This is a genomic window from Streptomyces sp. NBC_01261, assembly GCF_036226385.1.
GTDB lineage: Bacteria > Actinomycetota > Actinomycetes > Streptomycetales > Streptomycetaceae > Streptomyces.
Window position 1 is genome coordinate 8,666,007 of sequence record NZ_CP108463.1, and the last position, 115,343, is coordinate 8,781,349.

Consider the following 115,343-nt stretch of genomic DNA (forward strand, 5'->3'; position numbering starts at 1 on the left):
ACCGCCGTGGGCCCCGTCCTGGCGGCCCTCAAGGGCGCCCGGCTGCTCGTGCCCGTGGTGGCCGTCCTCGGCGAGGTCGAGGAGGACGAGAACGGACTGCGCCGCGAGAAGACCAGCGACATGGCCGTGCCCACCCTGAAGGCCGGCGGCCGGACCGCGCTGCCCGCCTTCACGTCCACCGACACGCTGGCCCGCTGGGACCCGGCGGCCCGACCCGTGGCCGTACCCCTGCACCAGGCCCTCCAGGCCGCCGTGCACGAGAAGGCGGACACGATCGTGCTGGACCTGGCCGGGCCCGTGCCGTACGAACTGAGCGGGTCCGCGCTGCTCGCCGTCGCGGAGGGGCGGACGACCGCCGACCCGCTCACCGACCCGGCGGTGGTGGACGCGGTACGGACCGCCGTCGCCGCCGAGCCCGCCGTACTCCGTGCGCACCTCGGGCCGGGGCAGGCCGACGGCACCCTCGCGCTCGTGCTCGACCCGGCCGCGCCCGCCGCCGAGGCCGCCCGCGCGGTGGCCCGGCGCCTCGCCGCCGACGAGACGCTGAGGGCCCGCCTGGTGCGCGGCCTCGACCTGGCACTGCTGCCGGCCGGGGCGACGCCTCCGGGCGAGCCCTTGTACGTACGTACGGGGTGAGCCGCTAGTGCTGGATTCCTCATTCCCTGGGTATAAGTCCTGGTGGCGGGGTGGTTCGGGTGCTCGGGGGCGGGTGCTGGACGGTGGTGTTACGGGCACGGCCAAGCCGTGATCAGGATGAGCGGGCAGTGGTGCGTCGGCTGTCGCGGGCCCGCAAGGCGCCGCGGGATGTGGTGATGCGGGCACGGATGGTGGAGTTGAGCTGGGCAGGGCTGCGGGTGCCGGCGATCGCGGGCGAGGTGGGCTGCGGCCAGAAGACGGTGCGGCGTTGGCTTCACCGCTTCAACCGCTTAGGGCTGGAGGGGCTGGAGGACCTGGGTGGGCAGGGCCGCAAGCGGCGGATCACCGAGGCCGAGCGGTCCCGGATCATCGCCCTGGTCAAACAGGTGCCGCCGGGCCGGCTGGAGGTGCAGCCCGGCGGGGATCTGTGGGCGGCCGACGAGTCAGGGCCGGCCGAGTGGACGCTGGACTCCCTGGCCGCCCAGGCCCGGCAGTTGGGTATCGAGGTCGGCCGTTCCCAGGTGCGCAGGATCCTGATCGCTGAGGGTGTGCGCTGGCGGCGTACCCGTTCCTGGACCCGCTCGAAGGACCCGGACTTCGCGGGAAAAGGACGCGGATCATCGGCCTCTACACCCAGCCGCCCGACGGCGCGACGGTCCTCTGCGCCGACGAACTGGGGCCAGTGATCCCGCGCACTTTCGCGCCCGCGCCGGGCTGGTCACCGGACGGGCACCGCATTAAGTCCGAGCTCGACTACAGCCGCGGGCCCGAGAAGACCTGGGTCTACGGGGCCTTACGCGTCCGGGACGGCCAGCAAATCACCATGGCCGCATCCTCCCGCAACAGCGTCTTCTACCAGCAGTTCCTGCAACTGGTAGAAGACGCCAACCCGACGGGTGAGATCTGGATCGTCACCGACAACCTCTCCTCCCACAACAGCCTGTCCACCCGGACCTGGCTGGAGGACCACCCCCGGATCCACCACGCGTTCATCCCGGTCGGTGCCTGCTGGCTGAACCTGCAGGAAGGCTGGTGGCGGATCTTCCGCAAGACCGCCCTGGCCGGACGGTCCTTCGCCAACCCCGACGACATCACCCAGGCCACCGCCGTGGCCACCCGGCAACTCAACGCCCGAGCCCGCCCCTGGATCTGGGGCCGGCCGACCCCGCCCACCCGCCAACTACGACGCCGATATGTGTACATCCAATGAGGAATCCAGCACTAGTAGTGCTTCGTTAGGTTCTTCTTCTGGTGAGGGGTCTGCCGCAGGTGGTGCAGGTGCCGTCCCAGCAGCGCAGCAAGTCCTGTAGCGCGTCGAGGACTTGGTAGAGGGTCAGGCCGGCGTGTGGGCTTTTGGGTTGAGCCGCCGGAGGGTGAGGAAGGCCTGTGCGGCGGTGACGAGGGTGACGTGGTGGTGCCAGCCGCGCCAGGTGCGGCCCTCGAAGTGGTCCAGGCCCAGGCCGTGTTTGAGTTCGCGGTAGTCGTGCTCGATGCGCCAGCGCATCTTGGCGAAGCGCACCAGGTCGGCCGTGGGGGTGGTGGCGGGCAGGTTGCTCATCCAGTAGCCGGTGGGCTCGTCGGCTCCTGCGGGCTGTTCGACCAGCAGGGTCCGCAGCGGCAGCACGCCGTCCCACCGGCTGCGCCCGCCGGCGTGTTCCTGCGCGGTGCGGGTGGCTTCCTTGCCCGAGGGCCGCACCTCCAGCACCGCAAGGCGTGAGGTCATTGAGCCCTTGCTGCCCTGGCGCCAGGTGACGGTTTCGAAGAGGGTGCCCGGATCGACCAGGTGTCGCAGGGGACGGGCCGGCTCGCGGTAGCGGGGCAGCGTGGGCGGGCCCAGGCCCCGGTAGGGCGGCAGATACGGCTCGACACGAGCCGGGCGGGCGATCTCCTTCGGGTCGACGGCCATGACGTAGGACCAGCCGTGTTCCTCCAGGGCCAGGCGGAAGGAGACACTGCGGCCATATCCGCAGTCGGCCACGATCACCGGCACCGTCCCCAGCCAGCCGGCCAGCCTCTCCAGCAGCCCCAGCGCCAGACGCGACTTGGTCACATGCCCGACCTCGGCGGGCACGCCCGCGGCCTGCCGCCGCCGCAGGTCGTGCGCCCACTCCTCGGGCAGGAACAGTTCCCACTCCAGCGGGCAGGACGCACGATCGGTGGCCGCGTGCACGCTGACGGCGACCTGGCAGTTGGCCCGCTTGCCCAGCGCCCCGCAGTACTGCCGGGCCACCCCCACCGAGGCCCGCCCGCACTTGGGAAACGACACATCGTCGATGACCCACACCTCGGGCCTGACCACCTCGACCAGCCTCTCGGCGATCCGCCGCCGCACCGGTGTCCACTGCCACGGCGACTGGTTGACGAACTGCTGCAGGGCCTGCATGTTCCCGTCCGGCAGTCGCTGGGCCATCGGCTGGATCGACTTGCGCCGGCCATCGAGCATCAGCCCGCGCAGATAGCACTCGCCCCTGGCCCGCTGGTCCCTGCGCGGCACCGAGGCGAACACATCGGCCACGAACAGCCCCAACGCGGCCCGTAGTCGGTTCACTTCATGCGTGTCCACACACCCAACATGCTCTTGATCAGCGACAACGCCTAGACCTAACGAAGCACTACTAGGACCTGTCCGGCGGATCATGCCGCAGACGCGGGGTCTGGCACGCCCTCCCCCACTGTCCTAAAGACGTGGGGGGACCCCCAGCGGCGTTGTCGTCGGTCGTCGACGTCCCCCAGCCTTCGGCCGGGAGGTGCCCCCACCGCGTCGACTCCCTCCTCCGCCTTGCAGCTGGACGCACCAGACCCCGCTCACCGGCGCTGATCAGGCACTGTCACTTTCCTGCGACCTGATCCGCCGGACAGGCCCTAGCCGTAGATCGGGCCCGTGTACTTCTCGCCCGGGCCCTGGCCCGGCTCGTCGCGGACGAGGGACGCCTCGCGGAAGGCCAGTTGGAGGGACTTCAGGCCGTCGCGCAGCGGGGCCGCGTGGAACGAGCTGATCTCGGTCGCGCTCGCGTCCAGCAGGCCGGCCAGGGCGGTGACCAGCTTGCGGGCCTCGTCCAGGTCCTTGTACTTGTCGCCCTCCTCGGTCAGCCCCAGCTTCACGGCGGCGGCGCTCATCAGATTCACGGCGACCGTCACGATCACCTCGACCGCCGGGACCTCCGCGATGTCGCGGGCCATGGCGTCGAAGTCGGGGACGTCAACATCGGGGGACTCGGGAGGCGTGTCACTCATGCCCCACACGATAGGGCCCGGTGTACGGCGGTTCGCACCACCCCCGGGGAGCTGCTAACCTTGTGTGATGACCGGCCAGGTACTGTGGTGCCCGGCCAACAAGTGGAGGCTCCGATCTCCCACCTGACTGTCCTCACGGACGGCGGGTCACCCCGGTCAGGCGGTCACCATCGTTCCGTACGGACGATGGAGTCGCCCGAAAGCGCGCCCCGCGATCATCGCGGCGGTGCTCCGGCAGTGTTTTGGAGCCCCGTCTTGTGATCGTCCGGGGCATTTTTTGTGTTCCGGCGCGGTTAGGTCTGTCTACCGAAGACAAACGCGGCCGTCCGCCAGATGGCCGTGTGGTGCTAACCGAGGAGGATCCATCAGCACCGAGCCCCGTATCAACGACCGGATTCGCGTTCCCGAAGTGCGACTTGTCGGTCCGAGCGGCGAGCAGGTCGGAATTGTTCCGCTTGCCAAGGCCCTTGAGCTTGCGCAGGAGTACGACCTGGACCTGGTCGAGGTTGCGGCGAGTGCACGTCCGCCGGTCTGCAAGCTCATGGACTACGGGAAGTTCAAGTACGAGTCGGCCATGAAGGCCCGTGAGGCGCGCAAGAACCAGGCGCACACGGTCATCAAGGAGATGAAGCTCCGGCCGAAGATCGACCCGCACGACTATGACACCAAGAAGGGTCACGTCGTCCGGTTCCTGAAGCAGGGCGACAAGGTCAAGATCACGATCATGTTCCGTGGTCGCGAGCAGTCCCGGCCGGAGCTCGGCTACCGACTGCTGCAGCGTCTCGCCACGGACGTCGAGGACCTCGGGTTCATCGAGTCGAACCCGAAGCAGGACGGCCGAAACATGATCATGGTTCTCGGCCCCCACAAGAAGAAGACCGAGGCGATGGCCGAGGCCCGTGAGGCCCAGGCGGTCCGCAAGGCGGAGGCGAAGGCCAACCCGGGCAAGTCGCAGAACGCCGCGGAGTCCGAGTTCGACGACGAGGACAGCGTCAACGAGGAGATCGTTGACGAGGGCGACGTCACCGAGGTCGAGACCGTCGAGGCCCCGGCCGAGGCTCGCGCCGACGCCTGATCCCCGGACGCCAGTCCAGGGATGTAACCGATACAAGAGCGACGCTCCACCTGTGCCCGGTTTCACGACCGGGCACCGGAGCGCCACCGACGAGGAGATACGGCGCTATGCCGAAGAACAAGTCGCACAGCGGTGCCAGCAAGCGCTTCAAGATCACGGGCTCCGGCAAGGTGCTCCGCGAGCGTGCCGGCAAGCGCCACCTGCTTGAGCACAAGTCGTCCCGCGTGACGCGCCGCCTCACCGGCAACGCCGAGATGGCCCCGGGCGACGCCAAGAAGATCAAGAAGCTTCTCGGCAAGTGACGTACGCGGCGCTCCGGTTGAGCGCCGTACGTCTGGACCGGGACCCCATCGATTCCGGGCTGTGTGAGTCCAACCACGGCCCCGCTGCAAGGAGTTAAACAAGTGGCACGCGTCAAGCGGGCAGTCAACGCCCACAAGAAGCGCCGGGCGATCCTCGAAGCCGCCTCCGGCTACCGCGGTCAGCGTTCGCGTCTGTACCGCAAGGCCAAGGAGCAGGTCACCCACTCGCTGGTCTACAACTACAACGACCGCAAGAAGCGCAAGGGCGACTTCCGTCGGCTGTGGATCCAGCGCATCAACGCCGCTGCCCGCGCCAACGGCATCACGTACAACCGCTTCATCCAGGGTCTGAACGCGGCGAACATCGAGGTCGACCGCAAGATCCTCGCGGAGCTGGCTGTCAACGACGCCGGTGCGTTCGCCGCGCTGGTCGAGGTTGCGCAGAAGGCTCTGCCGAGCGACGTCAACGCGCCCAAGGCTGCGTGACGCCGCGCCGGCTTGAGCGGTGACTTGAGGGACCCGCAGGTTTTTGCCTGCGGGTCCTTTGTTGCTGGCCGGACCCGGTTCGTTGTCGGGTGCGGGTTCGTTGTGGCTGGTCGCGCAGTTCCCCGCGCCCCTGAGGGGATTGCGGTTGGCCTGAGATTTGAAGGTGAAGCAGAGCATGTCCCCCGACCTCATCTCCCCTCGTTCCTCCCGCGTTTCCGCCGCCCGGCGGCTTGCCAAGCGGAACTTCCGGAGCAAGGAGCGGCTGTTTCTGGCCGAGGGGCCGCAGGCCGTGCGGGAGGCGGCGGGGTACAAGGACACGCTCGTCGAGTTGTTCGCGACTGTTGATGCCGCGGAGCGGTACGCCGACATCGTCGGCGAAGCCCGTGACGCCGGTGCCCGCGTGCACCTCGCGGATGAGCAGGTCATCGCCGACATCTCGACGACCGTGACCCCGCAGGGGCTGGTCGGGGTCTGTCGATTCCTCGACACTCCGTTCGAGGAGATCCTCCGTAGCCGCCCCAAGCTCGTCGCCGTGCTTGCCAATGTGCGGGATCCCGGGAACGCCGGCACCGTTCTGCGGTGCGCGGATGCCGCCGGGGCCGAGGCCGTCGTACTGACCGATGCTTCTGTGGATCTGTACAACCCCAAGGCCGTACGGGCCTCCGTGGGGTCTCTGTTCCATCTGCCCGTCGCTGTCGGGGTGCCCGTCGAGCAGGCCGTGGCCGGGCTCAAGGGGATCGGGGTGCGGATTCTCGCCGCCGACGGGGCCGGGACCGACGACCTCGACGACGAGCTGGACCAGGGGACCATGGGCGGGCCCACCGCCTGGGTGTTCGGGAACGAGGCGTGGGGGCTTCCGGAGGAGACCCGGGTGCTCGCGGACGCCGTTGTGCGGGTTCCGATCCACGGGAAGGCCGAGAGCCTGAACCTCGCCACCGCCGCCGCCGTATGTCTGTATGCGTCGGCGCGTGCACAGCGCGCCTCCGGAGGGTGCCGCTCTGTCACCGGCAGCTAGTAGGGTGACCAGCTCGGGGGCCACCTGCGCCGTATGAGAAGAGGTGGGGTACGGGGATGACTGTCGGCACGAGCAGCGCGCCGGGAGCACGGGGTGTGCCCCGGCCGTCCGAGGCCCGGCACGACGACCTCGGCATCGACCCCGACGAACTGGCCGACGGCCTGGTCATCGCCGACGAGCACGGTCATGTCGTCTGCTTCAACGCCGCCGCCGAGCGCATCACCTCCGTCGCCGCCTCCGACGCCCTCGGGCAACGGCTGGAGAAGGCCCTTCCGTTGGAGGATCTGGAGGGGCGCCGCTGGTGGCAACTGACCGATCCCTACGGCGGGTTGGCCATCCGGGTGCGGCAGCCCGAGCGGAACCTGTTGCTGCCGGGCGGGCATGAAGTCCTCGTCACGGCACGCTATGTCCGCGCGGAACCCCTCGGCCCGGTCCGCCGGGTCGTCGTCTCTCTCCGGGACACCGAGGCCCGGCGCCGTACCGAGCGCAGTCATGCCGAGCTGATCGCCACCGTCGCGCACGAGCTGCGTTCTCCGCTCACCTCCGTCAAGGGGTTCACCGCGACCCTGCTCGCCAAGTGGGAGCGTTTCACCGACGACCAGAAGCGGCTGATGCTGGAGACCGTCGACGCCGACGCCAACCGCGTCACCCGGCTCATCGCCGAGCTGCTCGACATCTCCCGCATCGACTCGGGGCGGCTGGAGCTGCGCCGCCAGCCCGTCGACATGGGAGCCGCCGTCGGCCGTCACATCCAGGCGTACGTCGCCGCCGGCCAGACCGCCGACCGGTTCCTGCTCCGCGTCGAGCAGCCGCTGCCCGACCTGTGGGCCGACCCCGACAAGGTCGACCAGGTGCTGAGCAACCTGCTGGAAAATGCGGTGCGGCACGGCGAGGGAACCGTCACTATCGACGTCACGGCCTCGGCCTCCCCCCGGGAAGGGGAGGAGACCGGCACATCGGTGACGGTGAGCGACGAGGGCCCAGGCATCCCGGAGGAGTCCATGAACCGCGTCTTCACCCGCTTCTGGCGGGGCAGCAAGCGCGGTGGCACCGGTCTCGGGCTGTACATCGTCAAGGGCATCGTCGAGGCCCACGGCGGCACCATCACGGTCGGCCGCGCCCCGGGCGGTGGCGCCGAGTTCCGATTTATGTTGCCCGTGGGCACCCCGGCGTATCTGCAGTAGCCCTGCCGCAGCCGCCGACGAGGCCCCACGGGCGATGTCACCTGCCTCACCCCCGTTAGACTCGGCCTTTGGCACCTTTGCGTCCCCGTTTCAGGGACGACGACGCGTCCCCCGAGTCGAGTCGGGACGGGGACCATCCGCCAGCCAACCGGAAGCACGGGAAGAGATGTCGGCACCGAATAAGTCGTACGACCCTGTAGAGGTCGAGGCCTTGAAACCGGAAGAGATCGAGCGCATGCGGGACGAGGCGCTCGCCGCCTTCGCCGCCGCCGGTGACCTCGACGCGCTCCAGGAGGCCAAGGTCGCCCATTCCGGCGGCACCTCCCCGCTCGCCCTCGCCAACCGCGAGATCGGCGCGCTGCCCCCGCAGGCCAAGGCCGCGGCCGGCAAGCTCGTCGGCCAGGCCCGGGGCGCGGTGAACAAGGCCCTCGCCGCCCGCCAGACCGAGCTGGAGGCCGACCGCGACGCCCGCGTCCTGGTCGAGGAGGCGGTGGACGTCACGCTGCCGTACGACCGCGTCCCGGCCGGCGCCCGGCACCCGCTCACCACGTTCATGGAGCGCGTCGCCGACGTCTTCGTGTCCATGGGGTACGAGGTCGCCGAGGGCCCCGAGGTCGAGGCGGAGTGGTTCAACTTCGACGCCCTGAACTTCACCCCGGACCACCCGGCCCGGCAGATGCAGGACACCTTCTTCGTCCAGGGCCCGAAGGGGACCGAAGGCGACGAGTCCGGTGTCGTGCTGCGCACGCACACGTCGCCCGTGCAGGCCCGCGCCATGCTGGACCGCGAGCCGCCGGTCTACATCGTGTGCCCCGGCCGCGTGTACCGCACGGACGAGCTGGACGCCACGCACACCCCGGTCTTCCACCAGATCGAACTCCTCGCCATCGACGAGGGCCTCACCATGGCCGACCTCAAGGGCACCCTCGACCACATGGTCCAGGCGCTCTTCGGCGCGGAGATGAAGACCCGGCTGCGCCCGAACTACTTCCCCTTCACCGAGCCGTCCGCCGAGATGGACATGCTCTGCTACGTCTGCAGGGGCGAGTCCGTCGGCAACCCCGACCGCCCCTGCCGCACCTGCTCCTCCGAGGGCTGGATCGAGCTGGGCGGCTGCGGCATGGTCAACCCGCGCGTCCTCGTGGCCTGCGGTGTGGACCCGGAGAAGTACAGCGGATTCGCCTTCGGGTTCGGCATCGAGCGGATGCTGATGTTCCGCCACAACGTCGAAGACATGCGAGACATCGTCGAGGGCGACGTCCGGTTCACCCGGCCGTTCGGGATGGAGATCTGATGCGCGTCCCGCTTTCTTGGCTGCGGGAGTACGTCGACCTGCCGGCGACGGAGACCGGCCGCGACGTCCAGGCCAAGCTCATTTCCGTCGGCCTTGAGGTAGAGACCGTCGAGCAGGTCGGCGACGGCATCAAGGGCCCGCTCGTCGTCGGCAAGGTCCTCACGATCGAGGAGCTGGAGGGCTTCAAGAAGCCCATCCGCTTCTGCACGGTCGACGTCGGCCGGGCTGGGGGCATCGGCTCTGGGGGAGGCACCGGTGAGCCCCAGGAGATCGTCTGCGGCGCCCGCAACTTCGCCGTCGGCGACAAGGTCGTCGTGGTCCTCCCGGGCGCGGTCCTGCCCGGCGACTTCGCGATCGCCGCGCGCAAGACGTACGGCAAGACCTCGCACGGCATGATCTGCTCCGGCGACGAGCTGGGCATGGGCGACGACGGCTCGCACGGCATCATCGTGCTGCCGCCCGAGCACGAGGTCGGCACCGACGCGATCGAGCTGCTCCAGCTCGTCGACGAGGTCCTCGACATCGCCGTCACCCCCGACCGCGGCTACGCCCTGTCGATCCGCGGTGTCGCCCGCGAGACCGCCACCGCCTACGGTCTCCCGCTGCGCGACCCGGCGCTGCTGGACGTCCCGCAGCCGAACGCCTTCGGCTACCCGGTCCAGGTCTCCGACCCGATGGGCTGCGACCGCTTCACCGCCCGCACGGTCACCGGCCTCGACCCCGAGGCCCGCTCCCCGCTCTGGCTCACGCGCCGCCTCCAGAAGGCGGGCATGCGCCCGATCTCGCTCGCCGTCGACATCACCAACTACGTGATGCTGGAACTGGGCCAGCCCCTGCACGCCTACGACCGCTCCCGCGTCCAGGGACCGATCGGCGTGCGCCGGGCCGAGCCGGGCGAGAAGCTCACCACCCTCGACGGCGCCAAGCGCACGCTGGACGCCGAGGACCTGGTGATCACCGACGACCGCGGCCCCATCGGCCTCGCGGGTGTCATGGGCGGTGCCAACACCGAGATCGACGACACCGAGGGCACCACCACCGAGGTCGTCGTCGAGGCCGCGCACTTCGACGCGCTCTCCATCTCGCGTACGGCCCGCCGCCACAAGCTGGCCTCCGAGGCGTCCAAGCGCTTCGAGCGCGGCGTCGACCCGCAGGCCGCGTCGGCGGCAGCCCAGCGCACGGTGGACCTCCTGGTCCTCCTCGCCGGCGGCACGGCGGACGCGGGCGTCACCGAGGTCATCGCGCCCTCGGCCCCGCACACCATCACGATCCCGGCGGACCATCCGGACAAGGTGGCGGGTGTCGCCTACGGCCGCGAGACCGTCGTACGGCGTCTCCAGCAGGTCGGCTGCGACGTGTACGGGCAGGACGAGCTGATCGTCACCGTCCCGTCCTGGCGCCCCGACCTCACGGACCCGAACGACCTGGCCGAAGAGGTCATCCGCCTGGAGGGCTACGAGAACCTGCCCTCCACGCTCCCCAAGCCCCCCGCGGGCCGGGGCCTCACCGACCGCCAGCGCCTCCACCGCCGCATCGGCCGCGCGCTGGCCGGTGCCGGTTACGTCGAGGCGCCGAACTACCCCTTCGTCGGCGAGCACGTCTTCGACCAGTTCGGCCTGGCCGCCGACGACCCGAACCGCAAGGTCGTCAAGCTGGTCAACCCGCTCTCGGACGAGGAGCCCGCGCTGCGCACGACGCTGCTGCCGGGCCTGCTCGGTGCGCTGCGCCGGAACGACGGTCGGGGCTCGCACGACCTCGCGCTGTTCGAGACCGGGCTGGTCTTCCACCCGCGCGAAGAGCTGAAGATCGCGGTACGGCTGCCTGTCGACCGGCGTCCCACCGACGAGGAGATCGCTTCTCTCACCGAGGCGCTGCCCGTTCAGCCCCGGCATGCCGCGGTCGTCCTCGCGGGCGCGCGTGAGCAGGCCGGGTGGTGGGGCAAGGGGCGTCCGTCCGACTGGGCCGACGCGGTCGAGGCGGCGCGGGTGCTGGCGCGGGAGGCCGGGACCGAACTCGTTGTGCGGGGTGGGCAGTACGGGCCCTGGCACCCTGGTCGCTGCGCGGAACTCGCGGTTGTCGTCGAGGGTGTTGAGCAAGTCATCGGTTACGCCGGGGAGTTGCACCCTGGTGTGCTGAAGACGCTGGGGCTTCCTGCGCGTACCAGTGCGATGGAACTCGACCTGGATGTCCTTGAGTTGGCGTCTTCGGGGGTTCCCAAGGGGCCGAAGATCTCCACGTTCCCTGTTGCCACGCAGGATGTCGCGCTCGTTGTCGATGTGGCTGTGCCGCATGCGGGTGTGGAGGCCGCGTTGCGGGAGGGTGCGGGTGAACTGCTGGAGTCGATCCGGTTGTTCGACGTCTATGAGAACGCGGCGCAGTTGGGTGAGGGGAAGAAGTCGCTCGCCTATGCGTTGCGGTTCCGGGCGGCTGATCGGACGTTGACTGTCGATGAGGCGTCGGCTGCTCGGGATGCGGCGGTGGCGTTGGCCGGGTCGCGGGTTGGAGCTGTGCTTCGCGGCTGAGACTCGGCCAAGGGGTGGGGAGCTGCTGTTGTTTGCCGGCTGCGGGCTCGTTGTGGCTGGTCGCGCAGTTCCCCGCGCCCCTTGAGGGCATCACTGTGGGCCTGTATTCGTCGCCTCACTCATTCGGGTGAGAAGTTCGGGTGATGTGGCCCGATCGGGGCATGTGGTCGACAGAATCGGACCGGCCTTTCGGGGCCGGTCCGATTGCGCTGTCGGGGCCTATTTGGGGGGCCACAGGCATGATCCGCATCAAGGCTGGGGTGCCCCGCAGGACGCGCCCGAGGAAGCGTGCCCGCCGTCCGCTGCGCCGGGCGCTCGCCCTGGGGCTGCCCACGGTCTGGGGCGCCATAGCGATCACCTACAAACTCACCTGCCCGCTCGCCCAGCAGAACAGCCTGGGCGCCCGCATCGTCACCAGCGCGGTGTTCTTCGCGGTCGGCACCGGTCTCATCGTCCAGGTCCGCCGTTCCCTGCTCCGCGAACTGCGGCAGATCCGCCAGATCGCCGGCGCCGCCCAGAACGCCCTGCTGCGCCCACTGCCACCCCGCCTCGACGGGCTGAACATCGCCGCCGCCCAACTCTCCGCGGAGCGCGGTGCGGTGGTCGGCGGTGACCTGTACGAGGTGATCGCCACCGAGCACGGCGTCCGGGTCGTGATGGGCGATGTACGCGGCCACGGCATCTCCGCGATCGGCACGGTCGCCGCCGTCCTCGGCAGTTTCCGCGAGGCCGCCCACGACGAGCCCGACCTGGAGGGCGTCCTGCGCCGCCTGGAGCGCGCCCTCGCCCGCCACCTGCGTGAACGCGCCCGCGCGGAACACCCCGCGTCCGGCGGCCTCGACCCCGACAGCCCGGTCGCCGAGGAGTTCGTCACCGTACTGCTGCTGGAGATCGACAGGGACGGCGAGGTGCGGGGGCTGAACTGCGGTCACCCGTGGCCGTATCTGCTGAGCGCGGAGAGTGTCGAGCCACTTGCCCGGGCCGATCCCCTTCCGCCCCTCGGTCCGTTCCCGTTGCCGACGGAGCTGCCGTTCGTCTGCTGCGGCCAACTCCTTCCGGGCGAGGCCCTGTTCCTCTACACGGACGGAGCGGAGGACGCCCGTGACACGAGGGGCCGCTTCTTCCCGTTGCGGGATGTCCTGACAGAGGTGACGGCTCAACACCCGCTCCCCGTACCGCAGTCCGTACTGGGCTCAGTCTTCACGGCCCTGCTTCGTCACACGGGCGGCACCCCGACGGACGACGTGGCGATACTCATCCTGCGCAACGATCGCAGGCCCACACCCACCCCCTCAGGGGCGCGGGGCTGTGACATCAGCGGCTCCGCCGCGGGGGCGCGACCAGCCGCAACGCACCCGCATCCGACGAACTACCCACAGCACAACGGCGTTTAGCCGCACCGTTCCGCCCCGCAAAGCCAGGCCGCCGCACTTACGAGGGGGAGCCGGCGGCCCGGCCGGCCTCTTGCGAGGCAATCCAGTCAACCGGTTGGAAACTCTCCGCGACAGTGTGCACACGCCGCGGATTCGCGTACTCCGTTCACACCCCGTGCGAACGGACCCGCACTACTCTGTCCGCACCGAGTCACCCGGGGGGCCATCCATGCAGCCCAACACACTCCTCGACGCGATCCTGGACGAGGCGGGAATCTCGCACGCGGGACTCGCCGCCCACGTGAACCAGGCGGGACGGGCCCGAGGGCTCGCGCTGCGCTACGAACACACCGCCGTGGCACGGTGGTTGAAGGGCCAGCGCCCCCGGGGCCAGGTCCCCGACCTGATCTGCGAGGTGCTCGCGACCCGCCTGCACAGACCCGTCACCCTCGACGACATCGGCCTCGGCGTACCGGGCGAACCGTCCACCCCGCACGGCACCTCCCTCTCCGGCTTCGTCGAGCGGGCCACCGCCCTGTGGCGCTCCGACGAACAGCAGCGCCCGCACATCCTCGGCGCCCCCGCGGTCACCGGAACGCCCGCGGTGATGCCCGTGTGGGAATGGGAGAACCCGCCCGAGGACGTCGACGTATCGCGTGGCGGCCGGCACGCGGTGAGCATGGCCGACATCGAGATGCTGCGCTCGGCCCGCGCCCACTACGAGCAGATGTACCGCAAGGCCGGCGGCGTCGCGACCCGCACCCGCATCGTCGGCTTCCTCAACTCCGAGACCGCCCCACTGCTGCGCGGCAGCTACACCGACGCCACCGGTCGCCAACTGCACCGCGCCACCGGCGGGTTGGTGGCCATCGCGGGCATCTGCGCCTACGACTCCGACGCGCACGGACTCGCCCAGCGCTACTTCCACCAGGCGCTGCGGCTCGCAAAGGCCAGCAATGACCGGGGACTTGGCGCGTACGTCATCGCGCTGCTCGTCAACCAGTCGCTTTTCATGCGGGAGTTCCGCCAGGCCGTCGCCTTCGCGGAGGCCGCGCTGCGCGCCGCAGGCCGGCAGATCACCCCGGCGCTCGCCTCCGACCTGTACGCGATGCAGGCGAAGGCGTACGCGCACCTCGGCGACGGCACGAGCGCCCTGTCCTGCATCCGGCGTGCCGAGCAGGCCGCCGAACGCATCCGACGCGGATACGAACCCGACGAGACCGGCTATGTCCAGCCGGGCCTGGTCAACGTCCAGGTGGCGGAGGCGCTTCTCAGCCTCGGCGATCTGACGGCGGCCGGGGAACACGCCCACGCGGCCGTGGACACTCCGGCGCACGACCGGGGCCGGGTGCACCGGTTGGCCATGCTCAGCCAGATCGAACTGCGCCAGGGGAACGCCGACAAAGCGGTGGCCACGGCGGTGCAGATGGCCGAGCAGGCACGGGGCATGGAGTCCCAGCGGCTGCGCGACAGACTCCGCGCGGTCCGTGAGTACCTGGTGCGCAGCGACTGCGCGGGTACCACCGAGGCGGCCGAACTCATCGACGGAGCACTGCGCGTACCGCTGTAGAACGCGCCCTGGAAAGCGCCGTAGACCACGACACAGTCCCTGCTGCGATATTGCCACTTACTCGACGGAAGGTGGCAGAACCGTGCAGTGGACGAAACAGAACGAACAAACTGTGTACTCAAATCGCTGGTTCAGCGTCAATCTCGCGGATGTCGAACTGCCCGACGGCCGGCACCTCGACCACTTCCTCATACGGCTTCGTCCGGTGGCCGTGGCGACGGTGGTCAACGAGGCGAACGAAGTGCTCCTGCTGTGGCGGCACCGTTTCATCACCGACAGTTGGGGGTGGGAGCTCGCGGCCGGCGTCGTGGAGGACGGCGAGGACATCGCGCGCGCGGCCGCCAGGGAACTGGAGGAAGAGACCGGCTGGCGGCCGGGGCCCCTGCACCACCTGATGAGCGTGGAGCCGTCCAACGGGCTCACGGACGCCCGGCACCACATCTACTGGGCCGACGAGGGCGAGTACACCGGACACCCCGTGGACGACTTCGAGTCGGACCGCCGGGAATGGGTGCCGCTCAAACTCGTACCCGACATGGTCGCCCGCGGGGAGGTCCCGGCCGCCAACATGGCAGCCGCGTTACTGCTGTTGCACCATCTGAGGCTGGGGCAGGATGGAGCGCCCCAAAGGGGCGCGGGGAACGGCGCGACCAGCCACGACGAACCCGCAGCCAACCGACCGCCCTTCGAACGCTAACGTCCCAGCGCCTGCCAGACAGTCACGACAAGGGCACCCACGGCGGTCATCGCGGCAATGGTCGGCAACGGCCACCGCGTGTGCTCCAGTGCAACGATTCGCGCGCTCAGATCGTCCAGTTCCTTGTCCGTCTCCTCGGTGCGATGGCTGAGCAGCGCCAGCCCTCCCTCGACACGCGCGTAGGCGACGTCGAGACGGCGGCGTAACTCTGCGAGTTCTCCATGGACCACGGGATGCTCGGGGTCGGCGGTCACGGGTCCGCTCCTTTCCGTAGTCGGAACATCCCTTGCATGCGCATGAAGAGTCAACTCCCCTGGTGGACACCGGGGGAGAGTGTGCGAGCGGCATATGCGGGCCCGGCGCGCACACGGTGTGTGAATGGCGCGGGCCCGGCACTCCGAAGAGTGCCGGGCCCGCAACCGCCAAAGTATTACGGTGAGTTGCCGCGAGGGAAGTGCTCAGGCGTAGGTGTAGAAGCCCGAGCCGGACTTACGGCCGAGGCGTCCCGCGTCGACCATGCGCTGGAGCAGCGGGGGAGCGGCGTACAGCGGCTCCTTGTACTCCTCGTACATCGAGAACGCGACCGAGGCGACCGTGTCCAGGCCGATCAGGTCGGCCAGCTTCAGCGGGCCCATCGGGTGGGCGCAGCCGAGCTCCATGCCGTTGTCGATGTCCTCGCGGCTGGCGATGCCCGACTCGAACATCCGGATCGCGGACAGGAGATAGGGGATCAGCAGCGCGTTCACCACGAAGCCGGAGCGGTCCTGCGCGCGGATCGCGTGCTTGCCGAGCGCCTTCTCGGCGAACAGCTGGGCGCGGCTGAGCGTGCCCTCGGAGGTGGTCAGCGCCGGGATCAGCTCGACCAGCTTCTGCACCGGGGCCGGGTTGAAGAAGTGGATGCCGATGACCTGGTCGGGGCGCGAGGTGGCGACCGCGAGCCGCACCAACGGGATCGAGGAGGTGTTGGAGGCCAGGATCGCGTCGGGGCGGGTCACGACCTGGTCGAGCACCTGGAAGATCTCGGTCTTCACCTGCTCGTTCTCGACGACGGCCTCGACCACGAGGTCACGGTCGGCGAACTCGCCGAGATCGGTGGTGAAGCTGAGCCGCGCCTGCGTCTCCGCCAGTTCCTCGGCGGTGATCTTGCCGCGCTCGGCGGCCTTGGTCAGCGAGTTGAACAGCCGGGTCCGGCCGATCTCCAGGGCCTCGCCGGTGGTCTCGGCGACCTTCACGTCCAGGCCGGAGCGGGCGCACACCTCGGCGATACCCGCGCCCATCTGGCCGCAGCCGACCACTCCGACGCGCGTAATATCTCCCGCTGGGATGCCCGTCACATCGTCCCCTTCACTGCTCTGTCACTGTGTCGCAGGATTCCGTAGTTCGGCGCCTGCTCCGATCGTGCACGTTACCCGTAAGTATCGATGATCGATCGCCGGGGTCGGGCATTCTGGGGCGCGGAGACGATCCGTGACGGCACGGATCCACAGCGTATGGGGGTGTGCAGATGGGGCGATTGTCACGTCGGGCGTTCGCGATGGCCGCGCTGTCGACGCTGGCCACGACGGGCAGCGCGGCGGCGGAACCCGGGCCCGTACCGAGGCCGGCGGGTCGTCCGCGCGGGGTCACCGAGATGCGGGGTGTGTGGCTGGCGACGGTGGCCAACCGCGACTGGCCCTCCCGCCCGGGCCTCACCGCGGCACAGCAGCGCACCGAACTGATCGCCCACCTCGACACGGCGGTCCGGGACCGCCTCAACACGGTGATGTTCCAAGTACGGCCCACCGCCGACGCGTTGTGGCCCTCGCCGTACGAGCCCTGGTCGCAGTACCTGACCGGCACCCAGGGCGTGGCCCCCGGCTGGGACCCGCTGAAGACGGCCGTGGAAGAGGCGCATGCGCGGGGGCTGGAACTGCACGCCTGGTTCAACCCGTACCGGATCGCCAACAACACCGACCTGACCAGGCTCGTCGCCTCGCACCCGGCGCGCAAGCACCCGGACTGGGTGGTGGCGTACGGCGGGAAGCTCTACTACAACCCCGGGTTGCCCCAGGTGCGCGCCTTCGTCGAGGACGCGATCCTCGACGCGGTGAAGAAGTACCCGGTCGACGGGGTCCACTTCGACGACTACTTCTACCCGTACCCGGTGGCCGGCCAGACCTTCGACGACGACGCGGCCTACGACAGGTACGGCGGCGGCTTCGCCGACCGGGCCGGCTGGCGCCGCGACAACATCGACAAGCTGATCCGCGAGACCGCGGCCCGCATCCAGCGGATCCGCCCGGGCACGAGCTTCGGGATCAGCCCCTTCGGCGTGTGGCGCAACATCGCGACCGACCCACGCGGCTCCGACACCCGGGCGGGGGTGCAGACGTACGACGACCTGTGCGCGGACACCCGCAAGTGGGTGCGCGAGAACTGGATCGACTACATCGTCCCGCAGCTGTACTGGAACATCGGCTTCGCCGCCGCCGACTACGCCAAGCTGCTGCCCTGGTGGGCGGAGGTGGCGCGCGGCACGAAGACGCGGCTCTACGCGGGTGAGGCGCTGTACAAGGCGGGCGACCCGGCACAGCCCGCGGCCTGGCAGGACCCGGCCGAACTCTCCCGCCACCTCACGCTCGCGGCCAAGTACCCCCAGTTCGGCGGGCATGTCTTCTTCGCGGCCAGGGATGTGGCGGTGGATCCTATCGGCGCGATGGCCCGGCTGGTGGCCGACCACTACCAGGAGCACGTGCGGGCTCCGCGCTGAACTCCCGTTCCGGAAGCGGGATCTGTACACCTCAACTCCGCGCCCGTTGCGTGACGGCGATGCACACCAGCACCGCCGCCGCGGTCAACGGGGCGGCCACAGGCAGGTGTTCGCCGAGCAGCAGGACCGACCAGACCAGTGTGAGCAGCGGTTGGGCCAGCTGTAGTTGGCTTGCCTTCGGGACGCCGATGGCGGCCATGCCCCGGTACCAGACGACGAGCCCGAAGAACTGCGAACCGGCGGCGACCCACAGCAGCCCGGCCACGCTGTGCGCGGTGAGGTGCGGGGTGTCGTACGACAGCGCGATCGCGGCGGCGGGCACGGTCAGCGGCAGGCACAGGACCAGCGCCCAGGCGATGACCTGCCAGCCGGGCATGACCCGGGCCAGTCGGCCGCCCTCGGTGTAACCGGCCGCGCAGACCAGCAGCGCGGCGAGGAGATACAGGTCGGCGGTGGTCACGGCGCCGCCGCTCTGCTGGACGGTGAAGGCGATCACCGCGCCGGCGCCCGCGAGCGCGGCCGTCCAGAAGGTGCGCGAGGGGCGGATGCCGGTGCGCAGCGCGGACAGCGCGGCGGTCGTCAGCGGCAGCAGGCCGACAACCACCGCCGCGTGCGCGGTGGTCGACGTCTCCAGCGCGAGCGTGGTGAGCAGCGGGAAACCGACGACCACCCCTGCCGCCACGACGGCCAGCCCGCCCCAGTGTCGACGGCCGGGCACGCGGACGCGCAGCGCCAGTAGACAGCCGCCCGCGATGACCGCCGCGAGGACGCTGCGCACGGCCACCAACGACCAGGCGCCGAAGCCTTCGAGCCCCCAGGCGGTGGCGGGGAAGGTGAGGGAGAAGGCGATCACACCGAGCGCGGCCTGGACGGTACCGGCGCGGACGCCGAGCACGGGGGCCGGTGCGGGGGCGGAAGCGGGGCCGGTACCGGTGCTGACCGCTATCGGGCTCGGGGCGGTAGCGCTATCGTGTGCTCTCATGCACGAGCGTAGCAGTGTCGGTGAACTGGCGAATCATCTGCGACAGGAACTCAACCGCTACTCACCCGGTGGAAAGCTGCCGTCGAGCCGGGCGCTCGTCGAACGGTTCAGGGTGAGCCCCGTGACCGTCTCGCGCGCCCTCGCGCAGCTGGCCGCCGAAGGACTGGTGGTCACCCGGCCCGGCGCGGGCGCGTTCCGGGCGACGCCCCGCCCCGCGACCGCCGCTACCTCGGGGGACACCTCCTGGCAGGAGGTCGCGCTCAGCGCGGACGGCACCGCCGACTTCGTCCCGCGCACGGTGGACGCGTCCGCGGTCCTGGCGACCCTGGCCGTCCCGCCGCCGGGCGTGATCGAGTTCAACGGCGGCTATCTACACCCGTCCCTGCAACCCGAGCGCGCGATGGCCGCAGCGCTGTCCCGGGCCGGCCGCCGCCCCGGCGCCTGGGGCCGCCCGCCGATGGAGGGCCTGCCGGAACTGCGCGAGTGGTTCGCGCGCAGCATCGGCGGAGCGGTGACGGCCGCCGACGTCCTGGTGAGCGCGGGCGGCCAGACCGCGCTCACCACCGCACTGCGCGCCCTCGCACCCCCGGGCGCACCGGTCCTCGTCGAATCCCCCACGTATCCAGGCATGTTGGCGATCGCGCGGGCGGCAGGCCTGCGTCCGGTCCCGGTGCCGGTGGACGCGGACGGCGTGAAACCGCCCCTGCTCGCCGAAGCGTTCCGCGCGACCGGCGCCCGGGTCTTCGTCTGCCAGCCCCTGTTCCAGAACCCGACCGGCGCGGTCCTCGCCCCCGCCCGCCGTTCGGAGGTCCTGGGCATCGCCCGCGACGCGGGCGCGTTCGTCATCGAGGACGACTTCGTACGACGGCTCGTGCACGACGACGCGGGTCCGCTGCCGAGCCCGCTCGTCGCCGACGACCCCGACGGAGTCGTCGTCCACGTCGGCTCGCTCACCAAGGCGACCTCGCCCAGCTTCCGGGTCAGCGCCCTCGCCGCGCACGGCCCGGTGCTGGAACGCCTGCGCGCCATCCAGGTCGTCGACACCTTCTTCGTCCCCCGCCCGCTCCAGGAGGCGGCCCTCGAACTCGTCGGCTCCCCGGCGTGGCCCCGCCATCTCCGCGCGATCTCAACCGAGTTGAAGACCCGCCTCACCACGATGACGACCGCTCTGCGCCTCGAACTCCCCACCTTCTCCCTCCCGCACATCCCCTCCGGTGGCTACCACCTCTGGCTCCGACTCCCCGACGGCATGGACGAACAGTCCCTGACGATCGCGGCCCTCCGCGCGGGCGTCTCCATCGCCCCCGGCCGCCCCTACTTCAGCGCCGAACCCCCGGCCGCCCACGTCCGGTTGAGCTTCGCCGCGGTCGCGGGGACGGGGGAGATCGTGGAGGGCGTACGACGGCTTCGGGCGGCCTGCGAGGAGGTGCTCTGACGCGGCGGTGCCCCAGCCCGGGGGTCTCGGTGAGCAGTTCGTAGCTCCGCTCCCCGTCCTCGAACCAGTGGTCCAAAGCCTGCCACCCGGCACTGACAACGCCCGGGCCGCCGGCCAAAACCGCTCGACACCTCGCCCCCTGACCTGCGAGCCTCCCGCCATGAACGACATCCCGAGCCTCCCCGACGGCTATGAGTTCTCCGCCGACTCCGCCCGCGTCGACATCGACCGCACTTACCGCTGGCTGTCCACCGACGCCTACTGGGCGATGGACCGGCCCCGCGAGAAGCACGAGCGGGCGGTCGCGTCCTCGCTGAACTTCGGGGTGTACGACACGACTTCGGGGGAGCAGGTGGCGTACGCGCGCGTGGTCACCGACCAGGCCGCGTTCGCGTGGCTGTGCGACGTGTACGTGGACCCGTCGGTGCGCGGCAAGGGCGTCGGCACGGCGTTCGTCGGCGCTGTGTGCGAGGAGCTGCGGCCGTTCGGACTGCGGCGGATCCTGCTCGCCACGCACGACGCCCACGGGGTGTACGAGAAGCTCGGATTCAAGCCATTGGAGCGGCCCGACCAGTGGATGGCCCTCATTTTCGAGTGAGTTGTCCGCCCTGGTCCCGACTTCGAAGTGAGGTTTCGCCCACCCTGGGTAACGCTCGTTCGGCACCCCTTGACCTGCGTACTTCGGCGGGATCACGATCGCCGCATGCTACTTCGGGTCACGTTCGTCGCCGCCGCGCGCAGCTCCCCGCTGCTCGCGGAGCGCTTCGAGGACGACCGCCCGCTGGACCAGGCGGGATGGGACGAGGTGCAGCGCGCCGCCCCGGTCCTGCTGCCGCTGGCGGCGGCGGAGCTGCGCTACTGTTCGCCGACCCCGCGCAGCCGGACCACCGGCGACGGCCTCGGGTACACCCCGTTGGTGCAACTCGCCCTGCGGGACTGTGACATGGGCCGCTGGCGCGGCCTGACCCTCGGCGAGGCGATGGCTCGCGAACCGGCCCTGGTGGACGCCTGGCTCGCCGACCCCCGCTCCACCCCGCACGGCGGCGAGTCCCTGCTGGCCTTCATCTCCCGGGTGGGCGGCTGGCTGGACACCCGCCCCGACGACGACGGCGGCCGCATCGTCGCCGTCGCCGAACCCTCCGTGATCCGCGCCGCGTTGGTCTACGCCCTCAAGGCACCCCCGTCGACCTACTGGAACCTCGACGTGCGCCCACTGTCGACCACCACGGTCACGGGGCATGCGGGGCGCTGGAACCTGCGGTTCGACGGGGCGGGGGTCCAGTCCAGGCGGGTGTAGGGCCGTGGGTGCAGCGGGAGAGGGCGCCGCTGCTCAACTCCCGCGCGTGTAATCCGTGTTGAGCAGTAGGTCCTTGGCCGGCCCGCCCACCTGCCACACCGTCCGCCAGTGGTCCGCGTCGAGCACCGTGAACTCGCCCCGGTACAGATCCGCCGAGCAGGGATGGTCGGCTACATGGTGCCCCGTGGCCAGATCCAGACCGTGGAAGGGCCGTCCGTCGCCGAAGCGCACGTCGGCCGTCCCCGGTGCCCCGCCCGGCAGGAACCGCAGGGTCCGCTCGGCGGGACGGGCCACGCCCAGCCAGGTGAAGGTGCCCGACTCCGTGTGCAGCAGGCCCCCTTCGGGCAGCGCGCTGAAGACGGTCGTACCCGCGAAGTCGCCCTCGTCCCCGCTCGACAGGTCCCGTACCGACCTCCGGACCCGCCAACTCCCGGACAGGTACGCCAACACGTCCGCCACCGGCCAGAACTCGCCCATCGTCATCCCTTCCGCATGACCTGGTGGGGCAACAGCGCATGCATGTCCTCGACCCTACGTCCCCGTCCGCACCGGCCCCATTGACGTGCTCACGCCCCTTCCCTATCTTGCCGTTCGAAGTGCTGACCAGTGTCTGATATCTCGAACAACCTTGAGGCGGCTTCCGGGCGGCTTCAGGGCAACTTCAAGAGCCGCGGAGTATCCATGTCACGCACCAGCCGCACCCGCCTGAGACTCGCCTTAGGGGCGAGCGCGTTCCTGCTGGCGACGGCCGTCGTCCCCGCACCCGCCCGCGCCGACGACGTCACGGACGTCACGGACTACGCGATCACCGTCGACCCGTCGACGCGGGGCGCCGCGATCGACAGGACGATGTACGGGGTCTTCTTCGAGGACATCAACCGCGCGGCCGACGGCGGCCTGTACGCCGAACTCGTGCAGAACCGGTCCTTCGAGTACTCCACCGACGACAACAAGTCGTACACCCCGCTGACCGGTTGGACGGTCGCGGGCACGGCCCAGGTGGTGAACGACGTCGGCCGTCTCAACGAGACCAACCGCAACTACCTCTCCCTGACGGCCGGTTCGTCCGTCACGAACGCCGGTTACAACACCGGCGTCGCCGTGGAGGACGGCAAGAAGTACGACTTCTCGGTGTGGGCCCGCGCCGATACCGGCACCACACTCACCGTGAGCCTCCAGGACACCGGCGGCACACTGGCGACGGCACACCAGGTGAAGGTGAGGAAGAACGGCTGGGCGCACTACCGGGCGCGGTTCACCGCGACCCGCACCAGCACCGCCGGCCGCCTCACCGTCGCCTCCTCCGACGCGACCGCCCTCGACATGGTGTCCCTCTTCCCCCGCGACACCTACAAGCACGAGCCGAACGGCCTGCGCAAGGACCTCGCCGAGAAGATCGCCGCCCTGCACCCGGGCTTCGTGCGCTTCCCCGGCGGCTGCCTGGTCAACACCGGTTCCATGGAGGACTACAGCGCAGCCTCCGGATACCAGCGCAAGCGCTCGTACCAGTGGAAGGACACCGTCGGCCCGGTCGAGACCCGTGCCACGAACTCCAACTTCTGGGGCTACAACCAGAGTTACGGCCTCGGCTACTACGAGTACTTCCGCCTCGCCGAGGACATCGGCGCGATGCCGCTGCCCGTCGTACCGGCCCTGGTGACCGGCTGCGGCCAGAACAAGGCCGTGGACGACCCGGCGTTGCTCAAGCGGCACATCCAGGACACCCTGGATCTCGTCGAGTTCGCCAACGGACCGGTGACGTCGAAGTGGGGCGGGCTGCGCGCCGAGATGGGCCACCCCAAGCCCTTCCACCTCACCCACATCGAGGTCGGCAACGAGGAGAACCTCCCCGCCGAGTTCTTCGCCCGCTTCACCCGGTTCCGTACGGCGATCGAGGCCAAGTACCCGTACATGACCGTGATCTCCAACGCGGGCCCGGACGACAGCGGTTCGACCTTCGACACGGCCTGGCAGCTCAACAAGGACGCCAAGGTCGACATGGTCGACGAGCACTACTACAACAGCCCGCAGTGGTTCCTGCAGAACAACGACCGCTACGACTCCTACGACCGCACCGGCCCGAAGGTCTTCCTCGGCGAATACGCCTCCGGCGGCAACGCGTTCAAGAACGGCCTCGCCGAAGCGGCGTACATGACCGGCCTGGAGCGCAACGCTGACGTCGTCGAACTCGCCTCCTACGCACCGCTGTTCGCCAACGAGGACTACGTCCAGTGGCGCCCGGACCTGGTGTGGTTCAACAACCACGCCTCCTGGGGCTCCGCCGACTACGAGGTCCAGAAGCTCTTCATGAACAACGTCGGTACCCGCGTGGTGCCGTCAACGGCCACCGGAACACCGTCACTTGCCGCCCCGATCTCCGGCGCGGTCGGCCTGTCGACCTGGGCGACGAGCGCGGCGTACGACGATGTGAAGGTGACGGCGGCGGACGGTTCGGCGCTGCTCTCCGACGACTTCTCCGGTGACACGGCAGGCCGGTGGACCCATACGGGAGGCGGGAGTTGGAGCCTTGAGGACGGGCAGTACGTCCAGACCGACACCGCCGCCGAGAACACCATGGTGTCGGCGGGCGACCCGGCCTGGCACGACTACGACCTGCACGTGAAGGCGACCAAGAGGTCCGGGAAAGAAGGCTTCCTGGTCGCGTTCGGCGTCAAGGACACCGGCAACTACTACTGGTGGAACCTGGGCGGCTGGAACAACACCCAGACCGCCGTCGAACAGGCCGTGGACGGCGGCAAGTCGACGCTGGTCGCCAAGCCGGGGACCATCGAGACGGGCCGCGCCTACGACGTCGACATCAAGGTGAGGGGCCGTCAGGTCACCCTGTACCTCGACGGCCAGAAGTGGGGCGGCTTCGCCGACGACAAGCCGGCCGAGCCGTTCCGTCAGGTCGTCACCAAGGACGCGAAGACCGGTGACCTGATCGTCAAGGTCGTCAACGACCAGTCCTCGGCGGCCCGTACGGCGATCGACCTGGGCGGCGCGAAGGTCGCCTCCAAGGCGAAGGTCACCACGCTCGCCGCCGCGCCCGACGCGGTGAACAGCGAGACGGCGACGGCGGTCGCGCCGGTCGAGTCCACCTTCAAGGGGGTTGCGGGCAGGTTCGGTTACACCTTCCCGGCGAACTCGGTCACGTTCCTGAGGATCAAGCAGAAGTAGCTTCCGCCTCCGGGGTGGGCTGCTGTCCCAGCGGCAGCAGCCCACGATCGGCGAAGACCTTCTTCGCGGCGAAGGTGGCGTTGAGCGCCTTGGGGATGCCGCAGTACACGGCGGAGTGCGTCAGGGCCTCGACGATCTCCTCCGGTGTGAGGCCCACGTTCAGCGCCGCGTTCACGTGCACATCGAGCTGCGCCTCGCAGCCGCCGAGCGCGGTGAGCATGCCCAGCGTCACCAACTGGCGGTCGCGCGGGGCGAGTCCGGGACGGTCGTAGATCTCGCCGAAGGCCCAGGCGACGACCTGGTGACCCAGTTCGGGGCTGATGTCGGCGAGCGAGTCGACGACCCGCTGCCCGGCCTCGCCGTCGACCCGCTTCAGGACCTCCAGGCCGTGGTCGAAACGTTCTTCACGGGTGGTGCTCGCGCTCATGTCGGTTCATCCGATCCCGGCCGCTCGTGCTCGACCTCGTCGAGGAGCAGCCGTTCGTAGTGGTTGATCTTGTGGTCCAGCGCGGACGCGTTGCGGCGCAACGCCCTGATCCGGTCGGCCAGTTCGGCCCGATGCCCGCGCAGCATCGCCAGCCGGTCGGCGACCGTGACGTCCCCCGCCGCCCGCAGCGCCGCGAACCGCTGCATGTCGGCGATCGACATACCCGTCCCGCGCAACCGCAGCAGAAACTCCAGCCAGGCCAGGTCCGCGGCCTGGTAACGCCGTTGGTTGCCGGTGGTCCTCCCGACCCGCTCGATCAGGCCGGCCTTCTCGTAGTAGCGCAACGTGTCGTGCGAGAGACCGGTGCGCTCGGCGACCTGGGCGATGGTGAGGGTGGGTTCCCGGTCCCGGGGGAGGGGATTCAGGGGCTGTCCGCTGCTCATGAACACAACCGTAGAACCTGGAGCGCGCTCCAGGTCAACCCCTGCTGGGGACCACTGCGGACGCGCGAGCGGGACCTGTGTCCGAACCGTTGGATCACGCTTGACCTGGGGATTACCCGCCCCGCACACTTGTCCTCCCCCTGGGGAGGGGGTTCACGAGGGGGGACGCCACATGAGCCGGACGACCACGATCGACGTGTACCAGGACCGCTGCGAGCAGTTGTTCCTGGCCGGGGGAGACGCGGCCGTCCGGCGCGCCGCGCAGGAGGGGCTGGACGAGCTCGGGCCGCGGGCCGATCTCTACTGCTGGCTGGCTCTCGGGCATGCCGTCGAGGACGACGACGACCACGACGATCGCGCGGAGGAGGCGTTCCGGGCGGGACTCGCGCTCGACGGCGACCATCTCGGGCTCCTGGCCGGGTACGCCGAACTCTGCCTGCGTGCCGACGCGTTCGAGTACCCCGGCCGTGCCGCGCGCGCATCCGTCCTCTCCCGGCGCCTGACGGAATCGGCACCGGAGTCCGCCGAGGCCGAACAGCCCGCCGCCGTCGAGCGCTGGGCCCGACGTGGTTACTGGGAGGACATCAGGATGAGGGCGGTGGTCGGTGCGCTCCAGGGCCGTGACACCGAGGCCCAGGCCCGCGCCCTGGCCGAGGACCTCCGGCAGCGGGACGGCGACGACGCGAGCACGCGGGGAGCCGAGCCCCTCGACCGGGCCGCCACCGTGCGCGCCACGACCCTGGAGGCGCTGTCCGGTCCCTGGAACGCGCCGGTGCGCCTCCTCGGCCGGTACCGGACGGCCGCGTGGGGGGTCAGCCTCATCCTGTGCTTCGCCACCAACACGACGCTGCGGCGGACCGGCGTCGTGGACCACTTCAGCCTGTGGGGCTACCTCTGGCTGATCCCCGTGCTGATCGTCGACCGCCGTTTCGCCGCGGTCCGCAAAGAGGCCGAGGCCCGCCACGTCGCCCACCTGGAAGCCGTGCTCGCCGAGCGATCCTGACCGAGCGGGCGGTGTCAGTCCTGCCCCGACCGGCGGCGGTAGTGGCCGAGGACCACATGGGCAGGGATGATCGTGATCCAGAACCACATCGCCGCGGCCGTGTTGACGTAGGCCAGGGGAATGGAGAGGACGAACACCAGGACGCTGGAGCCCAGTTGGACGGTGAAGCGGCGGCGGGCCCTGGCGGCGGGGGAGTCGGGCGAGGGGTGCACCTGGCGCTGCGTGAGCAGCAGGAGCGCCGCGTGCACCGCGTGGATCGCGGCCATGGCGCTCGCGTAGAGGGCGACGGCGTCGGGCTGTGAGGCGTACTCCGCCAGGAGGCTGGTGGGGAAGGGCAGCAGCGCGACCAGGCCGAGGCCGAGGAGGGTGAGGCGGGTGACCACGCCCGTCTCGACGGGCACCGCGGTGAGGATGCGGCGGTGGTCACGCCAGAACCCGGCGATGAGGGTGAAGCTCAGCGCGAAGGCGCCGAGGCTGGGCAGGGCGTCCCCCAGGGCCTTGTGGAAGGCGGCGGCCGGCAGATTCGCGGGGACCGCGACGTTGATGACGAGCAGCGTCATCGCGATGGCGAATATCCCGTCGGACAGAGCGATCAGGCGTGCCGTACCGGGGGAGTGCTCGGGTGTACGCGTCGCTGCCACGGGCTCCGTCATGCCGACGACAGTAGGGCGTCGCGGCCTTGAACAGTGGTGTCGAACCGTCGGGTCCGCTTACGGTCGGTCCGTGATGATCGGATGTGATGAGCCGCGCAGACTCGGAGTCCCGGACCGCGAGGCGCGGTTGCGCTTCGGGACGGAGCGGCGGGAGGACGGGGGCCGGCCGGGGCGCAGGGTGCTCATGGTCGACGGGGAGCCCGCCTTCGAGCTCAGCAACTGGTGCGGAACCTGCCCGTTGCTCTTCCGTCGGTTGGTGACCGGGAACAAGAAGTTGTCATTGGAGGTCCTGCGGGAGCGGCTCACCGGGACGCCGGCCGAGCCGGGTGACGGCGGGGTGATCGACGCGTTCGGCGCGTTGCTGCCGGAGGGCGAGTACCTTCCGGTGCTGCTGCGCGTGGAGCCCCGGCTGGTGATCCCGGGCCAGGAGGGCGACTACTTCAGCGGCGAGCAGGTGGACACGTGGGGGATCGACCAGTTCTGGGGCCTCCCGGAGTACCCGCACACGCCGTACTACCGGACCTTCGAGACCGCGGTCGACGCGTCCGCACACCTCTACGAGTTCGTCGTGCCCATGGTTCCCCCGACGTGGAACGAGCGGGAACGCGTCGAAGAATACGTCGAACTCATGCGCCGGGGCGCGGTCCCGACGGCCGTGGCGGTCTCGACGCTGGACGTGTGCGAACCCGCCAACGCCTTCGGGGACGACCAGTCCCAGCACTGGGGCCTGACGCACTTCCTCCTCGACGGCCACCACAAACTGGAGGCCGCGGCCACCGCCGGCTGCCCGGTGCGAGTCCTCTCGCTCCTCGCCCTGGGGGAGGGGCTGGCCGGAGCCGAAGAATGCGCTCGGCTGCCTGCCCTGCGCGCCCAGCCCCGCTCGGCCCGGACAGCCGGTGCCTGAAGTGACTCACCGAATCCGAAGCGACTGATCGCAGCTGTGACCGAGAACTTTAGTTGGCGAATCATGGACTGAGACGCGCAGGTCGGGAGCGGGTGGAGAATCCTTGTTGGCAAATCATGAGAAGGATAGTTGGCAAATCATGGTTGCCGTTGTTGACTCTCTGTGACTGTAGGTAGCTCTACCTGCGACGACACCAGCGAGAGGTTGAGTGTGCTGCACAAGGCTTGCGAGATGACCGAGTCGACTGGCTAGGCCACCACTCGGCCGCCCTGGTCGTGGACGGGCTGGGGAACTGGCTGCCCCTCGATGTCTGCGGCGTCAACCACTCTCGTTCTCCTGAGGAGTGGCGTTCCATGCCAGGCTGCCGAGGTCGAGTTGGTGGCGGGCGCGGGTGACGGCGACGTAGGCGAGACGGGCGTCCGTGCCGCTTACTTCCGGGGCCTGGTCGGCCGCGCTCGTGCCGGAGTTGGGGTCCTTCGGCTGGGAGAAGTCGTTGCCGATCCTGACGGTCGGCCATTCGCGGCCTTTGGCTTTGTGGGCGGTGGAGACGGTGACGTCGGCGTGTGCTTCCTCGGTGAGGTCGGACACGGCAGCGAGGATGGCGTCGGGACCGTGGGTGTCGACGATGTCGACGAAGGGCTGCAGGTCGCAGCCGGCCGGATCGTAGGTGGCGTAGTCCTGCAAGTCGCCCCAGGACGCGAACAGCACCAGCTCGGGGTGATGAGTGCGGCGCCCTTCCTTCAAGTCACGTGCGGCAGAGGCGAGTTGGGCCAGTTGCTGGCCTCCCCGGGTGAGGGCTACGCGGTGTCCTTCGCCGAGCAGACGCATGACCTCTGTCATGGCGCCGATGTTGGTGCGGCACAGCACGGCGTCGGGGTGGTCGACGCTGCTGACCTCTGCGGGAACGCTGGTGGTGCCCGTCAGCCGGATAGGGGCGTCGGCGAGCGCGAGCCACCGGTTGGCCTCGTTGGCGATCTGTGGCCCGAAGCGGAACGAGCGGGTGAGGGTCAGCTGTTCGGCGTCGAAGCCAGTCATCACGTCGGTTGCGCCCCGCCAGCCGTAGATGGCTTGGGCGGAGTCGCCGACCATGACGAGCTGGGCGTGGTCGCGCTGTGCGGTGAACACCTGCTCCAGCACCGGGTTGGTGTCCTGGGCCTCGTCGAGGAGAAGGAAGTCGGCCTCGATCTTCGGCCTGGTCAGCGCCCACATCTTGAGGTAGTGGTCGTGTTCGAAGCGGACGATGCCGTGGTCGGGACGCTGCAGGTCCGCCCATGCCTTGGCGGCGAAGGGGAGCACGAGTTCGGCGAACTGCCGATGGGCGGCGGGGGCGTCGAGGCCGCGTAGGCGCGGCACGTGGTGTTGGGCCAGTGCGCTGTCGGCGGAGTGACAGAAGCGGGTGACGGTGCGCAGCACGTTGTGGGACAGGGTTCTCTGGCTGATCTCGTGGTCGGCGATCCGTACGGCGCGGAGGATGCCGAGGGACTGTCCGGTCTTCCAGGCCGGCTGGCGGGGGCTGTTGAGTCGGTCGGCATAGCGGTGTCCGAGTGCGGCGAAGGCGGTGGCGTGGGCGGTCCGGCACTGCACCGTGGACGGGAAGCGGGCTGCGGCGTCCTGCGCGATGTCCTTGTTGAAGGCCAGGTAGCGTCCCCGGCGTTTGGTGCCGGCGGCGAGCATGCACAGGGTGCTGGTCTTCCCGGTTCCGGCTCCGGCCTGCAGTGCGAGGTGCCGTCCGGCGCGGAAAATGTCCGCCGCGTGGACCTGTTCGTGGGTGGGGGTGGGCAACGTGGGCTCCGTGGGATGGGAACGGCCGGAACGGGGCGCAGCGGGTGGCTGCGTCCGGCCGGGGAGGCGACGGCGGGCTCAGCGTGGCAGACGTACCTGGAGAAGGCGGCCTGCGGCGCAGGCCAGAACTTCTTCCAGGGCGCGGCCCGGGCTCTTGCCGCGCTGCACGGTCATCAGCCGGCTGCGGTCTGCGTTCGCGGCGTACGTCACCCGGTGGCGGGTCTGGTGAAGTTCCCGAACGGCGGCGGGCCGCGTCAGGACGATCTCGACGGCGTACTGGTGTGTCACGACCAGACCCGCCGGGGTGCGTGGCCGCCGGGGCGGCGCCCGTGCGTGGGCAGGCGGGTGCGGATGTGCTCGTGGTGGCGGAGCGGGTCGAAGGGTTCCCAGTCCGCGACGGCAATGTCACCGGCGGTCGACGCTGTGGCATGGTCCCGGCACCGTTGGGTGCGCCAGCGCAACTGTTCCTGGTACGGCAGTGCGGACAGGCTGTAGACGGCCATGACATCCGACGGCAGTGCGAGCTGACCGTGGTGCACGGTCGCGGGTACCAGGGTCCACACCCCGTGCAACCCGCCGGGGCCGAGGACCTCGGCCGTACAGCGGGTTCGGCGCCGGGTCTGGGCGACGCACTGGATCTCATCGACGGGGCGGGAGGCCAGGTAGCGGACGAACAGCAGCTGCACGACGGGCCGGGCCGGACGGCAGACGGCCTCGCCCGGCGGCGGGCCGCCTGCCAGTGTGGCAGGTGGAGCGAGGACTCCGGTGTCCAGCAGACGGCGGGTGCGCAGAGCGAGAGTCCGGCGCAGGCCGGACAGCTTCGGCGCGGCCGTCGGAGCCGGGCGGGCTGGGCACAGCAGGTCGTGTGCCAGCCGGCACCAGCTGCTCCCGTCGCCCGCGGGATGGGCGATGCCGCGGCTGACGTGCCAGCGGCAGGACTCCGGCACCCCGGCCACCGGCAGTTCGTGCGGATGCAGCCGCACCAGCCGGTCGTCGGCCCCCAGGTAGCACTCGACCGGATTGCCGCATTCGCGGCAGGACGTGGTCTGGCCGCATCGCAGCAACCGGCTGGCACTGTCGGGGGCGATACGCAGGGACCGCCGCTGGGGCGCGCTCGTGCGGCTGCCGTCCCAGCGCCGCGCGGAAGGAGAAGGAGAGGAGCACATGCGGGCGAACCTGCCAGTCGACACGCCCCGCCTGCGGTACACGACCCTGATGATCCCCCGGGCAGAGCAGAACGGGGCGACAACAGTGCGAACGCTTGCTCGCGCATTCGATAGGGCGTTGCCGGATCGAGTGAATCGCCGGCGGCGCTGGACGGCCCCGTATCAGCTGTCGGAGCTGTCGTCGGTGCCGGGGAGGCCGTGCTCGTGGCAGAGGGTGGCGAAGAGCTCGTCGAGCGGTGTGTCCAGGGCGTGTGCGAGGGCGTGCCATGTCTTGAGGGTGCCGACGGTGCGGCCCTGCTCGATCTCGATCACAGTGCGCCTGCCCAGGCCGCTGCGGGAGGCGAGCTCGTCGTAGCTCCACCCGCGTTCAGCCCGCAGACGCCCGAGCTCCAGTCGGAGCGCGTCGAGGTCCGGATCGGGCGGCAAGATCGTCACCTGACCATCCGACGGTGCAGACCCCTGCCCTGTCAGTGCAGACCTCTGCCCTATTTCTCCCGATGGCTCCACCGGCGGGAGGGCAGGGGTCTGCACTACGGTGTCGGCCGTCCCGCCGTACCGCACGGTGGGGCTGGCTCCGGACCGGGAAGGGAGGGACACGCGCCCATGAGGCTGCGCACCGTGTGTCCTCAGGCGGCGCGGACCTGGACGGTGGAACTGCGATGCCAGACCGGCGGGCTCGTTCTCGTTTGCCAGCATTGTCCCCAGGACGGCCGGCGGGTCACCGCGCAGTCCGCGCGCTCGGCGGCCCTTGCTCACCTCGCCCGGCATGCCCGCGGTGACCTGAGGGCTCCTCACCTGCGGATCTGTCAGTGTCATGAACGCGGCTGCCGTTGGCACCGCCGTCACCGCGGGTGCGCGGGGCCCATCCGCCTGCTCCTGGCTTGCGAACGCGGCGGCCGTGTCTGGCGCCTCGCCGACGCCTGCGGCGCCTGCGCCGCGGCAACCGCCCAGGCCGCCGTCGTGCCCGACACCGTGCTGGCCGCACCGTTCCACCCGCCTTCCGCGCGGCCGCGCGGTCCCCGGCCCAGCCGGGGGCCGGGGGAGCGTGTCCGCGTGAGCGAGATCCTCAGCTACCTGGCCGCGGCTCTGCCCGCGGACGTGTCCGCTGGGGCGAGGCTCCTCGCCCTGCAGTGCGCCCTGCGCATGAACGCGTACCTGCACGTCGAACTCCGTGCGGGCCTGCTGCGCAGCCTTCGTATCGATCCGGTGCAGGCCTGCCGCGAGTTGGAACAGGCGCGGTGGGCAAGCATGGTGAACGGTCCCGGAGCGGCCGGGGTGGCTGCGGAGCTTCGCGACGCCACGCTGCTCGCCCAGTCACCGGCCCGCCCCGACCGGCGGCGCGCGGCCGACTGGGCGTTGCGCACCGGGTGCCCTGCCCGGATCGGTGGGGCAGAGCCGCAGCTGCGACTGTCGGGCGTCTATCTCGCGGCGCGCAGCGATCCGTCCTCGGGGGAGGGACTGAGTGAGTGCGACCGGATCATCCGTGACTGTGGCCTGCGCGATCAAGGGTTCCACGGTGTGCTCAGCCATCTGACGGCGAACGGCGTTTTGGAAGGGTGGTGGATCTGCCCGGATTCAGGCGACGTGCACTGGACGCTAGCGCCGAGGCGGTGACCGGCAACCCCTTGCCGACCGTGAGATGTGGGAACGGCCGGCGGGGGTGACTTGGCTCGTCAGACGTGCTGTCGGGTAAGCGGTTGCAGGTTCGAACCCTGGAACGGGATGAGCGAGGGAAACGCCTGACCGCGCCGGCGGCGAGGGGACCGATGGCGACGTGACCGACGTCGCGGCCAGACCCGAACTGGTCACGGTCACCCCAGTGTTCCGCCTTCCTCCGCTGGACCGCGCACACGAGTAGAGAAGGGTGCATGCAGGGGCTGTCGGCGGTCTCTCAGAACACAGGTCCTGTGGATACCGGTGTCCTCCGTCGTCAGGGCACCGCGTAGGTGTCGATCCCGTCGTCAGTCGTGGGCAGTCTCGGCCTCGTCGTCCGGCGTCGTGGACAGTCCGGCCGCGTCGGCGAGATCTGGGTCCTCCATGCTCTGGTTTCCAGCAGGTGTGTCCGACTCCTCGTTCGAAGTCCGGTCGCCGTCGGCGAGTGTCGGGAGGACATATGCCTGGGCCAGCCCCGCGAGGTGGAGTGGGAGGGGGAGAGACAGGGCAGCAGCGTAGTCCGGGGCCTGGCGGAGCTGGTGCATGGCGAGGGCCAGCGCCTCGGGGTCGTCGGGCTTTTCCGGTACGGGGGCAGCCAGGTCGTTATCCTCGTGGCAGCCTAGTACCGCGATCTCCACCAGGGTCGGGTTCCAGGCGCTGGTGCCCGCCTGCGAGGTGAGGTTGCCTGCCGCGTTGACCCGGGTGGCGAGGCGGTCGAGTGCGGGGGAGATCGCATGGGTTCCGGGGCGTTCGGTGGTGCTGTAGAAGACCCGCTCGCGCGCTGAAGCCCTGTACTGCTGCTGGGGATCCTGTGCCCAGAAGCCAGCCGGCTGTCCGTGGGGCTTGCCCGGGTCGGCCAGCCCCCACCACTGGGCGCCCTCGCGACCGCCGCATCCGCGCACGCGTACGAGGCGCAGTTCGTCGTCCAGTCGTCCTGCCGGGGCGTGGCCGGTCTTGATCAGATCGCGTTCGGTCTGGCCGTCCTGGAGCCAGGGCCAGTGCAGTCGGCTGTTCTGAGCGTGGGTGATCAGTGCGGTGGGTTGCCCTCGGAGGGAGTGCAGCACGCGTTGGAGGAATGCCGCGGTCTCCCTGCGCTGTTGGGCGAGGTTGCTGCGCCACTGCTTGCCGGTGACCCTAGAGGCATCGGGACGTGCGTCATCGTCTGGAGTCCCGGGTTCCGTGAACGCTTCGGGGTCGAGCTCCGCCTGTTTCACCAGACCGAGGAGGAACTGCGGATAGGGCACCCATTCCCCCGCGGTGTCATCCCAGCCGCGTACGGCCGCGAGGCCTTCCCCGGCCGGGAGCGGGGTGACCAGGACGGCCACAGGCAGGTGCTTGGGCAACCGGGTCGGGCCGTCCTTGCGACGTTTCACCATCCAGACCGCCGCGTATTGCAGCGAGTCCGGAAGATCGTCACCGAGGGTGTGCTGGGGCAGGACGCGGACGCCGAGCTGGCGCAGTCCGTCGAGCCACGAGCTGCACGTGCGGTGGTCGAGGCTCTCCGCATTGTCGATCTGCCGGTCGATGGACGGGGTGACGACGAACTGAGTCAGCAGGCCCGCGTCGGCGCACCCGAGGCGGATGGCGAACTTGGGGTCCGCCGACGCAGGGCGGAACGTGCTGCGGTGTGCGACTTCCACGAGGGCGAGTTCGGGGCGGGAGGGGTCCGCGCCGTCCGCGCGGAGCCAGGCGCGCAGGGCGCGGCGCCGTTCGGCGACGGCCGCCGCGAGCGTCGCGCCTTTGCCCTTGACCGCCGGGTCGGGCACGAGCCGGTCGCCCAGTCCGTCGGCGAGGGGCAGGCAGCGCAGCCGGAGTGTGACCTCCGCCGTCCGCCACTCCAGGACGACCGGTGTTCCAGGCGTGGCCTCGTCGAAGTCCCGGTCCGTGACGTGGGCGGCACTGGCGCCGCCGTCGCCGTCGAGGCCCAGGGACTTGGCGAACTGTGCCACTGCCTCGGTGCGTACCTCGGGCGACTGCCACAGCAGCCGGGCCTCCACCACGGGCGGGCTGGCCTGTTCCGGGCGGTGGGAGGCGATCCGGGCCTGTGCCGCGAGTGCCACGCGCCGTGCCCGGGTCTCGCGCAGCAGCTCGGTCTTCTTGGCCTCGTCGGTCCTGGGCTTGGGCCGCCGGTTCTCCGGAGCGCCGATGCCCTTGCCGCGTCCGCGCGTGATGTCGGGTACCCGGGCCAGTGTTTCAGGGAGGGCCTGCTCGGCCCATTCGGTGAGCTGGGCCCGCTGGTTGGGCATGAAGCCGGTGCCGATCTCGTGCTTGCCCATTCTGGTGCTGTGGACCACGGCGGCGCGGACGCCGCGGCCCTCGCCGATCCAGGAGACCGGTTCGGTGAGGAGCTGTTCGGGGTCGGGGAAGTTGCCGGCGAGGCTGAGTCCGCGCAGGATGCCGGCGGTGTCGTTCTCCGACCAGACGAAGGTGTCAGCGGCCCGGTCGCGGCGCAGGCGTGCCAGTGCGTAGCGTGCGGTGGCCGGTGCGCCGGGCAGCCAGGGGATGGTGGGCCGCAGGTAGACGGTAGTGGCCTCCCGGTAGGGCAGGTTGAGGCGTTTGGTGGTGGTCCGAGGGTGGGTCGCCCAGCGGCGTACACCCCAGTGCAGGTGGAGGCGCGGCCTAGGGTCGAACGGCGTGGTGTGCAGGGAGATGTTCAGAAGGACGGAGAACCACCACTCCTTGCGTTTGACGGTCCGGCACAGGGGCTGCGACATGAGTTCCGCGCCCTGGTCGCGAGGTCCGCGGGGCAGCGCCCGGAACCGCAGCTCCCCGCCCTCGAACGGGAAGGGGTCGAGGGTCAGGATGCGGCGTGCCAGGGCGTCGGTGGCGAGTTGGAACTGGCGCGGTTCCGGGGCGGCAGTGCCGCCCCGGGTGGTCGGGGTGGTGAGGAGTTCGACGCCGCTGACCGGCTGCCACTCGGGCAGGTTCTGCTTCAGCTCGGTGCTGCTCGCGAGCAACAGCGAGCGGAACCGGGGATCCTGTGCGGAGTCCTTGGGACCGAGGGTACGCAGCCAGGCGTCGAGGAGTTGCTGCATGGAACGGCCCGGGAGGGGGTCGGGCGCCGAGGCCGGTACATACATCCAGAAGTCCTCGGCGGCCTGCGGCCCCGGTTCCACGGGGATCCGCGGCCGGGGGCGGACGATCACGTCGGGGGCGAGGGTCTGGAGCACGCCGTCGAGTCGGCGGGTGGGCAGCGTCGGCTGCCGCTTCTCCTCGTCCCGCCCGTGGTTGTGCAGTTCGAGGAGTCCGGCATGCCAGTGTTCGGGGAAGGGAAGTGCGTGGAAGTCCTCGGTCCAGGGGGTGCCCTCCTCGGCCAGGTGGTACGCGGATCGGCGGATGCTCTTGTACATGTCGGTTCTCCCTGGGATGTCCATACGTAGGCGGTGCGATTGCTCGCCAACAGTGCTGCTCAGGGCGGTGGTTGACGTATTTCAGTCGACCGGTCGCGGGCCGGGTGACATCCCCATGGCGCACAGTGCTTCGTACAGCGGGCGGTAGAGCAGCTTGACGAGTGCGGCGTCGGCGGGATCGGTGCGCGCGCCGTACTCGACGGTGCCGGTGTCCGTGTCGGTGTGCGTGAAGTACGGCGCCAGAACGTCCCGTAGCCTGACCAGCAGCCCGGGGTCGCCTGCGCGGCGTGGACGCCGGTTCTGGCCGGTGAAGGGCGCCTGTGCCGCGGCGAGTCGCGGTGCGAAGGCCGCGTCGACGAACACGACGCGGGCGGGTACGCCACCGCGGACGAGGCGCCCGATGACCTGCCAGATGGTGACGAGCTGGTCCCAGACGAACGACTTCTTCTCGTCATCGGAGAGCGAGGAGTAGATGTAGGGCCGTGACAGTACGTGCCGCCACACGCCGCGTGCGGTGGTCCTGAAAGCGCTGCCTGCCGCGTTGAGGTCCCCCGCCTGGGTGACCATGTCGCAGAACGTCCCTTCGTCCGGCAGCTTCAGTTGACCGCGTACGAACCGCGTCGCCCAGTCGTTGATGGCGAAGACCGCCAGGGAGAGGTCGTCGGGGCGGGGGTGCGGGCGGACAAGGAAGAACACCGTCCCGAACGCCGCCACCTTCTCCTCGCCGGGCCGTTGGGGGGCGGTGAGGATGTTGTGGCCTCGCTCCACGGCGAGGAGGGGCGCCACGAGCAGTTCGGCGTCCGGGTCGTCGGCGAAGGACGCGAGGTCCCCACGCCGGACCGCTCCCGCACCCGATCCCGTGCCCGGCGCCTGGCTCCGTGCCGGCGCCGTCCCGTCGACGGCGGCCTCCAGTTCGGCGTCGTCGGCGGCCAGGACGCGTACCCGGCCACGCCAGCGCGGGATCTCGTTCAGGGCGGTGGCGGCCACCTTGGCTTCCGCGTAGCTGCCCACCAGAAGCAGGGCACGCTTGCGGCGCTGGTCGGGGATCTGGGCGAGTTCGCTCTGGAGAGGGGAGGAGTTGCCGTCGCTCCGGGACCGGGCGAGCCGGTCGATCATCAGGCGCAGGACGTCCTCGCGCTGGTCGGGGTCCTGGCCGGAGAGCCGGATCGGCTGTCCTGCGGCGTCGTAGAGGAACTCGGTGCGGAACACAGTCTTCCGGATAGCATCGAGAGCCTTGTGCTGCGGTTTCAGTACGGCGCGGACGGGGGCGAGGACGTGGGCCCGGGTAGAGGTGCCGGCCCAACTGGTGCCCGACATCAGCAGCACGTGTGGGCCTGCCTTGCCGAGGCCTGGGTCGGCGCCGAGCTGGTGAAGACCCAGGAGCAGTTCCCGGCCCACGCCCGCGCAACGGAAGAAGCGCAGGGTGCCGGTGCGGTGCCCGTCCTTGTTGCGGGCGGCGGCCCGTTCGTCCACCAGGTACTGGAAGCCCAGGACGTTGCCCATGGGCGCTTCGGGCAGCAGTGGCGCGTAGTCGAGGGGCGGGCGGCGGGTCAGCTCGTGGGCCGCGGAGTCCAGCCGTAGCGCTGCCTCCACTTGAGGCCACAGGAACGTCACCCGGTCCAGGCGTTGGTGCAGGGCGGCGAGGACGAGTGTGAACTCCAGCCGCCGTGCGTTGAGTTCACGCCACTCCTCGGTGAGTGGTACGTCCTCGGGGGCAGACTCCTTGCCTCGCTCGGCGGCGGGCATGGGGCGCTGTTCCGGGCCCGGCGCTCCGACAAGGAGGGAGTCGAGGAGGGTGCGGACACGGCGCCGTGTCTGTTTCTCGTCGAGGGTGTGCAGCACGTCGTGGGCGAGGGCGGTGAGCTCGTCGGCGGGGGTTCCATAGGGGCCGCGTCCGCCGAGCGGATCGTCGCGGAACGTGTCGAAGAACCCGGTAATATCCGTGCGTCGCTGCGCCCAGGGAGCGTCGGGGACAGGGGAGTCGCCATCGGCCCCAAGCCCGTCTTCGTCCTCGTAGAGTGCGCTCTCGTCTTCGACGTCCCCTTCGCTCGTGCTGTCCGGTCGCCCGGCGGCCTGGCCTCGCGTCAGCGGGTACCAGGCGTGCAGCAGCTTCTCCTGGAGGGTCCACGCACTGAAGTAGTCGATCTGCGCCCAGTCCCGCAGCGCTCCGTCGTCGATGAGCATGGCGTACAGCCGGTCCGCGGCAGAACCAACGACGTCCAGGGCGGCGGACCACCGTTCCACGTCCTGGTCGGAGAGCTGGAGCCGTCCCTGCCGGGCGAGTTCGGCGATCTCGTGGGTCTGCAGCTGGTCGAGCCAGGAGTCGGAGACACCGGTGGTGACGAGCGTGGCCGACGGGGCGAACATCTGGTCGAGCTGCATCTGTACGCGGTCGGCCTCGTCGACGACGACGATGTCGCTGCGCAGGCAGGCCAGCTCCAGATAGCGCAGGCGCTCGGCGTTGAGCTGACGCGGAACCGCCGTCTGGACGAGACTGGCCGGGTTGGCCACCCAGATCAGCGCGTCCACGAGGTCACGCGCGGCGGAGTGTCGGGGGCAGACACTCCACAGCGGGCAGGCGTGCGGGGTGCCCAGGTCCTCCTCGTCGGTATCGTTGTCGTCCGTGGCGCCCTGCCTGTCGACGGCGCCTCGGGCTCGTTCGAGCTCGCGTACCGCGCGCTCGGCCGCGGGCTCCTCGGCGGTCTCCTGGCGCCGAGCGGGGTGAAGGGCACCGCACGGTGCGTCGGTGTAGCGCAGGGGCTCGGACGTGTCGAGTGCGCGCAGGGCGTCCAGCGGGCAGGCAGTGCTGAGGTGGGCGAAGACGGGTCCGGTGTGAGCCAGTAGGGAGTGTTCTCCCCGTGCGGCGAGTCTGCGGTGCAGCCGCTGGGTGTGCTGGAGCCGCGTCGTGCCCCCCTGCACCAGGGCGGCGCTCAGGCCGAGCGTGCGGAACAGCTCGGTCAGCGTCAGCTGTTCGGCCACGTCGCCGACGACGAGAGTGATGCGCAGGCCGTTGTGGTACGCCCAGACGGCGAGCAGGGTCATCAAGGTCGACTTACCGGCGCCGACCATGCCGACGAGGTGGGTGAGCCGGTCGAGCGGCAGCGCGGACGCCGCTTCGAAGTCTGTCCCGTCCGGGGTACGGGTGTCGAGGTCGAGTTGGGCGAGACGCTGCTCCCAGTCCCCCGCCTTGAGCCCGCGCCGCTGCTCCTCCGCGTCCATCCACCGTGCGACGTCGGCGAGTTCGTCGAGTGGCACGTCGAGGGGGCCTGCGGTGGCCGGGCGTTCGGCGGTGAGGGGGTGGCCGGGGAAGGGGTCCCGCACGAGATCGGCGGGGACCGTGACGGAAGTGCGCCGGTGGTGGCGGTCCATGAAGCGGTGTTCGCCCGCCTCCGCCGGGGGAAGCACCTTCGTGGCGAAGCCGGGGAGGTTCGCGAGCGCGTCGTCGTAGGTGGTGAAGCGGTCGGCCGCCACCTTGAGGGGGGCTCGGTGGGCGGGCTCCCCGGCCGCCGGGACGCGGTACGCGCGCAGTCGTTCGGGCAGTTCCAGGTAGGCGTCCAGGCTCTGCTGCCACATCCGGCCGCGGCGCATCGGCCAGAGCAGGTGCCGGGCCGCGGCCAGCGCGACCTGTTCGGTGGTGCCAGTGGGGAGCTTCGAGGCCCGCGCGAAGGCGAGGCCGTAGCCGCCGAGGAGCGTCCACGCCCCGTCGGCAGCGTGACCGGGCGCCACGGTCTCCATCAGCCGCAGGGCGAGCTCGACCTGGCAGAGCAGAGCGGGCCGGGTCCCGGCGTGTTCTTCGGGCCAAGGCCTCAGTGCGGCGACGACCGGCTGGTACCAGCTGCTGCGGTCACGCATGGTCTGGTCCCTTCTTCGCGGTGCGGTCGGTCGCCGCGGTCTGGTTTCCGGACCGGGACGACGCTGTGCGTGCCCCGCCGTGCTCCCTGGCCCGGGGCACGGTGTGCAGAGGCGCGATGGACGCGTCCGGCCCGCGTTCGCCGGACAGCCGTAGCCGCGCGGTCCGTTTCAGCTGGTCGTCCGTCAGCAGCCGCAGACCGCCCGCCCCCGCGCCCCGCTCCTTGGCGTACATGGCCAGGAAGTCACGGCGGGCGCGCACCCGGAATGCGGGCACCACCCAACAGGCTTCGTCGTACGGGGGCTCGGGGCGGACGGCAGTGGCGGCGCGTCCGAGGAAGGCGGGGTGTGCCCAGTCCTTGACGTCGACGGCCCACACGTGACCGTCGGGGAAAGAGATGCGAAGGTCGTACGCGTCGAAGCCCGGCCACATCTCGACGGTGAGGCCCAGGGCGCGTAGCTCGCCCTCCAGAAAGACCTCGGCGCGTCCGGGCCCGGTGACGAACTGCCGCAGGGGTTTCCGCAGTTGACGCAGCTCGCCCACCTCGGACGCGACGAGTTCCCGGCCGTGCGGTGGGGGACCTTGGTGCCGGCACTGGTCGCGCTCGCACCACCACTCGGTGTCGGACACCGGATGGAGCAGGGTCAGGCAGCGATGACAGCACAGGTACGCGCCGTCCCGGCGGAACCCGAGCGGGACGGGGGCATAGATCTCCTCGACGAGGAAGCGCACGGGGTCGAGGAAGAGGTCGGTGCTCACCTCAGCCCAGTCCGCCTCGGTGAGGACGGGCTGATTCACCAGGAGGCGACGGAAGGCCGTGTACGACTCGGGTGACGACACGGCCCGACAGGCGCGCAGGGCCTCGTGGATCACCAGGCGGTCGTACTGCCGTCCGGTGCTGTCGCCATACCCCTGCACGGCGAGCTCGTGGCAGAGCTGCGCGGGTTCTCCGGAATCCTCGTCGATCAGCCGGTCCGCGGTGTCGAACAGGTCGGTGGGCAGTCGGTCTAGGGGCCAGCTGCCCAAGGGGCGGGCGCGGGCCCAGCGCAGCATCTCGGGCACCCCGGACGGGGGCTTGGCGCCGTTGCGCAGGCACTGGAGTACCAGGGCATCCAGGGCCCGCTGCGCGCCGGCCGGGTAGGGCAGAGTGAAGGAGTCGAGGCGGTCGACGGCCGCCAGGTGCACTACGGCGGTGGCCACGTCCCGCAGGAGGACGACATCGGGGTTGGACAGCCAGTCCGGTACGAGCTGTTGGTCAGGCATGGGGCGTGGCGTCTCCTCGCGGCGAGGTCTGCGTGTCGGGGCTCGGCGGGCGCGGATGGTCGGTGACGTAGGCGGTGCCGGGCCGACACCAGGTCCGGGCCTGACAGCCGTGGCAGTGGCGTCCGGTCCTCGGTTCGTAGGTGGTGTCGTCCAGGAGCGGCTGGGCGAGTTCGGCGATGACGGCCCGGGCTTCGTCGACGTTCTCGGCGCGACCGGGGTCGATGGGTTCGAGCCGACTCTCACCGTGGCCTTCACGTAGGTGCTCCAGTTCGACCCAGGAGCGGCGCGGGTCGTCGCCGAGCGCGCCCGCGTGGAACAGCAGTACACCCAGGGCAAGTTGGGGATAGGTGTGGAGCAGGGAATCGCGTTCCCACAGCGGGCGGGCCGACGTCTTGGTCTCGCGCCAGATCCACCGGCCGCGGTGGGTGTACACCAGGTCGGGTACGGCGAGGACGACGATGTCGAGTTCGGGCACGTAGGCCGTGACCCGATGCTGCACGAGCACCTGCTCGTCGGCGTCAAGTCCGTTGAGGGGGCACAGGAGCCGGTGTTCCGCGAGCATCCCGGCAGCCTCGCGTGCGGAGGTGTCGTCGAGTCCGGCCCTGGCCCGCACCGCCGTCGGCTCGGGGATCTCGCGGTCCCGGCAGCCGCGCACCGGGCGTTCGGCGTGCTCTGCGTCGAGCCAGGCGTCGACGGCTCGGCCGCGCCGTGCCCCCCGGTCCTCGGCTGAGAGGTCGTTGAGGTGCAGCCGCCGCACCAGGTGGTACTGGGCGGGGCACTCGGCGTGCAGCCGCAGGTCCCAGACGGAGACGGAGCGGCGTTGGCGTGCGAGAGCCGGAGGGCGCCCGCCCCACAGCCGCGGGGTGCGTTTCAGATCCGTGCAGCCGGCGATGGCCTTGCAGTCGACACAGCTCTCCCCGGGCTGCACGCCGAGTTCGGTGGCAGCCGTGACGAAGGCAGGCACAGCGTCGTCCCTGAAACGCTGCCTCGCCTCGGCGGGGTCTTCGGAGAGCAGCTCCTCCACGGACCCGTCGGCGCACCCGACGTCGAAGACGCGGACCAATCGGGGCAGGCTGGTGCTCTCGGTCGCGGTGGGCGGAGGCTGGGCGCGTTGCTTGCGGCGAGGTGTGGGCGCGCCGAAGGCCATCACCTGCGCCACGGCCCCGAGCTCCGCGTCGGGGCGGCCGGTCTTGGCCCGGCCCATGGAAGGCAGCCACAGGTCGCGCACCTTTCCGTCGGAGGAGGCGTACATGCGGCCCCAGAGGGTGTGCTCGTACTGCCGGGCGCCACGGGCGTCGGGAGCGTCCGTGCGGGGAGTGCGCCACGTCCATGGCTGCTTCACCGGCTTGGTCTCAGGCAGCCCGGCCTCGACGGCGGCTGCCTGTTCGCGGGTACGGGCGGCCACGTAGCGCTCCAGGGCGTGGGCGGTCCAGGCCAGGTGGGCGGGGTGGACCGGGCCGCCCCATCCCCGGAAGGGACCGCGGGTGCCCCGGAGTTCCTCGCGTACCCGCTCCACCGACCATCCGTCGTGTTCCAGCAGGTCGAGGGCGGTGAACAGCGGGCCGAATGCGAACTCCTCGCGGGGTGGCCGCCGGAACGGCACGGCCGGGTCGGCGACGAGCAGGGGCCGCATCGTGGTGCGTCGGTGGGTGGGACAGGCCGCGTCGTCGGGCCGGGCCATCCGGGGGCTCGCCCTGATCAACCAGTCGTGGCCAGCGACGCCGGGTGGGTTCTGCATGGTGACCCCCGTGGCAGGCGGTATGGGCAGGAGGGTGCCCAGAGCAACGGGAGTCCGAGGACATCCGGGCACCACTAGAGCATGGCATAAATCTGTGAACTGAGTCCATGGACGGCTCATGTTTAGAATCTTTCACGCTACGCTGGTGGGTCTGATGCGCAGTGGTGCGAAGGGGCACAGTGGTGGACGCGGATACGTACAAGCCCGGCGTGGGTGATCTGGTCGACGGGCGCTACGAGTTGAAGGACTCTCTGGGCAAGGGCGGGATGGCCCAGGTCTGGCGGGCCCGAGAGGTGTCCGGGGGGCGGGAGGTGGCGGTGAAGTTCCTGCGCCACGACTCCGAGGCCCTGTACTGCCTCGACCCGTACGAGCGTGAGGCCGAACTCGCCGTCAGGAACGCCCGGTTCCGGCGCGAGGCCAACCTCCTGGGCACGCTCGATCATCCGGGAATCACCGAACTGTATGGGAGCGGATCGCACCGGGGTGTCCCCTACATCGCCATGCGCCTGGTGACCGGAGTGAGTCTGCGGACGTTCCTCGACGAGCACAACCCCCTGCCTCTGGCCACGGCGGTTGCCGTCGCCATCCAGGTGGCAGGGGCGTTGGCCTGCGCACACACGCTCCCGGTCGTACACCGGGACCTCAAGCCCGCAAACATCATGATCGATGAAGAGGGGTGGGTCGTCCTCATCGACTTCGGCATCGCCAAGCCGCTGCACGCCGACGCCACCCGTTACACGGCGCACGGTTCGACGCTTGGCACCCGCGGCTATCTGGCGCCGGAGCAGCTCCTGGAGCGCGAGCCCACCACGCGCACGGATGTCTACTGCTTCGGCTGCATCTTCTACGAACTCCTCACCGGACGGCCCCCGTTCCCGCTCGGCCCGGAGTCCGGCCTGACCGACAAGCACCTCAACGAGGTGCCGCTGCCACCGAGCGCGTACGCCGCGGGCATCCCGGAGCCGATCGACGATCTCGTACTGCGGATGCTCGCCAAGAAGCCCGAGCAGCGCCCGGCCGTTGACGAGGTCCTGGAGGTCCTCGACCCGTTCGCCCCGGGGGTCGGCGATCCCGAGCCCCGGCCCCGCACCCACCCCGACCCCACCGCCCCCATGCGTCGGCCGCCGGATCGGGCTGTTCGTCCGCGCCCGGTTGCTCTCACGCTGCCTGTCGCGTCCGCACCGGCCGATGAGTGGCTGGACGCCCGCGTGGTGGAACAGCTCTGCGCGCAGGCCGAGTCGGAGATCGCGTCCGGTGAGCCGGGCGACGCGATCGACCGGCTGCACGGTCTGACAGAACGGGTCCGCAAGGAGTGGGGTGAGCGGCGCCCTCTGGTGCGTCGCGTTTGGCAGGGGGCTGCGGACGGATTCCGTCTCTCCGGCAACTTCGGCGCTGCGGCCCGCCTCTACCAGGCTGTCGACAACGATCTCATTCACGGGGACGGCCCAGGCGAGCGGGCCGATCGCGCGCTGATCCGGCTGCGCCTGGCTGAGTGCCGGCTCACGTTCGGGGAACTGGAGGCGGCCATCGCGGCGGTTGACACGGCGGGCCGCACCGCCGCCGGACTGCCACCGGAACTCGCGGCTCGTGTCGAGGCTGTACGCCACGCGGTCGACGCCCAGCTCACGGCCCGCCTGGCCGAGCCCAGGCGCAGGGAGGCGTGACGCGCCGACTGGTGTGGGTGAGCCGGTGTGCTACGCCTGGTGGGCCAGGCGTCCGGCAGCCAGTTCGTCGCCCAGGTCGCGGACAAGGCTGGTGCCGAGGTCGGCTGCGCGGCGCAACAGCCTTTCGAAGGCGGTGAGTTCGCGGAACGCCTCTCCGTAGCGCCGCTGTTCTCCGAGGGGAACCTGGCGGATCTGAAGCCGGCGGACGTCGATGCGGGAGGAGTTCGTGGTGTGGGTGCCGGCCTGCCGGGCATTGGCGGGAGCCCGCAGTGAACCGGCGAGGAACCAGGCGTCGAGCTGTTCGGGCTGTACCCGCACGGCATGCAGTTGTGGGCCGAGGGCGGTCGGCGGCCCTTCGTGGACCCAGGCGGAGAAGGCACGGGCGACGCCCACCACCACGATGTCCCCGGGTTCGGCGATCACGGCCTCGCCGACCGCCGCGGTGCCGGGAGCGAGCCAGCTGCGGGGTTCGGCGTCCACCAGAAGATCGGGGACGGTGAGGAGGGGGATGCCGTCGTCGGACGGCGGGCCGGCGTGGATTGATTCCTCTGGCGGCTGCTGACCGCCGCGCAGGGTGAGCGCCCCGGCCCGGGCGAGCTCGGCGACTGTGGTTGCCGTCGGTGTGTCCGCCGCGGCCGTGGCGAGGTCGAGCGCCGCGAGCAGCCTGGCCGACTTGTTCACGTTCGCGGTGAGCCCGGTGAACTCCCGCCAGGATTCGGCCAGTCGGGGTGCCGTGTCCGCCGGGGACGGGGCAATGTGGCGTCCAGGGGTTAGGTCGACCTCGTCGTTGAGGAGTTCGATGACGGGCACCTGTCGTACGTAGGCAGATGCTTGTGGGGAGTCCGCCTCTTCGACGGCCTCGCGCACGAAAGCGCTGATCGCCGCCCAGTCGGGGGTCCACTTCTCCTCCGGGTCCCGGGGGAAGCGCGAGGCCGCGTCGGCGACCAGCAGCCGATCGCCCACCGGTGTGCCTTCCCCGTGGGCGGGCATCCGCAGCACCCACAGGTGCAGGGAGACGCTGTGCGGTGCGGCGCAGCCCGGCGGCAACGCGACGACGGCCCGCAGTTGCCCGGTGCGCAGCAGCGAGCCGCGGATGCGGCGTCCAGCCTTCCTGGCCGCGACGGCGGGCGGCAGCAGCAGTACTGCGGCGCCGCCGGGCCGCAGCTGGGCCAGGCAGTGCTGGACCCAGGCGAGTTCGGGCTCGGTGCGCGGGGGAAGGCCGTGGCTCCAGCGGGCGTCGGTGGCCAACTCCTCGTATCCCCAGTCCCGTTCGTTGAAGGGCGGGTTGCACAGGATGATGTCGGCGGGGGTGCCGGAGAACGGGTCGTCGCGTAGGGAGTCCGCAGCCCGTACGGAGACCTGCGCCCACTCCTTCTCCCTATGGCCGTCGTTCTCGGCGAGGGCCATGCGGGAGTCCGCCAGCGAGGCGAGGACGGCGTCCCGGTCACTGCCGAGCAGCGTGAGTGCCCCGGCGCCGGATGCCCTCGCGGCGTCGGCCGCGGCCAGGAGGAGATGCCCGGGGCCGCAAGCAGGGTCCATGACCGTGGTGCCGCCGGAGCCGCCCGGGCTGTCGTCTGCCAGGCCGTTGGCCGCCCTGAGGGCGAGTTGCGCCATGAGGGATGCCAGCGGTTCGGGAGTCGTGGCGATTTGGCGCACATGCACGTCGAGCCAGCGGCGCAGCAGAAACGCGAACGTTTCCGTGCCTCCCTCACGCTGGCCGAGATCCACGGCCCGTTCGATCAACTCCCGTGTGTCGGCACGGATCTCTTCGCCTTCGGCGCTCACCCGCCCCGAGAGGAGCTGTCCTACCTCGGCGATCGCGGCCCCGGTCTCGTCCCGCCCGCCGAGCGCCTCGAAACCGGGCCAGAGCCATTCCCTCTCGGCGGACTTCTTCAACTTCTTGTTGTCGCGCAGCCAGTCCTCGATGTCGGTCAAGGAGAACTGCGGGTTGGTGTCGGTGCCGGCGATCCGCTCGGGGAAGGACGGATGCCGCCGCCGCCAGTTGCTCACTGCGGCTCGTCCCACACCCGCAAGGCGGGCAATTTCGGCCAAGGTCACCGGTACGGCGCGCGACGTGGACATCTACACTCCCAGGGCATTTCTGGTGGAGGGAGGACTTTTCCCTCGGTCATGGGTGTGTGATCAAGCCACCCTTCCTCCGAACTGCATCGGTCAGCGTACATGACCATTGACTTTGTTCACAGATGTGTAGTGGCGGGTTTGGGGGCGTGTGTCGCGTTCCGGTCGGCGAGGCGCGCGGGTCAGTGTGACGGCCGGTCGTGCTGCCCGGGCGTCGCCCCCGTCCGCCCCGGTCGGCCGTTCCGTCCCGATGCCGCCCATGCCCGCACCGGCCGCGCTTCGGGTCCCATCGGGTGGGTGAAGGGCCGCAGCGGGTCAACCTCGGCCCACGGGGCGAGTGCCTGTTCGGGGGCGCGGCGCTCGGGCAGCCACGCGGCGAGGCGTCGCCACACCTCGCCGGCGTGGGCGGGGCGCTCGTCGGGGTCCTTGGCCAGCAACTGGAGCACCAGGTCCTCCAGTTCGGAGGGGATGCCCGCGCGGAGCCTTCCGGGCGGTACGGGGGGCTGCTCAAGGATCATGCCGGGCAGCATCAGTTCGGACTCGTGCGTGAAGACCGGCTCGCCCGTCAGCATCGCGTACAGCAGACAGCCCAGCGCGTACAGATCGGTGCGGGGGTCGACCGGCTTGCCCCGCACCTGTTCCGGCGCCATGCACTCCAGACTGCCGGGGCGCTCGCCGGTCGTGGTGAGGCCGGTGGTGTCCGGGTCGAGGAAGGCGGCGACGCCGAAGTCCAGGACCTTGACCACGCCGTCCGTGCGGATCACGACGTTGCTGCCCTTGAGGTCGCGGTGCACGACGTCGCGGGCGTGCACCGAGCCCAGGACGGAGGCGATCTGGACGCCGATCGACGCGGTCTCCTCGATGGAGAGCGGGCCCTCCTCGGCGATCCGGTCGTCGAGCGGGGGCCCGATCACGTACTGCATGACGAGAAAGCGGGTGCCGTTCTCCTCGCCGAGGTCGTAGACGGTGGCGAGGCCCGCGTGGTCGAGTCGCGCGACGGCTTGCGCCTCCCGGCGGAACCTTTCAGCGTCGCGGGCACGCTGCTCCTCGGTGAGTCCCGGATCGACGTTCATGGTCTTCAACGCCACGTCGCGGCCCAGGTTCTCGTCGTGGGCGAGCCAGACGACTCCCATGCCGCCCCGGCCGATGAGGCGCTTGATCCGGTAGCGACCTGCGATCAGTGTTCCGGTGTCCATTCGCGCTGCGGCCCGTCCCCTCCGTGCCCTGCCGCGCCCTGCCCGGGCTGGTGTCAGGGAGAGTGTGACACGGCGGTGCTTCGAATGCCGCCCGCGCGACGCTTTATTCGTTGACTGAGTTCACATACTCTTGCTCTAATGGGGTGAAGGCGGGGCGGTTCGTCCCGTGCGTCTCACCCACTACGGTGATGCGTGGATTACGTCGGGAGCAAGTGAGGATCACGTGGACGTCTTCGAGGTGCACCGTCGACTCATCCGGGACTACAAGGAGTACACGTCCGGATCGGTGGTGATCGACGACCCGCGGATCGGCGAGAAGGTGTCCAAGTCCCTTGCCGACGGCGACCAGTGGCCCGACCCCTGGCTCTCGCTCAACCCGAGCTTCGCTAGCGGCGGCACCGTCGACCACCTCGCCGACGACCTCGGCCTCCTCCACCCCGAGTGCAAGCGGATCTTCCGCACCGGCAAGGACAAGCGGGGTGCGACGATCCGTCCCATCCGCTTCCACCGGCACCAGCGCGACGCCATCGAGGCCGCCGACTCGAAGGACTCGTACGTCCTGACGACCGGCACCGGCTCCGGAAAGAGCCTCGGCTACATCGTGCCCATCGTCAGCCGGATCCTGAGCGAGAAGCGGCCCGGAGACCCTCCGAGCATCAAGGCGATCATCGTCTACCCGATGAACGCGCTGGCCAACAGCCAGCGGGGCGAGCTGAGAAAGTTCCTCACCGCCGGATACGGCGAGGGCAACGAGCCCGTCACATATGCCCGTTACACCGGCCAGGAGAAGCAGTCCGAGAAGGACGCGGTCCTCGACACCCCCCCGGACATCCTGCTCACCAACTACGTGATGCTGGAGCTGATGCTCACCCGCCCCGAGGAGCGCAAGCGGCTCATCGGCCGGGCCAAGGGCCTGCGCTTCCTCGTCCTGGACGAACTGCATACCTACCGCGGCCGTCAAGGCGCCGACGTCGCTCTGCTGGTCCGGCGTGTGCGCGAGGCGTGCGAGTCGCCCGCCCTGCAGTGCGTCGGCACCTCCGCCACCATGTCCACCAAGGGCACCCCCGCTGCCCGCCGCCGTGAGATCGCCGAGGTCGCCTCCACGTTGTTCGACACGGAGATCTCCCCGGATCGGGTGGTGGGCGAGACCCTGGTCCGCGCGACCGGCGACACGCCCCCCACGCGTGCCGAACTCGCTGCCCGCGTAAGGGAGAACAACCCGCCGCTGGAGTACGACGCACTCAAGGCCGACCCGCTGGCCCGCTGGGTCGAGACCGCCTTCGGTCTCACCGAGACCACCGACGAGGACGGCACCCGTCTGCTGGTGCGTGCCAAGCCCACCACCGTGGAGCTCGCCGCGCGCGCCCTGCGCGAGGACGCCTTCGACATCCCGCGCGACGCACCCGAGGACGAGCCGTACACCGCCTGCGCCAAGGCCATCCGGTCCACGCTCCGGGCCGGTACGCAGGTCCGCGACGCCGACGACCGCGCGCTGTTCGCGTTCCGCCTCCACCAGTTTCTCTCCAAGGGCGGCTCGGCGTACGTCTCTCTGGAGCCGGCGGACAGCCGCCACATCACCCGCACCTACCAGCAGCGGGTGCCCGGAGAGCCGGAGAAGCTCCTGCTGCCGCTGTCCTTCTGCCGCGAGTGCGGCCAGGAGTACCTCACCGTGGCCCGCGAGCAGAGCGACGACGGCACGGTCGCGTTCCGCACCCGTGAGGACGCGGACGACGAACAGGGCTACCTCTACCTCTCGGCCGCCAACCCGTGGCCCGAGCGTGTCACGGACGCGATCGACCAGCGCCGCTTCCCCGACAGCTGGCTCACCCTCGACCCGAAGAAGGGCACGCCCGTCCTCACCGCGAGCCGCAAGAAGCGCGCCCCGCAGCCCGTGTGGGTGAGGCCCGACGGCACGGCGGTGAACAAGGACGGGGACGGCCTGTACGCCGCCTACGTGCCCGCCCCGTTCCTGTTCTGCCTGGAGTGCGGGGTCAGCTACGAGCAGGTCAGGGAGCGCGACTTCGCCAAGCTGATGACGCTCGACCAGGAGGGCCGCTCCACCGCCACCTCCGTCGTCAGCGCCTCCATCGTCCGCCACCTCAAGAGCCTGCCCGCGAGCGAACTCGACGACGACGCACGCAAGTTGCTCACGTTCGTCGACAACCGGCAGGACGCCAGCCTGCAGTCGGGGCACTTCAACGACTTCGTCATGGTCACCCAGCTGCGCGGCGCCCTCTACCGCGCCATGCTGAAGGCGGGAGAGGCGGGCCTGCGCTGGAAGCGGCTGGGCGAAGAGGTCGTGGCCGCCATGGGGCTGGCCCGTCACGAGTACGCCAACAACCCCACCGAGGTGGAGGCGCTCGCCGAGGAGACGCTGAGCGCCCTGGCCCAGGTGGCCGAGTACCGGCTCTTCCTCGACCTGGAGCGCGGCTGGCGGATCACCATGCCCAACCTGGAGCAGACCGGTCTGCTGGGCCTGGAGTACGCGGGGCTCGACCAGATCGCCCAGGACGAGGAGCGCTGGCAGCGCGCCGCCGGGCCGCTGCGCACTGCGACCCCGGCGACGCGGCTCGACCTGGCCCGCGTCCTCATGGACGAGCTGCGCCGCCAGCGCGCCGTGGACACCCCGTACTTCACCGAGGCCAAGTTCAACGAACTGGGCAAGGAGTCCGCCAAGCTCAACGACGCTTGGGCCATCGCCGAGACCGAGTCAGCGCCTCCCGCGCCCGGCGTCGCGGTGGCCCGCTCCGGCCGGCCGGGCCGCTCCGGGCGTACCCGCAGCGAGCTGAACCTCACCGGCCGCACCGCCTTCGGCCGCCACGTCCGCAAGCCGGAGACCTTCCCGGGCTGGGGCCACGACCTCTCCCTCGACGACGCCCAGGACGTGATCCGCGACCTGCTCGAAATCCTGGCCGACGGCGGCGTACTGAGCCGGATCACCCAGGGCCGTGGCGAGGACCCCGGCTACCAGATCCACCACCCGGTGATCCGCTGGCACGCCCGCGACGACGAGCACGGCGCGGTGGACCGGCTGCGCCGCACCTACCGCACCGGCCGGGGCCCGCGCGTCAACGCCTTCTTCAAGGGTCTCTACAAGGAGGTCGCGTCCACCTTCGCCGGACTGCACGCCGCCGAGCACACCGCCCAGGTCCACCCCGACGTCCGCGAGGAGCGGGAGAAGCTGTTCAGTAAGGGGCTGCCGCTGCCCCTGCTGTACTGCTCGCCCACGATGGAGCTCGGCGTCGACATCGCCAGCCTCAACGCCGTCAACCTCCGCAACGTCCCGCCGACCCCCGCGAACTACGCCCAGCGCTCGGGCCGCGCTGGCCGCTCGGGCCAGCCCGCGCTGGTCACCACGTACTGCGCGACCGGCAACAGCCATGACCAGTACTACTTCACCCGCTCCGACCAGATGGTCGCGGGCACCGTCGCCGCGCCCCGCCTCGACTTGGCCAACGAGGACCTGCTCGCCTCCCACGTGCACGCCATCTGGCTCGCCGAGACCCGCCTGGAACTCGGCCGCACCATGACCAAGATCCTCGACACCGACGGGAAGACCCCCTCGCTGGAGCTGCTGCCCGAGGTGCGGGAGCAGATCGGCGGCCCGGCCGCCCAGCAGCGCGCCCTCGTGCGGGCCCGCACCGTCCTCGCCGGCTGCGTCGACGCCCTGCGCGAGACGTCCTGGTGGCACGAGCAGTGGCTGGAGGACACCGTCGCCAAGGCCCCCGGGCGTTTCGACGAGAAGTGCGGACGCTGGCGGAACCTCTACCGCAAGGCCCTGGAGGAGCGAGAGATCCAGCACGACAACATTCGCAACCGCACGGCGACCGGCCGCTCCCAGGCCCAGGCCGTCCGCCGCCGCGCCCAGGCGGAGAACCAGATCGCCCTCCTGGAGAACAGGCAGGGCGGCGAGCGCACGGTGCTGTCCGACTTCTACCCGTACCGCTACTTCGCCTCCGAGGGCTTCCTGCCCGGCTACTCTTTCCCCCGGCTACCGCTCGCCGCGTACATCCCCGGCACCGGCCGCACCAGCCGCGGCTACGACGGCGACTACCTCCAGCGGTCCCGGTTCATCGCGATCCGCGAGTTCGGGCCGGGCGCGCTGATCTACCACGAGGGCAGCCGGTTCAAGGTGGACCGGGTGCAGCTGCCGCCGGACACCAGCGGCGAACTGACCACCGAGAGCGCCAAGGTGTGCCAGGGCTGCGGCTATCTGTCCCCCGAGGAACGGCGCGAGGACACCTGCCTGGGCTGCGGCAGCTCGTACGGCGACCCCCGCACCGGGCTGCTGCACCTGCACACCGTCTTCACCCACCGCCGCGACCGGATCTCCTCCGACGAGGAGGAGCGCCAGCGCACGGGCTACGCGGTGGAGATCTCCTACCGTTTCAAGCAGCACGAGGGCGGCCGGGACGGTTCGCTGCGTGCCGAGGCGAAGGCCGCGGCCGGCCGCCTCCTCGCCGAACTGGTCTACGGCGACAGCGCCACCGTCCGGCTCACCAACCTGGGCTACCGCCGCTCCGTCGCCAAGGGCGATATCGGCTTCTGGCTCGACCCGGTCACCGGCCAGTGGCTGGCCGGCTCGACCGGCAGGTCGAGCACGAGCGCGCCCGGCCGGGAGACCCCGGTGGAGGACGAGGGCCTCGCCGACGCGGAGAAGGTCGTGCGCAAGATCCCCGTCATCCCGTACGTCCAGGACACCCGCAACATCCTCGTCCTTAAGCTCGCGGCCCCCGTCGACAAGGACACCGCGATCACCCTCCAGTACGCGCTGGAGCGGGGCATCGAGGCCGAGTTCCAGCTGGAGGACTCCGAGCTGGACACCGAGGAGCTGCCGCCGCACGACGGTCCCCGCGAGCGGCTGCTGTTCATCGAGAGCGCCGAGGGCGGCGCGGGCGTCCTGCGCCGTCTTCAGGCCGAGCCGGACGCGCTCGCCCGCGCCGCCCGCCGGGCCCTGGAGATCGCGCACTTCGACCAGGTCGGGCGCGACCGGGGAGCCGAGAAGCGCAAGGGCGACCCGTGCGAGAAGGGCTGCTACGACTGCCTGCTCTCCTTCGGCAACCAGCGCCACCACCGGATGATCGACCGCACCCTGGTGAAGCAGCTGCTGATGGACTTCGCGGGCGGCGAGGTCGGCTCCAGCCACGCGGGCCGCACCCGCGACGAGCAGGCCGACGCGCTCATCGAGGGCGCCGACTCCTCCCTGGAGGAGCGGTTCGTCGCCTACCTCAGGACCCACGGCCACCGCCTGCCCGACCACCAGCAGGTCAGGCTGAGCGCGGCCCTGTCCAAGCCGGACTTCGTCTACGACACCTCCTTCGGCCCCGTCGCGGTCTTCGTCGACGGCCCGCACCACGACCACGCCGAGGCGACGCTGCGCGACGAGGAGGCCGCCGAGCGGCTGAAGGAGATCGGCTGGGAGGTCGTCCGCATCCGCTACGACGACGACTGGTCGAAGGCCGTGGCCGACTACCCTTCGGTGTTCGGCGAGGCGCGCCGCTGATCTCCGGGTCCGGGGCGGACCCCTTCGGTCCGCCCCGGACCCACAGACCGCACGCGATCCGCCCGGCCACCACCCCGGCTGCCCCCCGAACGACCCCTACCGCCCCGACCCCGGAAGGCCCGCATGACCACCGCCGCCCAGCCGACCCGGCAGTACGCCGTCGGCTCCCTCGTCCACGCCCGGGGCCGCGAGTGGGTCGTGCTGCCCGACTCCACACCCGACCTGCTCGTCCTGCGCCCGCTCGGCGGCGCCGACGACGACATCGCGGGCGTACTGCCGGGCCTGGAGACCGTCGTCCCCGCCACCTTCGCCCCGCCCACCCCCTCCGACCTGGGCGACCAGCAGGCCGCCGGGCTGCTGCGCACCGCCCTGCGCATCGGCTTCCGCTCCGGCGCGGGCCCCTTCCGGTCGCTCGCCTCGATCGCCGTCGACCCCCGCCCCTACCAGCTGGTCCCGCTGCTGATGGCGCTGCGCCAGGACACCGTCCGGCTGCTGATCGCCGACGACGTGGGTATCGGCAAGACCGTGGAGGCCGGGCTGATCGCCGCGGAGCTGCTGGCGCAGGGTGACGCCCGAGGCCTGGTCGTGCTGTGCTCGGCCGCCCTGGCCGAGCAGTGGCGTGCCGAGCTGTACGGCAAGTTCGGCGTCGACGCCCGTCCCGTGCTGCCGTCCACGATCGGCCGCCTGGAGCGCGAGACGCCGTACGGCCAGTCGGTGTTCCGCCCCGACGGCGCTTACGTCGTCTCCACCGACTTCATCAAGTCCCCCCGTCACCGGGAGGACTTCCTGCGTAACTGCCCCGACCTGGTGATCGTCGACGAGGCGCACTCCTGTGTCTCCGACTCCACGGTCGGCGCGTCCGCCCGTTCCTCCCAGCAGCGGTACGCGCTGCTGCGCGCCCTCGCCGACCGGAGCGACCGCCACCTCCTGCTGGTCACGGCCACCCCGCACAGCGGTAAGGAGGAGCCCTTCCGCCGCCTGATCGGCTTGCTCGACGACCGTCTGGCCTCCGTCCCCTTCGACACCGACGCGGGCCGTAGGCTGCTCGCCGAGTTCTTCGTGCAGCGCCGCCGCGCCGACATCCGCGAGGACTTCCAGGACGGCGCGCACTTCCCGTCCTCCCGGGACACCGCCGAGACCGCCTACACCCTGCACCGCGACTACAAGAAGCTCCTCGACGAGGTCCTGTCGTACGCCCGCGAGACCGTACGCGCGGCCGACGGCGCCCTCCAGCAGCGCCAGCGCTGGTGGTCCACCCTCGCCCTGCTGCGCACCCTGTCCTCCTCCCCGGCCGCCGCCGTGCAGTCCCTGAACACCCGCGCCGGCGTCGAGGAGGCGGACACCCCCGCCGAGGCGGACCGCACCGGAGAGCGCACCGTCTCCGACCCGGCCGACAGCGAGACCCCCGAGTCCGCGGACGCGGTACCGGGCACTCGTCTCCCCAAGGCGACCGGCATCGAGGCCACCAGCACCGAGGTCGACGCCGAGGCCGACGACGAGGAGAAGGCCCGCCTGGTCGCGATGGCCGAATCGGCCAAGAAGCTCTACGGCCCCACCCGCGACGCCAAGCTGAAGAAGCTGATCACCACCGTCTCCGACCTCCTCGACGAGGGCTACCGCCCCATCGTCTTCTGCCGCTATATCGCGACCGCCGACTACGTGGCCGACCACCTCAAGAAGATCCTCAACAAGAAGGGCACCGAACACCCGGTCGCGGTCGCCTCCGTCACCGGCGAACTCTCGCCCGACCAGCGGGTCACCCGCATCGCCGAGCTGACCGGCACCGACAAGGAAGGCAACCCCGCGCCCGAGCGCCGTGTCCTGGTCGCCACCGACTGCCTCTCCGAGGGCGTCAACCTCCAGGAGTCCTTCGACGCGGTCCTCCACTACGACCTTGCGTGGAACCCGACCCGCCACGAGCAGCGCGAGGGCCGCGTGGACCGCTTCGGCCAGCGCACCGACGTCGTCAAGGCGCTCACCCTGTACGGCGCCGACAACCCCGTCGACGGCATCGTCCTCAACGTCCTGCTCCGCAAGCACGAGCGCATCCGCCGGGTCACCGGCATCTCCGTGCCCGTGCCGCAGGAGTCCGAGAGCGCCATGCAGGCCGTCTTCGAGGGCCTGATCCTGCGCGGCGAGCGGTCGGCGTACGAGCAGGAGGGGCTGTTCGCGCAGGAGGAGGTGGCCGAGCAGCTGGAGATCGCCTGGCAGTCCTCCGCCGACCGGGAGAAGCGCCACCGCTCCCGCTACGCCCAGCTCACCATCAAGAAGGACGAGGTGGCCGCCGAGGTCGACGAGATCCTTGCCGCGCTCGGCACCGGCGAGGAGGTACGGGACTTCACCCGCCGCGCCCTGGGCGCCCTGCGGGGCATGCCCGCTCCCACGAAGCAGGGCGGCTTCACCGCGCACACCGACGCCCTCCCGCAGGGCCTGCGCGACACCGTCTCGCACGCGCTCGGCCCCCGCCACCCCCGCCCGGTCGTCTTCCACGACGCCCCCAGTGCCCCGCGCGGCGAGGCCGCCCTCACCCGCACCGACCCGGTGGTCGCCGCCGTCGCCCGCTTCGTCCTCGACGCGGCCCTCGACGACGCCGGCAAGGTCCCCGAGTGGCAGCGCCCGGCCCGCCGTTGCGGAGTCGTCCGTACGAAGGCCGTGGAGCGGAACACCACGCTCCTGCTGGTGCGTCACCGCTTCCAGCTGAACCTGCCCGCCCGTGACGGCTCGGTGCGCGAGCAGCTCGCCGAGGACGCCCGCGTGGTCGCCTACCGCGGCAGGCCCGACGACCCCGAGTGGCTGCCGGAGGACGAGGCCGTGGCCCTCCTCGAAGCCCGCGCGACGCAGAACACCGACCCCAAGTTCGCCACCGAGCACATCGCCGAGATCCTGGCCGCCCTGCCCGCGATCATGCCCGAACTACGGTACCAGTCGGCCGAGTTGGGCCGCACCCTGGAGGCCTCGCACCGCCGGGTCCGCACCGCCTCCCGCGCCCGCCTCGCGGGCCTGAAGGTCGTCCCCCAGGGCGACCCGGACATCCTGGGCGTATACCACTACCGCCCGGCCCCGACGTTCCCCCAGGGAGTGGGCGCATGAGTACCGCCAGGACCCTCGTCACCGACACCGTCGCCACCGTCGGCGGCCTCCTGCCGTACGACCTCCTGGTCCGGATCAAGGAGGGCAAGGAGCAGACCGGCTCCAAGCCCGCCGACTACCGCCTGTACGCCAAGGGCGACTCGGTACGGGGCGCCGCCGAGCGCTCCTGGGGCTACCTGCGCGGCGTGTGGGCCGCCTACCAGGACGCCCTGGCCCGCGACGGCGCCGACGCCGATCCCGGCGTGCACGCGGTCGGCGTCACCACCGAACGCTGGCTGCTGCCCCTCTTCGAGCAGCTCGGCTTCGGCGCCCTCACCCCCGTCCCCGCCCCCGGCCTGCCCTCCCGCGATGGCGAGAAGGACTTCGAGGTCAGCCACCACTGGGCGCACGTCCCCGTCCACCTCACCGGCTGGAACGTCCCCCTCGACACGCGCACCACCGAACTGGCCAAGCAGGCCCCGCAGTCGATGGTGCAGGAGTACCTCAACCGCTCGGCGGACTCCACCCTCTGGGGCGTCCTCTCCAACGGCCGCCTGCTGCGTCTGCTGCGCGAGTCCGCGTCCCTCACCGGCGCCGCGTTCATCGAGTTCGACCTCCAGGCGATCTTCGACGGCGACCGCTCCGACGACTTCGTCCTCCTGTGGCGCCTGCTGCACCGCACCCGCTTCGAGCCTCGCGCCGAGGGAGAGCCGGCCGCGACCTGCCCGCTGGAGAAGTGGCGCACCGAGGCCATCGACAGCGGCACCCGCGCTCTGAAGGAACTCCGCAAGGGTGTGGAGAAGGCCCTGACGGTGATCGGCACGGGCCTGATCGCCCACCCCGACAACGCCGACCTGCGCGACGCCCTGCGCACCACCCGCGACAAGAACGTCCGCGACGACCTCCACCCGGCCCTGCTGCGCCTCGCCTACCGCCTGCTGTTCCTCTTCGTCACCGAGGACCGCGACCTGCTCCTGCACCCCGACGCCACCGAGCAGGCCCGCGAGACGTACGACAAGTACTTCTCCACGGCCCGCCTGCGCCGCGTCGCCCGCCGCACCGGCACCCTCCACGGCGACCAGTGGCAGGCGCTGCGGCTGGTCATCGAGGGGCTCGGCACGCCGGGCGGCCGTCCCGAACTCGGACTCCCGGCGCTGGGCGGCCTGTTCGAGCCCACCGCCACGGACGCGATCCTGGGCGGCCTCAGCCTGTCCAACAAGTCCCTGTACGAGGCCGTACGCGCCCTGTCCGAGGTGTACGACGCCAAGCTGGGCCGCCCCCGCAAGGTCGACTACCGCCACCTCGGCGCCGACGAGCTCGGCTCGGTCTACGAGTCACTGCTCGAACTGGAGCCGCGCCTCGGCGAGGGCAACGAGTACGTCCTGGCCAAGCTGGACGGCAACGACCGCAAGACGTCCGGCTCCTACTACACCCCGTCCCCCCTCATCGACTGCCTCCTCGACTCCACCCTCGACCCGGTCATCGACCAGGCCGTCAAGTCCGGTACGACGCAGAAGGAGCGCGAGGACGCGCTGCTCGCCCTGACGGTGTGCGACCCCGCCTGCGGCTCCGGCCACTTCCTGGTCGCCGCGGCCCGCCGCCTCGCCCGCCGCCTCGCCGAGATCCGCACCGACGACCCCGAGCCGAGCGCCGAGGACGTACGGCACGCGCTGCGGGACGTCATCGCGCGGTGCGTGTACGGCGTCGACCTCAACGAGATGGCCGTGGAGCTGGCCAAGGTGTCGCTGTGGATCGAGGCGATGAGGCCGGGCCGTCCGCTCACCTTCCTCGACGCCCACATCAAGCACGGCAACGGCCTCCTGGGCACCACGCCGAAGCTGCTGGCCGAGGGCCTGCCCGACGACGCGTTCAAGCCGCTGGAGGGCGACGAGTCCAAGCACGTCACCGACCTGAAGAAGCGCAACGCCGCAGAGCGGATGTCGTGGAAGGTCGCGCTGCGCCACGGGGCGAACCAGGACGCGCTGTTCGCAGAGGAGGAGGTGCTGGCCGAGTCCAACTCGGCGTTCGGCGAGACGGTCTCGGCGATCACGGAGACGGACTCGCAGGAGCTGGAGGACGTCCGGAACCAGGCCAAGGCATACCGTGAGCTGACCACCTCCCCGGACTACATCCGGGCGCTGGAGCTGGCCGACGCGTGGTGCGCGGCGTTCGTCTGGAAGAAGACGAAGACGGCGACGCCGCCCGCGCTGACCACGCAGTCCCTGCTCACCCTGCACTCCGAGGACGGCGGCGCGAGCCTGCCCGACGGTACGTTGAAGCACATCGAGGATCTGCGGGAGGAGTACCGGTTCTTCCACTGGCACCTGGAGTTCCCGGAGGTGTTCCGGGTTCCTGCGGATGCGGGGGCGCCGGGGGTGGACGAGAGGACCGGGTGGAAGGGCGGGTTCAGCTGTGTGCTGGGGAATCCGCCGTGGGAGACCCTTGAGTTCAAGACCGAGGAGTACTTCGCCACTGTCGCCCCGAAGATCGCCAAGGCAGCGAACCAGGCGGCACGTCAGGCCCTGATCGACGAGCTCGCGGAGAGCGAGGACGAGGCCGATCGGGAACTGCACGCCGAATACATCGCTGACAAGCGGCTGTCCGACGGCTTCTCACATCTCGCGCGCTGGTCGGCCCGGTTCCCGCTGGCCGCGCGCGGCAAGCTGAACACGTACCCGCTGTTCGCGGAGGCGGCGTCGCACGGGATCGCGCCGCGAGGGCGGTTCGGGCTGGTCCTGCAGACGGGCATCGCCACGGACGCGACGACGGCGCCGTTCTTCTCCGACTTGGTGCGCTCGAAGCGGCTGGTGTCGTTCCTGGACTTCAAGAACGAGGCGTGGGTGCTCAGCCGGGACGTGCACCATTCGACGCGCTTCTGTCTGCTCACGGTCACTGGCCGGGAGGAGCAGGTCCGGGAGGCTTCCTTCGCGTTCGGGACCTGGTACATGGAGGATCTGCCTGCCCGCCGGTTCACCATGCCGCTGGAGGAGATCCTGCTGGTCAACCCGAACACCGGGAACCTCCCGGTCTTCGAGTCCCGGCGCGACGCGGAGATCACCTTCGGCGTCTACAGCCGAGTCCCGGTTCTACTCAAGGAGCCGGACGAATACGGCAGGGGCGGCAGCAACCCGTGGGGGCTGACCTTCCGACAGGGCCTGTTCAACATGGCCTCCGACTCCCACCTGTTCCGCGGTAAGCAGGAACTGGCGGACGAGGGCTGGCAGTTGATCGGAAACGTTTTCACGCGCACCGACGAAGAGGGGAAGACGCGCCGCTACCTCCCGCTGTACGAGGCGAAGATGCTCCACCACTTCGACCACCGCCTCGGCACGTACGAGGGTCAGACCCAGGCCCAGGCCAACGTCGGCACCCTCCCGCGTGTGACGCCGGAGCAGCACGACGATCCCGACTTCGCGCCGCTGCCCCGGTACTGGGCGCCGGAGTTCGACGTGGACTCTGGTAAGCGGGATAAGAAGCTGAACCCGATCATGTGGCCGGGGGTTAAGACGCGACTGACGGACAAGGAGTGGTACGAGGACTGGCTGTTGGGGTGGCGTGACATCTGCCGGACCTCGGACCGTCGGACCATGATCAACACGGCTCTGCGTCGCACTGCCGTTCCTGACGGCACGTTGTTGATGTTGCCTTCCTTCGGCAATCCTGCGCTGCTCCAGGCGGCGCTGTCCTCGTACGTGCTCGACTTCGTGGCACGTCAGAAGTTCAGCGGTACACACCTGAAGTTCTTCACGGCCCACCAGCTTCCAGTGCCCGGCCCCGAGACAGGCGACCAGCCGTGTCCATGGAGCGGCGGCGAGACCGTGGCGGAGTGGATTGCCGCAAGAGTGGCTGAACTTGCCTACACCGCTAGTGACATGGAGGCCTTCGCCAGAGCGATCGGTGTGGCGGGACGCCCGTTCCGGTGGGATGAGGAACGGCGTAGATTGCTGCGTGCAGAGCTGGACGCTGCCTTTTTCCACCTCTACGGACTGGCTCGCGATGACGCGGAGTATGTCATGGACGCGTTCTCCCGTCTCAAGAGTGACGAGGAAGCCGCCCATGGCAGTTACCGCACCAAGAACCTCATCCTTGACCTCTACGACCGCATGGAAGAGGCCCGCGTGACCGGCGACGAGTACCGAACCGTGCTGGACCCGCCCCCGGGGAAGGGGCCGCGTCACGCGGCCTGAGTGCCGCAGCCTCGGGCGGGTGGGTCAGAGCCCGTCCCGCCCGAGGTCCGCGACGAACCCGGCCCACGCATCCTGCGTGAACGCGAGCTGCGGACCGGCGCCCCGTTCCTTGGAGTCCCGTACGCGGACGGCGGTCCCATCGGCGGCGACCTCGATGCACGCACCCCCTTCGCCGCTGCTGTAGCTGCTCTTGAACCAGTCCAGCCGTGTGGGCTGTTCGGCGTTCATCGGTCTCCCAGCATCTTCTCGATCAGGGTCAGTGACTCTTCTGGCGTGAGCGCCTGCGCCCTGATGCTGCCGTAGCGTGCGGCAAGGATACGGACCTCGTCCGGGTCGGTGATCAGCCGGCTGATGTGCTGCACCTCCAGATAGGCCACCTGTGGCTTGCCCTTCGGTGTGAGCATGATGAACGGCCCGCCCAGGCTGGGGTGTTCCTTGCGGTCTATCGGCAGCACCTGGAGTTCGACGCTGCGCAGTCTGCCGAACCTCAGCAGTGCTTCAAGTTGCTCGTAATGAACGTCCCACCCACCGAGCGGGCGGCGCAAGACTGATTCCTCGATGGTGAACGTTGTGAACGGCGGCGGCCAACGCTTGAAGATCTCCTGGCGGTCCAACCGTGCGGCCACGCGCTGTTCGACGGTCTCCTCGTCCAATCTGGGCGGAGTGCGCCCAGCGCAAACCCGCGCGCAAGGGGGGCGCGTGAACTCAACTGTGCTCCCGGCCAACGGAGTTGGGGATTGACGGTGGTTGTGAACGGCCTTCACGCTTAACGGGTAAGCGTGAAGGCCGTTCACGGGGAGATGTCATGGCAGGCACGCCCGAGGCGGAAGACCAACTCGTCGGACTGTTCGAAGTGGCGGAGATGGCGGGGGTCGGCCGGACGGTCGTAGCGAATTGGCGCGCTCGTGACAAACACTTCCCCGCTCCCGTCGCGGACCTGCGGAGCGGCCCGGTGTTCCGGGCGAGTCAGATTCAGCGCTACCTCAAACGGAGGAAGAAGCACATGGCACCCAAAGCCCATGTCATCTCGACCATCAATCTGAAGGGCGGCGTCGGGAAGACCACCACCACGGCCGGACTCGCGGAGTTCCTCTCCGCGGAGTTCCGTAAGCGGGTCCTGGTGGTCGATCTCGACCCGCAGACCAATCTGACCACGGTCCTGATCGGGGAGGAGAAGTGGGAGGAACTCAACGACGAGGGATACACCCTGGCGACCCTGTTCAAGGATGCCCTCCGGCCCGAAGACGAGCCTCTGGAGTTCGACCTGGAGAAGACTCTCCAGCGCAATGTCTCTTCCGTGGACGCGGTGACGAAGGTGGACCTCCTGCCTTCTTCGCTGGATCTCATCGACGTCCAGGACCGCCTGGCGTCCATGCCCAGGGGGCGTTTCCACGCCAACAACCCCACCGATCTCCTGCGCAAGGCGATCCGGAAGATCATTGATGACTATGACTACGTCCTCGTCGACTGCCCTCCCAACCTCGGCATCGTCACTTTGAACGGTCTGCGCATCTCCGAGGGATACATCATCCCGACCATTCCCGACGTCCTGTCCACCTACGGCATTCCTCAGATCCAGCGGCGGGTGCGGGCCTTCGCGGACGACCTGGGGGAGACCATCAAGGAGATCGGCATCGTCATCACGAAATACAAGGCCAACTCGACGGTCCACTGGAACACCGTCAGGGGACTTCAGGGCGACAAGAAGCTCCCCGCCGTGCTGCCGACCTTCATCCCAGAGAAGAACGACATCGCCGGTTCGGCGGAGTTCGTCGGTCGCGGTACCCTGCGGCAGAAGTACGGCTACCAGGGCGGTTTCGACGCTTTCCGTGGCATGACGCAGGAGTTCATCGAACTGGTCGAGGAGAAGGCGTGATCGAGCAGAGCGACAGTCGGCCCGACGACAGCGGTCTCCTGAATGCCCAGGTGCGAGAGGCCGAAGAAGCCCTGACCAAGCTCGGCGCCTCCGACCCGGAGCTCGCGGCGACGCTTGCACGTGTCCTCGGCGTGGTGGCGTCCGAAGCCGCACGCACGACACGCTTCGCCCGAGCACTGGCCAAGGCGCTGACGCCTCCCGATGCGCAGACCGCACCTCGGCCGGCAGAACGCCCGAGGCGTAGCCGACGAGCTCCGGGAGTGATCGACCCGTTCGCGGTGCTCGCCGAATCCGGCGAGACGGGACTCCGTTCGAGCCTGAGCGAGCTCGGCCTCGAACAATTGCGGGACATCGTCTCCGAACACGGGATGGACCACGACCGGCTGGCGCTGAAGTGGAAGGACCCTCAACGGGTTATCGACCGCATCGTGGAACGCGTCGAATCGCGGACAGCCAAGGGAGCCGCCTTCCGGGGACGGCCGGAACAGCCCGCTCTGCGGCACGATGAGGCCGTCGGCCCGGCGGCCGAGGACTCGTCGACGTGAGGTGAGCCGGGCGCGACGAGCCAAACGCCTCGCGGCTGCCGCCCATGCCAAGTCCATCCGCATCGAGCGCCGTGTCGAGGACCGCACCACCATCCTCCTCTTCGACGACCTGTTCACCACCGGCCGGCAGATGCCGGCCGTCGCCCGCCTGTTACGCGGGCGGGCGCGGCTGAGGTAAGGGGTCTCGTCCTTGCTCGCCCCCCTTGGCGAGGGGCGGACCGCCAGGGGGCACTGTTCGACTCGTGACGATCAACCTGGGCCCCTGAGTCCCTGCCTCAGTCCGTGCCCCGACTCTCCCAGCGGTCCCGGAACCACGTCAGAGTCTCGACGAGCAGCTCACGGTTGCGGTCCTTCTCCAGCACGGACAACTCGAACCTGGGGTCCGGCCCGGGCTTTCTCTCCTGGAGGTCGACACCTTCAAGTTCGTTGAGGCGCCTGAGGAATTCGGCGCGCAGGGCGTGGTCGGTGAAAGGCTCCTGTACGGCCAGAATCTGGAAGGCGACGTGCGCCGAGCCGGCCCACCCACTGCCCGGCATGAAGCTCATCGGCGAGATCCAGCGGCTCGGGGCGATCGTCTCACTCAGCGCGAGGAAGGCGTTGCTCATGGTGTCGTTTCCTACCCAGTGGATTGAGCCGCCGAGTTCCTCCCAGTGGGCGAAGAGCGCGCGCACCGCTTCCACGGTCTCGGGGGAGTCGTGCGTCGCGAGCCGCCGGAAGAACCGCCTCTCGTCGGAGTTCTCCGCCACGAGCTGAGCGTAGAACCGGTCGGCGCGCGTCTCCTCACCCTGACTCTCCGGGGCGCGCTGCGCAGCGTCCTCCTCGCCGTCGGCTTCCCCGACCAGCGAGGCAAGCTCGTCGGCGGAGAGACGCTGCGCCGGATCGGCTGCCCCGTTGGCCGTGAAGCGCACACCGTCGGCGCTCAGCCGGGCGCGGACGTCTCCTCCCACGTCCTGCGGCGTCCAGCGGAAGCCTTCGGAGACCTTGCCCTCGGAAGTGAGCACCCGGTACGCGTTGGCCACCCCCGGCGTATTGGCCAGATGGTTGCCCACGGCCTGGGCGCCGGAGCCGATGAACGCCGCGAGATCGCCGTACGACGTCCAGGTGCCGTGGGGGAGCGCCGCGAGCACCTGGTGGGCCAAGTTCCAGTCCCGGCTCCGCTCCGCTCGGCCGACTCCGCGCAGCGGGGCCGGCCACAGCGCGAACGCGCGGTCGGCGAGTTCGTCGGCACGGGCGCGGATCTCGTCCGCGCCCCACCGCTCTGTGGTGGCGATGCGGCGGTTCATCTCCAGGTGGCTGCCCTGGAGCAGGCCCTGCTTGCGCTCGAAGGGGTGATTGGACAACTCCGCGTTGACCGCGGTGAGCGTCAGGTTCCCGAGCGTGTGCTGGAGCCGGGAGTGCAGGTCCTTCGCGCTCTCGCCGTCGACCACGTCCTCGCTCAACATCCGGAGCCACTCGTCGCCCGGCGACTGCGGCATGACGTGCTCGATGGTGAGCTGCGCGGTGGCGAAGTCGACCGGTTCGGGATGCTCGTAACTCTCCTCCAACCGCTGGAGCACCATCTTGCGCTGGTGCCCGCGGCCGAACTTGTAGAAGGGCGCCGTCCGGACCTTCTCACGCAGCTCGTCGTCATCGGGCCAGAAGCGGTTCTCGGCGGAGAGGAGCTGGTGCAGCCCGTCAGCGACGGGCATGTCGAGCGGCAGCTGCCCGGGCACCGCCTGGAAGATCCTGTTGAGGTTGTTCGTCGGCACGCGGCACATCATCCGGCGTATCAGGAAGCTCTCGATGTACGACATCGCGCGGGCCGTGTCCGCGGAGTTGAGGTCCCTGCGTTCGCGTCGGTCGAGCAGCAGCATCAGAGCGGGGTAGGTGACCTGGGCCTGCCAGGTGTCCAAGCGGTGCAGATGGGCGCGGACGGCCGCGTTCGGCTCCACTTCGGGGTGCAGCAGCCGACGGAAGAGGGCGCCGCGCCGGTACAACTCCTTGATGTACGTCTCGATCTCCGCTTCGCTGACCTCACCGCGCTCGAAGCGCTGCTGCTGAGCCGCGTAAAGGTCCTGGCGGCGGACCCGGTCGTCTCCGTCGAGCACCAGCTGCAACCACATGAGCTGTTCCAGCTCGTCGTTGCTCAGACTGTCCTGCAGCGGAAGCCAGTAGGTCTCGTAAATGCGCTCACCGCGGGTGGGTAGCCGCATGAACAGGTAGTTGCGCAGCAGGTCGGCCTGGCTCAGCTTGAGGCCGGTGTTGTTGAGGGACTCGAAGATGCGGTGCACGTTGTCCGCGCGCTCGGCTGTCACCGCCACCAGTGTGAGCCGGGAGGTGATGGCCTCCTCGATGCGGAGCACGTCCTGCGGGGCGGCCGGATCGGCGGCCTCGACGAGCTTGCGGCGGAAGAAGCCGTAGGCGGCGGCGACGGCTCCGTCGGCGGCCTGCTCCGAGAGCGGCCCGCGAACGTATGCCGCGAACTGCGCCCGGTCAGCCTGGGTCGGCAGTAGCCGGAAGCGATCGCTGCCGTTCTTGCGCTTGTTGATGAGGTATTCCTCGTCGATGCGCTCGGCCTCGTCCGGCTCGCCGTCCGCTATGTGGTCGCGGATCGCGGCCAGGGCGAGCGACAGCGTGGTCAGCCGCTGCTGACCGTCGACGACGAGCCAGCGGGGGAACGTCGCCTCGTTCTGCGGCGACGGCGCGAGCACCACGGACCCCAGGAAGTGTGTGCTCGCCTTCTCCCCGGACTCCAGCAGCTCGGCCTGCTCCAGGATGTCGGTCCACAGCTGTCTGAGCTGCTTCTCCGTCCAGGAGTACGTCCGCTGATAGAGCGGCACCTGGAACTGCTGTGCCCTGCCCTGGACGAGATCGGCGAACAGCGTCTCCTTCGCCTGCACGGCGTCCCCCTCGGTGATCGGTCCGGTCGTAGCGCGTGGGAAGGACCCTAGGGCTTCCCGCTGACAGTCAGGGGCACTTCAGCCCTCGTCGAGGCACGCACACCACAGCGCGTAAGCCCGGTCCATCTCGTCAAGTGCCGCCCGCGTGAACCGGGCGTCGAGGAAGGCCCGGTCGACGATCCGCTCCGCGAGCGCGACCAGGTGCGCCGCGACGTGCTCCACCCGCTCCCCGCGCACCCGGTCCTGAACCCGCTCCAGGCGTTCCTGACGCTCCCACAGGTCGGCGAGGCTCGCGCCCGCCTCCTCCTCGTCGTCGTACACGGACGGCACGCGGGGCAGCAGGGCGGCGGTGAGGGCGGGGACGGGGGCCAGGGCGGCCGACTCGTCCGGTCCGCCGTTGCCGAGAACGCGGTTGGCGATCGTACGGACGGCCTCGGAGCGCTCGACACGCGCCGCCTGGGCCCGCAGGGCGCCGAGCAGTGCCGGGACCTCGGCCCGGACCCGGCGCCGCAGGGTCTCCGCGAGTGCGGTCGTCAGGTCCTCGCCCAGGTCCGAGGCGTCGTCCAGTACGTCGTTCGCCGCGCCGACCTCCTCGAAGGCGCGCTGCGCGGTGCGGGCCGCCTCGGTGAGCAGGGCGATGTCCTCGGCCGTCGGCTTCACGCCCGCCTTCAGCCGAGCCACGGCCGCGTCCAGAGGGTCACCGGCCAGATCGAAGAGGTCCACACAGTCGTCTTCCAGAGCGAGTTGGCCGTCCGTATCCGGTTCCAGCAGTGTCATCTCCCCAACAACCCCCGCGCTCGCGATGCCCCTGTGTCGTGCGGCAACTCCTGCGACGAATCATGGAGGTTTTCGTAAACTGAGTCAACAGATAATCTGTCGGTCGGTGTTGTCGGAGAGTGGGGAACATGCCGCAGATCGCGATCACCAACACGTTCTGGGAGGGCGTCGACCGGCTGGACAAACCGGCCCGCGCCCGCGTCCACAAGGCGATGGCCAAGTTCCAGCAGCTGACGGTGGCCCAACTCCACGCGGACAAGGGGCTGCACCTGGAGTCGGTGGTCAGCTCGCGTGACTCGCGGATGCGAACCATCCGCGTCGACGACGGGCTGCGGATCGTGCTGCTTGCGCCCGACGACGGCAGTGACCTCTTCGTCTTCGTCCACGTCGTTCCCCACGACAAGGCCTACTCCTGGGCCCGCCGACGGCTCTACACGGTCAACTCCGTGACCCGCTGCCTCGAAGTACGCGACCTGACCGCCATGGAGCAGATCACCCCGCTCTTCGCTCAGGAGGCCGCCGCGGCGCCCCAACTCCTGTTCGCCCCCTGGTCGGACACCGTCCTGCGGCGCCTCGGCGTCGACGACGTCACCCTGCGCGCCGCACGCACCGTCACCGGCAAGGCGCAGCTGGAGGCGTTCGGGTCGCTGATGCCGGAGGACCAGTATGAGGCGCTGTGGCTGCTCGCCGAGGGCCTCGACCCCAACGACATCTACCGGGACCTCGTCGCCGTACGCCAGAAGGCGACCGTCGCCGAGAGCGCGGCGGGGGAGGACACCGCCGGGGACGACCTGGCCGCCGCCGTCACCCGCACCCGCAGCCGCATCGCGCTCGTCACCGGCCCCGACGAACTCGCCGACATCCTGACCAAGCCCTTCGCCGCCTGGCGGATCTTCCTCCACCCCACCCAGCGGCGCATCGCCTACCGGCCCGGCTATGCCGGACCCGCCCAGATCACAGGCGGCCCCGGCACCGGAAAGACGGTCGTCGCCCTGCACCGGGTCAAGCACCTCCTGGACCGGGCACCCGACACGCGCGTCCTCCTCACCACCTACACCGGAGCCCTGGCCCGCTCCCTGCAGAGCAGCCTCGCCCTGCTGCTCGACCACGACCCGGCGCTGCTCGCCCGTGTCGACGTCACCACGGTCGACGCCGTCGCTCACCGCGTCGTACGGCAACTGCGCGGCAACCCGGGGACCGCGCTCGGCGACCGGGACGAGCGCACCCGCTGGCAGCGCGTGGCCCGCCGCCTCGAACTGCCCTGGAACGAGTCGTTCCTGTCCCAGGAGTACCGGCACGTGGTCCTCGCCCAGGACCTGCGGAGCGAGGAGGAGTACCTGGCGTGCGAACGGCGTGGACGCGGCAGCGCGCTCGGGCAGCCCCAGCGGCGGCGCGTCTGGCAGGCCGTGACCCTGTTCGAGGACGGCCTGACCCGTGACCGGGCGCACACCTGGCTCCAGGTCTGCGCCGAGGCCACCCGGCTGCTGCGCGACAAGCCGGGTGCGGGACCCTCGTACGACCATGTCGTCGTGGACGAGGCGCAGGACCTGCACCCGGCGCAATGGCGCCTGCTGCGCGTCCTGGTGGCCGAAGGCCCCGACGACCTGTTCGTCACCGGCGACCCGCACCAGCGGATCTACGATGCCCGGGTCTCGCTGCGCTCCCTCGGCATCTCCGTCGCGGGACGCAGCGGACGACTGCGCGTCAACTACCGCTCCACCGAGGAGATCCTGCGCTGGGCCCGCGGCCTGCTCGACAGCGAGCCCGTCGCCGACCTGACCGGCGACGCCCACGACACCCTCACCGGATACCGCTCGCTGCTGCACGGCGCACAGCCCGTGTGCGAGGGGCACGGGAGTGAGAACGAGGAGGCCGACGCCGTCCTGCGCCGAGTGCGCGACTGGATGGACGCCGGCGTCGCGCCCTCGGACATTGCCGTCTGCGCCCGCTTCAACACCCTGGCGGGCAAGCTCGGCGACCGGCTCGCCGCGGCCGGCATCCCCGTGGTGCGGGTGCGGGACGGCGAACCAGAGAGCGCGGTCGGGGTACGGGTGTCGACGCTGCACAGCATGAAGGGCCTGGAGTACCGGTGCGTCGCCGTCGCCGGAGTCACCCGCTCCGCCTTCCCGTTCGCGCCGGCCGTCACCCCGGCCGAGGTGGACCGCATCCAGCACACCACCGACCTGGCCGCCGAGCGATGCCTGCTCTTCGTCGCCTGCACGAGGGCGCGGGAGGCGCTGTATGTGTCGTACAGCGGGCGGACCAGTGAGTTCCTCGCGGCGTGATGCCGAGTGTGGGCTCCGGCACCACCTCAGTCCGGAGCCCCATGGATCTTGCCGACTCCCGTGCGTTGGCGACGGACAGTCGTGATCTCGCGCCCGTCGTGCACCACTCGGAACCACTCGTCCGCCACCAGGACGGTGACGGTTTTCGCGTGCCACTGCAGGCCCACGTGGATCGTCTGATGGCCGACCACGATGATCCCGGGCTGGTAGACCTTTCGACGCACACAGGGGGCGTCGGAAGCGAACTCGGTGGGAGGCACGGCCACGTCGCTGGGATGCCCGTTCACGTCGCTCGGTACGGCGCGCGACGGCTCGCGGACCGGACGGGCGGCGCGGATCCGGTTCTCGCCGATCTGCCCCCGCAGCTTCGACAGGGCCTTGGACTCGATCTGGCGGATCCGCTCCCGGGTGAGGCTCAGCTCCGCTCCGATTGCTTCGAGGGTGAGCTCGGGGCCGTCGTCGAGTCCGAGCCGGAGGGTTATCACCTGGCGCTCTCGTTCGGAGAGGCAGCTGAGCAGCTTACGCACTTCTGCCGGGGACAGGTCACCGTAGTAGAAGTCCGGTTCGGTCCAGTGTGGTCCCTGAATGCTCCGGTCCGATTCCTCGTGCAAGGCGTCGTCACCGATGGACTCGGTCAGGTCCTCCAGAGGGAGTACTCGGCGGACCCGGGCCAGTAGGACCTGCGCCTCGTCAACGGTGACACCCGCGCGGGCGGCCACCGTGGGGAGAGCGTCGGTGGGTGACTCGTGCCCCAACTCCCGTGCCGCCTTCCGTAGCGCGGCCAGGGTTTCGTACGCGTGGACGGGGATCCGTATCGTGCGGCCTTTGTCCGCCAGTGCCCGTGTGATCGCCTGCCGGATCCACGAGACGGCGTACGTCGAAAATTTGTTCCCCTTGAGGTGGTCGAACTTCTCGATGGCGCGCAGCAGACCGAGGTTGCCCTCCTGGATCAGATCCATGAGGTCCAGCCCGCGGCCCGTGTACCAGGTGGCCATGCTGACAACCAGCCGGAGGTTCGCCTGGGCGAAGTCCGTGAACGCCAGTTCCCCGAGCCGGACCAGCTGTTCCAGCTCACGCCGCGGCCTCGGGGCAATCTTCCGGCCGGCCTCGTCCAACCGCTCGCGAGCCAGCAGTCCCGCCTCGATGGCCTGGGCCAGCTCCGCCTCCTGTTGCCGGGAGAGCAGTGGGAACCTGTCGATCTCCTTGCGGTATTGCGTGAAAGAGTCGCCCACGGCCTGACGTGGGGACGCGTCCCCCTCCGGGGACTCGGCGACGGGCTCGGGGCGGGGGCGTGGCGAAGGCGGCACGGTGAGTGCGGTGCTAGGACCGACGAGCGTCTCGTACGGCTTCTCGGCCCGCAGGGGCGGCCGGGACGCGGAGGGAACGCCGGGACCGAGCGCTCGCACGGTCAACGCGGAAAGGTCCAGCCTGCTGTCCTGCTGCAGCTCAAGGGTGAAGCACGGTGGTCGGTGTGGTTCCGGCTCCGGCCCCGCCGGAACGCTGCGTTCACCTTGGGTGTCGCTCAACGGCTCGGCCGTCGCGGGAAGCTCTGGCGCGGCTCGGGCCGCCGAACCGCCTCCCAGGCCGAACGCGGCCACTGCGGCCGGAGGCAGTGCGACCCCCTCCGCCATCACCCGGCCCAGCACCTCGGCCACCACCGCGGTGTCCACGCCGGCCAGCAGTCCCCGCAGGGCCACCGGGGTCAGGGCTCGCTGTGGCCCCGCGGCAGTCACCAGCGCCTCATGCAGCACGGCCGGCGTCCCGGCCTCGGGTTCCGTCGTCATCAGCGTGCCCCCATGTGCCGTACTGCGGTGCGACGAGCCTCTCGCATTGCACCACCCACCACTGACAATCAGTCACGCCCCGGGTAGAACGCACCGTTCACCTGCGGATTCCCCATGCTCCTTATGTGAAGGAATGGTAGAACGTACAACGATGGTCGGTCCCGGGCGAGATCGGTACGTCCGAGACGGGGAGGGGCGGGGCATGCTGGTCGATCCCACGCAGTTGCTGGACGACTGCGAGCGGGCCTGGCGCGAGGCGGGGGAGCCGTCTGCCGGCGCGGTTGAGCCGGTCGCTGCCGTACGGACCGCGCTCGTCCTGGAAGCGCTGGTGGCGTACCGGCTGCTCGCGGACCACTCCGACCTCCCGCGCGACACGGTCTTCGCACGCTGGCCCGCCTGCGCGGTCCACACCGTGGCGCTGGCCGACGGTCCGGAACTCCCGCGCCTGGTAGCTAAAGCCCGCGCGCGCGTGCTCGCGGCGCGCCCTGACCTGGGGTCACACGGAGCCGCCCCGGAGAACGCCGACGAATGGAGTCGCGCCGCGCAGGAGGCCGCTCGCTCGCTGGGCTGGACATGGCGCGTGCCGACCGCGGCGGACGGTTCGGTCACCCCGCCCCGCGGCGCTACCTCCGCTCCCGAGGTCCGTCTCGGGCCCGGCGCGGGCAGCGTGCTCCTGACCCTGCCCGGCGAGCCGGACGCGGGGGACTGGCAACTGTCCGCCGACGGTGAGGTGTTTGCAGCCCTGCCGCCCTACTGGGTATTGCCGGGCCCCGTGCGCCGTGTCGAGGCGACAGACCCGACGGAAACCACTCATGTCTCGGCGATCGTGGACCCGGACCACGCCCTCCTGGCCTTCGGCGTCGACGGCCACCGCATCCCCCCGGACGAGCCCCTGCCCGCCGCCGAGATCTGCCTTCTCCACGCCGGCACCCTGCAGACCGAGGGCGCCGACCCCGGCATCGTGGAACTGCCCACCCCGTACGGCTGGAACGGCTGGACGCTGAGCAGGGTGTCACTGACCGGGGTGACGCGGGTGCGGGCCGCCGCCGCGGTTCCGGGAAACTGGCTGGACGTAGCCGCCGGACGGCCGCTCGGGTGGGAGGGCGGTGCGACGCTGCCCTGGATCACGGGCGACGACGGGGCACCTGTGTGGCATCGTCCGCCCGCTCTCCGGCTTCCGCGGCGCGCCGGTGAGCCGGACGCGCGACTCTGGCAGGCCGAAGTGCGCCGCCGCGGCCACGAGGAGCCTCTCGCCCGTCAGACCGGTGCTCCCGGGGAGCTCCTCGATCCCTGGAAGGACGTACCCCGCCCGCTTCTGGGACCGTATGAGATTCTCGTCCACCGCGTCGGCTCCCGGCGCAGGCGCCGACTGGCGGCCTTCCTCGCCGAGGGCATCACGGCCGAACCGACCGCTGAGTGGCGTCTGCTTGCCCCGCACGGAGGCCTGGCCCCCGCTCGGCTGACTCTCGGCACCGGCGGACCGGTCACCGCCTCCGAGCGCGTCGTCGCGTTCTCCCCGTACGAGATCACCAAGGGGCTGGTGCTGGGCGACGGGATCCGTCAGTTCACCGTCGAGATGTGCATTCCGCACTCCGAGGTCCGCCTCGAACTCGGCGGTCACCCCCTGACCTGGTCCATCCGGCCGCTCGACATCGACGCAGCTGACCTGGCCGGCGAGAGCGCCCTGACCGTCCGCCTGCCGGAACAGGCGGTGGCGTTGACACCTCTGCTGGCACTGGTCGTCGAAGGGACGAACCTGCTCACGCTGCGTCCAGAACGCCGCACTCGCACGCGCAGAGGAGACCTCCGGTACTCACTGGCGGCCCTGGCGGACACCGTGCGCGACTGCGTGAAAGCCGAGATACGGCTGCTGGTCGCGGGGGAGAGCGTCCATGTCGCGACCGTGCGCACCCAGCCCATCGCGGAAAACGTCGTACCCGACGGCGGCGGACTGCTGCTGCGGGGGCTGAGCCACCCGGGCGAACTGATCGCCCGCCTGTACGCCGTCTTCGCCCCGTGGGAACAGCCGTTGACGGCCACCGTCGACCAGAGCGGCCGTATCCCGCTGCCAGCGGCCTGGCGGTCGCTTGGCCCCCTGATCGTGCACCTGAAGGCGGGCGCCCTCACACCCACAGCTCCCGGATGGCCCCGCCTGCGTGATCGCGACACCCTCGTGCTGCGCCGCTCCCCGTGGACCTCCGCCGCCGGCCACGGATCCGGCGCCAGGGTCTCGGAGTACCTGGCTGGGTACGGCGCGCTACCGCGCGACACCGACGCGATCCCCTACCAGTGGATCGTGGCCGCCCGCGGACGCGACCTGCAGGCGTGCGGAGCCAGAGAGACGGCACCGGCGGAATGCCGCAGCGCCCTCGTGGACGCCGGGCCCACCGCCCTCACGGGAGCGGCCGACAGCGCACTGCGCTCCGGCGAACTCGCCTCCGTGCTCGCGGGCAGCGGTCTCGCCGCCCTGCGGATACGGGAGGTGGCGGACCCTGCCACCGTACGTCGCGTCTGGCGGCAGGCTCCTTTGTGTGCGCTGCTGCTCACGGCCCCGTTGCTGCCGTATCTCTCCGGTCACCCCGCTTATGACGTCGGCGAGCTCTACCCGGAGGAGGCGGAACTCCTCGGCGAGGTCGGCCAGTTTCTGGGCGACGCCAGCGCGGCGTTGCTGGCCGGGCAGGCGGATCCGAGCGGCGCGGTCGGCCGGTTCGACGCCCAGACCCGTGCCCTCGACCAGCTCCCTGAACTCCAGCAGCAGGCCGTGTGGCGCAGCGCCCGTGTCGTCCCTCGGGGCCTTCTGGACCCCGACACTCGTGCCGACGCCGCCTGGCAGGCGTTCCGTGCCCGCAAGGACCTCCATTACCACGCCACGCGTGAGGAGTTCTCCGAAGCACTCGACGCCGTATCGATCTTCCTGGACGACGGACACCCCGACCTGGACCAGGCCTTCCGCGGACGGGACCCAGGCCGGTTGCACGGGCCGGGCGAAGCCTGGATGCGGGTCCCTCACCTGTCTCTGGGATGCGCGCTGATCGCGAGGCTCGCCGCCGCCGGTGACGCCCGTGCCGCCGGTCTGGAACGGGGACTTCGCCACCTGTGGACGCCCATCGCGTCCCACGCACCGGATCTCACCGCCGTCGACATCGCCCTCGCGGAATGCCTGGTCACCGCGGAGGCCGTGCACAGCACCGGCTGACCACCGGTTCCCGTCCATCCCGTACCGCACCGGTACCGCCCCACCGCTCGTCCGAAGCCGACCGTCACATCGGAGCCTCCCGTGCACAGCCTCGACCCGCTCGCCACCTCCCGCATGATCAGCGACACCTACCGCCGCTACCTGCGTTCCCTGCTGCCCCTGCGCGAGCCCCGCCTGGCCGAGGCCCTTGCCCACGCCATCGACACCAGCCCGCTGCTCACCAAGGGGCCATTGCTGGAGGCCACCCCCGCCTACGCGCCGGGCGCCACCCTGAACGAGCTCGTCGCAGAGGGCGTACTCGACCCCGCGTTCCAGCAGCTGACCGGCCCCGCACTGCCCGCCGACCGTCCCCTGTACCGGCATCAGGAACAGGCGCTGCGCAAGGCCGTCGCCGGACACAACCTCGTCGTGGCCACCGGCACCGGCTCCGGCAAGACCGAGAGCTTCCTCCTGCCCGTCCTCAACGCCCTTGCCGCCGAACACGCCCGCGGCACCCTCGGACCCGGTGTCCGCGCCCTGCTGCTCTACCCGATGAACGCCCTGGCCAACGACCAGATGAAGCGACTGCGCCGACTTCTCGCCGACGCCCCCCACATCACCTTCGGCCGCTACACCGGCGACACCAAGGACGATCCGCAGCGCGCCGCCGACACCTTCGAGCAGCTCAACCCCGGCGAACCGCGCCTGCCCAACGAACTGCTCAGCCGACGCGAGATGCGCGCCACACCGCCCCACCTCCTGCTCACCAACTACGCCATGCTGGAGTACCTGCTGCTCCGCCCCCAGGACATGGACCTCTTCGAGGGAGAACAGGCGGGTTCCTGGCGGTTCGTCGTCGTCGACGAGGCCCACGTCTACGACGGAGCGCGCGGCGCGGAACTCGCCATGCTGCTGCGCCGTTTGAAGGACCGTGTGGGGCAGGGTCGGGAGATCCAGGCCATCGCCACCAGTGCCACCGTCGGCGCGGAGGAGAACCCGGCCGCCGTCACCGCCTTCGCCCAGGCCCTCTTCGACGTCCCCTTCCGGTGGGACGCGAGCGAACCCGCCGCCCAGGACCTGGTCACCGCCACCCGGGTCGGGACACCCGACGGCCCGCACTGGGGACCGCTGCCGACCACCGAGTACCTGCGCCTGGCCACGACCGCCGACCCCGGACCGGAGATCGTGTCGGCCGCCCGCATGCACGGCCTGCCCGCCGACACGACCGCGGCCACCGCCCTCGCCGCCGAGGCCGGCACCGTGGCTCTGCGCCGGGCCCTCGCCGACGGACCCCGGCCCGTGAACGAGATCGCCCGCGACGTCTTTCCCGGTGACCCCGTCGGACCCGCGGCGGTCACCGCGCTCATCCAACTCGCCAGCCAGGTGACCGACACCGACGGCGCTCCCGTGCTTTCCGCCCGCTACCACCTTTTCGCACGCGCCACGGAAGGCGCCTTCACCTGCCTCGACCCGGCAGGCCCCCACCTCGACCTGGCCCGCCACGAGACCTGCGCGCGGTGTGCCCGCCCCTCCTTCGAGGTGGGCGCCTGCCGCCGCTGCGGTGCCGTACACCTGCACGGCACCCTCACCGGCAAGGGGGCACAGGCCCGCCTCGCACACCGCAAGTCTCCCGACAGCCCCCACACTTGGCTGCTCCTCGACGGGGACGGCTCGGACACCGGTGCCGACGAGGACGACGAGACACTCGGCGACAACGCCAAGGGCGGCCTCAAGGAACGCCGACTGTGCACTCGCTGTGCGGCCGTGCACCCCGCGGCCACGGCATCCTGCACCGCTCCTGGATGCGGTGGCACCGAACTGCGCCGAGTCCACCAACTCGACACCCACGAGGGCACCCCGGCCGCATGCCTCGCCTGCGGAGCGCGTGGTCACGGCATGATCCGCCTGTTCGAGGCGGGCAACGAGGCTTCGGCCGCCGTCCTCAGCACCGCCCTTTACCAGGCGCTGCCTCCGGCGACCGACGGCCCGGCCGCCGCACTGCCCGGACAGGGCCGCAAGCTGCTGTTCTTCAGCGACAGCCGACAGGCCGCCGCGTACTTCGCGCCCTACCTGGAGGACTCCTACACCCGCATCCAGCACCGGCGCCTGATCACCCAGGCCGTCCGACAGGGCTGCCCCGACCCCGACGAGCCCCTGCACATTGACGACCTCGTCGCCCACACCATCCGCGCCGCCGACCGCGCCGGAGTCTTCCGCCGCAACGACTCCCGCCAGGCCAAGCAGCGCGAAGTGGCTCTGTGGGTGATGCAGGAAGTGCTCAGCCTCGACGACCGACAGTCACTCGAAGGCCTCGGCCTGCTCCGGATCGACATCGACCGCGAGCCGTTCTGGCAGCCGCCCGCCGCCCTCACCTCACTCGGCCTCACGGACGACGAGGCATGGCTGCTGCTGCAGGAACTCCTGCGTACCCTGCGCAACCAGGGTGCGCTCGCCATGCCCGAGGACGTCGACGCGGGCGACGAGGCGTTCGCCCCACGCAAGGGGCCCATCTGGGTCCGCTCCCAGGGCTCCGAGGCTAAGCGCAGAGTGATCAGCTGGCTGCCCAGCGCCGCGAGCGCCTCAAACCGACGCGTCGACTACCTCGTACGCGTGCTCGACGCCCTCGGCCACCAGGGCGAACGACGGGCCACCGCCCTCGATGTCTTGAACCGCCTGTGGACCGACCTCACGACAGGTCACCTCGCCGACTGGCTGCCGTCCGAAAGCCAACCGGGGATCGGCGTCGTCCGCCGACTCGACCACACCTGGCTGCGGTTGCGGCCGGTGACGGCGGACAGCGGTCCGCTGTACGTCTGTGACCGCTGCCGCCGTATCACCGCGCTGTCCGTGCGCGGTGTGTGCCCGACGCTGCGCTGCACAGGACGCCTGGAGGACTTCAAGCCGTCGCCCGAGACGGACGAGCACCTGCGGCGCCTCTACCTGACGTTCGACCCCGTTCCACTGCGCGCCCAGGAGCACACCGCGCAGTGGACCGGGGAGAAGGCCGCCGAGATCCAGGGGGAGTTCGTCCGAGGGCAGGTCAACGCCCTGTCCTGCTCCACCACCTTCGAACTCGGCGTCGACGTCGGTGAACTCCAGGCCGTCGTCCTGCGCAACATGCCGCCCTCCACCGCCAACTACGTCCAGCGCGCCGGCCGCGCCGGCCGCCGCGTCGACTCGGCCGCGCTGGTCCTCACCTACGCGCAGCGGCGGCCCCACGACCTCGCCCGGTTCGCGGAGCCCGAGCGGATGATCGCCGGGGAGGTACGGGCCCCGATCGTCCCCGTCGACAACGTCCGGATCGACCGCCGCCACGCCCACTCCATCGCGCTCGCCGCCTTCTTCCGTGCCATGAAGGACGAGCGGGGCCGGATCTGGCGCAAGGCGGGAGAGTTCTTCCTTCCCGACGACACCACCGGCGAGATCGCCGCCCACACGGTGCGCGACTGGCTGACCCCCGTTCCGGACAGCGTCATGGCCTCCCTGCGCCGGGTTCTCCCCAACCAGGTCCAGAAAGAGATCGGCATCGACTCCGGCGACTGGGTCGCCGAACTGGACCGGCTCCTGCGGGCCGCGCAGCAGATTCTCGACCAGGACGTCACCTCGTACAGCGAACGCCGCGACCAAGCGGCGGTCGCCCGCAAGTACCGGCAGGCGGAGATGTACGAGAAGGTCATCCGTAACCTCACCCAACGCGAACTGCTCGGCGTCCTCGCCAACCGCAACGTGCTGCCCAAGTACGGCTTCCCCGTGGACACCGTCGAACTGCGCATCCCCCAGGAGGGTGGCGCCGTCTCGGGGCAACTCGAACTCACCCGTGACCTGAGCGCCGCCGTCCACGAGTACGCCCCGGGGGCCGAGATCGTGGCGGGCGGCCACCTGTGGGCGTCCGCCGGCGTCTACCGGCTGCCGGACCGCGAACTGGTCAGCCGCCACTACGCCGTGTGCGCGGCCTGCGGCCGCTACCGGGAGGCCACCGAACCCGTGGACCCCGTCTGCGCCGCCTGCGGCACGCAGCCCGCGGCTGCGCAACGCCGGTACGTCGAACCGGTCTACGGTTTCGTCGCCGCGCGCGGACCACAGCGCCGCCCGGGGCAGACCCCGCCACGACGGTCCTGGTACGGCGACGTCCACATGTCCACCGACACCGCCGACCTCCAGGAAGGCGCGATCACCTTCGTCTCCGGCCACACCACGCTCTGGTCGGCGGGCACCCGGGGAGAGATGGTGGTTGTCTCTGAGGGACCGGCCGGTGCCGGATACCAGATCTGCGACTGGTGCGGCTGGGGCCGTCCGCACGCTCAGGCCGGGCCTTTGCGCGGCGGCCACCCGCACCTGCTGAAAGACACCCAGTGCACTGGTCCCCTCCGCGTCGTCTCCCTCGCTCACCGGTACCAGACCGACTTTCTCCAGATCCATCTGGACCCGCTCACAGCCCTGACCGCCACCCCGGCCCGTCTGCGCTCCGGCTTGTACGCACTGCTCGAAGGCGCCGCCGCGCGCCTGGAGATCAGCCGCGACGACATCGACGGCACGGTTCACACCGGCACCGACGGCATGCCGTCCCTGCTGCTCTTCGACACCACTCCGGGGGGCGCGGGCAACGCCGTGTCCATGGGCGAGCGGCTCGTACCGGTTGTCTCTGCCGCGCTTGCCCGGGTGGCTGCCTGCGAGTGCGGCCCGGAGAGCAGCTGCTACGCGTGCCTGCGGAACTTCCGCAACGAGCGCTTCCACGAGCTGCTGAGCCGCCGCGAGGCCATCGCACTCCTCGATGCCCTGACTGGCAATGCGAGCTGAGGGGATGAGACGCCGCCCACGGAGTGCTGGTCGTGGACGACTCCGGCGACCGCAAGGACGGCACCAGGACCGCCTTCACCGGCCGGCAGTGGCTGGGCCGGCTGGGCAAGACCGACAACGGCATCGTGACGGTCACCACGCTGTGGGCGGACGAGCGCCTGTACTACCCGCTGCACGCGCTGCCCTACAGCCCTGCCCACCACTTCCCCAAGAAGCGCAGCGACCCGGGCTCCCGCACCAAGCCGCAGCTGGCCGCCGCGGCAGCCATCCTGGCCGCGCGGGCCGGCGTCCCGGATCTGTGGAGCCCGAGGGCGAGATCTCCTCGGGCCACCCGACTGGATGACCGTTGGTTATCTGCCTGCACCCGAGTCGATGTCCCGGGCGAGCTGTTGGGCATATTCGGCGAGGAGTTTCCGTAGGTCGGCGTAGTGCCGAAAGGTATCTGGCCGGACGAGGTTGTACCAGGTGGTGTTGCGGCGAAGAGCCCATTCGCGTTGGACGTCTTGAGCCTGTTCGGCTTCAATGGGGCGCGGGGCGAAGAGGTGCTCGCCTTGTGTGACCTGTACCCAGATGAATACGGAGGCGTCCTGACGTTTGCGGTCGCCGACTGCCGGCCGAATGGGGCCGGGGATGGGTGGTAACTCGCTGACCAGGGCGTCCCATTCGTCAGGAGGCAGAGCCCAGTCTCTGAGTGCCTCACGTCGGCGCTGGTAGTCGATGAGCGGTCGGTGGGGTGCTCGGAGTTCGGCGCTGAGCTCGCGGAGAACCCGTTCGAACTCGGCCGGGTTGCGTCCCGCGCGTTCCCAGCGTTGGAAGTCGGTGTTGGATCTGAACCGCACGCGGTCCGGGGCTATGCCGAGGTAAGTCGCGGCCTCATCGAGGGGTCCGCCTATGGCCCACTGGACGAGCCGGACCGCAGCGGTTCGACGCAAGACCTTCGGGGCGATTCCGGCAATGGGTGCGAAGTACCTTTCATGCCAGTCCGGTTCCAGGTATGCCGGGATGTGTTCTGGTCGGTAGTCGTCCCGCAGCGGTGCTCGGAGTCCTTGTGGGCCGCCGATTTTGCGGTAGGTGCGTGTCAATGGCTCGGCCGCGTCTCGGAATCGCCGCGAGCACGAGTTTTCATGGCGGGCGTAGATGCGTACCCAGGGCGTGCGTGTCGGCCGCTCTCCAGGGGTGTGGACGAGCTGGGAAAGGTGCTCGGACAGATCGCTTGTTTCGAGTAAGGAGTGTGCGGCGCGTAGGAGTCCGGCACAGGCGATCGGATCACGGGGCGGTACATCGCGTAAGCGATGGTGCTGCAGACCCTTGCTGGTGCCGAAATTCTCTGAAGTGGAGTGGAGGTACGCGGTCACATACCTGGAGAGGGTGGTGTCGAGAAGATGCTGCCCTACTGGCCAAGTAAGGCCGATCAGTGCGGTGGCCAGCCGGAGATCTGTGAAGTATTCGGATGCGTCCGTGGCCGGAGTCGGCGGTTCCAGGTGGGCAAGCAGGGACTGCTGGAAGCGAAGGATGCCCGGTGTCGGGTGTGGCTGACGGCCGGGATCCGTAGTAACTCGCTGATCGAGTCTGCCGCCGCAGGCGCGGGACTTTCGTTTCTGCGTTGAGGTGTCGATCGTCCACCGGCATTGCGCTGGGTGCAGGCTGTGATCGTTGGCCCGCTCGATCAGGCGCCCTGATATGGCGCGCGGCTGCCCGCAGTGCGGGCAGCTTGCTTCCAGATAGGTCTGGTGTTCTACGCAGCTGAAAACAATGGGTAGGTGCCAGAGTTTGTGCCAGGGGCCGCCGTGGAGTTGCTGGGCCGGGGTGCCGTCGCCCGCCAGGCAGGAGGGGCAATATCGCGGGGAGCCGACGAAAAGCCATGGGTCCGGCCTCTTCGGTCCCGCTCCGGGCACGGATGACCAGGCGATGGGGGGATACCGGTCTCGCCACTGTTTCAGTGTCAGTGCCGACACTTCCTCGGCTGTCTGGCGGGTCAGTCGGGCGAATCCTTGGGCCTCCGGCCCGGTGAGATCCAGCAGCAGACTGCCTGGGATGTGAGTAGCTTGGACGCGATCGGTCCAGCCCGCCGCACGGATCAGTTGCAGAGGCGGGAGGCTGAGGCGATGCCCTAGTCGAAGCAGGTAGCTGACAAGGGACTCTCCTGAGGCAGGTTCGAGACTCCGGGGTAGTGGATGCATCGTGGCTTCACCCGTCAGGCGCCCGCGCGGGCAGCCGGGCCAGGGTCATCGAAAACGGTGTTCCGGGGACGTTTCGCCTGTGTGGTCTTCTTGTCGGCGGTCTGCGGGGCGGCCGGGATGACGGGCTCGTCCGGAGGTTGCTCGGGCCAATCCCGCCGGAGCACGATCTCGTCCAGCAGGCTCTCGTCGATCAGTTCCTTCTCGGACTCCATGGCTTCCTGGGCGCCGTCTTCGAGCAGGCGGCCCAGCAGGCCGATGACACCGCCGGTGCGACGCATCAAGTACTCCGGCATACCGCCGCCGGTGAGCATGCCCTGCGTCGCGTTCATCAGCCGCAGGTGCTTCTCGATTCCCTTCAGGTGGTTGACGAAGGCCGCGATCTGTTTCGGGGTGGTGTAGCGGAACCGGTCGATCTCGATGAGCTCGAAGCGGTGTTCCGTCTGGGTGACTTCCAAACCGTGGATGCGGGTCGACTCCAGCAGTGGCATCTCCCATTGCCGGGTCTTCTTGTTCCACTTGGCCTCACGCAGCAGCCCGATGCCGGAGATGTTGACGCCGGTCAGGATCAGAGTGACGTCCAGGCTCATAAAGGCCCGCATCAGGTCGAGGACGTCCTGGTCGTCGGCTCTGTGCATCCGCAGTCGGCTGATGTCGTCCAGAATCAGAGCTTTGACGCCATGGTCATAAAGGGAGTCGGCGACCTGCCGTACCAGTTCCGGCAGCGTGGCCGACTTGCGGGTCGGGGCCCGGAAGAAGCCTAAGATCGACGTGCAAAGGCTTTTCGGGGTTGCTGTCACCGGGGTCGAGACATAGACGATCGGTGCGTGGAGATCACGGGTGCCCGGCAGAGCCTGGGGGTTGAGGTGGCTGTGGAGTTCCAGCCACTGCTTTTCGAAGACGGCCCCGGCTGAGCAGACAGACGCGGTCTTGCCGTAGTTGCCCCAGCCGCTGATCATGACGCCGGCGCGGGTCGGGTCGTTCTTCTTCCTCGTGTTGCCGCTCAACCGGCGCCGGATCAGCTTGCCGACCTTGTCGTGCATGGGGGTGTCCTGCAGCGGGAGGTTCGCGTTCGTCAGTTCCCGGTAGAGGTCGTAGTCGTACTGGCGGCGCTCAGGGAGCATCGACCACTGCTGCGGGGAGATCGTCGGAGCGGGGACGAGGAGGTCGTAGTGGGTGCGGTAGTGCTGCCAGCCGGCGTAGGTGTCGAGGGGCGGGCGGCTGCCCAGGATCAGCTCGGCGATCCTGGCTCGTGAAGGCAGACCGTCCAGCGGATCATCGTGAGAGAGGGCTCGGGTCACGTGCCGTCCTCCTGGACAGGTGTATCGGCTTCCGAGTCGTCGGGGGGCGGAAGCCGGAACATGGGGCGCCGGTTCAGGGCCTCGTGCAGCGTTGCCGGGGCCACGGGCTTGACGTCGGCGAGGGCTTCTTCGCGTCGTCGACGGCGGTCGGCGTCGACCGCATGGTCGATCGTGCGGGCGTGCTCGGCCCAGGCCGCGGGCATCTCAGCCGGAGCTGGCTCATCCGCGATGGCGGGTGCGGCGGGGCGGTCAGCGGCCGCAGCCTGTGCGCGGGTGATCTCGCGGGCCTGGGCGACGCGCTGCTTCTTTCCGGCCTCCTTCTTGGCCTGGCTGGGCCATTGGTCGACTGGAGTGACCGAGCCGAGGATCGCGAGCAGATGTTCCAGGAGCTCGCTCTCGGAATGGATCCTGATCTTGTTCGCCCTCACGCGTGTCAGCAGGGCGTCGGCAGTCTTGTCCGAGAACGCAGGGATCTCACCTTCGGGCGGCAGTCCTCTCCAACGCAGAATGTGCCAGGTCTCGTGGTCGGCAGGGTCCTGGAAGAACACCTGCCGGCGGTCCCTCCGGTCGCTGCGGACCACCCACTTGCCCGCGTGTTTGCCGCCCCGGGCGGAGGGCTGCTGGAAGCGCGGCTCGTCGAAGACCGAGTGGTGGTACCAGAGCCCGAGGATCTTCACTCCGCGACGAGGATGGATCTTCACGTGGTGCTTGCGCAGGACTTTGTAGTAGAAGCTCGGTTCGGGGAAGTCCAGGTCGAAGCCGCCCTGTTCCATCGCGGCAGCGAACAGGGTGTTGGGGCTGTGGTCCTCGCCCGGCGCCCAACTCGGGGCGTATTCACCTAGTTTACGGTTCTGCCAGATCTGGACGATCCAGGTCGCGATGATGTGCTCGGCTTGCGCGAGCGTGAGGCTCGCATCGCGTTCCGGGTCGGCCCCGCGGTCCGCGACGTCACCGCCGGTGAATCCCAGCAGGTGCTCGAAGAGCATGGTCTGGATGGTGTGGAACTGGCGCTCGACCGCGTATTTGTCGGTCTGCCGCAGGACGCGGGCAGGCAGGATCCGGCAGCCGATCTCCGTCTCGGCTTCCACCAGGTCGTGGTTCTTGTAGGGGCCGCCGTGGTCGGTGGTGACCGTCTCCGGGGCGAAGAACGGCAGAGCGGCGACCCGGTGCCCGGTGAACTCGGCGATCACCTCGGCCGGGACTCCTGCGTAGGGCCATTCCATGTCCTCGCCCCAGCCGTCCCGCATCGGAAGCGGCAGCATCACGTCCCGCAGCAGCATCGCGATGTCGACCGAGGTGTCGGACTGGAGCGTGAGCCGGAAGGCCGGCAGCCCGTGCGTGTAGAGATCGAGTGCGAGGGTCAGTGTCGCGGTGATCGCGTCGCCGAACACGGTCTCGCGCAGCTTCACCGGCATCGGGGTCGAGTCCAGCACCAGAACCTGGCCCGGCCGGTGGACCACCATCCGGCCGGAGACCCCGGCCTCCGCGGCCGCCTCCGCCGTCCGCCCGTAACGCGGCCGGGCTCCGCCGGGCCCGAACCACTCCTTCCAGACGGCCGCGAGCGTCCAGCGGGAAGGGATCTTTTCAGCGGGAAACGTCGGGAACCGCTCACGCATGTACTGGTGCATCAACCGGTGCTTGGCACCCTGGCTCAGACGGGCGCGTGGGACGCACTCGGCCTTCACTGCGAAGATCGCCTCCCGGACCTCCTTCGTGATGGTGCGGTGCCCGCTGCGTCGCCGTGTCCAGCGCCCGTCCGCGCAGGCCAGCAGGAGACTGTCGCCCACCAGTCCCGACAGGCGTACCAGCGTCCGGTAGCTGAGGTGCTGCAGACCGCACCGGACCGCCTCCGGACGGGGCATCGCCTCCATCTCCGCAGCCTTCACGTACCGACGCTGAGTCAACGTCGTGCGGTCCGGGTCGTAGGCCGGCCGGGGCTCACCCGGCAGGGCCCGAGCCGGGTGGCCCTCCCGGAACCCCGTCTCGGCCTCCAGCACGTGCGCCGCCCGCAGCCGGGCCCGCTCCAACTGGTCCTTGGTCAGGTCGGCCAGGGTCCTCGGCTGCCGGGCGACCGGCGGCGGGCGCCCCGACTCGACCGCCGGAAGAAGCCGCAGATCAGCATGATTGATGAGCCAACGGAACGAGCGGGTCTCCGCGCGGCCGTCGTCATCCACGAGGACGAGCCGGCCGAGTTGGCCGTGGACGTCGTCAACCGTCCACTCGACGCCATTGAGCGCGACCCGTCTACCCGGCGCGATCTGCAAGAACCCCCTCGCTGCCATCACGCCGCCCAGATCAGGGAGCTGTGGCGCAACGGACTGCCCAGGTCAACGCCGAGCTCGCGGTGCCAGAGCAGCCGGACGATGTTCGCCCGGCCAACGGAAGGCACGCTGGTCGCCTCCGCCAGGTCGGAGAACGCCATCGCCTGCCCCTGCTGCCCGCTGATAGCGGTGAGCAGCTGCTCGCGCATGCCGAGAAGGTCCCTCGCCGGCCGCCGACGGGAGGACAAGTGGTCAAGCACGCTCCAGACATGCGGCCGCCAGCCCGCGACCACCGAGTACCGCCAGCCGCAGGCCGCCGCCACTTCCCTGGCCGCCGCGAACTTCAGCGCGTCCACTTCCTTGATCAGCTCCATCGGGCGGACGTCCAACAACCACATCCCACCGCCGATCACGGCCAGGAAGTCCGGGATGTGCCAGGAATGCCCGCCCGCATGCTCGAAGTCCAGCCGGAACGGCTGCGACAGCACTTCCGATGCCCTCAAGAAGTCCAGCGCGACCAGCAGGCTCACTTCCTTCAGCGACTCGAAGCCGTGCTTCCCGCCCGCTGACGCCATCGCCTCCAGGCCGGGGCGGTGCCGCTGCTTCGCCCGCCACGTGAACCCCCGCATCGGCCGGGACGACATCACCGGTACATGAGCCATGTCCCGGACCGGCCAGCAGACCTCGTCGGCGCCCACCTGCCACGTCGAACTCCACCGACGCGGCCAGTCGTCCCCGAGCCGCAGCCGATCCCGCAGTCCGGCGTCCCCGTCGTACGCCGTGACAAGGTGGTCCAGCTGACTTGAATCCGACGGGATCTTCGCTCTCGCTGCCTCGCCCACTCCTCCAGAGAAGCATCACTCGACCGGCAACGGGGGCGTTTCGCCGGTACTGCCCGCAACACAGCGTGACGGGACAAGATTTGCCAACTGGCTTGCTCCATGTGCCAACTAAAATTCTCCGTCGCACAGCCTGTCTGCATACCCACCCACTCGGATTGCATAAACGTGCATCGAAACGTATAGTCATGCCATCGATGAGGAGGGTTCCATGGCGGTACGTGCGGCGGTTGCCGGAGCGAGTGGATACGCGGGTGGGGAACTCCTGCGGCTGCTCCTGGCGCACCCCGAGGTCGAGATCGGTGCCCTGACCGGCAACTCCAACGCCGGACAGAAACTCGGCGCGCTGCAACCGCATCTGCTGCCGCTCGCGGACCGGGTCCTCCAGGAAACCACCCCCGAAGTCCTCGCCGGACACGACGTCGTCTTCCTCGCGCTGCCGCACGGACAGTCCGCCGCCGTCGCCGAGCAGCTCGGCCCGGACGTCCTCGTCGTCGACATGGGCGCCGACTTCCGGCTGAAGGACGCGGCCGACTGGGAGCGTTTCTACGGCTCCGCGCACGCCGGCACCTGGCCCTACGGCCTGCCCGAACTCCCGGGCGCCCGCGCTGCGTTGGCCGGGACCAAGCGCATCGCGGTACCCGGGTGCTACCCGACCGCCGTCTCCCTCGCGCTGTTCCCCGCGTACGCCGCAGGACTCGCCGAGAACGAGGCCGTGATCGTCGCCGCCTCCGGCACCTCCGGCGCCGGCAAGGCACCCAAGGCTCACCTCCTGGGCTCCGAGGTCATGGGCTCCATGTCGCCGTACGGCGTCGGCGGCGGGCACCGGCACACCCCCGAGATCATCCAGAACCTCGGCGCGGCGGGCGGCGAGCCCGTCACCGTGTCCTTCACGCCGACCCTCGCGCCGATGCCCCGCGGCATCCTCGCCACCTGCAGCGCCAAGGCGAGGCCCGGCGTCACCGGCGAGTCCGTGCGCGCCGTCTACGAGAAGGCCTTCGCCGACGAGCCGTTCGTGTATCTGCTCCCCGAGGGACAGTGGCCCGCGACGGCGTCCGTCCACGGTTCCAACGCCGTTCAGGTGCAGGTCGCGTACGACGAGGCCGCGGGACGCATCATCGCGATCAGCGCCATCGACAATCTGACCAAGGGCACCGCGGGCGGTGCCGTACAGAGCATGAACCTCGCCCTCGGGCTCGACGAGTCCACCGGGCTGACGACGATCGGAGTCGCGCCGTGAGTGTGACGGCAGCACAGGGATTCACGGCCGCGGGCATCGCCGCCGGGATCAAGGAGAACGGCAACCCGGACCTGGCCCTCGTGGTCAACAACGGGCCCCGCCTCGCCGCCGCGGGCGTCTTCACCTCCAACCGCGTCAAAGCCGCGCCGGTGTTGTGGTCGGAACAGGTGCTGAAGGGCGGCAAGGTCTCCGCCGTCGTCCTCAACTCCGGTGGCGCCAACGCCTGTACGGGGCCGAAGGGCTTCCAGGACACCCACGCCACCGCCGAGAAGGTCGCCGACACGCTCGGCCTCAACGCCGCCGAGGTCGCTGTCGCCTCCACCGGGCTCATCGGGCTGTTGCTCCCGATGGACAAGCTGCTTCCGGGAGTCGATGCCGCCGCCGGTCAACTCTCCGAGCACGGCGGCGAGAAGGCCGCCATCGCCATCAAGACCACGGACTCCGTGCACAAGACCGCCGTCGTGACCACCAAGGACGGCTGGACCGTCGGCGGCATGGCCAAGGGCGCCGGCATGCTCGCCCCCGGTCTCGCCACCATGCTCGTCGTCCTCACCACCGACGCCGATGTCACAAGTGACGTACTGGACACGGCACTTCGGGCCGCCACCCGCACCACCTTCGACCGCGTCGACTCCGACGGCTGCATGTCCACCAACGACACCGTGCTGCTGCTCGCCTCCGGCGCCTCCCAAGTCACCCCGGGGTACGAGGAGTTCGCCGAGGCTGTCCGCGCCGTCTGTGACGACCTCGGGCAGCAGCTCATCCGCGACGCCGAAGGTGCCAGCAAGGACATCAAGGTCGAGATCGTCAACGCCGCGAGCGAGGACGACGCCGTCGAGGTGGGCCGTTCCATCGCCCGCAACAACCTCCTCAAGTGCGCCATCCACGGCGAAGACCCCAACTGGGGACGGGTGTTGTCCGCGATCGGCACGACCAAGGCAGCCTTCGAGCCGGACCGGCTCAACGTCGCCATCAACGGCGTGTGGGTCTGCAAGAACGGCGGTGTCGGCGAGGACCGCGACAAGGTCGACATGCGCTACCGCGAGGTGCACATCGTCGCCGACCTCGCCGCCGGCACCGAGACCGCGACGATCTGGACCAACGACCTCACCGCGGACTACGTCCACGAGAACAGCGCGTACTCGTCATGAGCACCACCCGCAAGCACACCGCGCTGCCCAAGGCGCAGATCCTCATCGAGGCGCTGCCCTGGCTGACCCGGCACAACGGAAAGACCGTCGTCATCAAGTTCGGCGGCAACGCCATGATCGACGAGGACCTGAAGGCCGCGTTCGCACAGGACGTCGTGTTCCTGCACCACGCGGGACTCAAGCCCGTCGTCGTGCACGGCGGCGGCCCGCAGATCAGCGCCGCCCTCGACCGGCACGGCATCGTCAGCGAGTTCAAGGCCGGCCTGCGCGTCACCACCGAGGACGCCATGGACGTCGTACGGATGGTCCTCGCGGGGCAGGTGCAGCGCGAGCTGGTCGGGCTGCTCAACCAACACGGGCCGCTCGCCGTCGGGTTGACCGGCGAGGACGCGCACACCATCACCGCCACCAAGCATCTGCCCGAGATCGACGGGGAGTTGGTCGACATCGGGCGGGTGGGTGAGATCACCGCGATCGACACCGGCGCGATCGAGGCGCTGCTCGCCGACGGCCGTATCCCGGTCGTCTCGTCGATCGCCAGGAGCGAGGACGACGGACATGTCTACAACGTCAATGCTGATACGGCTGCTGCGGCACTCGCTGCCGCGCTGGGCGCCGAGACCCTCATGGTCCTCACGGACGTCGAGGGTCTCTACGAGGACTGGCCCCACAGCGACGAGGTGATCAGCCGCCTCACCGCCACCCAACTGGAGAAGCTGCTCCCGGAGTTGAGCTCCGGGATGGTGCCGAAGATGGAGGGCTGTCTGCACGCCGTGCGCAACGGTGTGACCACCGCCCGGGTCATCGACGGCCGGGTCCAGCACTCGATCCTGCTGGAGATCTTCACCGACGAGGGCATCGGCACGATGGTCGTGCCGGACGAGCTGCCCGACCCGAAGTCCGCCAAGAAGAAGTCCGCCAAGAAGTCAGGCAAGAAGCAGGGGGATGCCGGATGACCGGGACCGTGACGAATGCAGCGCTGACCCAGCGCTGGCAGGGGTCGCTCATGAACAACTACGGCACCCCCAAGCTCCCCCTCGTCCGTGGCGCGGGTGCCAAGCTGTGGGACGCCGACGGCAACGAGTACACCGACTTCGTCGGCGGGATCGCGGTCAACGCCCTCGGGCACGCCCACCCGGCGATCGTCGAGGCCGTCGGCAAGCAGATCGCCGAACTCGGCCATGTCTCCAACCTGTTCATCGCCGAACCGCCCGTCGCCCTCGCCGAACGGCTCCTTGAGCGCTTCGGCCGGGACGGCAAGGTGTTCTTCTGCAACTCGGGCGCCGAGGCCAACGAAGGCGCCTTCAAGATCGGCCGCCTGACGGGCCGTCAGCACATGGTCGCCACCACGGGCGCCTTCCACGGCCGGACGATGGGCTCCCTCGCCCTCACCGGCCAGCCCGGCAAGCAGGCACCGTTCCTCCCGCTGCCCGGCGATGTCACGCACGTGCCCTTCGGCGACGCGCAGGCCCTCGCCGCCGCCGTCACCGACGACACCGCGCTCGTCATCATCGAGCCGATCCAGGGCGAGAACGGGGTCGTCGTACCGCCCGCCGGGTACCTGAAGGCGGCCCGCGCGATCACCGCCGCGCACGGTGCGCTGCTCGTGCTCGACGAGGTGCAGACCGGGGTCGGCCGTACCGGGCACTGGTTCGAGTACCAGGCACACGAAGGCGTCCTGCCGGACGTGGTCACCCTCGCGAAGGGGCTCGGCGGCGGGCTGCCGCTCGGCGCCACCGTGGCCTTCGGGCGCGCGGCCGAGCTGCTCCAGCCGGGCCAGCACGGCACGACGTTCGGCGGCAACCCGGTCGCCTGCGCCGCCGGACTCGCCGTACTCGACACCATCGAGGCCGAGGGCCTGCTGGAGAACGTGAAGCGGCAGAGCGAGAGGATCCGGGACGGAATCGAATCGCTGGGCCACCCGTTGATCGATTATGTCCGGGGTGCGGGCCTCCTCCTGGGTATCGTGCTCACCGAGCCGCTCGCGCCCCAGGTGCAACAGGCGGCTCAGGACGCCGGCTTCCTGGTCAACGTGCCCGCCCCCGATGTCGTACGGCTGATGCCACCGCTGAACCTCGGCGACGACGAGGCGGACGCGTTCCTCCGGGCGCTGCCCGGGGTCCTGGACGTGGCCAAGGGGGACGGATGATCCGGAGAATGAGTCGACGATGAGTCAGGCGCAGGAGCACGAGCACACCGCGGGGCCCGCCGTGCCGCAGACCCGCACCGCCCGCCACCGCCGGATCGTGGACATTCTCAACCGGCAACCGGTGCGTTCCCAGAGCCAGTTGGCGAAGCTGCTGTCCGACGACGGGCTGAGCGTCACCCAGGCGACGCTCTCCCGGGACCTGGACGAGTTGAACGCGGTGAAGATCCGCAACAACGACGGCGACCTCATCTACGCGGTGCCGAGCGAGGGCGGTTTCCGCACCCCGCGCGTGCCGCTGGGGGAGTCGGCGAAGGAGGAGCGGATGCGGCGGCTCTCCTCGGAGCTGCTGATCTCCGCGGAGGCCTCCGCCAACCTCGTGGTCCTGCGCACCCCGCCGGGCGCCGCCCAGTTCCTCGCCTCGGCGATCGACCAGGCCGAACTCCAGGACATCCTCGGCACCATCGCCGGCGATGACACGCTCCTGCTGATCAGCCGGGACCCGCTCGGCGGCCAGGCCCTCGCGGACCATCTGCTGCGGCTGGCGCAGAACGACCACTGACGTACCCGTACGGCCAACGAGTCGGGGGTGCGCCGGAGTTGTCCGGTGCACCCCCGACTCGCGTGGGGCTTCAGCCGAGTCTGGCCGCCAGGCCGCCGGTGCAGCGCACCTCGTCGCCGGCCGTGATGAGCAGCGCCTCGACGTCCGGCAGCGACTCCAGCCAGGCCAGACCCTCCCGCGAACCCATCGCGAACGCGGCCGTGGCCCAGCAGTCGGCCCAGGTCAGACGCGGTGCCACGACGGTGACAGCGACCAGGTCGGTCACCGCGGACTTGCCGGTGCTCGGGTCCACGATGTGTGCCCCGCGCTCCGCCGTACCGGAGGTGGCGACGGCCAACTCGTCGGTGCCCGCGGCCGAGATGACGGCCGCGAGACCGCCCGGGCGGAGCGGATCCGAGACGCCGACGCGCCAGGGCCGGTGCGGTCCCGGGGTGCCGAACATCTGGACGTCGCCGCCGCCGTTGACGCTGACCCCGCTCACCCCGGCCGCCGCCGCGATCAGCTCGGCCGCGCGCTCGGCGGCCCAGCCCTTCACGATGCCCGTCGGGTCGAGGGGTCCCTCGTAACTGGTGCTGAACCAGCCGGCGCTCACCCGCTCCGCCTCGGCGCCCAGCTCCAGCACCTCGGCGACCTCGGCGTCGCACTCCGCGAGGGTCAGGTCGCCGCGGGCCAGCCGGGAGACCTGGCTGTCGTCGCGGTAGGTGCTGAACACCTCGTTGACGCGGTGCAGTTGGGCGACCGCCTGCTCCAGCGCCGCTCGGACGGCCTCGGGCTCCCCGCCGCGGATGTCGAAGGAGAACACCGTCCCCATGACCTCCTCGGCGTGCCGCAGTTCGGCGGGAGCCGCCGCGGGATCGGTCACCGTGTCAGCCACCGGCCTTGTCCAGCGCCGACTGCAGGGACTTCTTGTAACCGCCGCTCGTGTACGACGCACCCGACACGGAGTCGATGTTCGCGTTCCCGGCGGCCACGGCCTCCTGGTTGAGCTTGGGGACGGCCAGCGCCGTCTTCTGGTCGCTGGTCCCGCCGCTCGGGGCCTGCACCGCGTCGGCCTTGGTGATCTTGCCGCCCGCGACGGTGATCCGGACCTGGACGGGTCCGTACTCGGTCGTCACGACATCACCGGTGACGGTCTTGGCCTGGGCGGCCTGACCCGACCCGGCGGCCGAACTCTGCGAGGGGGCGGCCGTGTTGGCGCCGGCGGCCTTCATCTTGTCGATGGCCGACTGCAGGGACTGCTTGTAGCCGGCGCTGGTGTAGCTCGCCCCGGACACGGACGTGATGTCCGCGCTCTGGGTGGCGACGACCTCCTGGTTCAGCTTGGGCACGGACAGCGCCGTCTTCTGGTCGCTGGTGCCGCCCTTGGGCGCCTGGACCGCCTCGGCCTTGGTGATCTTGCCGTTGGCGACCGTCAGGCGTACCTGGACGACCCCGTACTGGGTCTGGGCGACGGCGCCCGTGACCGTCGAGGTCCCGGCCGCCGCGGCACCGCCCTGGGGCGACTCCTGCGCGGCGGCGGCGCCCTGGGTCCCCGCACCCTGCGCGGACGCCGAGGCTGGATCCGACGCCGGCTTCAGGGAGAGCAGCAGCACGATCCCGGACACGGTGGCGGCGCTCGCGAGCAGAACACGCCGGATGGGGTGACTCTTCTTCATCGCTCCTGACTCCCGTCGCTCACATCTCGAACGACTCGTGATGGATACGGCGGGCGGGAACCCCGGCGCCGCGCAGTGCTTCGTAGACAGACTGCGCGAAGCCGGGCGGCCCGCACATGAAGACGTCGTGGTGGTCGATGTCCGGCACCTTCCGGCGCAGCGAGTCCGCCGAGATGTCGGGGCGCTCCCCGCCGGGACTGTTGACCGCGTACATCAACCGGGCGCCGCGCTCGTCGGCGATCTTCGCCAACTCGTCCCACAGCGCCAGGTCCTGGGTGGTGTTGGCGCGGTAGAGCAGGGTGATGTCACCGGCGGCGCCGGGCAGCGTCTCGAACAGTGCCCGCATCGGTGTGATGCCGACGCCGCCCGCGACCAGCAGCACCTTGCCGCGGGTGCGCCGCTGCGAGGTCATCGCGCCGTAGGGGCCCTCGGCCCACACCTTGGTGCCGGGCCGCAGCTCGCGCAGCCGGGCGCTGTGGTCGCCGATCGCCTTGACCGTGATCCGCAGCATGTTCGGGCGGGGTGCCGCCGACAGCGAGTACGGGTGCGAGCTGAACCGCATGCCCGGCGCCAGGAACCGCCAGCGGAAGAACTGCCCGGCCTCCGCGCCGATCCGGTGCAGCTTACGCCCGCTGATCAGCACCGACACGATGCCGGGCGTCTCCTCGATGACCGCCTCGACGCGCATCCGGTGCCGCAGGTTGAGGCGGATCGGGGTGAGGATCCGGTACCAGACCACCAGCGCGGTGACCGTGCCGTAGAGCCCGTACCAGACGGTCTTGGCGATCGGCGTCAGCGCGAAGTCGTTGCCCGTGGTGATCTGGTGCCAGAAGGTGAAGAACACCGCCGCGTACGTCAGCAGGTGCACGTGGTACCAGGTGTCGTACGGCAGCCTGCGGCGGACGGCGCCGATCGACGAGAGGCCGATGAGCAGGAACAGGCCCGTGCCGATCGCGGCCTTGCCCATGTCGGGCAGCTGGTTCACCGAGTCGATGGTCTGCTGGACGATGTCGCTGAGCGTCTTGCCCGCCTGGAGGGCGTAGCCCCACATGATGAGGAAGACGTGCGCGAAGACCAGGCAGAGCGTGTAGCGACCGCTCATCGCGTGCCAGCGGGCGACCCGGTCGGAGCCGACCCGGCGCTCCAGGGCGGGCACCCGGGCCATCTGGAGCACGACGAGTGCCATCAGATAACCGGCCAACAGGCCGGTGATACGGCCCGCGTTGAGGATCTTGCCGTTCTGGTCGGCGATGGACGGCGTGTTGTGCCACCACAGCCACAGCACCCCGACCGCGCCCGCCCAGACGGCGAGCAGCAGCAGGGTCGCTGGGGAGCGGCGCGGGCGGATGCGGCGCATCGTCTGGCGGCGGGCGGCACGTCCGCCTGCGAGCGTGGTGGTCACGGTTCCTCCGTGGACGGGGCAAGGGGGGTGGGCTGCTCCCTTGGCCCTGAAGTACGTGCCGTTGCGCCTGTGCGTTCAGAGTCCCGCCGAGTCCAGTGCGGACTGGAGTGACTGGCGGTAACCGTCGCTTGTGTAGGTGGCTCCCGACACCGTGTCGATCTTCGCGCTCTGCGCGGCCAGCACCTCGCTCCGCAACTCCGGCAGGGCATAGGAGTTGATCTCCTGGTCGCGCGGATTGTCCGACGGCGACTGGACCGCGGTGACATCGGTGATCCTGCCGTTCTTCACGGTGATCTTCACCTGCACGGGACCCCATTGGGTCTGCGCGGTGTCCCCGGTGACGGACTTGGTACCCGTGGCGGTCGAACCGCCCGAGCCGGTAGCGGAGTTGGAGCCGGCCGGCGCGGGCGCCACCGCGATCGCGGGCGTCGTGTGCGGCTTCAGCGCCAGCAGCAGCACCAGACCGGACGCGGTGACCGCGCTCGCCAGCACGATGCGGCGCAGCGGACGGTTCTTCCTCAACGGATGCACGACGGCCTCACAGCTCGAACGACTCGTGATGGATACGGCGGTCCGGCACACCGGCGGCGCGCAGTGCCCCGTACAGGTCCTGGGCGAACGCGTGCGGACCGCAGATGTACACGTCGTGCCCGGCGAGACCGGGCACGGCCGCGCGCAGGGCCGCCGCACCGAGCGAAGGCCGTTGCCCCTGCGGCCCGTTGAGCGCGTACAGCACCTTCGCCCCGCGCCACCGCGCGATAGCCTCCAACTCGGCCCCCAGCGCCAGGTCTTGGGCCGTACGCGCCCGGTACAGCAACGTCACCTCACCCGGCAGCGTCTCGAACAGCGCCCGCAGCGGGGTGATCCCGACCCCGGCCGCGATCAGCAACGACCGCTGCCCGGAACCCCGTTGGGCGGTCATCGACCCGTACGGCCCCTCCGCCCACACCCGCGCCCCCGGCCGCAGCAACGGCACGGCCGCGCTGTGGTCGCCGAGCGCCTTGACCGTGATCCGCAGCAGGTCCCGGCGGGGCGGCGCCGACAGCGAGTACGGCGTGGACGCCCAGCCCATGCCCTCACCGAAGAACCGCCAGCGGAAGAACTGCCCGGCCTCCGCGCCGAGTTCGTCGACATGCCGCCCGCGTACGACGACGGAGTAGACACCCGGCGCCTCCCGGTGCACGGACTCCACCCGCAGCCGGTGCCGCAGATTGAGCCGCACGGGGGCGAGAACCCGGTACCAGAGGACGAGGGCCGCGACGCCGAGGTACAGCGCGTACCAGGCGTCCGTCGCTCGCGCGTCGCCGTTGAACTCGTTGCCCAGGGAGAGCTGGTGGAAGAAGGCGAGGAACACGGCGACGTACGTGAGGAGATGGACGTAGTACCAGAACTCGTAGCTCAGTCTGCGGCGCGCGGCGCGGGCCGAGGTGATGCCGACCGCGAACAGGATGACCCCGCCGAACGTCGCCTTCAGCATGTCCGGATAGTCCAGGACCACCGTGACCGTCTCGTGCACGATCGAGGCACGGTCCTGGGCCGCGTAGCCGAGCAGGATGAACACGACGTGCACGACGAGCAGGCAGACCGTGTACCGCCCGGCCATCGCGTGCCAGCGGGCCACCCGGTCCGAGCCGACCCGCCGCTCCAGCAGCGGCACCCGCGCCATCAGACCCACGAGCACGGCACAGGCGTACCCGCACAGCAGTCCGGCGATCCGCCCGATCCCGGTCAGCCAGCCCGCCGCCCCGACGACGGACCCGGTGTCCGCCCACCAGAGGGCGACCGCGCCCGCCGCACCGGCCCACACCAGCCCGAGCACCGCGGCCGCCGGCGAACGCCGGGGAACCGGCGCCACAGGCGGTGCCGCCCGCCGTTCGTACACGGTGGTCATGTGCGTGTCCTTTCACCCGTCCTGCACACAACTGTGCGGGCCGAACCTCTGAGGGATCTCTGAGCGGACGCCTTTCTCAGCTTTCTCAGAGGAAACTCAGAGCGGCCCACGGCGGCCGGGGGCGTCGCCAGGGGAGATGCTGGTAAGCGCCATGAACACGACCCGCTCCGGCCGACCGGCCCTCACCCGCCCCGACGGAACCCCCGTGCGCGTCCTCGTCGTCGACGACGACCCCGACCTCGCCGAGGTGCTGTCCGGTGCCCTGCGCTACGAGGGCTGGGAGGTCCGCGCGGCCGGGGACGGCGCCTCCGCGCTCGTCGGCGCACGCGAGCTGCGGCCCGACGCCGTCGTCCTCGACGTGATGCTCCCGGACACCGACGGCTTCAGCGTGCTGCGCTCCCTGCACGAGGTGAAGCCCGACGTCTGCGTCCTCTTCCTCACCGCCCGGGACACGGTCGAGGACCGCATCGCCGGCATCACCGCGGGCGGCGACGACTACGTCACCAAGCCCTTCAGCCTGGAGGAGGTCGTCGCCCGGCTGCGCGGACTGCTGCGCCGCGCCGGCATGGCCCGCCAGCAGGAGGAGGGCCCCCGGATGACGGTCGGGGACCTGGTGATGGACGAGGAGGCCCGCGAGGTCACCCGCGCGGGCGAACTCGTCGAGCTGTCCCCGACCGAGTTCGAACTGCTCCGCTTCCTCATGCGCAACCCGCGCCGCGTCCTCAGCAAGGCCCAGATCCTGGACCGCGTCTGGTCCTACGACTTCGGCGGCCAGGCCCATGTCGTCGAGCTGTACATCTCCTACCTGCGCAAGAAGGTGGACGCGGGCCGCGCCCCCATGATCCACACCGTGCGCGGGGCCGGGTACGTGCTCAAGCCGGTGCCCTGATGCGCTGCGGACTACGGGGACTGCGCTGGCCGCACACCCTGAGGGCGCGCCTCACGGCGGGCCTGGTGGTGCTGCTCGCGGTCAGCTGCGCGGCCGTCGGGGTGGCCGCGGTGATCGAGCTGGACGGCTTCCTCACCGGACGCCTCGACCAGCAACTGACCGAGGTCGGGACCCAGTTCCCGGCCAGCCTGGAGCACCAGGGCCAGACGCCGACCGACCACGACGCCGACGACCGGGAACGCGGCGACACCCGCCGACAGTCACCGGGCACGTTCGGCGCCCGCCTGGTCGACGGCACCGTCACCAACGCGGCGGTCGTACCCACCGACAAGGACGACGCCGCAACGGACCTGAAGGTCCCCCTGACCGCACGGGACAGGAAGGCGCTCGCCGCGGTCCCGGTCGGAGGCAGGGCACGCACCCTCCACCTCTCGTCCCTCGGTGGGTACAGGGTCCTCGCCTCCGCGGGCCGGGACGGCGACGTGATGATCACCGGGCTCCCGCTGGAGTCCGTGGAGGCCACGGTCCACCGGCTGGAGGCGGTCGAGGCGATCGTCTTCGGCGCGGCCCTCCTGATCGCCGGTTTCGCGGGCGCGCTCTGGGTGCGTTGGTCCCTACGGCCGCTCAGCCGGGTCGCCGCCACGGCCACCCGGGTCAGTGAACTCCCGCTGGCCAGCGGTGAGGTGACCCTGCCGCCCCGGGCACCCGAGTCCGATCCGCGCGGCGAGGTGGGCAAGGTCGCCGGTGCCTTCAACCGCATGCTCGGCCATGTCGAGGACGCGCTCACCCACCGGCACGCCAGCGAGGAACGGCTGCGCAGCTTCGCGGCCGACGCCAGCCACGAACTGCGCACCCCGGTGGCGTCGATCCGGGGCCACGCCGAACTCGCCCTGCTCCACCCGGACCCCGTCCCGCCGAAGGTCACCCGGGCGCTGGAACGCATTGCAGCCGAGTCGGCACGCATGGGCGTCATGGTCGACGAGATGCTCCTCCTCGCCCGCCTCGACGCGGGCCGCCCCCTCGAACGCCGCCCGGTCGACCTCACCCGCCTCGTCCTCGACGCCGTGGCCGACGCCCGCGCCGCCGGCCCCGAGCACCGCTGGACCCTCGAACTCCCCGAGGAACCGGTCACGGTCACGGGCGACGCCCACCGCCTCCAACAGGTACTGGCCAACTTGCTGGCCAACGCGCGTCTGCATACGCCTGCCGGCACGAAGGTGACGGTGACGGTGGAGACAGAACCGGCCGACGGGCCAACCTGCTTGGTGGTCCACGACGACGGTCCTGGAGTCCCGGCCGAGATCCAGCCAGGAGTGTTCGAACGCTTCACCCGAGCGGATCGACGCCGGACGGACAGCGGGGGAGGAGGAGCGGGGCTCGGCCTGTCGATCGTGGCGGCGGTGACGGAGGCGCACGGAGGAAGCGTGACCCTGGAGAGCCGCCCGGGCTCAACAACGTTCACGGTCCAACTCCCGCTGGCCTGAACCCTCTTAGGGGCGCGGGGCTGTGTCGATATGCGGCTCCGCCGCGTGGGCGCGACCAGCCACGATGCTCCCGCACTCGCCGTACGACCGATACCTGAACGTCGCTCCCGCGATTCAGTACCGAGCAATAGCCGTAGCCCCGCTCACCGTCCCCACCGCAATATGCGGCTCACGCCGAGGATCGGCCCACCGCACAATCCTCCGCATCGCATCCCCCGCCACAGACACACAACCGGCGGTAGCGCCACGCCCGTTGACATGCAAAAAGATCCCGGCCCCCCGCCCCTTCACAGGCTTGGCGTAGTTGAACCCGACGACGAACCCATACGCATACTGGGTCGGGTACGAGATCAACCGCTCGGACTCGGACGCCCTGCAATCACTCGCCAGGGGCTCACTCCACCGGTTGTAGACCCGAGACCGAGTGTCCTCACACCACCACGAACTCCCGCCCACCCGGCGGTACTTGGCGCGGGTCCCACCCGGAGCCGCCTTGATCCCGAAGGCATACGGCAGGTCGTACAACCCCGTGGGAGTCGTGTAGGACCCCTGCTTACGGGACCCACCCTCGACAAGCCCCTTCGCCCCGAACCGAGCAGCGGCAGAACCGACCTCGACCCACACCCCACCCCGCCGCTCCCACCAACTCAGCTTCCCCGCCGTCGAGTTCGCGCGCGGAGCCGCCGCCAGGATCAGCTGACTCCCACCCCCGGTATCCGCGAGCGACGAGGGCGACAGAGGCTCCGCCGCACGAGCGGGCACCGCACCGAGCAGCAGCAGAAGGAGGGACGCGGACGCAAGGGCGAGGGCACCGGGACGCATGGCTCCGACGGTAGAGCGCGCACGAGGTGACGGCAGCTCAGATGGGCCGAACAGGGAAGACACGGCCGGTCCGGGCATGACCGTGGCCGCCCCGGCCGGCGTTCATCGGGGCGGCCACGGCTGCCTGTCACGTCACTTGGTGAGCGTGCAGGCGGCCAGGGAGTCGAGTCCGGTGGGCTTGGTGCCCTGGCGGCCGATGGAGATGGCGATCCGGTCGATCGTCGAGACCCGCTTGTCCTTCAGCGGGCCGAGGATCGCGTTCTGGACGAAGTTGGCGCCGCCCTGTCCGACGGTGTCGACGAGTCGCTTGTTGGCCTCGGCGATCTGGGTGTCCAGAAGGGTGAGGTTGCGGTCGACCTCGGCCTGCGCGGAAGCCGGAACAGCGGGCAGCTGCGACTTCACGTCCGGGCACGAGATGGTCCCGGCCGCCGTGGTGGTGTCCGTCCCCCCGGCCGCGTCGGTGGCGGACGCGGTGGCACTCGGGGTCGCGGTGTCGGTCGAACCGGTGTCGGTTCCGCCCGTTTCCGTCCCGCCGACGTCGGTCCCACCGGTGCTGAGGGCGCAGGTGGCCAGGGAGTCGAGCCCGGTGGGCTTGGTGCCCTGGCGGCCGATGGAGATGGCGATCCGGTCGATCGTCGAGACCCGCTTGTCCTTCAGCGGGCCGAGGATCGCGTTCTGGACGAAGTTGGCGCCACCTTGCCCCACCGTGTCGACGAGTCGCTTGTTGGCCTCGGCGATCTGGGTGTCGAGAAGGGTGAGGTTGCGGTCGACCTCGGCCTGCGCGGAGGCCGGAACAGCGGGCAGCTGCGACTTCACGTCCGGGCACGAGATCGTCCCTGTGTCGGACAACGTCCGGGCGCTCTGCGCGGTGCTGCTCTTGTCCGGCGTCCCGGCGAGAGCGGACCCGGCGATGACCGCGCCGGACAGCACCACGGCGGCGGCACCGCCGATGAACACGACGCGACGCTTGTTGTACTTGGGGAGAGCCCTGGACATGCGAATGCCTCACTCGGGTCAGGGGGGAACTGGGGGTGACTCTTGGGTGACTCGTGGGGAGAAACGCGGCGCCTGCGTCCGGCGAGAAGTACGGGCAAGCGGTTGCTGCCGTTCAAGGGACACTAAAATTGACGATCCATACGGAACTCTGCATAATCATGCATGCGAGACAATGCAGGGACGACACAGGGACAACGCGGAACATCGCGACCCACCCACGGCCTTTGAGGAGCAGCGCAAGTGAGCAGCAACAGCGGTGACGTACGGCTCTGGGGCGGTCGTTTCGCCGACGGTCCCGCCGAGGCCCTGGCGAAGCTGTCCGCGTCCGTCCACTTCGACTGGCGGCTCGCGCCCTACGACATCGCCGGTTCCCGCGCCCACGCGCGCGTGCTGCACAAGGCGAACCTCCTTGACGACGACGAGCTGAACCGCATGCTCGCGGGCCTGGACCAGCTCGCGGCGAACGTCGACGACGGCTCCCTCGTCGGTACGATCGCCGACGAGGACGTCCATACGGCCCTGGAACGCGGCCTGTTGGAGATCCTCGGCCCCGACCTCGGCGGCAAGCTGCGCGCGGGCCGCTCCCGCAACGACCAGGTCGCCACCCTCTTCCGGATGTACCTGCGCGACCACGCCCGCACCCTCGGCGGCCTCATCGCCGACCTCCAGGACGCGCTGATCGGCCTGGCGGAGGCTCACCCCGACGTGGCGATGCCCGGCCGCACCCACCTCCAGCACGCCCAGCCGGTGCTGTTCGCCCACCACATGCTGGCCCACGTGCAGCCGCTGTCCCGGGACGCGGAACGCCTGCGCCAGTGGGACGAGCGGACTGCCGTCTCCCCGTACGGCTCGGGCGCGCTCGCGGGTTCCTCCCTCGGCCTGGACCCGGAGTCGGTGGCGAAGGACCTCGGCTTCGAGCACGGCTCGGTCGCGAACTCCATCGACGGCACGGCCTCCCGAGACTTCGTCGCAGAGTTCGCCTTCATCACCGCGATGATCGGGGTGAACCTCTCCCGGATCGCCGAGGAGATCATCATCTGGAACACGAAGGAGTTCTCCTTCGTCACCCTGCACGACGCGTTCTCCACGGGCTCGTCGATCATGCCGCAGAAAAAGAACCCGGACATCGCGGAGCTGGCGCGCGGCAAGTCCGGCCGCCTGATCGGCAACCTCACGGGCCTGATGGCCACGCTCAAGGCCCTCCCGCTCGCCTACAACCGCGACCTCCAGGAGGACAAGGAGCCGGTCTTCGACTCCATCGACCAACTGGAGGTCCTGCTCCCGGCGTTCACCGGCATGATGGCCACCCTCACCATCCACCGCGACCGCATGGAGGAACTGGCCCCGGCCGGTTTCTCCCTCGCCACGGACATCGCCGAGTGGCTGGTCAAGCAGGGCGTCCCCTTCCGGGTGGCCCACGAGGTCGCCGGCGAGTGCGTCAAGGTCGCCGAGTCCGAGGGCATCGAACTGGACGGCCTCACCGACGAACAGTTCGCGAAGATCTCCCCGCACCTCACCCCGGAGGTGCGGACGGTCCTGAACGTGCCGGGCGCCCTGGCCTCCCGCAACGCCCGGGGCGGCACGGCCCCGAGCGCGGTTGCCGTCCAACTGGCAGAGGTGAAGCGGGACTTGGCGGCCCAGAACGCCTGGGCAACGGCCAAGAAGAAGTAGGCCTGGGCCTTCTGCCCCCAAGGGCCGCGGGCCCTCTGAGGGCGCGGGGAACTGCGCGGGCGACCACAACGCACCCGCACTCGCCGCACGACCGCACGGACCGAGCTCAAGGGCGAAGGTCATCCCGGGTTACGTTGGTCAGCACCCGCACCACAGCCGACCAACCGGAGCCCGCGATGCCCTTCGCCCGACTGGCCACCGCAACAACCCCCACCAGCCACCTCGGACTGGGCCTCGCCGCAGTGGGCCGCCCCGGCTACATCAACCTGGGCCGAGAAGAAGACCTCGGAGAGCACCGCACCGTAGAAACCCTCCGCACCCGCACCCACGAGCTCCTCGACGCCGCGTACGCGCAGGGCGTCCGCTACTTCGACGCGGCCCGCTCCTACGGCCGCTCCGAGGAGTTCCTGGCCGACTGGCTGAAGGTGCACCCCGACCTGGACGACATCGTGGTCGGCAGCAAGTGGGGCTACACCTACACCGCCGACTGGACCACCGACGCGGAGAAGCACGAGGTCAAGGACCACGGCGTCCGGACCTACGACCGCCAGCGCGCCGAGACCGCCGAACTGCTCGGCGACCGCCTCGACCTCTACCAGATCCACTCGGTGACCCCCGACAGCCCGGCCCTCACCGACAAGGAACTCCACGCGAAGCTGGCCGAGTTGGCGGCAACGGGCGTCACCGTCGGCTTCTCCACCAGCGGTCCCGCCCAGGCGGACGCGATCCGCGCCGCCCTTGCGGTGACGGTGGACGGCGAGCCCCTCTTCCGCACGGTCCAGTCGACGTACAACGCCCTGGAGACCTCCGCGGGCCCCGCCCTCGCCGAGGCCCACGACGCCGGCCTCGCGGTGATCGTCAAGGAGGGCATGGCCAACGGAAGGCTGGCGGACCCGTACGCCCCGGACGCGCTGAAGGCCGTGGCCGAGGAGACGAACCTGGGCTCCGACGCGGTCGCCCTCGCGCTGATCCTGCGTGAACCCTGGTCCGGCGTGGTCCTCTCCGGCGCGGCGACCGTCGGCCAGCTCGCGTCCAACCTGCACGCGGCGGTCGTGGACTTCGACGACGACCAGCTGTCCCGCCTCGCGACCCTCGCCGAGGAGCCGCGGACGTACTGGGAGAAGCGCGGCCGGCTGCCCTGGCACTGAAAGCCCCTGGCGACCCACCACCCATGAGACAGCCATATCCGTGATGAGACGTGAGTGTCTCATGTGGGTTATGGTTGTCTCATGGCTCTCGACCGCGACCACGTTCTCCGCGCCGCCGCGGCGCTGCTGACCCGTAAGTCCACCGCGACCATGGACGAGGTGGCCAAGGCGGCCGGGATCAGCCGGGCCACGCTGCACCGCCAGTTCGCGGGCCGCGACGCGCTCGTACGGGCGCTGGAGGCGCTCGGCATCGCGGAGTGCGAGACCGCGCTGGAGGCGGCGCGGCTGGACGAGAACCCCGCAGAGGAAGCCGTACGACGGCTCGTCCGCGAGGTCGAACCGGCCGCCGGCCTGCTCGCCTTCCTCTACACCGAGAACCAGCTGTTCGAGGGCGAGGAACAGCACGCGGGCTGGGCCCGGATCGACGACCGCATCACCGCGGTGTTCCGGCGCGGCCAGCAGAACGGCGAGTTCCGCATCGACCTGACGCCCGCCTGGCTCACCGAGGCGCTGTTCGGCCTGCTGGCCTCCGGTGCCTGGATGGTGCAGAGCGGGAAGGGCGCCCCCAAGGACTTCACCCGCATGATCGCCGAGCTGCTGCTCGGCGGCGCACTACGACGAGACGAAACACAGAGAGAGGAATCATGACCAGCACCCTGCGGCCGGCCCTCGCATCGGAGACGGAGAAGCGCCCGGGCCGTTGGCTCGCGCTCTCCGTCCTCGTGCTCGCCGTGCTGCTGGTGGCCGTGGACGCGACCGTCCTGGGCCTCGCAACCCCTTACATCAGCGAGGACTTGAAGCCGTCCGGCACCCAACTCCTCTGGATCGGCGACGTCTACTCCTTCGTCATCGCGGGCCTGCTCGTGTCGATGGGCAGCCTCGGCGACCGCATAGGCCGCAAGAAGATCCTGCTGATCGGAGCCACGGCGTTCGGCGCGATCTCGATCCTCAACGCCTATGCCACGACACCGGAGTTGATGATCCTGGCGCGGGCGCTCCTCGGCGTCGCGGGCGCGACCCTGATGCCCGCCACCCTCGCCCTGATCCGCAACCTCTTCCACGACCCGCGCGAACGCAGCCTGGCCGTAGGCATCTGGGGCGCAACGGCCTCCGCCGGTACGGCGGTCGGCCCGGTGGCGGGCGGCTTCCTCCTCGAACACTTCTGGTGGGGCTCGGTCTTCCTCATCAACCTGCCCGTGATGGCGGTCCTGGTCCTGGTGGGCATCAAGATGCTCCCGGAGTCCAAGAACCCCAACCCGGGCCCGTGGGACCTGATCAGCGTGGTCCTCTCCCTGATCGGCGTGATCGGCGTGGTCTACGCCGTCAAGGAGGCGGCGACCCACGGCTTCGAGCTGCCCTCGCTCGCGGTGGGCGCACTGGGCGCGGCGGCCCTGTACTGGTTCGTACGCCGCCAACTCACGCTTCCCGCGCCCCTGTTGGACATGCGCCTGTTCCGCAACCGCGGCTTCAGCGCGGCAGTCCTGGCCGACCTGCTGACCATCCTCGGCCTGTCCGGCCTGGTCTTCTTCCTCTCCCAGTACCTGCAACTGGTCCAGGGCAGGGGCCCGTTCGAGGCGGGCCTGGCCGAAATCCCCGCCGCCGTAGGCGCGGTGGCGGCCGGCCTCATCGCGGGAAGGACAGCCCGCCGCTACTCGGTCCGCGCGGTGGTCGCCGGCGGCCTGGCGGCGGTCGGCCTGTCCCTCGCCGTACTGACCACCCTCAACCAGTCGACCGGCTACCCACTCCTGGGCGCAGCCCTCCTGGTGGTCGGCGTGGGCGCCGGCTTCTCCTTCACGGTGACAGCCGACGTCATCCTCTCCTCCGTACCGAAGGAGCAGGCGGGCGCGGCCTCGGCGGTGTCGGAAACGGCCTACGAGTTGGGCGCGGCCCTGGGAATCGCCGTACTCGGCTCGATCGTGACGGGCGTGTACCGCGGCTTCGCAGCTCCGGCGGGCACTCCGAGCGGCGCACACGAGTCATTGGGCGGCGCGGTGGAAGCGGCGGCGGGAATGCCGTCTCACGCGTCCCAGGAAATGCTGACCTCGGCGAGAGATGCCTTCGTCAGCGGCCTCAGCGTGGCATCGGCGGTAGGCGCAACAGTCCTACTGGCAACGGCAGTTGCGGCATGGTTCATGCTGAGGAACCAGAAACTTGAGGACGCCGGGTAAGGGGAGCGCCCCGAAAGGGGCGCGGGGCTGTGTCGATCTGCGGCTCCGCCGCGGGGCGCGACCAGCCACAACGCACCCGCGCCCAAAAACGAACCCCTACGCAGCCTTGGCTTTAGTGGCGTACATATCCACGTACTCCTGCCCCGACAACCGCATGACCTCAGTCATCACAGAGTCGGTCACAGCCCGCAGCACATACCTGTCCCGATCCATCCCCTCGTACCGAGAGAACTCCATCGCCTCACCGAACCGAACGGTGACCTTCCCCGGCCGGGGAAAACCCGAACCGCCCGGCTGCAACTTGTCCGTCCCGATCATCGCGAACGGAACGACAGGCGCCCCGGTCATCATCGTGAGTCGAGCGATCCCGGTCCGCCCCCGGTACAGCCGCCCGTCGGGCGACCGCGTCCCCTCGGGATAGATCCCGAAGACCTTGCCCTCCTCCAGGATGCGCCGCCCGGTCATCAGCGCCGCGACCCCGCCGTTCGCCCCGTCCCGGTCGACCGGAATCATGCCGACGCCGGTGAAGAACCAGGCCATGAGACGGCCCTTGAACCCCTCACCGGTGACGTACTCGTCCTTGCCGATGAACAGCACCTGCCGGTCGCAGACCAGCGGAAGGATCATGGAGTCGATGAACGTGAGGTGGTTGCCGGCCAGGATCACCGGACCGTCTCCCGGGATGTGCTCGATTCCCTCCACCCGGGGGCGGAACATCAGGCGCATGATCGGTCCGAGCAGTGCCTTGATGAGCGCGAAGCGGGACAACGGGCCCTCCGGTGTCAAGGGGTTCGATATAAATCGGTGCAGGTGAGGACGATACTCGCGGCGCCCGGGGTATTGCACATCGGGTTCACCGAGGTCTTACGCAGTGTTGACGCACGTTTACCTGCGGTGCCGCGCCAGGACCGTCCCGTAACCGGGCCGCCATGTTGTGACGCATCTCGCGTTCCTTGGTGACCGCGGGTCAAACCTGCCGGCCGGTACGACATCCAGCGTCACCGCCGTGTTCCGGCCGAGGTCTCCCGTTCGTCATGTACGCGCACCTACGATCGGCGCGCAGCGACGGGGCGACGCCAGGAGGTTTCATGGACACGCAGGGAACGCAGGGGCCGAACGAGCGAGTGGGCGGCACCGGACGACGGGCGCTGCTCGGCGCCGCCGTACTCGGCGCGGGAGTGGCCGCACTCGGACCGGCGGGCGCGGCGAGAGCCGCCGAGGCCACGACGGCACGCCACGGGGGCGGCGGCCTGAAGGATCTGCCCAAGCCGACGATCGTCGGCCACCGCGGCACCAGCGGCTACCGCCCGGAGCACACCTTCGGCTCGTACAACCTGGCCCTCGACCTGGGCGCCGACATCGTCGAGGCCGGCGACCTCGTCCCCACCAAGGACGGCCACCTGGTGTGCCGGCACGAGCCGGAGATCGGCGGGACGACGAACGTCGCCGACCACCCCGAGTTCGCCTCCCGCAAGACCACCAAGCTGCTCGACGGCGTCTCCACGGCCGGCTGGTTCACCGAGGACTTCACGCTCGCCGAGCTGAAGACCCTGCGCGCGATCGAGCGCATCCCGGTCAACCGCCCGCACAACACGCTCTACAACGGCCGCTGGGAGATCCCCACCTTCGAGGAGGTCCTCAAGTGGCAGGACGACCAGACCCGCAAGCGCGGCAAGCAGGTCTGGATCTACCCCGAGATGAAGCACCCCACCTACTTCCGCAAGCGCGGGTTCGAGATGGAGAAGCTGCTCTCGACGATCCTGCGCAAGCACGGCAAGGACCGTAAGAACTCGCCCGTCCTGATCCAGTCCTTCGAGCCGACCAGCATCGCGAAGATCAACAAGCTCGTCGGCAACCCGCTGGTCGTGCTGCTGTCCGGCACGGGCACCCAGCCCTTCGACTTCATCGACCAGGGCGACCCGCGCACGGTCGACGACCTGGTCAAGCCGAAGGGCCTCGCCGAGATCGCGACGTACGCGGACGGCCTGGGCCCGACGCTCGACCTGATCATCACGAAGAACGCCGACGGCAGCCTGAACAAGGAGACCACCCTGGTCGCCGACGCGCACAAGGCGGGCCTGATCCTGCACCCCTACACCATGCGCAACGAGAACCCCTTCCTGCCGCTGGAGTACCGCAAGGGCAGCGCCGCGGACGCGTACGGCGACGCGTTCGGCGCCTTCAAGCGGTACTTCGCCACCGGCATCGACGGTGTCTTCACCGACAACGCCGACACCGGCCTGCTGGCCCGCGCGGACTTCGTCAACGGCTGACCCCGGCGCCCCGTTGGAGTGACAGACGGCCGCCCCGGCAACCTCGTGCCGGGGCGGCCGCGTCGTGCCGCATATGACGCACCAACTTGTCGCCACCTTGCGCCCACTGCTCGCCGCCGAGGCCTCGGCCGAGGCATATGCCTCCGGAACCGAGCCCGGCGACCTCGAACAGGCCGTCTGGCTCCGCCTCCTGGAGCGCCTCGACGCCTCCGGCCCCCCGGTCGACCCCCAGCGCTGGCTTCGCCGCGCGGTCCGCTCGGAGGCCCGGCGCAGCCGCCGTACCGCCCGCCTCGAACAGTCGTACGCAGATGATCCCGCCGACGACAGCGACCGCGGCCCCGAGCAGGCCGCGCTCAGGGCTGCGCGGCATCGCGCGCTGCACGACGCGGTGCGCCGACTGCCGGGCCGTTGCCCGCGGCTGATGGAGGCGCTGCTGTCGCCCAAGGACCTCACCTACCGCGAGATCGCGGGGGAGTTGGGTATCTCACAGGGCAGTCTCGGCCCGGAACGTTCCAGATGTCTGGGATGTCTTCGGCGATTGCTGACGCCGGAGGTTGCGGCCCACGAAGCACGGGGATAGGAGTGAGGAATCAAGTGGCGATCAGGTGAGCGGGAGGCGTGCGCACATGGGCATGAGCGTGACCATCTCGGTGGCGACCGAGCAGGACTCAGAGCAGATCTTCAGGCTGCAGTACCTGTGCTTCCAGAGCGAGGCGGCGCTGTACGGCAACTACCGCATCGACCCGCTCGTCCAGAGCCTCGACTCGGTCCGGGGCGAGGTCGGTTCCGACTGCGTTTTCGTCGCCCGGCTGGGCGAGGAGGTGGTCGGATCGGTCCGCGGCACGGTGACCGAGGACGGCGCGGCGGCCATCGGCAAACTCTGCGTCCACCCGCGCCTCCAGGGCCACGGCATCGGCGCCCGCCTCCTCCGCGCGGCCGAGTCGGCCCTCGCCGGGGAACGCGGCGCCAAGAAGTTCCGCCTCCACACCGGCCACCGCAGCGAGGGCAACCTCCGCCTGTACCGCCGCGTCGGCTACGAGACCGTAGGAACCTCCCAGGGCGACGACGGCGTACCGATGATCGTCCTGGAGAAGCCGGTGGAGGCGTACGTCGCTACGGCGTGACGGTGTCGGACGCCTCGGCCGTGCGGTTCTTCCGCAGCCAGTACAGCGCGGACAGCGGCAGCAGCACGGGGATGAAGACGTACCCCGCGCCGTAGTACGACCAGACCGTCGCGTCCGGGAAGGCCGAGCTGTCGATGACGGTCAACGTACCGACGATGAGGACACCCGCGAGTTCGGCGGCGCAGCACGCCTGTGCCGCCAGGCGGGCTTTTTCGCCGCCGCGGATCAGGGAGTACGTGATGAACCCGTACACCACGCCCGCGACGGCCGACAGGGAGTAGGCGAGCGGGGCCCGGTCGAACTCGGTGGCGATCTGGTAGACGGAGCGGGAGACCGCGCCGACGACCATCACGCCGTAGAACCAGACGAGCAGCATGCCGGGCCCGCTGATGAGCCGCTTGGGCTGTTCCTCCACGGTGTTCTCTTCCACGGTGGTCATCTCAGCTTCCCCAGATGTCGTAGAGCCGCACTTCGAGCACGGCGAGGACCACACCGCCGGCCGCGGCCGTGATCGAACCCCAACGCGTGCGCTCCGTCAGGGACATGAAGCCCGCCGCCGGGACGGACGCGAACGCGCCCAGCAGATACGCCACGAAGATCACCGTGCCCTGCTCCGCCTTCTCGCCGCGCGCCAACTGCACGATGCCGACCACCAGTTGGACCGTGGCCAGCAGGGTGACGACGGCCATGCCGATGAAGTGCCAGTCCTTGGTCGGCTGATCACGGTAGGCCGCCCACCCGCACCAGGCGGCGAGCAGCAGCGCGGCGACACCGGTCACCAGCGTCAGGGCATCAAGCATGCAGTGACCCTATTACGGGCCAAAAGGCAGGTGACCGTAGGGTCGGGAACATGAAGATCCACGCTGAGGCCCTCCTGTTCGACAACGACGGCACGCTCGTCTCCTCCCTCGAATCCGTGCGCCGGTGCTGGACCCGGTGGGCGGAGGAGTTCGGGATCACCGCCGAGGACTTCGCCCGGGTCGAACTGCACGGGCGGACCGCCGTGGCGATAGCCGCCGACCTGCTGCCCGCCGACGTCGTCCCGGCCGCGGTCGCGCGGATCGAGGCCCTTGAGGTGGAGGACGTGCCGAATGGTGGCGCGACCCTGCTGCCCGGCACGCGGGACTTCCTCGACTCGCTGCCCGCCGACCGCTGGGCCGTCGTCACCTCGGCCACCCGGCGTCTGGCCGAGGCCCGGCTCGCGCACGCCGGCATCCTCCCCAAGACCCTCGTGGTCGCCGAGGACGTCACCCGCGGCAAGCCCGACCCCGAGCCCTACCTGCTCGCCGCCCGCCAGTTGGGCGTCGACCCGGCCCGCTGCGTCGTCTTCGAGGACGCGCCGGCGGGCCTCCAGGCGGGCCACGCGGCCGGAATGATCACCGTGGCATTGGCCACAACCCACGAGGCCCACGAGCTCGACGCCGACCTTGTTGTGAGTGACCTGTCAGCCCTGTCCGCGCTGGTCAGCGACGGGGGAGTCGAGATCTCCGTGCGCGCCTGACGGGCGTCCGCCGCTGTCCGGCATGCGGACAGCGGCACTTTGTCAGGACCGTACGTCTGCTTTACTGATTCCATGACCACGACGAGCTGCCGCACCCTTGCGACCGAGGCGACCCTGACGCCCGGTGCTCGTTGTATGTGTCGAATGTGCGCCTTCTAGAGGGCCCCCGCACCACCCCCGAGCCTCGCGCCCCGAAGCGAGCCGTCGTGGCATGTCCGTACGTCGCACCTCGTACGTGACCGACGCCGCCCCGCGCACATTTCCCCCCTCGTACCAGGGCACACCCATGCCCGCGTACCCGACAGTCATGGAACCCCAGTGATCACCACATCGGGCCTGACCAAGGTCTACCGCTCACGCGGCCGTGAGGTCACCGCCCTCGACGGCGTCGATCTCCACGTCCGCGAAGGCGAGGTCTACGGCGTCATCGGCCAGTCCGGCGCCGGCAAGTCCTCGCTCATCCGCTGCGTCAACCTGCTGGAGAAGCCCACCGCCGGCACGGTCACCGTCGCCGGGCAGGACCTCACCGCCCTCGCCGGGCGCGGACCGCGCGCCGGACGGGAACTCCGGCAGGCGCGCAGCCGTATCGGCATGGTCTTCCAGCACTTCAACCTGCTCTCCTCACGGACCGTGCAGGACAACATCGAGCTGCCGTTGGAGATCCTCGGCAAGTCCGGGAGGGAACGGTCCGCCAAGGCCCTCGAACTCCTCGACCTCGTCGGGCTCGCCGACAAGGCGAAGTCCTACCCGGCGCAGCTCTCCGGCGGCCAGAAGCAGCGCGTCGGCATCGCCCGCGCACTGGCCGGCGACCCCAAGGTGCTGCTGTCCGACGAGGCCACCAGCGCGCTCGACCCGGAGACCACCCGCTCGATCCTCCAGCTGCTGCGCGACCTGAACCGGCAGCTGGGCCTGACCGTCCTCCTCATCACCCATGAGATGGACGTCGTCAAGAACGTGTGCGACTCGGCCGCGCTCATGGAGAACGGCCGCATCGTCGAGTCCGGCACGGTGAGCGAACTGCTCGCGACCCCGGGCTCCGAGCTGGCCTCCGCGCTCTTCCCGGTCAGCGGCGAGGCGCACGGCGCGGACCGCACGGTCCTCGACGTCACCTTCCACGGCGAGGCCGCCACCCAGCCCGTCATCTCCCAGCTCTCGCGCACCTACAACATCGACATCTCGATCCTCGGCGCCGCCATCGACACCGTCGGCGGACTCCAGGTCGGCCGGATGCGCATCGAACTGCCCGGCCGCTACGACGACAACGTCGTGCCGATCGGCTTCCTGCGCGAACAGGGCCTGCAGATCGACGTGTTGGGCCAGGAGCCCGTACTGCTGAAGGAAGGTGCCAAGTGACCTGGTCGGAGATGCAGCCCCTGCTGTCCCAGGCGTGTTGGGACACCCTCTACATGGTCGGCTGGTCCACGGTCATCGCCGTCGTCGGCGGGCTCCCGCTCGGCATCCTGCTCGTCCTGACCGACCGCGGCGGACTGCTCCAGAACGTCGCCGCCAACAAGGTCATCGGGCAGATCGTGAACGTCGCCCGCTCGTTGCCGTTCATCATCCTCATGGTCGCGCTGATGAACTTCACGCGGACCATCACCGGCACGACCATCGGCCGCGAGGCCGCCATCGTGCCGCTCGCGATCGGGGCGATCCCCTTCTTCGCGCGCCTTGTCGAGACGGCTGTCCGGGAAGTGGACGGCGGGCTCGTCGAGGCCGTGCAGTCGATGGGCGGCAACACCTGGACCGTCGTACGCAAGGTCCTCGTACCGGAGTCCCTGCCCTCGCTGATCTCCAGCACCACCACGACGATCGTCGCGCTCATCGGTTACTCCGCGATGGCCGGCACGGTCGGCGCCGGCGGGCTCGGCGACATCGCCATCCGCTACGGCTACCAGCGCTTCGAGACCCAGCTGATGTGGATCACCGTGGCGATCCTCGCGGTCGTCATCTCCCTCATCCAGTTCGCCGGCGACTACGCCGCCCGCTCGCTGCACCGGCGCGGCGGACAGTCCGGTCCCGGACCGAGGCTCCGGCTGCTCAAGGCGTCCACCGCGACGAGCGAGACCGTCTGAGCCGCACCCCACAGCTCCCCGCACCACCCAACGCGGGGTCGTACCAAGCGACACCCATCAGGAAAGGCACTTTTCGTGCGTAACACCGCAAAGCTCACCACTGCCGTCCTCGCCGCCGGAGCCCTCACCTTCGCGCTCTCCGCCTGCGGCTCGGACAAGGGTTCCTCCTCCGCCTCCTCCGACTACAGCGGACCGCTGGTCGTCGCCGCGAGCCCGACCCCGCACGCCGAGATCCTCGACTACGTCAAGGACCACCTGGCGAAGAAGGCCGGACTCGACCTGGAGGTCAAGGAGTTCACCGACTACGTCACGCCGAACACGGCGACCGAGGACGGCTCGGTGGGCGCCAACTACTTCCAGAACCAGCCGTACCTCGACGACTTCAACAAGAAGAACGGCACCCACATCGTGCCCGTCGTCACGGTCCACCTGGAGCCGCTCGGCCTCTACTCCCACAAGGTCAAGAGCGCCGACGCCCTCAAGAGCGGCGCGACCGTCGCCGTCCCGAACGACAGCGTCAACGAGGCCCGCGCCCTCAAGCTGCTCGCGGCGAACGGGCTGATCACCCTCAAGTCCGGTGTGGGCAACGAGGCGACCCCCGCGGACATCACCAAGAACCCGAAGAAGCTCAAGTTCAAGGAGCTGGAGGCGGCCCAGACCCCGCGCTCCCTGGACGACGTCGACGCGGCCGTCATCAACGGCAACTACGCCATCTCCTCGGGCCTGAAGCCCGCCAAGGACGCCCTGATCCTGGAGTCCGCGACGAACAATCCCTACGGCAACTTCCTCGCCGTGAAGAAGGGCAACGAGAAGGACCCGCGCGTCAAGAAGCTCGCGAAGCTGCTGACCTCGCCCGAGGTGAAGAAGTTCATCGAGGACAAGTACGCCGGTTCCGTCATCCCGTCCTTCTGAGCCGAGCCGGGGGAATCGCCGTGCGCAGGAGCACCGCCGTCACAGCGGCCGGACTGGCCGTGACCTTCTTCGGCCTCACGGCCCGCGGTTCGGGCTCCGGCTCCGGCAGGAGCGGTGGCAAGGCCGACGGCACCCTCGTCGTCGGCGCCACCGCCGTGCCGGCCGGTGAGGTCCTGACGTACATCAAGGACGACCTGGCCGCGAAGGCCGGACTCAAGCTGGAGATCAGGGAGTTCACGGACTACGTCCTGCCGAACACCGCGCTCCAGGAGGGCTCGCTGGACGCGAACCCCTACCGGAACCAGCCCTTCCTGGACGAGTTCGACAAGTCCAAGGGCACCGACCTGGTCTCGGTTTCAAGGCGTATCCGAACGAGACCACCAACGAGGGACGAGCGCTCGAACTCCTCGCCGCCCCGAGGCACCTGAGGTTCAAGGAGCTGGACCCGGCCCAACTGCCGCGCTCGCTGGACGACTTGGACGTGGCCGTCATCAACAACAACTACGCCCAGGACGCGGGCCTCAGCCCCGCCGAGGACGCGATCCTCCTGGAGTCGGCGAAGGACAACCCCTACGCCAACCTCCTGGCCGTCAAACGCGGCAACAAGGGCTCTGTCCTGCCGGTCACTTCCGGCTGACGGGGGCGTATACGGCGTATCACCACGCACGGGGTCCACGCGCTCACCATGAGTGGACCCCGTGGTGCGGTTCCCCGCTTTCATGCTGCATGCTGGGCAGTTCAGGTAGGCCCGGAACATCTTCCGAAGGTTACGGAGCGGCGCATGACGAGCACCTTCCCCAACATCTCCATCAGCACGGAGCGGTTGGTGCTCCGGCCCCTCGACGAGGACGACGTGCCCGCCCTGACCGAGATGATGAACGACGAGCAGGTCGCGGCCTGGACCGACGTTCCCCAGCCGTTCACCGAGGCCGGCGCCCGTCGGTGGATCACCGACCACGCACCCACCGAACGTACTTCGGGCCGCGGCCTCGACCTCGCCGTCACCGAGTTCCTCACCCAACGGCTCGTCGGCGTCGTCCAGTTGAGCAAGGCGAACTGGCACATCCGGTCCGCCGAGCTCGCGTACATCATCGCCCCCTGGGCCCGTGGCGAGGGCTACGCCTCCGAGGCTGCGCTCGCCACCGCCCAATGGCTGTTCGGGGACCAGAAGTTCGAGCGCATCGAGCTGCGCACCGCCGCCGACAACACGGCGTCCCAGCAGGTGGCCCAGAAGATCGGCTGCATCAGCGAGGGCGTTCTGCGCAACGCGTGCATAGCGCATGTCCACGCCGACGACGGCACCTGGAGCGACGTCCGTACCGACTTCATCGTGTGGAGCCTTCTCCCGGAGGACCTGGAGGGAACGGCCGAACAGCTAGCGGACATCGACGGTTTCACGTCACTCGCCGACTGGAACTGAATCCGGCGGGTACGGCACAGGGAGCACCGCCCAGTCGCACCAGGTACCCTCACGGTGCCCGCGTACGGGCCGCGTTCCCCGATGACCCGCGAACCACCCCTGGAGACTGACGACGATGGCCGACCGCGTCACGGTGATCGGCTGGGACGGCTCTCCGCTGACAGCCGCGGCACGCTCCGCCCTCGGCGCCGCCACCCTGGTGGCCGGCGCTCCCCACCATCTCGCGCTCCCCGAGGTGTCGCAGCACGCCGAGCGCATCCGCCTCGGCAGCGTCGCCCTCGCCGCCCGCCGCGTCGCGGGCCATCGCGGCACAGCGGTCGTGTTCGCCGACGGGGACCCCGGTTTCTTCGGAGTCGTACGGACCCTGCGCGCACCGGAGTTCGGCCTGGAGGTGGAGGTCGTCCCCGCGGTCTCCTCCGTGGCCGCGGCGTTTGCCCGCGCCGGGATGCCCTGGGACGACGCACAGGTGGTCGTCGCACACAGGCGCACCCTGCGACGCGCGGTGAATGTGTGCCGGGCCCACACAAAAGTCGCCGTCCTCACCTCACCGGGCGCCGGACCCGCCGAACTCGGTCTCCTCATGGAGGGCGTCCACCGCACCTTCGTCATCTGCGAGGAACTGGGCACCGAGCACGAACAGGTCACCGTCCTCACCTCCGACAAGGCCGCCGACCGCACCTGGCGCGACCCCAACGTCGTCATCGTCATGGGCGGTCCGGTCGGCCCGTCCGTCACGGGCGCGACCGGTGAGGGCTGGATCGCCGGCCGCGACCCGTCCGCGGTCGCCCGCGGCTGGACCCTCCCCGCCGAGGCCTACGGCGGCCAACTCGGCGAAGGCGAGACCGATCTGCTCCGGGCCGCCCAGCTCGCCCGCCTCGGCCCGCGCGTCGGAGACCTCGTGTGGGACATCGGCTGCGGCAGCGGCGCCTTCGCCATCGAGGCGGCCCGCGCCGGAGCCGCCGTCATCGCCGTCGACCGGGACACGCAGGCCTGCACCCGCACCGACTCCGCCGCACGCAGCTTCGGCGTGCACCTCCAGATCGTCCAGGGCGACGCCCCGCACATCCTGGAGAACCTCCCCGAACCCGACGTAGTACGGGTCGGCGGCGGGGGAGTGGCCGTCGTCTCCGCGGTCGCCGACCGGCGCCCGCAGCGC

At 70.1% G+C, this 115,343-nt stretch carries 87 protein-coding genes and 4 pseudogenes (2 of these 91 cut by a window edge); 53 read left to right on the plus strand and 38 right to left on the minus strand.

The window, feature by feature from the left end; genetic code table 11:
- The 3 genes from OG226_RS38685 to OG226_RS38695 all read left to right on the plus strand — a co-directional run.
- On the plus strand, positions 1 to 636 hold the 3' portion of the coding sequence (locus tag OG226_RS38685; protein WP_328684415.1) for an SseB family protein. 99 nt of this gene lie to the left of the window's left edge; the window shows 636 of its 735 coding nt (coding positions 100-735); its start codon lies beyond the left edge, outside the window; its stop codon occupies positions 634 to 636.
- 128 nt (positions 637 to 764) lie between these two features.
- Positions 765 to 1,322: a helix-turn-helix domain-containing protein gene (locus tag OG226_RS38690; RefSeq protein ID WP_329351499.1), complete on the plus strand. Its 558-nt coding sequence runs from the start codon at positions 765 to 767 to the stop codon at positions 1,320 to 1,322.
- The gene (locus OG226_RS38695) at positions 1,310 to 1,846 is read left to right on the plus strand and encodes a transposase (RefSeq protein WP_329353645.1); all 537 of its coding nucleotides are present in this window, start codon (positions 1,310 to 1,312) and stop codon (positions 1,844 to 1,846) included. The genes OG226_RS38690 and OG226_RS38695 overlap by 13 nt, the downstream gene beginning before the upstream one ends.
- Before the next feature lie 123 nt (positions 1,847 to 1,969).
- On the opposite strand, the gene OG226_RS38700 is transcribed toward OG226_RS38695, so the two are convergent.
- Both OG226_RS38700 and OG226_RS38705 read right to left on the minus strand, forming a co-directional pair.
- Positions 1,970 to 3,199 carry an IS701 family transposase gene (locus OG226_RS38700; RefSeq protein ID WP_329351500.1) on the minus strand — a complete coding sequence of 410 codons (1,230 nt, stop codon included), beginning with the start codon at positions 3,197 to 3,199 and terminating at the stop codon, positions 1,970 to 1,972.
- A gap of 299 nt (positions 3,200 to 3,498) precedes the next feature.
- Positions 3,499 to 3,870, minus strand: a complete 372-nt coding sequence (locus tag OG226_RS38705; protein ID WP_328684416.1) for a DUF1844 domain-containing protein — start codon at positions 3,868 to 3,870, stop codon at positions 3,499 to 3,501.
- 339 nt (positions 3,871 to 4,209) lie between these two features.
- Between OG226_RS38705 and infC the strand changes: the two are divergent.
- The 10 genes and pseudogenes from infC to OG226_RS38755 all read left to right on the plus strand — a co-directional run.
- Positions 4,210 to 4,945 (plus strand): annotated as a pseudogene (gene infC / locus OG226_RS38710) (translation initiation factor IF-3).
- Positions 4,946 to 5,052: 107 nt separating this feature from the next.
- Positions 5,053 to 5,247: a 50S ribosomal protein L35 gene (gene rpmI / locus OG226_RS38715; RefSeq protein WP_019065473.1), complete on the plus strand. Its 195-nt coding sequence runs from the start codon at positions 5,053 to 5,055 to the stop codon at positions 5,245 to 5,247.
- A 102-nt stretch (positions 5,248 to 5,349) separates the two neighbouring features.
- Positions 5,350 to 5,733: a 50S ribosomal protein L20 gene (gene rplT, locus OG226_RS38720; protein ID WP_019066261.1), complete on the plus strand. Its 384-nt coding sequence runs from the start codon at positions 5,350 to 5,352 to the stop codon at positions 5,731 to 5,733.
- A gap of 175 nt (positions 5,734 to 5,908) precedes the next feature.
- Positions 5,909 to 6,748: a TrmH family RNA methyltransferase gene (locus OG226_RS38725; protein WP_328684417.1), complete on the plus strand. Its 840-nt coding sequence runs from the start codon at positions 5,909 to 5,911 to the stop codon at positions 6,746 to 6,748.
- A 56-nt stretch (positions 6,749 to 6,804) separates the two neighbouring features.
- A complete protein-coding gene (locus OG226_RS38730) occupies positions 6,805 to 7,932 on the plus strand; it encodes a sensor histidine kinase (RefSeq protein WP_327405327.1) in 1,128 nt (375 codons plus the stop codon).
- A 166-nt stretch (positions 7,933 to 8,098) separates the two neighbouring features.
- Positions 8,099 to 9,226, plus strand: coding sequence for a phenylalanine--tRNA ligase subunit alpha (gene pheS / locus OG226_RS38735; RefSeq protein ID WP_328684419.1), 1,128 nt, complete (start codon positions 8,099 to 8,101; stop codon positions 9,224 to 9,226).
- Complete coding sequence (gene pheT, locus OG226_RS38740) at positions 9,226 to 11,748, plus strand: phenylalanine--tRNA ligase subunit beta (protein WP_328684420.1); 2,523 nt, start codon at positions 9,226 to 9,228, stop codon at positions 11,746 to 11,748. The genes pheS and pheT overlap by 1 nt, the downstream gene beginning before the upstream one ends.
- 239 nt (positions 11,749 to 11,987) lie before the next feature.
- Positions 11,988 to 13,142 carry a PP2C family protein-serine/threonine phosphatase gene (locus OG226_RS38745; RefSeq protein WP_328684421.1) on the plus strand — a complete coding sequence of 385 codons (1,155 nt, stop codon included), beginning with the start codon at positions 11,988 to 11,990 and terminating at the stop codon, positions 13,140 to 13,142.
- A 208-nt stretch (positions 13,143 to 13,350) separates the two neighbouring features.
- Positions 13,351 to 14,691: a transcriptional regulator gene (locus OG226_RS38750; protein WP_328684422.1), complete on the plus strand. Its 1,341-nt coding sequence runs from the start codon at positions 13,351 to 13,353 to the stop codon at positions 14,689 to 14,691.
- 82 nt (positions 14,692 to 14,773) lie between these two features.
- Positions 14,774 to 15,316: pseudogene (locus OG226_RS38755) on the plus strand (NUDIX hydrolase); the annotation flags it as partial.
- Between the two features lie 68 nt (positions 15,317 to 15,384).
- On the opposite strand, the gene OG226_RS38760 reads toward OG226_RS38755, so the two are convergent.
- Both OG226_RS38760 and OG226_RS38765 read right to left on the minus strand, forming a co-directional pair.
- Complete coding sequence (locus OG226_RS38760; RefSeq protein WP_328684423.1) at positions 15,385 to 15,642, minus strand: hypothetical protein; 258 nt, start codon at positions 15,640 to 15,642, stop codon at positions 15,385 to 15,387.
- Positions 15,643 to 15,846: 204 nt separating this feature from the next.
- The gene (locus OG226_RS38765) at positions 15,847 to 16,722 is read right to left on the minus strand and encodes a 3-hydroxybutyryl-CoA dehydrogenase (RefSeq protein WP_328684424.1); all 876 of its coding nucleotides are present in this window, start codon (positions 16,720 to 16,722) and stop codon (positions 15,847 to 15,849) included.
- A 170-nt stretch (positions 16,723 to 16,892) separates the two neighbouring features.
- On the opposite strand from OG226_RS38765, the gene OG226_RS38770 reads away from it, so the two are divergent.
- Entirely contained in the window at positions 16,893 to 18,137 is a 1,245-nt protein-coding gene (locus OG226_RS38770; protein WP_329351505.1) for a glycoside hydrolase family 10 protein, read from the plus strand.
- 31 nt (positions 18,138 to 18,168) lie between these two features.
- Here OG226_RS38770 and OG226_RS38775 read toward each other — a convergent pair whose 3' ends face one another.
- On the minus strand, positions 18,169 to 19,119 hold the full coding sequence (locus tag OG226_RS38775; RefSeq protein ID WP_328684426.1) for a DMT family transporter: 951 nt from the start codon (positions 19,117 to 19,119) through the stop codon (positions 18,169 to 18,171).
- On the opposite strand from OG226_RS38775, the gene OG226_RS38780 reads away from it, so the two are divergent.
- The 3 genes from OG226_RS38780 to OG226_RS38790 all read left to right on the plus strand — a co-directional run bounded on the left by OG226_RS38780 (position 19,118) and on the right by OG226_RS38790 (position 21,851).
- Positions 19,118 to 20,554, plus strand: a complete 1,437-nt coding sequence (locus OG226_RS38780; protein WP_328684427.1) for an aminotransferase-like domain-containing protein — start codon at positions 19,118 to 19,120, stop codon at positions 20,552 to 20,554. The genes OG226_RS38775 and OG226_RS38780 overlap by 2 nt on opposite strands.
- A gap of 160 nt (positions 20,555 to 20,714) precedes the next feature.
- A complete protein-coding gene (locus tag OG226_RS38785; protein WP_328684428.1) occupies positions 20,715 to 21,152 on the plus strand; it encodes a GNAT family N-acetyltransferase in 438 nt (145 codons plus the stop codon).
- A 105-nt stretch (positions 21,153 to 21,257) separates the two neighbouring features.
- Entirely contained in the window at positions 21,258 to 21,851 is a 594-nt protein-coding gene (locus OG226_RS38790) for a histidine phosphatase family protein (RefSeq protein ID WP_329351506.1), read from the plus strand.
- 33 nt (positions 21,852 to 21,884) lie between these two features.
- Here OG226_RS38790 and OG226_RS38795 read toward each other — a convergent pair whose 3' ends face one another.
- Entirely contained in the window at positions 21,885 to 22,328 is a 444-nt protein-coding gene (locus tag OG226_RS38795) for a DUF6314 family protein (protein ID WP_328684430.1), read from the minus strand.
- 204 nt (positions 22,329 to 22,532) lie between these two features.
- Between OG226_RS38795 and OG226_RS38800 the strand changes: the two genes are divergently transcribed.
- Positions 22,533 to 25,031 (plus strand): alpha-L-arabinofuranosidase C-terminal domain-containing protein, encoded by a 2,499-nt coding sequence (locus tag OG226_RS38800; RefSeq protein WP_329351507.1) that lies wholly within the window; start codon positions 22,533 to 22,535, stop codon positions 25,029 to 25,031.
- Here OG226_RS38800 and OG226_RS38805 read toward each other — a convergent pair.
- Together OG226_RS38805 and OG226_RS38810 are read right to left on the minus strand one after the other, a co-directional pair.
- A complete protein-coding gene (locus OG226_RS38805) occupies positions 25,018 to 25,458 on the minus strand; it encodes a carboxymuconolactone decarboxylase family protein (protein WP_329351509.1) in 441 nt (146 codons plus the stop codon). The genes OG226_RS38800 and OG226_RS38805 overlap by 14 nt on opposite strands.
- Positions 25,455 to 25,901 (minus strand): MerR family transcriptional regulator, encoded by a 447-nt coding sequence (locus tag OG226_RS38810; RefSeq protein WP_329351511.1) that lies wholly within the window; start codon positions 25,899 to 25,901, stop codon positions 25,455 to 25,457. Before OG226_RS38810 ends, OG226_RS38805 begins: the two co-directional genes overlap by 4 nt.
- A gap of 172 nt (positions 25,902 to 26,073) precedes the next feature.
- Between OG226_RS38810 and OG226_RS38815 the strand changes: the two genes are divergently transcribed.
- Positions 26,074 to 26,904, plus strand: a complete 831-nt coding sequence (locus OG226_RS38815) for a hypothetical protein (RefSeq protein WP_329351513.1) — start codon at positions 26,074 to 26,076, stop codon at positions 26,902 to 26,904.
- A 14-nt stretch (positions 26,905 to 26,918) separates the two neighbouring features.
- Here the strand turns inward: OG226_RS38815 and OG226_RS38820 are convergent, their stop codons facing one another.
- Positions 26,919 to 27,557 (minus strand): TMEM175 family protein, encoded by a 639-nt coding sequence (locus OG226_RS38820; RefSeq protein ID WP_329351515.1) that lies wholly within the window; start codon positions 27,555 to 27,557, stop codon positions 26,919 to 26,921.
- Positions 27,558 to 27,630: 73 nt separating this feature from the next.
- Between OG226_RS38820 and OG226_RS38825 the strand changes: the two genes are divergently transcribed.
- Positions 27,631 to 28,461, plus strand: coding sequence for a hypothetical protein (locus OG226_RS38825; protein ID WP_329353646.1), 831 nt, complete (start codon positions 27,631 to 27,633; stop codon positions 28,459 to 28,461).
- A gap of 318 nt (positions 28,462 to 28,779) precedes the next feature.
- Here the strand turns inward: OG226_RS38825 and OG226_RS38830 are convergent, their stop codons facing one another.
- From OG226_RS38830 to OG226_RS38845, 4 genes are all read right to left on the minus strand, one after another.
- Positions 28,780 to 30,243, minus strand: coding sequence for a UvrD-helicase domain-containing protein (locus OG226_RS38830; RefSeq protein WP_020132334.1), 1,464 nt, complete (start codon positions 30,241 to 30,243; stop codon positions 28,780 to 28,782).
- A gap of 78 nt (positions 30,244 to 30,321) precedes the next feature.
- Positions 30,322 to 30,531 carry a hypothetical protein gene (locus OG226_RS38835; protein ID WP_329351518.1) on the minus strand — a complete coding sequence of 70 codons (210 nt, stop codon included), beginning with the start codon at positions 30,529 to 30,531 and terminating at the stop codon, positions 30,322 to 30,324.
- Positions 30,528 to 31,409 (minus strand): DUF6083 domain-containing protein, encoded by an 882-nt coding sequence (locus tag OG226_RS38840; RefSeq protein ID WP_329351520.1) that lies wholly within the window; start codon positions 31,407 to 31,409, stop codon positions 30,528 to 30,530. Before OG226_RS38840 ends, OG226_RS38835 begins: the two co-directional genes overlap by 4 nt.
- A gap of 162 nt (positions 31,410 to 31,571) precedes the next feature.
- Positions 31,572 to 31,844 carry a helix-turn-helix transcriptional regulator gene (locus tag OG226_RS38845; RefSeq protein ID WP_008404669.1) on the minus strand — a complete coding sequence of 91 codons (273 nt, stop codon included), beginning with the start codon at positions 31,842 to 31,844 and terminating at the stop codon, positions 31,572 to 31,574.
- Between the two features lie 618 nt (positions 31,845 to 32,462).
- On the opposite strand from OG226_RS38845, the gene OG226_RS38850 reads away from it, so the two are divergent.
- Positions 32,463 to 33,023, plus strand: coding sequence for a hypothetical protein (locus tag OG226_RS38850; protein WP_008404671.1), 561 nt, complete (start codon positions 32,463 to 32,465; stop codon positions 33,021 to 33,023).
- 347 nt (positions 33,024 to 33,370) lie between these two features.
- On the opposite strand, the gene OG226_RS38855 is transcribed toward OG226_RS38850, so the two are convergent.
- From OG226_RS38855 to OG226_RS38870, 4 genes are all read right to left on the minus strand, one after another.
- Complete coding sequence (locus OG226_RS38855) at positions 33,371 to 36,412, minus strand: pPIWI_RE module domain-containing protein (protein WP_329351522.1); 3,042 nt, start codon at positions 36,410 to 36,412, stop codon at positions 33,371 to 33,373.
- Between the two features lie 81 nt (positions 36,413 to 36,493).
- Positions 36,494 to 40,264 (minus strand): hypothetical protein, encoded by a 3,771-nt coding sequence (locus tag OG226_RS38860; protein WP_329351523.1) that lies wholly within the window; start codon positions 40,262 to 40,264, stop codon positions 36,494 to 36,496.
- Positions 40,257 to 41,525: a restriction endonuclease-related protein gene (locus tag OG226_RS38865; RefSeq protein ID WP_329351525.1), complete on the minus strand. Its 1,269-nt coding sequence runs from the start codon at positions 41,523 to 41,525 to the stop codon at positions 40,257 to 40,259. Before OG226_RS38865 ends, OG226_RS38860 begins: the two co-directional genes overlap by 8 nt.
- The gene (locus tag OG226_RS38870; protein WP_329351527.1) at positions 41,518 to 43,263 is read right to left on the minus strand and encodes a PD-(D/E)XK nuclease family protein; all 1,746 of its coding nucleotides are present in this window, start codon (positions 43,261 to 43,263) and stop codon (positions 41,518 to 41,520) included. Before OG226_RS38870 ends, OG226_RS38865 begins: the two co-directional genes overlap by 8 nt.
- 182 nt (positions 43,264 to 43,445) lie before the next feature.
- On the opposite strand from OG226_RS38870, the gene OG226_RS38875 reads away from it, so the two are divergent.
- Positions 43,446 to 44,927, plus strand: a complete 1,482-nt coding sequence (locus OG226_RS38875) for a serine/threonine-protein kinase (protein ID WP_329351529.1) — start codon at positions 43,446 to 43,448, stop codon at positions 44,925 to 44,927.
- 30 nt (positions 44,928 to 44,957) lie between these two features.
- On the opposite strand, the gene OG226_RS38880 is transcribed toward OG226_RS38875, so the two are convergent.
- A complete protein-coding gene (locus OG226_RS38880; RefSeq protein ID WP_329351531.1) occupies positions 44,958 to 47,009 on the minus strand; it encodes an N-6 DNA methylase in 2,052 nt (683 codons plus the stop codon).
- Between the two features lie 179 nt (positions 47,010 to 47,188).
- Positions 47,189 to 48,202, minus strand: a complete 1,014-nt coding sequence (locus OG226_RS38885) for a serine/threonine-protein kinase (RefSeq protein ID WP_329351533.1) — start codon at positions 48,200 to 48,202, stop codon at positions 47,189 to 47,191.
- 223 nt (positions 48,203 to 48,425) lie between these two features.
- Between OG226_RS38885 and OG226_RS38890 the strand changes: the two genes are divergently transcribed.
- The 3 genes from OG226_RS38890 to OG226_RS38900 all read left to right on the plus strand — a co-directional run bounded on the left by OG226_RS38890 (position 48,426) and on the right by OG226_RS38900 (position 60,961).
- Positions 48,426 to 53,705 (plus strand): DEAD/DEAH box helicase, encoded by a 5,280-nt coding sequence (locus OG226_RS38890; protein WP_329351534.1) that lies wholly within the window; start codon positions 48,426 to 48,428, stop codon positions 53,703 to 53,705.
- A 123-nt stretch (positions 53,706 to 53,828) separates the two neighbouring features.
- Positions 53,829 to 56,795, plus strand: a complete 2,967-nt coding sequence (locus OG226_RS38895) for a helicase-related protein (protein ID WP_329351536.1) — start codon at positions 53,829 to 53,831, stop codon at positions 56,793 to 56,795.
- Complete coding sequence (locus OG226_RS38900; protein ID WP_329351538.1) at positions 56,792 to 60,961, plus strand: Eco57I restriction-modification methylase domain-containing protein; 4,170 nt, start codon at positions 56,792 to 56,794, stop codon at positions 60,959 to 60,961. Before OG226_RS38895 ends, OG226_RS38900 begins: the two co-directional genes overlap by 4 nt.
- Before the next feature lie 24 nt (positions 60,962 to 60,985).
- On the opposite strand, the gene OG226_RS38905 is transcribed toward OG226_RS38900, so the two are convergent.
- Together OG226_RS38905 and OG226_RS38910 are read right to left on the minus strand one after the other, a co-directional pair.
- Positions 60,986 to 61,189: a DUF397 domain-containing protein gene (locus tag OG226_RS38905; RefSeq protein WP_329351541.1), complete on the minus strand. Its 204-nt coding sequence runs from the start codon at positions 61,187 to 61,189 to the stop codon at positions 60,986 to 60,988.
- On the minus strand, positions 61,186 to 61,755 hold the full coding sequence (locus OG226_RS38910) for a DUF5753 domain-containing protein (protein ID WP_443066942.1): 570 nt from the start codon (positions 61,753 to 61,755) through the stop codon (positions 61,186 to 61,188). Before OG226_RS38910 ends, OG226_RS38905 begins: the two co-directional genes overlap by 4 nt.
- Before the next feature lie 11 nt (positions 61,756 to 61,766).
- On the opposite strand from OG226_RS38910, the gene OG226_RS38915 reads away from it, so the two are divergent.
- The 3 genes from OG226_RS38915 to OG226_RS38925 are packed head-to-tail and all read left to right on the plus strand — an operon-like array spanning position 61,767 to position 63,560.
- Positions 61,767 to 62,837, plus strand: coding sequence for a ParA family protein (locus tag OG226_RS38915; protein WP_329351543.1), 1,071 nt, complete (start codon positions 61,767 to 61,769; stop codon positions 62,835 to 62,837).
- Positions 62,834 to 63,382, plus strand: a complete 549-nt coding sequence (locus tag OG226_RS38920) for a hypothetical protein (protein WP_067250270.1) — start codon at positions 62,834 to 62,836, stop codon at positions 63,380 to 63,382. The genes OG226_RS38915 and OG226_RS38920 overlap by 4 nt, the downstream gene beginning before the upstream one ends.
- Before the next feature lies 1 nt (position 63,383).
- Entirely contained in the window at positions 63,384 to 63,560 is a 177-nt protein-coding gene (locus OG226_RS38925; protein WP_329351544.1) for a hypothetical protein, read from the plus strand.
- Between the two features lie 97 nt (positions 63,561 to 63,657).
- Here OG226_RS38925 and OG226_RS38930 read toward each other — a convergent pair whose 3' ends face one another.
- Together OG226_RS38930 and OG226_RS38935 are read right to left on the minus strand one after the other, a co-directional pair.
- The gene (locus OG226_RS38930; protein ID WP_329351546.1) at positions 63,658 to 66,261 is read right to left on the minus strand and encodes a GmrSD restriction endonuclease domain-containing protein; all 2,604 of its coding nucleotides are present in this window, start codon (positions 66,259 to 66,261) and stop codon (positions 63,658 to 63,660) included.
- Positions 66,262 to 66,339: 78 nt separating this feature from the next.
- Positions 66,340 to 67,038 carry a hypothetical protein gene (locus OG226_RS38935; protein ID WP_329351547.1) on the minus strand — a complete coding sequence of 233 codons (699 nt, stop codon included), beginning with the start codon at positions 67,036 to 67,038 and terminating at the stop codon, positions 66,340 to 66,342.
- 128 nt (positions 67,039 to 67,166) lie between these two features.
- Here OG226_RS38935 and OG226_RS38940 point away from each other — a divergent pair, with 128 nt between their 5' ends.
- The gene (locus OG226_RS38940) at positions 67,167 to 69,323 is read left to right on the plus strand and encodes a UvrD-helicase domain-containing protein (RefSeq protein ID WP_329351548.1); all 2,157 of its coding nucleotides are present in this window, start codon (positions 67,167 to 67,169) and stop codon (positions 69,321 to 69,323) included.
- Between the two features lie 26 nt (positions 69,324 to 69,349).
- On the opposite strand, the gene OG226_RS38945 is transcribed toward OG226_RS38940, so the two are convergent.
- Complete coding sequence (locus OG226_RS38945; protein ID WP_329351550.1) at positions 69,350 to 71,107, minus strand: sigma-70 family RNA polymerase sigma factor; 1,758 nt, start codon at positions 71,105 to 71,107, stop codon at positions 69,350 to 69,352.
- Positions 71,108 to 71,309: 202 nt separating this feature from the next.
- On the opposite strand from OG226_RS38945, the gene OG226_RS38950 reads away from it, so the two are divergent.
- The 3 genes and pseudogenes from OG226_RS38950 to OG226_RS38960 all read left to right on the plus strand — a co-directional run.
- Positions 71,310 to 74,303: a hypothetical protein gene (locus OG226_RS38950; RefSeq protein WP_329351551.1), complete on the plus strand. Its 2,994-nt coding sequence runs from the start codon at positions 71,310 to 71,312 to the stop codon at positions 74,301 to 74,303.
- 81 nt (positions 74,304 to 74,384) lie between these two features.
- Positions 74,385 to 79,079, plus strand: a complete 4,695-nt coding sequence (locus OG226_RS38955; RefSeq protein WP_329351552.1) for a DEAD/DEAH box helicase — start codon at positions 74,385 to 74,387, stop codon at positions 79,077 to 79,079.
- A gap of 20 nt (positions 79,080 to 79,099) precedes the next feature.
- Positions 79,100 to 79,369: pseudogene (locus OG226_RS38960) on the plus strand (transposase); the annotation flags it as partial.
- 60 nt (positions 79,370 to 79,429) lie between these two features.
- Here the strand turns inward: OG226_RS38960 and OG226_RS38965 are convergent.
- The 4 genes from OG226_RS38965 to OG226_RS38980 are packed head-to-tail and all read right to left on the minus strand — an operon-like array spanning position 79,430 to position 85,660.
- Entirely contained in the window at positions 79,430 to 81,259 is a 1,830-nt protein-coding gene (locus OG226_RS38965; protein ID WP_329351554.1) for a TniQ family protein, read from the minus strand.
- A gap of 14 nt (positions 81,260 to 81,273) precedes the next feature.
- On the minus strand, positions 81,274 to 82,557 hold the full coding sequence (locus OG226_RS38970; protein ID WP_329351555.1) for a TniB family NTP-binding protein: 1,284 nt from the start codon (positions 82,555 to 82,557) through the stop codon (positions 81,274 to 81,276).
- Positions 82,554 to 84,839 (minus strand): transposase, encoded by a 2,286-nt coding sequence (locus tag OG226_RS38975; protein WP_443066943.1) that lies wholly within the window; start codon positions 84,837 to 84,839, stop codon positions 82,554 to 82,556. The genes OG226_RS38970 and OG226_RS38975 overlap by 4 nt, the downstream gene beginning before the upstream one ends.
- On the minus strand, positions 84,839 to 85,660 hold the full coding sequence (locus OG226_RS38980) for a TnsA-like heteromeric transposase endonuclease subunit (protein WP_329351558.1): 822 nt from the start codon (positions 85,658 to 85,660) through the stop codon (positions 84,839 to 84,841). Before OG226_RS38980 ends, OG226_RS38975 begins: the two co-directional genes overlap by 1 nt.
- A 208-nt stretch (positions 85,661 to 85,868) precedes the next feature.
- On the opposite strand from OG226_RS38980, the gene argC reads away from it, so the two are divergent.
- Genes argC through OG226_RS39005 form a run of 5 tightly spaced genes read left to right on the plus strand, consistent with a single transcriptional unit; the run spans position 85,869 to position 90,756 of the window.
- Positions 85,869 to 86,897: an N-acetyl-gamma-glutamyl-phosphate reductase gene (gene argC / locus OG226_RS38985; protein WP_329351559.1), complete on the plus strand. Its 1,029-nt coding sequence runs from the start codon at positions 85,869 to 85,871 to the stop codon at positions 86,895 to 86,897.
- Entirely contained in the window at positions 86,894 to 88,048 is a 1,155-nt protein-coding gene (gene argJ, locus OG226_RS38990) for a bifunctional glutamate N-acetyltransferase/amino-acid acetyltransferase ArgJ (RefSeq protein ID WP_328684437.1), read from the plus strand. Before argC ends, argJ begins: the two co-directional genes overlap by 4 nt.
- Positions 88,045 to 89,004 carry an acetylglutamate kinase gene (gene argB, locus OG226_RS38995; protein WP_328684438.1) on the plus strand — a complete coding sequence of 320 codons (960 nt, stop codon included), beginning with the start codon at positions 88,045 to 88,047 and terminating at the stop codon, positions 89,002 to 89,004. The genes argJ and argB overlap by 4 nt, the downstream gene beginning before the upstream one ends.
- Positions 89,001 to 90,197 carry an acetylornithine transaminase gene (locus OG226_RS39000; protein WP_328684439.1) on the plus strand — a complete coding sequence of 399 codons (1,197 nt, stop codon included), beginning with the start codon at positions 89,001 to 89,003 and terminating at the stop codon, positions 90,195 to 90,197. Before argB ends, OG226_RS39000 begins: the two co-directional genes overlap by 4 nt.
- Before the next feature lie 19 nt (positions 90,198 to 90,216).
- Positions 90,217 to 90,756 carry an arginine repressor gene (locus OG226_RS39005; protein ID WP_019059868.1) on the plus strand — a complete coding sequence of 180 codons (540 nt, stop codon included), beginning with the start codon at positions 90,217 to 90,219 and terminating at the stop codon, positions 90,754 to 90,756.
- A gap of 70 nt (positions 90,757 to 90,826) precedes the next feature.
- On the opposite strand, the gene OG226_RS39010 is transcribed toward OG226_RS39005, so the two are convergent.
- The 5 genes from OG226_RS39010 to OG226_RS39030 form a co-directional block, all read right to left on the minus strand.
- Positions 90,827 to 91,630, minus strand: a complete 804-nt coding sequence (locus OG226_RS39010; RefSeq protein ID WP_329351561.1) for an FAD:protein FMN transferase — start codon at positions 91,628 to 91,630, stop codon at positions 90,827 to 90,829.
- The gene (locus OG226_RS39015) at positions 91,623 to 92,411 is read right to left on the minus strand and encodes an FMN-binding protein (RefSeq protein ID WP_328684441.1); all 789 of its coding nucleotides are present in this window, start codon (positions 92,409 to 92,411) and stop codon (positions 91,623 to 91,625) included. Before OG226_RS39015 ends, OG226_RS39010 begins: the two co-directional genes overlap by 8 nt.
- 19 nt (positions 92,412 to 92,430) lie before the next feature.
- On the minus strand, positions 92,431 to 93,813 hold the full coding sequence (locus OG226_RS39020; protein ID WP_328684442.1) for a ferredoxin reductase family protein: 1,383 nt from the start codon (positions 93,811 to 93,813) through the stop codon (positions 92,431 to 92,433).
- Between the two features lie 75 nt (positions 93,814 to 93,888).
- The gene (locus OG226_RS39025; RefSeq protein WP_328684443.1) at positions 93,889 to 94,344 is read right to left on the minus strand and encodes an FMN-binding protein; all 456 of its coding nucleotides are present in this window, start codon (positions 94,342 to 94,344) and stop codon (positions 93,889 to 93,891) included.
- A 7-nt stretch (positions 94,345 to 94,351) separates the two neighbouring features.
- On the minus strand, positions 94,352 to 95,704 hold the full coding sequence (locus OG226_RS39030) for a ferredoxin reductase family protein (protein WP_329351562.1): 1,353 nt from the start codon (positions 95,702 to 95,704) through the stop codon (positions 94,352 to 94,354).
- Positions 95,705 to 95,855: 151 nt separating this feature from the next.
- Here OG226_RS39030 and OG226_RS39035 point away from each other — a divergent pair, with 151 nt between their 5' ends.
- Both OG226_RS39035 and OG226_RS39040 read left to right on the plus strand, forming a co-directional pair.
- Positions 95,856 to 96,593 (plus strand): response regulator transcription factor, encoded by a 738-nt coding sequence (locus tag OG226_RS39035; protein WP_328684445.1) that lies wholly within the window; start codon positions 95,856 to 95,858, stop codon positions 96,591 to 96,593.
- On the plus strand, positions 96,593 to 98,077 hold the full coding sequence (locus OG226_RS39040) for a sensor histidine kinase (protein ID WP_329351564.1): 1,485 nt from the start codon (positions 96,593 to 96,595) through the stop codon (positions 98,075 to 98,077). The genes OG226_RS39035 and OG226_RS39040 overlap by 1 nt, the downstream gene beginning before the upstream one ends.
- A 114-nt stretch (positions 98,078 to 98,191) precedes the next feature.
- Here the strand turns inward: OG226_RS39040 and OG226_RS39045 are convergent, their stop codons facing one another.
- On the minus strand, positions 98,192 to 98,899 hold the full coding sequence (locus OG226_RS39045; protein WP_329351566.1) for a L,D-transpeptidase family protein: 708 nt from the start codon (positions 98,897 to 98,899) through the stop codon (positions 98,192 to 98,194).
- A 132-nt stretch (positions 98,900 to 99,031) separates the two neighbouring features.
- A complete protein-coding gene (locus OG226_RS39050) occupies positions 99,032 to 99,895 on the minus strand; it encodes a hypothetical protein (protein ID WP_329351568.1) in 864 nt (287 codons plus the stop codon).
- A gap of 240 nt (positions 99,896 to 100,135) precedes the next feature.
- Here OG226_RS39050 and argH point away from each other — a divergent pair, with 240 nt between their 5' ends.
- The 4 genes from argH to OG226_RS39070 all read left to right on the plus strand — a co-directional run bounded on the left by argH (position 100,136) and on the right by OG226_RS39070 (position 104,882).
- Complete coding sequence (gene argH / locus OG226_RS39055) at positions 100,136 to 101,566, plus strand: argininosuccinate lyase (RefSeq protein WP_328684449.1); 1,431 nt, start codon at positions 100,136 to 100,138, stop codon at positions 101,564 to 101,566.
- A gap of 176 nt (positions 101,567 to 101,742) precedes the next feature.
- A complete protein-coding gene (locus OG226_RS39060; protein ID WP_329351570.1) occupies positions 101,743 to 102,714 on the plus strand; it encodes an aldo/keto reductase in 972 nt (323 codons plus the stop codon).
- Positions 102,715 to 102,795: 81 nt separating this feature from the next.
- Entirely contained in the window at positions 102,796 to 103,362 is a 567-nt protein-coding gene (locus OG226_RS39065) for a TetR/AcrR family transcriptional regulator (RefSeq protein ID WP_328684451.1), read from the plus strand.
- Positions 103,359 to 104,882 carry an MFS transporter gene (locus OG226_RS39070; RefSeq protein ID WP_328684452.1) on the plus strand — a complete coding sequence of 508 codons (1,524 nt, stop codon included), beginning with the start codon at positions 103,359 to 103,361 and terminating at the stop codon, positions 104,880 to 104,882. Before OG226_RS39065 ends, OG226_RS39070 begins: the two co-directional genes overlap by 4 nt.
- A gap of 96 nt (positions 104,883 to 104,978) precedes the next feature.
- On the opposite strand, the gene OG226_RS39075 is transcribed toward OG226_RS39070, so the two are convergent.
- Entirely contained in the window at positions 104,979 to 105,650 is a 672-nt protein-coding gene (locus OG226_RS39075; protein ID WP_329351571.1) for a lysophospholipid acyltransferase family protein, read from the minus strand.
- A 320-nt stretch (positions 105,651 to 105,970) separates the two neighbouring features.
- Here OG226_RS39075 and OG226_RS39080 point away from each other — a divergent pair, with 320 nt between their 5' ends.
- The 3 genes from OG226_RS39080 (at position 105,971) to OG226_RS39090 (ending at position 108,279) form a co-directional block, all read left to right on the plus strand.
- A complete protein-coding gene (locus OG226_RS39080) occupies positions 105,971 to 107,155 on the plus strand; it encodes a glycerophosphodiester phosphodiesterase (protein WP_329351572.1) in 1,185 nt (394 codons plus the stop codon).
- Positions 107,156 to 107,228: 73 nt separating this feature from the next.
- Positions 107,229 to 107,735, plus strand: coding sequence for an RNA polymerase sigma factor (locus tag OG226_RS39085; RefSeq protein WP_328684454.1), 507 nt, complete (start codon positions 107,229 to 107,231; stop codon positions 107,733 to 107,735).
- A gap of 46 nt (positions 107,736 to 107,781) precedes the next feature.
- Positions 107,782 to 108,279, plus strand: coding sequence for a GNAT family N-acetyltransferase (locus OG226_RS39090; RefSeq protein ID WP_328684455.1), 498 nt, complete (start codon positions 107,782 to 107,784; stop codon positions 108,277 to 108,279).
- Here OG226_RS39090 and OG226_RS39095 read toward each other — a convergent pair.
- Both OG226_RS39095 and OG226_RS39100 read right to left on the minus strand, forming a co-directional pair.
- A complete protein-coding gene (locus OG226_RS39095; RefSeq protein ID WP_328684456.1) occupies positions 108,269 to 108,718 on the minus strand; it encodes a hypothetical protein in 450 nt (149 codons plus the stop codon). The genes OG226_RS39090 and OG226_RS39095 overlap by 11 nt on opposite strands.
- Before the next feature lies 1 nt (position 108,719).
- Positions 108,720 to 109,079 carry a hypothetical protein gene (locus OG226_RS39100; RefSeq protein WP_327405367.1) on the minus strand — a complete coding sequence of 120 codons (360 nt, stop codon included), beginning with the start codon at positions 109,077 to 109,079 and terminating at the stop codon, positions 108,720 to 108,722.
- A 50-nt stretch (positions 109,080 to 109,129) separates the two neighbouring features.
- Here OG226_RS39100 and OG226_RS39105 point away from each other — a divergent pair, with 50 nt between their 5' ends.
- From OG226_RS39105 to cbiE, 7 genes and pseudogenes are all read left to right on the plus strand, one after another.
- Positions 109,130 to 109,780, plus strand: a complete 651-nt coding sequence (locus OG226_RS39105) for an HAD family hydrolase (protein WP_329351576.1) — start codon at positions 109,130 to 109,132, stop codon at positions 109,778 to 109,780.
- Positions 109,781 to 110,098: 318 nt separating this feature from the next.
- Entirely contained in the window at positions 110,099 to 111,133 is a 1,035-nt protein-coding gene (locus OG226_RS39110) for a methionine ABC transporter ATP-binding protein (RefSeq protein WP_328684459.1), read from the plus strand.
- Positions 111,130 to 111,855, plus strand: a complete 726-nt coding sequence (locus tag OG226_RS39115) for a methionine ABC transporter permease (protein WP_328684460.1) — start codon at positions 111,130 to 111,132, stop codon at positions 111,853 to 111,855. The genes OG226_RS39110 and OG226_RS39115 overlap by 4 nt, the downstream gene beginning before the upstream one ends.
- A 75-nt stretch (positions 111,856 to 111,930) precedes the next feature.
- The gene (locus tag OG226_RS39120; RefSeq protein ID WP_266870301.1) at positions 111,931 to 112,767 is read left to right on the plus strand and encodes a MetQ/NlpA family ABC transporter substrate-binding protein; all 837 of its coding nucleotides are present in this window, start codon (positions 111,931 to 111,933) and stop codon (positions 112,765 to 112,767) included.
- Between the two features lie 20 nt (positions 112,768 to 112,787).
- Positions 112,788 to 113,404, plus strand: a pseudogene (locus OG226_RS39125) (MetQ/NlpA family ABC transporter substrate-binding protein).
- Between the two features lie 144 nt (positions 113,405 to 113,548).
- A complete protein-coding gene (locus OG226_RS39130; RefSeq protein WP_328684461.1) occupies positions 113,549 to 114,187 on the plus strand; it encodes a GNAT family N-acetyltransferase in 639 nt (212 codons plus the stop codon).
- Between the two features lie 115 nt (positions 114,188 to 114,302).
- Positions 114,303 to 115,343 carry the 5' portion of a precorrin-6y C5,15-methyltransferase (decarboxylating) subunit CbiE gene (gene cbiE / locus OG226_RS39135; RefSeq protein WP_329351577.1) on the plus strand. 183 nt of this gene lie beyond the right edge of the window, so only the first 1,041 of its 1,224 coding nucleotides appear in the window; its start codon is at positions 114,303 to 114,305; the stop codon falls past the right edge of the window.

Bases quoted from the DNA above. Each gene is read 5' to 3' on its own strand.
- OG226_RS38705 (WP_328684416.1), bottom strand. From the start codon at position 3,870: ATGAGTGACACGCCTCCCGAGTCCCCCGATGTTGACGTCCCCGACTTC.
- rpmI (WP_019065473.1), top strand. From the start codon at position 5,053: ATGCCGAAGAACAAGTCGCACAGCGGTGCCAGCAAGCGCTTCAAGATC.
- OG226_RS38725 (WP_328684417.1), top strand. From the start codon at position 5,909: ATGTCCCCCGACCTCATCTCCCCTCGTTCCTCCCGCGTTTCCGCCGCC.
- OG226_RS38730 (WP_327405327.1), top strand. From the start codon at position 6,805: ATGACTGTCGGCACGAGCAGCGCGCCGGGAGCACGGGGTGTGCCCCGG.
- pheS (WP_328684419.1), top strand. From the start codon at position 8,099: ATGTCGGCACCGAATAAGTCGTACGACCCTGTAGAGGTCGAGGCCTTG.
- pheT (WP_328684420.1), top strand. From the start codon at position 9,226: ATGCGCGTCCCGCTTTCTTGGCTGCGGGAGTACGTCGACCTGCCGGCG.
- OG226_RS38745 (WP_328684421.1), top strand. From the start codon at position 11,988: ATGATCCGCATCAAGGCTGGGGTGCCCCGCAGGACGCGCCCGAGGAAG.
- OG226_RS38750 (WP_328684422.1), top strand. From the start codon at position 13,351: ATGCAGCCCAACACACTCCTCGACGCGATCCTGGACGAGGCGGGAATC.
- OG226_RS38770 (WP_329351505.1), top strand. From the start codon at position 16,893: ATGGGGCGATTGTCACGTCGGGCGTTCGCGATGGCCGCGCTGTCGACG.
- OG226_RS38780 (WP_328684427.1), top strand. From the start codon at position 19,118: ATGCACGAGCGTAGCAGTGTCGGTGAACTGGCGAATCATCTGCGACAG.
- OG226_RS38775 (WP_328684426.1), bottom strand. From the start codon at position 19,119: ATGAGAGCACACGATAGCGCTACCGCCCCGAGCCCGATAGCGGTCAGC.
- OG226_RS38785 (WP_328684428.1), top strand. From the start codon at position 20,715: ATGAACGACATCCCGAGCCTCCCCGACGGCTATGAGTTCTCCGCCGAC.
- OG226_RS38790 (WP_329351506.1), top strand. From the start codon at position 21,258: ATGCTACTTCGGGTCACGTTCGTCGCCGCCGCGCGCAGCTCCCCGCTG.
- OG226_RS38795 (WP_328684430.1), bottom strand. From the start codon at position 22,328: ATGGGCGAGTTCTGGCCGGTGGCGGACGTGTTGGCGTACCTGTCCGGG.
- OG226_RS38800 (WP_329351507.1), top strand. From the start codon at position 22,533: ATGTCACGCACCAGCCGCACCCGCCTGAGACTCGCCTTAGGGGCGAGC.
- OG226_RS38805 (WP_329351509.1), bottom strand. From the start codon at position 25,458: ATGAGCGCGAGCACCACCCGTGAAGAACGTTTCGACCACGGCCTGGAG.
- OG226_RS38810 (WP_329351511.1), bottom strand. From the start codon at position 25,901: ATGAGCAGCGGACAGCCCCTGAATCCCCTCCCCCGGGACCGGGAACCC.
- OG226_RS38815 (WP_329351513.1), top strand. From the start codon at position 26,074: ATGAGCCGGACGACCACGATCGACGTGTACCAGGACCGCTGCGAGCAG.
- OG226_RS38820 (WP_329351515.1), bottom strand. From the start codon at position 27,557: ATGACGGAGCCCGTGGCAGCGACGCGTACACCCGAGCACTCCCCCGGT.
- OG226_RS38825 (WP_329353646.1), top strand. From the start codon at position 27,631: ATGATCGGATGTGATGAGCCGCGCAGACTCGGAGTCCCGGACCGCGAG.
- OG226_RS38840 (WP_329351520.1), bottom strand. From the start codon at position 31,409: ATGTGCTCCTCTCCTTCTCCTTCCGCGCGGCGCTGGGACGGCAGCCGC.
- OG226_RS38855 (WP_329351522.1), bottom strand. From the start codon at position 36,412: ATGTACAAGAGCATCCGCCGATCCGCGTACCACCTGGCCGAGGAGGGC.
- OG226_RS38860 (WP_329351523.1), bottom strand. From the start codon at position 40,264: ATGCGTGACCGCAGCAGCTGGTACCAGCCGGTCGTCGCCGCACTGAGG.
- OG226_RS38865 (WP_329351525.1), bottom strand. From the start codon at position 41,525: ATGCCTGACCAACAGCTCGTACCGGACTGGCTGTCCAACCCCGATGTC.
- OG226_RS38870 (WP_329351527.1), bottom strand. From the start codon at position 43,263: ATGCAGAACCCACCCGGCGTCGCTGGCCACGACTGGTTGATCAGGGCG.
- OG226_RS38880 (WP_329351531.1), bottom strand. From the start codon at position 47,009: ATGTCCACGTCGCGCGCCGTACCGGTGACCTTGGCCGAAATTGCCCGC.
- OG226_RS38885 (WP_329351533.1), bottom strand. From the start codon at position 48,202: ATGGACACCGGAACACTGATCGCAGGTCGCTACCGGATCAAGCGCCTC.
- OG226_RS38895 (WP_329351536.1), top strand. From the start codon at position 53,829: ATGACCACCGCCGCCCAGCCGACCCGGCAGTACGCCGTCGGCTCCCTC.
- OG226_RS38900 (WP_329351538.1), top strand. From the start codon at position 56,792: ATGAGTACCGCCAGGACCCTCGTCACCGACACCGTCGCCACCGTCGGC.
- OG226_RS38905 (WP_329351541.1), bottom strand. From the start codon at position 61,189: ATGAACGCCGAACAGCCCACACGGCTGGACTGGTTCAAGAGCAGCTAC.
- OG226_RS38915 (WP_329351543.1), top strand. From the start codon at position 61,767: ATGGCAGGCACGCCCGAGGCGGAAGACCAACTCGTCGGACTGTTCGAA.
- OG226_RS38935 (WP_329351547.1), bottom strand. From the start codon at position 67,038: ATGACACTGCTGGAACCGGATACGGACGGCCAACTCGCTCTGGAAGAC.
- OG226_RS38940 (WP_329351548.1), top strand. From the start codon at position 67,167: ATGCCGCAGATCGCGATCACCAACACGTTCTGGGAGGGCGTCGACCGG.
- OG226_RS38945 (WP_329351550.1), bottom strand. From the start codon at position 71,107: ATGACGACGGAACCCGAGGCCGGGACGCCGGCCGTGCTGCATGAGGCG.
- OG226_RS38950 (WP_329351551.1), top strand. From the start codon at position 71,310: ATGCTGGTCGATCCCACGCAGTTGCTGGACGACTGCGAGCGGGCCTGG.
- OG226_RS38965 (WP_329351554.1), bottom strand. From the start codon at position 81,259: ATGCATCCACTACCCCGGAGTCTCGAACCTGCCTCAGGAGAGTCCCTT.
- OG226_RS38975 (WP_443066943.1), bottom strand. From the start codon at position 84,839: ATGGCAGCGAGGGGGTTCTTGCAGATCGCGCCGGGTAGACGGGTCGCG.
- argC (WP_329351559.1), top strand. From the start codon at position 85,869: ATGGCGGTACGTGCGGCGGTTGCCGGAGCGAGTGGATACGCGGGTGGG.
- argB (WP_328684438.1), top strand. From the start codon at position 88,045: ATGAGCACCACCCGCAAGCACACCGCGCTGCCCAAGGCGCAGATCCTC.
- OG226_RS39000 (WP_328684439.1), top strand. From the start codon at position 89,001: ATGACCGGGACCGTGACGAATGCAGCGCTGACCCAGCGCTGGCAGGGG.
- OG226_RS39005 (WP_019059868.1), top strand. From the start codon at position 90,217: ATGAGTCAGGCGCAGGAGCACGAGCACACCGCGGGGCCCGCCGTGCCG.
- OG226_RS39015 (WP_328684441.1), bottom strand. From the start codon at position 92,411: ATGAAGAAGAGTCACCCCATCCGGCGTGTTCTGCTCGCGAGCGCCGCC.
- OG226_RS39030 (WP_329351562.1), bottom strand. From the start codon at position 95,704: ATGACCACCGTGTACGAACGGCGGGCGGCACCGCCTGTGGCGCCGGTT.
- OG226_RS39035 (WP_328684445.1), top strand. From the start codon at position 95,856: ATGAACACGACCCGCTCCGGCCGACCGGCCCTCACCCGCCCCGACGGA.
- OG226_RS39040 (WP_329351564.1), top strand. From the start codon at position 96,593: ATGCGCTGCGGACTACGGGGACTGCGCTGGCCGCACACCCTGAGGGCG.
- OG226_RS39045 (WP_329351566.1), bottom strand. From the start codon at position 98,899: ATGCGTCCCGGTGCCCTCGCCCTTGCGTCCGCGTCCCTCCTTCTGCTG.
- OG226_RS39050 (WP_329351568.1), bottom strand. From the start codon at position 99,895: ATGTCCAGGGCTCTCCCCAAGTACAACAAGCGTCGCGTCGTGTTCATC.
- OG226_RS39060 (WP_329351570.1), top strand. From the start codon at position 101,743: ATGCCCTTCGCCCGACTGGCCACCGCAACAACCCCCACCAGCCACCTC.
- OG226_RS39065 (WP_328684451.1), top strand. From the start codon at position 102,796: ATGGCTCTCGACCGCGACCACGTTCTCCGCGCCGCCGCGGCGCTGCTG.
- OG226_RS39070 (WP_328684452.1), top strand. From the start codon at position 103,359: ATGACCAGCACCCTGCGGCCGGCCCTCGCATCGGAGACGGAGAAGCGC.
- OG226_RS39080 (WP_329351572.1), top strand. From the start codon at position 105,971: ATGGACACGCAGGGAACGCAGGGGCCGAACGAGCGAGTGGGCGGCACC.
- OG226_RS39085 (WP_328684454.1), top strand. From the start codon at position 107,229: ATGACGCACCAACTTGTCGCCACCTTGCGCCCACTGCTCGCCGCCGAG.
- OG226_RS39090 (WP_328684455.1), top strand. From the start codon at position 107,782: ATGGGCATGAGCGTGACCATCTCGGTGGCGACCGAGCAGGACTCAGAG.
- OG226_RS39095 (WP_328684456.1), bottom strand. From the start codon at position 108,718: ATGACCACCGTGGAAGAGAACACCGTGGAGGAACAGCCCAAGCGGCTC.
- OG226_RS39100 (WP_327405367.1), bottom strand. From the start codon at position 109,079: ATGCTTGATGCCCTGACGCTGGTGACCGGTGTCGCCGCGCTGCTGCTC.
- OG226_RS39105 (WP_329351576.1), top strand. From the start codon at position 109,130: ATGAAGATCCACGCTGAGGCCCTCCTGTTCGACAACGACGGCACGCTC.
- OG226_RS39130 (WP_328684461.1), top strand. From the start codon at position 113,549: ATGACGAGCACCTTCCCCAACATCTCCATCAGCACGGAGCGGTTGGTG.